The 115,026-nt window shown below is 60.8% G+C and carries 100 protein-coding genes and 1 riboswitch (2 of these 101 only partly in view); of the genes, 46 read left to right on the top strand and 54 right to left on the bottom strand.

What is annotated here, in order from left to right; all coding sequences use genetic code 11:
- The 8 genes from pqqF to ACUTSC_RS02745 all read right to left on the bottom strand — a co-directional run.
- Positions 1-1,312, bottom strand: the 5' portion of a protein-coding gene (gene pqqF / locus ACUTSC_RS02780; RefSeq protein ID WP_197767202.1) for a pyrroloquinoline quinone biosynthesis protein PqqF. The gene continues 1,001 nt to the left of window position 1, outside the view; the window shows 1,312 of its 2,313 coding nt (coding positions 1-1,312); it begins with the start codon at positions 1,310-1,312; the stop codon falls past the left edge of the window.
- A gap of 2 nt (positions 1,313-1,314) precedes the next feature.
- Positions 1,315-2,451: a pyrroloquinoline quinone biosynthesis protein PqqE gene (gene pqqE / locus ACUTSC_RS02775; protein WP_197767203.1), complete on the bottom strand. Its 1,137-nt coding sequence runs from the start codon at positions 2,449-2,451 to the stop codon at positions 1,315-1,317.
- Positions 2,444-2,722: a pyrroloquinoline quinone biosynthesis peptide chaperone PqqD gene (pqqD, locus tag ACUTSC_RS02770; RefSeq protein WP_197767204.1), complete on the bottom strand. Its 279-nt coding sequence runs from the start codon at positions 2,720-2,722 to the stop codon at positions 2,444-2,446. Before pqqD ends, pqqE begins: the two co-directional genes overlap by 8 nt.
- On the bottom strand, positions 2,722-3,477 hold the full coding sequence (gene pqqC / locus ACUTSC_RS02765) for a pyrroloquinoline-quinone synthase PqqC (RefSeq protein WP_197767205.1): 756 nt from the start codon (positions 3,475-3,477) through the stop codon (positions 2,722-2,724). The genes pqqD and pqqC overlap by 1 nt, the downstream gene beginning before the upstream one ends.
- Before the next feature lie 9 nt (positions 3,478-3,486).
- Entirely contained in the window at positions 3,487-4,398 is a 912-nt protein-coding gene (gene pqqB, locus ACUTSC_RS02760) for a pyrroloquinoline quinone biosynthesis protein PqqB (RefSeq protein WP_197767206.1), read from the bottom strand.
- A gap of 58 nt (positions 4,399-4,456) precedes the next feature.
- Entirely contained in the window at positions 4,457-4,534 is a 78-nt protein-coding gene (gene pqqA, locus ACUTSC_RS02755) for a pyrroloquinoline quinone precursor peptide PqqA (protein ID WP_004937827.1), read from the bottom strand.
- A 117-nt stretch (positions 4,535-4,651) separates the two neighbouring features.
- Complete coding sequence (locus tag ACUTSC_RS02750; protein ID WP_197767207.1) at positions 4,652-5,701, bottom strand: membrane dipeptidase; 1,050 nt, start codon at positions 5,699-5,701, stop codon at positions 4,652-4,654.
- A gap of 81 nt (positions 5,702-5,782) precedes the next feature.
- Complete coding sequence (locus tag ACUTSC_RS02745; protein ID WP_443006752.1) at positions 5,783-6,445, bottom strand: O-methyltransferase; 663 nt, start codon at positions 6,443-6,445, stop codon at positions 5,783-5,785.
- Positions 6,446-6,538: 93 nt separating this feature from the next.
- Between ACUTSC_RS02745 and ACUTSC_RS02740 the strand changes: the two genes are divergently transcribed.
- Positions 6,539-7,180 carry a TetR family transcriptional regulator gene (locus tag ACUTSC_RS02740; RefSeq protein WP_197767208.1) on the top strand — a complete coding sequence of 214 codons (642 nt, stop codon included), beginning with the start codon at positions 6,539-6,541 and terminating at the stop codon, positions 7,178-7,180.
- 7 nt (positions 7,181-7,187) lie between these two features.
- On the opposite strand, the gene ACUTSC_RS02735 is transcribed toward ACUTSC_RS02740, so the two are convergent.
- The 4 genes from ACUTSC_RS02735 to ACUTSC_RS02720 all read right to left on the bottom strand — a co-directional run bounded on the left by ACUTSC_RS02735 (position 7,188) and on the right by ACUTSC_RS02720 (position 12,858).
- Entirely contained in the window at positions 7,188-8,120 is a 933-nt protein-coding gene (locus ACUTSC_RS02735) for a LysR substrate-binding domain-containing protein (protein ID WP_197767209.1), read from the bottom strand.
- A gap of 141 nt (positions 8,121-8,261) precedes the next feature.
- Positions 8,262-9,731: a pyridoxal-dependent decarboxylase gene (locus ACUTSC_RS02730; protein WP_197767210.1), complete on the bottom strand. Its 1,470-nt coding sequence runs from the start codon at positions 9,729-9,731 to the stop codon at positions 8,262-8,264.
- A gap of 18 nt (positions 9,732-9,749) precedes the next feature.
- A complete protein-coding gene (locus ACUTSC_RS02725; protein ID WP_164141053.1) occupies positions 9,750-11,132 on the bottom strand; it encodes a diaminobutyrate--2-oxoglutarate transaminase in 1,383 nt (460 codons plus the stop codon).
- A 505-nt stretch (positions 11,133-11,637) separates the two neighbouring features.
- Positions 11,638-12,858: an NADH:flavin oxidoreductase/NADH oxidase family protein gene (locus ACUTSC_RS02720; protein ID WP_197767211.1), complete on the bottom strand. Its 1,221-nt coding sequence runs from the start codon at positions 12,856-12,858 to the stop codon at positions 11,638-11,640.
- A gap of 71 nt (positions 12,859-12,929) precedes the next feature.
- Between ACUTSC_RS02720 and ACUTSC_RS02715 the strand changes: the two genes are divergently transcribed.
- Positions 12,930-13,352, top strand: a complete 423-nt coding sequence (locus ACUTSC_RS02715) for a MerR family transcriptional regulator (protein ID WP_197767212.1) — start codon at positions 12,930-12,932, stop codon at positions 13,350-13,352.
- On the opposite strand, the gene eno is transcribed toward ACUTSC_RS02715, so the two are convergent.
- Genes eno through ACUTSC_RS02700 form a run of 3 tightly spaced genes read right to left on the bottom strand, consistent with a single transcriptional unit; the run spans position 13,339 to position 16,036 of the window.
- The gene (gene eno / locus ACUTSC_RS02710; RefSeq protein ID WP_197767213.1) at positions 13,339-14,622 is read right to left on the bottom strand and encodes a phosphopyruvate hydratase; all 1,284 of its coding nucleotides are present in this window, start codon (positions 14,620-14,622) and stop codon (positions 13,339-13,341) included. The two genes, ACUTSC_RS02715 and eno, sit on opposite strands and share 14 nt — an antisense overlap.
- Positions 14,623-14,638: 16 nt before the next feature.
- Positions 14,639-15,067 carry a universal stress protein gene (locus ACUTSC_RS02705; RefSeq protein ID WP_197767214.1) on the bottom strand — a complete coding sequence of 143 codons (429 nt, stop codon included), beginning with the start codon at positions 15,065-15,067 and terminating at the stop codon, positions 14,639-14,641.
- 3 nt (positions 15,068-15,070) lie between these two features.
- Positions 15,071-16,036 carry a DHHA2 domain-containing protein gene (locus ACUTSC_RS02700; protein ID WP_197767215.1) on the bottom strand — a complete coding sequence of 322 codons (966 nt, stop codon included), beginning with the start codon at positions 16,034-16,036 and terminating at the stop codon, positions 15,071-15,073.
- A 40-nt stretch (positions 16,037-16,076) separates the two neighbouring features.
- Positions 16,077-16,152: riboswitch (Fluoride riboswitch) on the bottom strand.
- A 173-nt stretch (positions 16,153-16,325) separates the two neighbouring features.
- Here ACUTSC_RS02700 and ACUTSC_RS02695 point away from each other — a divergent pair.
- The 3 genes from ACUTSC_RS02695 (at position 16,326) to ACUTSC_RS02685 (ending at position 19,585) form a co-directional block, all read left to right on the top strand.
- Complete coding sequence (locus ACUTSC_RS02695; protein ID WP_197767216.1) at positions 16,326-18,206, top strand: diguanylate cyclase domain-containing protein; 1,881 nt, start codon at positions 16,326-16,328, stop codon at positions 18,204-18,206.
- Between the two features lie 70 nt (positions 18,207-18,276).
- The gene (locus ACUTSC_RS02690) at positions 18,277-19,125 is read left to right on the top strand and encodes an AraC family ligand binding domain-containing protein (RefSeq protein ID WP_197767217.1); all 849 of its coding nucleotides are present in this window, start codon (positions 18,277-18,279) and stop codon (positions 19,123-19,125) included.
- A gap of 52 nt (positions 19,126-19,177) precedes the next feature.
- The gene (locus ACUTSC_RS02685) at positions 19,178-19,585 is read left to right on the top strand and encodes a DUF2000 domain-containing protein (RefSeq protein ID WP_197767218.1); all 408 of its coding nucleotides are present in this window, start codon (positions 19,178-19,180) and stop codon (positions 19,583-19,585) included.
- Between the two features lie 12 nt (positions 19,586-19,597).
- Here the strand turns inward: ACUTSC_RS02685 and ACUTSC_RS02680 are convergent, their stop codons facing one another.
- Complete coding sequence (locus ACUTSC_RS02680) at positions 19,598-20,467, bottom strand: LysR substrate-binding domain-containing protein (protein ID WP_197767219.1); 870 nt, start codon at positions 20,465-20,467, stop codon at positions 19,598-19,600.
- 181 nt (positions 20,468-20,648) lie between these two features.
- Here ACUTSC_RS02680 and ACUTSC_RS02675 point away from each other — a divergent pair, with 181 nt between their 5' ends.
- The 5 genes from ACUTSC_RS02675 to ACUTSC_RS02655 all read left to right on the top strand — a co-directional run bounded on the left by ACUTSC_RS02675 (position 20,649) and on the right by ACUTSC_RS02655 (position 26,205).
- The gene (locus tag ACUTSC_RS02675) at positions 20,649-21,821 is read left to right on the top strand and encodes an MFS transporter (RefSeq protein WP_443006754.1); all 1,173 of its coding nucleotides are present in this window, start codon (positions 20,649-20,651) and stop codon (positions 21,819-21,821) included.
- 16 nt (positions 21,822-21,837) lie between these two features.
- Complete coding sequence (locus tag ACUTSC_RS02670) at positions 21,838-22,881, top strand: FAD-dependent oxidoreductase (protein ID WP_197767220.1); 1,044 nt, start codon at positions 21,838-21,840, stop codon at positions 22,879-22,881.
- A 236-nt stretch (positions 22,882-23,117) separates the two neighbouring features.
- Entirely contained in the window at positions 23,118-23,435 is a 318-nt protein-coding gene (locus tag ACUTSC_RS02665) for a cupin domain-containing protein (protein WP_038871643.1), read from the top strand.
- Positions 23,436-23,791: 356 nt separating this feature from the next.
- Positions 23,792-24,583 carry a helix-turn-helix domain-containing protein gene (locus ACUTSC_RS02660; protein WP_197767221.1) on the top strand — a complete coding sequence of 264 codons (792 nt, stop codon included), beginning with the start codon at positions 23,792-23,794 and terminating at the stop codon, positions 24,581-24,583.
- Positions 24,584-24,669: 86 nt separating this feature from the next.
- The gene (locus tag ACUTSC_RS02655; RefSeq protein WP_197767222.1) at positions 24,670-26,205 is read left to right on the top strand and encodes a phospholipase D-like domain-containing protein; all 1,536 of its coding nucleotides are present in this window, start codon (positions 24,670-24,672) and stop codon (positions 26,203-26,205) included.
- A 136-nt stretch (positions 26,206-26,341) separates the two neighbouring features.
- Here the strand turns inward: ACUTSC_RS02655 and ACUTSC_RS02650 are convergent, their stop codons facing one another.
- On the bottom strand, positions 26,342-27,727 hold the full coding sequence (locus ACUTSC_RS02650) for an MmgE/PrpD family protein (RefSeq protein WP_130018306.1): 1,386 nt from the start codon (positions 27,725-27,727) through the stop codon (positions 26,342-26,344).
- A 2-nt stretch (positions 27,728-27,729) separates the two neighbouring features.
- Positions 27,730-29,280, bottom strand: a complete 1,551-nt coding sequence (locus ACUTSC_RS02645) for an MFS transporter (RefSeq protein WP_445653061.1) — start codon at positions 29,278-29,280, stop codon at positions 27,730-27,732.
- 117 nt (positions 29,281-29,397) lie between these two features.
- On the opposite strand from ACUTSC_RS02645, the gene ACUTSC_RS02640 reads away from it, so the two are divergent.
- On the top strand, positions 29,398-30,057 hold the full coding sequence (locus ACUTSC_RS02640; protein ID WP_233221850.1) for a TetR/AcrR family transcriptional regulator: 660 nt from the start codon (positions 29,398-29,400) through the stop codon (positions 30,055-30,057).
- Positions 30,058-30,061: 4 nt separating this feature from the next.
- On the opposite strand, the gene ACUTSC_RS02635 is transcribed toward ACUTSC_RS02640, so the two are convergent.
- Together ACUTSC_RS02635 and ACUTSC_RS02630 are read right to left on the bottom strand one after the other, a co-directional pair.
- Positions 30,062-31,168 (bottom strand): ABC transporter substrate-binding protein, encoded by a 1,107-nt coding sequence (locus ACUTSC_RS02635; protein ID WP_443006755.1) that lies wholly within the window; start codon positions 31,166-31,168, stop codon positions 30,062-30,064.
- Positions 31,169-31,200: 32 nt separating this feature from the next.
- On the bottom strand, positions 31,201-33,318 hold the full coding sequence (locus tag ACUTSC_RS02630; RefSeq protein WP_197767225.1) for a TonB-dependent siderophore receptor: 2,118 nt from the start codon (positions 33,316-33,318) through the stop codon (positions 31,201-31,203).
- A 160-nt stretch (positions 33,319-33,478) separates the two neighbouring features.
- Here ACUTSC_RS02630 and ACUTSC_RS02625 point away from each other — a divergent pair, with 160 nt between their 5' ends.
- From ACUTSC_RS02625 to ACUTSC_RS02585, 9 genes are all read left to right on the top strand, one after another.
- Positions 33,479-33,703 carry a hypothetical protein gene (locus ACUTSC_RS02625; RefSeq protein WP_063989876.1) on the top strand — a complete coding sequence of 75 codons (225 nt, stop codon included), beginning with the start codon at positions 33,479-33,481 and terminating at the stop codon, positions 33,701-33,703.
- 300 nt (positions 33,704-34,003) lie between these two features.
- Positions 34,004-35,608 carry an AMP-binding protein gene (locus ACUTSC_RS02620; protein WP_130018309.1) on the top strand — a complete coding sequence of 535 codons (1,605 nt, stop codon included), beginning with the start codon at positions 34,004-34,006 and terminating at the stop codon, positions 35,606-35,608.
- Positions 35,605-36,333, top strand: coding sequence for an alpha/beta fold hydrolase (locus tag ACUTSC_RS02615; RefSeq protein ID WP_197767226.1), 729 nt, complete (start codon positions 35,605-35,607; stop codon positions 36,331-36,333). Before ACUTSC_RS02620 ends, ACUTSC_RS02615 begins: the two co-directional genes overlap by 4 nt.
- Before the next feature lie 42 nt (positions 36,334-36,375).
- Positions 36,376-37,404, top strand: coding sequence for a pyridoxal-phosphate dependent enzyme (locus ACUTSC_RS02610; RefSeq protein ID WP_063989879.1), 1,029 nt, complete (start codon positions 36,376-36,378; stop codon positions 37,402-37,404).
- Positions 37,405-37,426: 22 nt separating this feature from the next.
- Positions 37,427-37,984: an allene oxide cyclase barrel-like domain-containing protein gene (locus tag ACUTSC_RS02605; protein ID WP_063989880.1), complete on the top strand. Its 558-nt coding sequence runs from the start codon at positions 37,427-37,429 to the stop codon at positions 37,982-37,984.
- A gap of 40 nt (positions 37,985-38,024) precedes the next feature.
- Positions 38,025-39,200, top strand: coding sequence for an NAD(P)/FAD-dependent oxidoreductase (locus ACUTSC_RS02600; protein WP_445653060.1), 1,176 nt, complete (start codon positions 38,025-38,027; stop codon positions 39,198-39,200).
- A 13-nt stretch (positions 39,201-39,213) separates the two neighbouring features.
- Positions 39,214-42,093 (top strand): type I polyketide synthase, encoded by a 2,880-nt coding sequence (locus ACUTSC_RS02595; protein ID WP_197767228.1) that lies wholly within the window; start codon positions 39,214-39,216, stop codon positions 42,091-42,093.
- 16 nt (positions 42,094-42,109) lie between these two features.
- Positions 42,110-43,147: a Glu/Leu/Phe/Val dehydrogenase gene (locus ACUTSC_RS02590; RefSeq protein ID WP_197767229.1), complete on the top strand. Its 1,038-nt coding sequence runs from the start codon at positions 42,110-42,112 to the stop codon at positions 43,145-43,147.
- A 56-nt stretch (positions 43,148-43,203) separates the two neighbouring features.
- Positions 43,204-44,301, top strand: a complete 1,098-nt coding sequence (locus ACUTSC_RS02585) for a hypothetical protein (RefSeq protein WP_197767230.1) — start codon at positions 43,204-43,206, stop codon at positions 44,299-44,301.
- Positions 44,302-44,353: 52 nt separating this feature from the next.
- On the opposite strand, the gene ACUTSC_RS02580 is transcribed toward ACUTSC_RS02585, so the two are convergent.
- From ACUTSC_RS02580 to ACUTSC_RS02570, 3 genes are all read right to left on the bottom strand, one after another.
- A complete protein-coding gene (locus ACUTSC_RS02580) occupies positions 44,354-45,295 on the bottom strand; it encodes a TIM barrel protein (RefSeq protein ID WP_197767231.1) in 942 nt (313 codons plus the stop codon).
- 10 nt (positions 45,296-45,305) lie between these two features.
- A complete protein-coding gene (locus tag ACUTSC_RS02575) occupies positions 45,306-46,481 on the bottom strand; it encodes a Gfo/Idh/MocA family protein (RefSeq protein WP_445653059.1) in 1,176 nt (391 codons plus the stop codon).
- 67 nt (positions 46,482-46,548) lie between these two features.
- Complete coding sequence (locus ACUTSC_RS02570; RefSeq protein WP_197767233.1) at positions 46,549-47,472, bottom strand: substrate-binding domain-containing protein; 924 nt, start codon at positions 47,470-47,472, stop codon at positions 46,549-46,551.
- A gap of 317 nt (positions 47,473-47,789) precedes the next feature.
- Between ACUTSC_RS02570 and ACUTSC_RS02565 the strand changes: the two genes are divergently transcribed.
- The 6 genes from ACUTSC_RS02565 (at position 47,790) to ACUTSC_RS02540 (ending at position 52,103) form a co-directional block, all read left to right on the top strand.
- A complete protein-coding gene (locus tag ACUTSC_RS02565) occupies positions 47,790-48,800 on the top strand; it encodes a substrate-binding domain-containing protein (protein WP_197767234.1) in 1,011 nt (336 codons plus the stop codon).
- Between the two features lie 39 nt (positions 48,801-48,839).
- The gene (locus ACUTSC_RS02560) at positions 48,840-49,352 is read left to right on the top strand and encodes a hypothetical protein (RefSeq protein WP_197767235.1); all 513 of its coding nucleotides are present in this window, start codon (positions 48,840-48,842) and stop codon (positions 49,350-49,352) included.
- Positions 49,353-49,437: 85 nt separating this feature from the next.
- Entirely contained in the window at positions 49,438-49,818 is a 381-nt protein-coding gene (locus ACUTSC_RS02555; RefSeq protein WP_197767236.1) for a DUF4440 domain-containing protein, read from the top strand.
- A 201-nt stretch (positions 49,819-50,019) separates the two neighbouring features.
- Positions 50,020-50,877 (top strand): class A beta-lactamase, encoded by an 858-nt coding sequence (bla, locus tag ACUTSC_RS02550; RefSeq protein WP_197767237.1) that lies wholly within the window; start codon positions 50,020-50,022, stop codon positions 50,875-50,877.
- A 177-nt stretch (positions 50,878-51,054) separates the two neighbouring features.
- Entirely contained in the window at positions 51,055-51,219 is a 165-nt protein-coding gene (locus ACUTSC_RS02545; RefSeq protein WP_197767238.1) for a hypothetical protein, read from the top strand.
- 509 nt (positions 51,220-51,728) lie between these two features.
- Positions 51,729-52,103 (top strand): VOC family protein, encoded by a 375-nt coding sequence (locus ACUTSC_RS02540; RefSeq protein ID WP_197767239.1) that lies wholly within the window; start codon positions 51,729-51,731, stop codon positions 52,101-52,103.
- An 85-nt stretch (positions 52,104-52,188) separates the two neighbouring features.
- On the opposite strand, the gene ACUTSC_RS02535 is transcribed toward ACUTSC_RS02540, so the two are convergent.
- Positions 52,189-52,647: a YbaK/EbsC family protein gene (locus ACUTSC_RS02535; RefSeq protein ID WP_197767240.1), complete on the bottom strand. Its 459-nt coding sequence runs from the start codon at positions 52,645-52,647 to the stop codon at positions 52,189-52,191.
- A gap of 168 nt (positions 52,648-52,815) precedes the next feature.
- Here ACUTSC_RS02535 and ACUTSC_RS02530 point away from each other — a divergent pair, with 168 nt between their 5' ends.
- The gene (locus ACUTSC_RS02530) at positions 52,816-53,241 is read left to right on the top strand and encodes a DUF2231 domain-containing protein (RefSeq protein ID WP_107226208.1); all 426 of its coding nucleotides are present in this window, start codon (positions 52,816-52,818) and stop codon (positions 53,239-53,241) included.
- A 10-nt stretch (positions 53,242-53,251) separates the two neighbouring features.
- The gene (locus ACUTSC_RS02525; protein WP_197767241.1) at positions 53,252-54,553 is read left to right on the top strand and encodes a PQQ-dependent sugar dehydrogenase; all 1,302 of its coding nucleotides are present in this window, start codon (positions 53,252-53,254) and stop codon (positions 54,551-54,553) included.
- Positions 54,554-54,594: 41 nt separating this feature from the next.
- On the opposite strand, the gene ACUTSC_RS02520 is transcribed toward ACUTSC_RS02525, so the two are convergent.
- Positions 54,595-55,203, bottom strand: coding sequence for a methyltransferase domain-containing protein (locus ACUTSC_RS02520; RefSeq protein ID WP_197767242.1), 609 nt, complete (start codon positions 55,201-55,203; stop codon positions 54,595-54,597).
- A gap of 229 nt (positions 55,204-55,432) precedes the next feature.
- On the opposite strand from ACUTSC_RS02520, the gene ACUTSC_RS02515 reads away from it, so the two are divergent.
- The 4 genes from ACUTSC_RS02515 to ACUTSC_RS02500 all read left to right on the top strand — a co-directional run bounded on the left by ACUTSC_RS02515 (position 55,433) and on the right by ACUTSC_RS02500 (position 59,019).
- Complete coding sequence (locus ACUTSC_RS02515; protein ID WP_072265387.1) at positions 55,433-55,834, top strand: DUF2946 domain-containing protein; 402 nt, start codon at positions 55,433-55,435, stop codon at positions 55,832-55,834.
- A 225-nt stretch (positions 55,835-56,059) separates the two neighbouring features.
- Entirely contained in the window at positions 56,060-58,126 is a 2,067-nt protein-coding gene (locus tag ACUTSC_RS02510) for a TonB-dependent copper receptor (protein WP_063989891.1), read from the top strand.
- Between the two features lie 141 nt (positions 58,127-58,267).
- Positions 58,268-58,429 (top strand): hypothetical protein, encoded by a 162-nt coding sequence (locus tag ACUTSC_RS02505; protein ID WP_197767243.1) that lies wholly within the window; start codon positions 58,268-58,270, stop codon positions 58,427-58,429.
- A 110-nt stretch (positions 58,430-58,539) separates the two neighbouring features.
- Positions 58,540-59,019, top strand: coding sequence for a GNAT family N-acetyltransferase (locus tag ACUTSC_RS02500; RefSeq protein WP_197767244.1), 480 nt, complete (start codon positions 58,540-58,542; stop codon positions 59,017-59,019).
- A gap of 13 nt (positions 59,020-59,032) precedes the next feature.
- Here ACUTSC_RS02500 and ACUTSC_RS02495 read toward each other — a convergent pair whose 3' ends face one another.
- On the bottom strand, positions 59,033-59,926 hold the full coding sequence (locus tag ACUTSC_RS02495; protein WP_197767245.1) for a LysR substrate-binding domain-containing protein: 894 nt from the start codon (positions 59,924-59,926) through the stop codon (positions 59,033-59,035).
- An 84-nt stretch (positions 59,927-60,010) separates the two neighbouring features.
- On the opposite strand from ACUTSC_RS02495, the gene ACUTSC_RS02490 reads away from it, so the two are divergent.
- Complete coding sequence (locus tag ACUTSC_RS02490) at positions 60,011-60,787, top strand: NAD(P)H-dependent oxidoreductase (RefSeq protein ID WP_197767246.1); 777 nt, start codon at positions 60,011-60,013, stop codon at positions 60,785-60,787.
- A 37-nt stretch (positions 60,788-60,824) separates the two neighbouring features.
- Here ACUTSC_RS02490 and ACUTSC_RS02485 read toward each other — a convergent pair whose 3' ends face one another.
- Entirely contained in the window at positions 60,825-61,379 is a 555-nt protein-coding gene (locus ACUTSC_RS02485) for an NAD(P)H-dependent oxidoreductase (RefSeq protein WP_049199666.1), read from the bottom strand.
- Positions 61,380-61,483: 104 nt separating this feature from the next.
- Here ACUTSC_RS02485 and ACUTSC_RS02480 point away from each other — a divergent pair, with 104 nt between their 5' ends.
- Entirely contained in the window at positions 61,484-61,843 is a 360-nt protein-coding gene (locus tag ACUTSC_RS02480) for a winged helix-turn-helix transcriptional regulator (RefSeq protein ID WP_025302868.1), read from the top strand.
- Positions 61,844-61,847: 4 nt separating this feature from the next.
- On the opposite strand, the gene entS is transcribed toward ACUTSC_RS02480, so the two are convergent.
- The 4 genes from entS to fes are packed head-to-tail and all read right to left on the bottom strand — an operon-like array spanning position 61,848 to position 73,316.
- Entirely contained in the window at positions 61,848-63,131 is a 1,284-nt protein-coding gene (gene entS, locus ACUTSC_RS02475; protein WP_197767247.1) for an enterobactin transporter EntS, read from the bottom strand.
- A gap of 60 nt (positions 63,132-63,191) precedes the next feature.
- On the bottom strand, positions 63,192-71,702 hold the full coding sequence (locus ACUTSC_RS02470) for an amino acid adenylation domain-containing protein (protein ID WP_445653058.1): 8,511 nt from the start codon (positions 71,700-71,702) through the stop codon (positions 63,192-63,194).
- 51 nt (positions 71,703-71,753) lie between these two features.
- Positions 71,754-71,978: an MbtH family NRPS accessory protein gene (locus ACUTSC_RS02465; protein ID WP_197773214.1), complete on the bottom strand. Its 225-nt coding sequence runs from the start codon at positions 71,976-71,978 to the stop codon at positions 71,754-71,756.
- Positions 71,979-72,008: 30 nt separating this feature from the next.
- The gene (fes, locus tag ACUTSC_RS02460; RefSeq protein ID WP_443006771.1) at positions 72,009-73,316 is read right to left on the bottom strand and encodes an enterochelin esterase; all 1,308 of its coding nucleotides are present in this window, start codon (positions 73,314-73,316) and stop codon (positions 72,009-72,011) included.
- 198 nt (positions 73,317-73,514) lie between these two features.
- Here fes and ACUTSC_RS02455 point away from each other — a divergent pair, with 198 nt between their 5' ends.
- Positions 73,515-75,704: a TonB-dependent siderophore receptor gene (locus ACUTSC_RS02455; RefSeq protein WP_197767250.1), complete on the top strand. Its 2,190-nt coding sequence runs from the start codon at positions 73,515-73,517 to the stop codon at positions 75,702-75,704.
- A gap of 50 nt (positions 75,705-75,754) precedes the next feature.
- On the opposite strand, the gene ACUTSC_RS02450 is transcribed toward ACUTSC_RS02455, so the two are convergent.
- A complete protein-coding gene (locus tag ACUTSC_RS02450; protein WP_060418849.1) occupies positions 75,755-76,375 on the bottom strand; it encodes a helix-turn-helix transcriptional regulator in 621 nt (206 codons plus the stop codon).
- Positions 76,376-76,889: 514 nt separating this feature from the next.
- Here ACUTSC_RS02450 and ACUTSC_RS02445 point away from each other — a divergent pair.
- Together ACUTSC_RS02445 and ACUTSC_RS02440 are read left to right on the top strand one after the other, a co-directional pair.
- A complete protein-coding gene (locus ACUTSC_RS02445; protein ID WP_197767251.1) occupies positions 76,890-77,237 on the top strand; it encodes a hypothetical protein in 348 nt (115 codons plus the stop codon).
- A 537-nt stretch (positions 77,238-77,774) separates the two neighbouring features.
- Complete coding sequence (locus tag ACUTSC_RS02440; protein WP_063989903.1) at positions 77,775-79,049, top strand: Glu/Leu/Phe/Val family dehydrogenase; 1,275 nt, start codon at positions 77,775-77,777, stop codon at positions 79,047-79,049.
- Between the two features lie 39 nt (positions 79,050-79,088).
- Here the strand turns inward: ACUTSC_RS02440 and ACUTSC_RS02435 are convergent, their stop codons facing one another.
- A complete protein-coding gene (locus tag ACUTSC_RS02435) occupies positions 79,089-80,627 on the bottom strand; it encodes an AMP-binding protein (RefSeq protein ID WP_197767252.1) in 1,539 nt (512 codons plus the stop codon).
- 135 nt (positions 80,628-80,762) lie between these two features.
- On the opposite strand from ACUTSC_RS02435, the gene ACUTSC_RS02430 reads away from it, so the two are divergent.
- Positions 80,763-81,332, top strand: a complete 570-nt coding sequence (locus tag ACUTSC_RS02430; RefSeq protein ID WP_004937978.1) for a DJ-1/PfpI family protein — start codon at positions 80,763-80,765, stop codon at positions 81,330-81,332.
- Between the two features lie 7 nt (positions 81,333-81,339).
- Here ACUTSC_RS02430 and ACUTSC_RS02425 read toward each other — a convergent pair whose 3' ends face one another.
- The 7 genes from ACUTSC_RS02425 to ACUTSC_RS02395 form a co-directional block, all read right to left on the bottom strand.
- Positions 81,340-81,693 (bottom strand): DUF1493 family protein, encoded by a 354-nt coding sequence (locus ACUTSC_RS02425; protein ID WP_049200624.1) that lies wholly within the window; start codon positions 81,691-81,693, stop codon positions 81,340-81,342.
- 157 nt (positions 81,694-81,850) lie between these two features.
- Positions 81,851-83,293 (bottom strand): efflux transporter outer membrane subunit, encoded by a 1,443-nt coding sequence (locus tag ACUTSC_RS02420; protein WP_443006772.1) that lies wholly within the window; start codon positions 83,291-83,293, stop codon positions 81,851-81,853.
- Between the two features lies 1 nt (position 83,294).
- Positions 83,295-86,432, bottom strand: a complete 3,138-nt coding sequence (locus ACUTSC_RS02415; RefSeq protein ID WP_197767253.1) for an efflux RND transporter permease subunit — start codon at positions 86,430-86,432, stop codon at positions 83,295-83,297.
- A 1-nt stretch (position 86,433) separates the two neighbouring features.
- A complete protein-coding gene (locus tag ACUTSC_RS02410; protein ID WP_197767254.1) occupies positions 86,434-87,576 on the bottom strand; it encodes an efflux RND transporter periplasmic adaptor subunit in 1,143 nt (380 codons plus the stop codon).
- A gap of 124 nt (positions 87,577-87,700) precedes the next feature.
- Positions 87,701-88,327 carry a hypothetical protein gene (locus tag ACUTSC_RS02405; protein ID WP_197767255.1) on the bottom strand — a complete coding sequence of 209 codons (627 nt, stop codon included), beginning with the start codon at positions 88,325-88,327 and terminating at the stop codon, positions 87,701-87,703.
- A gap of 78 nt (positions 88,328-88,405) precedes the next feature.
- Positions 88,406-89,086 (bottom strand): class I SAM-dependent methyltransferase, encoded by a 681-nt coding sequence (locus ACUTSC_RS02400; RefSeq protein ID WP_063989911.1) that lies wholly within the window; start codon positions 89,084-89,086, stop codon positions 88,406-88,408.
- A 76-nt stretch (positions 89,087-89,162) separates the two neighbouring features.
- The gene (locus tag ACUTSC_RS02395) at positions 89,163-90,302 is read right to left on the bottom strand and encodes an agmatine deiminase family protein (protein WP_197767256.1); all 1,140 of its coding nucleotides are present in this window, start codon (positions 90,300-90,302) and stop codon (positions 89,163-89,165) included.
- A gap of 143 nt (positions 90,303-90,445) precedes the next feature.
- On the opposite strand from ACUTSC_RS02395, the gene ACUTSC_RS02390 reads away from it, so the two are divergent.
- Together ACUTSC_RS02390 and ggt are read left to right on the top strand one after the other, a co-directional pair.
- Positions 90,446-91,309: a LysR substrate-binding domain-containing protein gene (locus ACUTSC_RS02390; RefSeq protein ID WP_197767257.1), complete on the top strand. Its 864-nt coding sequence runs from the start codon at positions 90,446-90,448 to the stop codon at positions 91,307-91,309.
- A gap of 161 nt (positions 91,310-91,470) precedes the next feature.
- Positions 91,471-93,144 carry a gamma-glutamyltransferase gene (gene ggt, locus ACUTSC_RS02385; protein WP_197767258.1) on the top strand — a complete coding sequence of 558 codons (1,674 nt, stop codon included), beginning with the start codon at positions 91,471-91,473 and terminating at the stop codon, positions 93,142-93,144.
- A 171-nt stretch (positions 93,145-93,315) separates the two neighbouring features.
- Here the strand turns inward: ggt and ACUTSC_RS02380 are convergent, their stop codons facing one another.
- Both ACUTSC_RS02380 and ACUTSC_RS02375 read right to left on the bottom strand, forming a co-directional pair.
- Positions 93,316-95,241 (bottom strand): DUF3857 domain-containing protein, encoded by a 1,926-nt coding sequence (locus ACUTSC_RS02380; RefSeq protein WP_197767259.1) that lies wholly within the window; start codon positions 95,239-95,241, stop codon positions 93,316-93,318.
- A gap of 122 nt (positions 95,242-95,363) precedes the next feature.
- Positions 95,364-95,933 (bottom strand): helix-turn-helix domain-containing protein, encoded by a 570-nt coding sequence (locus ACUTSC_RS02375; RefSeq protein WP_443002486.1) that lies wholly within the window; start codon positions 95,931-95,933, stop codon positions 95,364-95,366.
- 130 nt (positions 95,934-96,063) lie between these two features.
- On the opposite strand from ACUTSC_RS02375, the gene ACUTSC_RS02370 reads away from it, so the two are divergent.
- Complete coding sequence (locus ACUTSC_RS02370; protein ID WP_197767260.1) at positions 96,064-96,960, top strand: EamA family transporter; 897 nt, start codon at positions 96,064-96,066, stop codon at positions 96,958-96,960.
- Between the two features lie 208 nt (positions 96,961-97,168).
- On the opposite strand, the gene ACUTSC_RS02365 is transcribed toward ACUTSC_RS02370, so the two are convergent.
- From ACUTSC_RS02365 to tetR, 5 genes are all read right to left on the bottom strand, one after another.
- Positions 97,169-97,774, bottom strand: a complete 606-nt coding sequence (locus ACUTSC_RS02365) for a nitroreductase family protein (RefSeq protein ID WP_197767261.1) — start codon at positions 97,772-97,774, stop codon at positions 97,169-97,171.
- Between the two features lie 69 nt (positions 97,775-97,843).
- Positions 97,844-99,142, bottom strand: coding sequence for a c-type cytochrome (locus ACUTSC_RS02360; RefSeq protein ID WP_197767262.1), 1,299 nt, complete (start codon positions 99,140-99,142; stop codon positions 97,844-97,846).
- Positions 99,143-99,169: 27 nt separating this feature from the next.
- Complete coding sequence (locus ACUTSC_RS02355; RefSeq protein WP_197767263.1) at positions 99,170-101,428, bottom strand: molybdopterin cofactor-binding domain-containing protein; 2,259 nt, start codon at positions 101,426-101,428, stop codon at positions 99,170-99,172.
- Entirely contained in the window at positions 101,425-101,898 is a 474-nt protein-coding gene (locus tag ACUTSC_RS02350) for a 2Fe-2S iron-sulfur cluster-binding protein (protein WP_197767264.1), read from the bottom strand. The genes ACUTSC_RS02355 and ACUTSC_RS02350 overlap by 4 nt, the downstream gene beginning before the upstream one ends.
- A 175-nt stretch (positions 101,899-102,073) precedes the next feature.
- Positions 102,074-102,715, bottom strand: coding sequence for a tetracycline resistance transcriptional repressor TetR (gene tetR, locus ACUTSC_RS02345; RefSeq protein ID WP_197767265.1), 642 nt, complete (start codon positions 102,713-102,715; stop codon positions 102,074-102,076).
- 64 nt (positions 102,716-102,779) lie between these two features.
- Here tetR and tet(41) point away from each other — a divergent pair, with 64 nt between their 5' ends.
- From tet(41) to ACUTSC_RS02330, 3 genes are all read left to right on the top strand, one after another.
- Positions 102,780-103,961 (top strand): tetracycline efflux MFS transporter Tet(41), encoded by a 1,182-nt coding sequence (gene tet(41), locus ACUTSC_RS02340; RefSeq protein ID WP_445653057.1) that lies wholly within the window; start codon positions 102,780-102,782, stop codon positions 103,959-103,961.
- A gap of 256 nt (positions 103,962-104,217) precedes the next feature.
- Complete coding sequence (locus ACUTSC_RS02335) at positions 104,218-104,952, top strand: MurR/RpiR family transcriptional regulator (protein ID WP_063989923.1); 735 nt, start codon at positions 104,218-104,220, stop codon at positions 104,950-104,952.
- A gap of 130 nt (positions 104,953-105,082) precedes the next feature.
- Positions 105,083-106,519 (top strand): 6-phospho-beta-glucosidase, encoded by a 1,437-nt coding sequence (locus ACUTSC_RS02330; RefSeq protein ID WP_443002482.1) that lies wholly within the window; start codon positions 105,083-105,085, stop codon positions 106,517-106,519.
- A 48-nt stretch (positions 106,520-106,567) separates the two neighbouring features.
- Here the strand turns inward: ACUTSC_RS02330 and ACUTSC_RS02325 are convergent, their stop codons facing one another.
- The 6 genes from ACUTSC_RS02325 to ACUTSC_RS02300 form a co-directional block, all read right to left on the bottom strand.
- Positions 106,568-107,905, bottom strand: coding sequence for a D-serine ammonia-lyase (locus tag ACUTSC_RS02325; protein WP_197773201.1), 1,338 nt, complete (start codon positions 107,903-107,905; stop codon positions 106,568-106,570).
- Between the two features lie 108 nt (positions 107,906-108,013).
- A complete protein-coding gene (locus ACUTSC_RS02320; RefSeq protein ID WP_197767269.1) occupies positions 108,014-108,703 on the bottom strand; it encodes a VIT1/CCC1 transporter family protein in 690 nt (229 codons plus the stop codon).
- A 26-nt stretch (positions 108,704-108,729) separates the two neighbouring features.
- Complete coding sequence (locus ACUTSC_RS02315) at positions 108,730-109,203, bottom strand: VOC family protein (RefSeq protein ID WP_197767270.1); 474 nt, start codon at positions 109,201-109,203, stop codon at positions 108,730-108,732.
- 14 nt (positions 109,204-109,217) lie between these two features.
- Entirely contained in the window at positions 109,218-109,568 is a 351-nt protein-coding gene (locus ACUTSC_RS02310) for a DUF1428 domain-containing protein (protein ID WP_004938082.1), read from the bottom strand.
- A gap of 105 nt (positions 109,569-109,673) precedes the next feature.
- Positions 109,674-111,116, bottom strand: a complete 1,443-nt coding sequence (locus ACUTSC_RS02305; RefSeq protein WP_197767271.1) for a diguanylate cyclase — start codon at positions 111,114-111,116, stop codon at positions 109,674-109,676.
- 320 nt (positions 111,117-111,436) lie between these two features.
- Entirely contained in the window at positions 111,437-111,802 is a 366-nt protein-coding gene (locus tag ACUTSC_RS02300; RefSeq protein WP_445653179.1) for a GNAT family N-acetyltransferase, read from the bottom strand.
- Between the two features lie 87 nt (positions 111,803-111,889).
- On the opposite strand from ACUTSC_RS02300, the gene ACUTSC_RS02295 reads away from it, so the two are divergent.
- Entirely contained in the window at positions 111,890-112,057 is a 168-nt protein-coding gene (locus ACUTSC_RS02295; protein WP_233221854.1) for a hypothetical protein, read from the top strand.
- Between the two features lie 47 nt (positions 112,058-112,104).
- On the opposite strand, the gene ACUTSC_RS02290 is transcribed toward ACUTSC_RS02295, so the two are convergent.
- Positions 112,105-114,534, bottom strand: coding sequence for a DUF3772 domain-containing protein (locus ACUTSC_RS02290; protein WP_063990351.1), 2,430 nt, complete (start codon positions 114,532-114,534; stop codon positions 112,105-112,107).
- A 450-nt stretch (positions 114,535-114,984) separates the two neighbouring features.
- On the opposite strand from ACUTSC_RS02290, the gene ACUTSC_RS02285 reads away from it, so the two are divergent.
- A protein-coding gene (locus ACUTSC_RS02285; RefSeq protein WP_197767272.1) for an ATP-binding cassette domain-containing protein crosses the window boundary here: on the top strand, positions 114,985-115,026 show its start. Its footprint extends 1,689 nt past the window's final position; only the first 42 of its 1,731 coding nucleotides appear in the window; its start codon is at positions 114,985-114,987; its stop codon lies off the right edge, out of view.

Here is a 115,026-nt window from a genome sequence, read left to right as displayed (position 1 = left end):
ATATCGGGCTCGGCAGCGCCGCCGAGGCGGTGAAAAAGCGAAAAGGTTCCGTTGCAGGCGTCAGCGCGGCAAAGGCGAAGGGGCCAAGCGCCAGCGGCAACCCTTGAATTTCACGGGTTTCGCCGCCGCCATCGGGCCGCACGGCCAGGCGACGGCGCGGCGCGCTAATCAGCGCCGCAATATGCCGTGGCCAATCGTCGTTCGGCTCCGCCGGCGGCAACCCAAACGCTCTGGCGCGCAGCTGGTCGAGCGGCGCCAAACGGTGGAAATCGCGATTTGCCAGTCGCTCGTAATGCACAAGCTGAGCCGGTGCCAACGCCTGCAGCGCCTGCAGCCACGCCAGCAGCGCGCTTTCGATGTGGGCAGCTTCCGCGGCGGAACCGTGATTGACGGTAAAGATAAAACTCAGCAGCGCGTTGTTCTCGCTGCAGCGCGAATAATCGAGACGAACCGCATCGCACCACGCCTGAGCGCGCAGCCGGGCCAGCAATCCGCCGGGGGCTTCGTCCAGCAGCAGGCGCTCCAGCCGCCGCAGCCAACCGCGCGAATGGGAGCGCGGCAGGGCAAACACCAGCCTCAGCTGCGGCGTGCCGGGAAGAGACAGGGTGTAATCTTCCGCAGCGGTCAGCGGCGGTGAGGCTTTGTGCGGTGCGGCGCTGCCCGATGGCAAGCGGCTGCCGTAACGCTGTGCCAGCGCATGCAGCTGCGTCAGCGACTGCGGGCCTTGCAGCCACAGCGTCATATTAGGCGCGCGAAAATAGCGCTGGTGAAACTGCCGCAGCGCCTGCTGCAGGGCGGAAATGTCGTTGCCGAAAGCGGCGCGGCTGCCGATATGAAAGCGATGCATTGCGTCAAGGCCGCCAAACATCTGCCGCTGTGCGGCTTCGCAGCGGGTTTCCACCTCGGCGCGCAGCAGGCGATATTCGGCGTCGATGATCTCAACCTCCTGTGCGATTGCTTCGGCCGCCAGCTGTGGGGCGGTGAGCAGATCGCTCAGCCGCGCCAGACCCTGCGCCAAATGATCGGCGCTCACCTCGAAGAAAAACGCGGTTTGCGTAGACTGGGTGGTGGCGTTCAGTCGGCCACCCACCGACGGTACCCAGCCCATCAGGCCATCTTGCGCGCTGAAGTTTGCACTGCCGCGAAACAACATATGCTCCAGCAGATGCGCCAGGCCCGGCCAGGCGACGGGCGCCTGAAAGCTGCCTGCCTCAATGCGCACCAGCGCGGCGGCACCGGCGGCGGCAGGATCGCTTATCGCCTTGACGGCCAAACCGTTGTCGAGCTGCCACGAGGCGGCGGCGAGTGCCATCGTCAACCCTTGAAAATCAGACGGGAGTTGGTTTGATTGCGAAAACGCAGCTGATCGATACCGATCTGCGAACGGTTCGCCGCTTCCCGCGCCGCCAGAATGGTGCCATGGTGCGGCGATTTGCCGCATACCGGGTCGGCGTTGTCGGCGTTGCCGGTCAGCATGAATGCCTGGCAGCGGCAGCCGCCGTAGTCTTGCTCTTTCTCCGAGCAGGAACGGCAGGGCTCCGGCATCCAGTCATAGCCGCGATAGCGGTTAAAGCCGAACGAGTGGTACCAGATATGCTGCAGATCGTGCTCCAGCACCGACGGGAAGGCGATCGGCAACTGACGGGCGCTGTGACAGGGTAACGCCATGCCTTCCGGCGTCACGCTCATGAAGATCGCTCCCCAGCCGCCCATGCAGCCTTTGGGACGCTCCTCGTAGTAGTCCGGCGTGACGAACAGCAGGTTGGCCAGCTTGCCGTCGGCGGCCATGCGTTCGCGGTAGCGTTTCACCACCGTTTCCGCGTCGGCGATCTGCTCGCGGGTCGGCAGCAGGCCCTCGCGGTTGAGGTGAGCCCAACCGTAGAACTGGCAGGTCGCCAGCTCTACGTCGTCGGCGTCCAACTGGATCGCCAGTTCGATGATGCGGTCGATCTGGCCGATATTATGGCGATGCAGCACGAAGTTGAGCACCATCGGATAGCCGAGCGCCTTGACCGCCCTGGCCATGTCCATCTTCTGCTGAAACGCCTTGGCGGAGCCCGCCAGCGCGGCGTTCAGCGTTTCGTCGCTGGCCTGAAAACTGATCTGGATATGGTCCAGCCCGGCGTCGGCGAAGGTCTGCAGCTTCTTCTCGGTCAGGCCGATGCCGGAAGTGATCAGGTTGGTGTAAAACCCGAGATCGCGCGCGGCGGCGATCAGCTCGGGCAGGTCTTTACGCACCAGCGGCTCGCCGCCGGAAAACCCGAGCTGCACGCTGCCCATCGCCCGCGCCTGGCGAAACACCTCGATCCACTGCGCGGTGGTCAGCTCTTTTTCCTGCGCGGCAAAATCGAGCGGGTTGGAGCAATAAGGGCACTGCAGCGGGCAGCGGTAGGTCAGCTCCGCCAGCAGCCAGAGCGGCGGGTTCACCGCCGGCGCGCGTGCTTCAGTCACGGAAGGTCACCCATTTTTGTTCGTAGGCGCGCTGGAAAAATTCCAGCACGTCATCTGCCAACCCCTCGGCGCCGGGAAAGCTGGCGTTCAGCTGCGCGATGATGCCGTTCAGCGTGGTGTGGCCGTCGACCAGCTGCAAGATGGCGGCGGCGCTGTCGTTCAGCTTGGCCATGCCTTCAGGGTAGAGGATCACGTGGCTGTTTTGCACTTGCTCCCATTGCAGGCGATAGCCGCGGCGGAAGACGGGGGTGTGCTCAGGATTCAGCGTCATTACACCAGCCTCTGGTTGTGCCATACCCGCGCGGCGGTCACGCTGTGGTAAGGCGGGCGGTTCAGGGTATAGGCCATGCTCATGGCGTCCAGCATGCTCCACAGAATATCCAGCTTGAACTGCAGGATCTCCAGCATGCGCTGCTGCTTTTCAACGGTGTCGCAATAGTCCAGCGCCAGCGCCAGGCCGTGTTCCACATCGCGGTTGGCCTGGCCGAGGCGGCTGCGGAAATAGTCGTAGCCGGCGGCGTCGATCCACGGATAGTGCTGCGGCCAGCTGTCGAGGCGCGACTGGTGGATTTGCGGCGCGAACAGTTCGGTCAGCGAGCTGCAGGCCGCTTCCTGCCAGCAGGCGCGGCGCGCGAAATTGACGTAGGCGTCCACCGCAAAGCGCACGCCCGGCAGCACCAACGCTTCAGAGAGCAGGGTGTCGCGCTGCAGCCCGACGGCTTCGCCCAGGCGCAACCAGGCTTCGATGCCGCCTTCGCTGCCACCGTAACCATCGTGATCCAGGATGCGCTGCACCCATTTGCGGCGGGTTTCCGGCTGTGGGCAGTTAGCCATGATCGCCGCGTCTTTGATCGGAATGCTGGTCTGATAGTAGAAACGATTGGCCACCCAGCCCTGGATCTGCTCGCGGGTCGCTTCGCCGTTGTGCATCGCGATGTGGTACGGGTGGTGAATATGGTAATAAGCGCCTTTGGCGCGCAGCGCCGCTTCAAATGCCGGCGGAGTGAGGGGCAGTGGTTGCATCATGGCGGTTCCCTACAGTTCGATATTCATGCCGTCCCAGCTCACTTCAATGCCGGCGGCGGTCAGGCTTTGCCGCTCTACCGAGTCTTCATTGAGGATAGGGTTGGTATTGTTAATGTGGATCAGGATTTTGCGCCTGGCGGGCAAGGTGGCGAGCAGGGCAGCCAGCCCGTGTTCTTCCGCCAGCGCCAGATGCCCCATGTCCTTGCCGGTATTGCGGCCCACGCCGGCATTGGCCAGCTCGTTGTCGCGCCACAGCGTGCCGTCGATCAGCAGGCAGTCAGCGCGGCGCAGCCACGGCAGCAGCGCCTCGTCCGGCTCACCCAGGCCCGGCGCGTACAGCAGCCCGACCCCGCGTGCGATATCTTCGATAAACAGCGCCACGTTATGGCCCGGCAACGGGCGATCGCGGTACGGCGAATAGGGCGGCGCATTGCTGATCAACGGAATGGCGGTAAAGCGCACGTTCGGGCAGACCGCCGTGTGGAACGGCTCGCCGGGCGTTACCGGGTGGTGAATCAGCCCGCCATTCCAATGGGAGAGCATGGGAAACACCGGGAAGCCGGTGCTGAGATCGTCATGCACTTCGGGCGTGCACCAGACGTGATGCGGGCAGCCCTCGCGCAAATTGAGCAAGCCCGCGCTGTGATCGATCTGGCTGTCGGTCAGCACGATCGCGCCGATGCCGGTGCCGCGCAACACCTCGGGATTATTCAATTCGGGCGAGGCCAGCAGCTGATGGCAAATGTCCGGGGAAACGTTGCAAAGCACCCAGTTTTTACCGTCGTCGCTGACGGCGATGGAAGACTGTGTGCGGCGCGTGGCGCTGATGCTGTGGTCGCGAACGCCCCGGCAATTGTCGCAGTTGCAATTCCACTGGGGAAAGCCGCCGCCCGCCGCCGAGCCGAGAACTTTTATCTGCATGTCTAAACCAGAAAGAGAGGGAAAGAAATGCCCGCGCGAAAGGCGGGCAGACGGGCGATTAACGGTTAGAAATGTACAGCGTCACTTCCAGCCCCAGGCGCAGGTCAACAAACTCAGGTTTAGTCCAGGTAGTCATAGCGGTGCTCCTTAGCATGCATCGTAATATGTCGAGCCCAATGAGAAACGTTCGCATTCGGCTGGCCCAATGTTGACGAAATGTGACGGAGATCGCAACCTTTAAAGCGTAACCGGGTTATTCACCCCAGGTGGCGGCGAGCACGTTCAGCCAGTTGCGCCAGGTCAGCTTCTCCAGCAGCCGGTTATCGAACCCGGCCTGTGCCAGCGCTTGCGTCAGCAGCGGCAGGCCACCGACATCCGCCAACGGTTGCGGTACGTTGACCCCGTCAAAATCAGAGCCAAATCCCACGCGATCTTCACCAAGTTTAGCGATCAAATACTCAACGTGTTTAACAATTTCTGTTAAGCCAGTTGTTGCACTGTCACGTTTACCGTCCGCACGCAGGAAGGCGGTGCCGAAATTGACGCCGACCATCCCGCCGCTCTGGGCGATGGCGTCCAGCTGTGCGTCGGTCAGGTTGCGCGGCTGCGGGCAAAGGACGTGGGCGTTGGAGTGGGTGGCGACCAGCGGCGCGCGGCTCAGCGCGGCGGTTTGCCAGAAGGTTTTTTCGTTCATGTGCGAGACGTCGATCATGATGCGGCGGCGGTTGCAGGCGCGGATCAGCGCCTCGCCGGCCGACGTCAGGCCGGGGCCGGTATCGGGTGAGCCCGGGAACGGCCCGCTGACGCCGGTGCCGAAGGCGTTCGGCAGGTTCCAGAATGGCCCGATGCTGCGCACGCCAAGCCGGTAGAAGGCCGCCAACTGTGTCAGCTCCGCATCGATCATGCCGGCGCCTTCAATATGCAGCACCGCGGCGATTTGCCGGTTGAGGCGGCACTGCTCTATCTCGGTGGCGGTGCGACAGATGCGCAGCTGCCCCTGAGAAGCCTGCTCCAGCTGCTGCAGGATGGCGATTTGCCGTTCGGCGATCGCCAGCGGATCGAAGGTGGCCTGCGCCTCGTCCTGCGTTTGGTTGCGCATCTGGGCGATATAGCTGACCGGGGGAATAAATACCGCGAACAGTCCGCCGAAAAATCCGCCACGGCGCATGCGGGAAAAATCGAGGTGGCCCGGTGTGACGCGGGAATAGAAGGCGGCGGCCGGATCGTCGTCGTGCTGCAGCCACAGGTTGAGCAGCAGGTCGTTATGGCCGTCGAATACCGGCCAGAGAGGGGGAAGCGTCATGGGCGTTTCACTGAGTCAGGCATCGTGAACGCTATGTTCTCCCATCGAGCGAGGGGGAACAACCCTCGCTCGATGGGGATTTTAAAGCCGAATTGACAATTCGACGTCATCTGCGAACGGTGTGGAGAGATAGCCCGCCGCCGGAGAGCGCACCCGCGCCAGGTAATCCGGGCTGTAATCGGCGTTGTCGGCGACGATCAGCGCGCCGGGCCGCAGACGGCTCTCAAGCAGGTCGAGAATATCGGGGTAAAGCCCCTTGGCGCCGTCGAGCAGCAGCAGATCGACAGTAGCCGGCAGATCGTCGCGCAGCGTTTCCAGGGCGTCGCCGACGCGGATCTCCACCAGGTCAATGACACCGCCTTCGGTCAAATTGCTGCGCGCCTGCGCCGCTTTGCTCGGTTCAAACTCGCAGGTGATCAATCTGCCGCCGCCGTTATCGCGCAACGCGGCGGCCAGGTGCAGGGTCGAAATGCCGAACGACGTGCCGAATTCGACGATGTTTTGCGCCCGGCAACCGCGCGCCAGCATATACAGCAAGGCGCCGGTTGCCGGCGATACGGCCAGCGGAAAATCCTTCAGCCGGTGGTAGAGTTCGCGGTACTCGGTTTTGCTCTGCATCAACCGACTTTGCTCTGCGTCCGGAACCTCGCGGAACAGGGCGGCAAGCGCCGGCGACTGGCGGGATGCCTGTTGGAACAGGCTGCTTAGCAGCGGCGCTAAGGGGGCAGTGGTGAGGGTACTCATGGCAAATTTCCTGTCGTCAATGGAGCGCGTTAGCGCATGCCGCTATAATATGACGAACTATTCGCATTCATCTATTCGCATTGGCCGCCCGCTATGACTGAACGCCGCAGTAAGCAAATTTCCTCGAGAAAACAACCGCAACAGGCGCGCTCCGCCGAACTGGTGTCCGCTATTCTCACCGCCGCTATTCAGGTTTTGGCGCAGGAGGGGGCGGCGCGTTTCACCACTGCCAGGGTGGCTGAACGCGCCGGCGTCAGCGTCGGATCGCTTTATCAGTATTTCCCCAACAAGGCGGCGATCCTGTTTCGTTTGCAGAGCGACGAATGGCGGCAGACCACCGATATGCTGAGCCGTATTTTGGCCGACCGCGAGAAAACCCCGTTCGAGCGTTTGCGGTCGCTGGCGCAGGCGTTTATCCGTTCGGAATGTGAAGAGGCGCAGATGCGCGTAGCGTTGAATGATGCGGCGCCGCTCTACCGCGATGCGCCGGAGGCACTGGCGGTGAAGGCGACCGGCAAGGATATCGTGCAGGTTTTCATGTGCGAAGCGTTGCCTGATGTGCCGCAGGCCACTCGCCGGTTGGCGGGCGATCTGATCGTCGGCACGTTGGGGGCGGCGGGCAAGCAATTCTCCGAAACGCCGCGAACCGATACCGAGATCGCAGCTTATGCCGATGCGATGGCGGACATGTTCTGCGCTTATCTGGCTGATTTAAACGGGCACAAAAGGCCGTAAATGCCTTTTAGGTGACATTGTCACTTATAAGGGATTGCGCCTTCCGGCGACAGACTGACAGCACCAGCTGCCGCAGCCAGCGGTGATCCGCCTCGGCGTCCAGGCGCGGGTGCCACATTTGCGAGACGGTAATGGGCGGCGTTTTCACCGGCAGCTCGAAGACGCGCAGCGGGCCGCTCGCCGGTTGAGCATGCAGGAAGGAGGCGGGCAGCAGCGCCAGCAGGTTCGAGGCCTGCGCCACCGCCTGCGCGGCCGGAAAACTCGGCACCACGGCGGCAATCTGGCGCGTCAGCCCCAGCTCCGCCAGCGCAGCATCTACCGGCCCGAGAATGCGCCCGCTGCGCGAAGCCACCACGTGGCCGCAGGCGGCGTAGTCGGCGGCGCCAATCTCCGGCTGCTGCGCCAGCGGGTGCGTGGTTCTCATCACGCCGACGAAGCGATCTCGGAACAGCGCCTGCAGGCGGATTTCCGGGCCCATGTCACCCAGCACGCCTATCTCCAGATCAACGAGCCCTTCACGCAGGGGGCGGTCGCTTTTCTCCGGCTTGGGCGCAAAGCGCAGTCGCACCCGTGGCGCCTGTTCGGCTGCGGCGGCGATCAGCGCCGGGCCGAAGGCTTCGACGAAGCCGTCGTTGGCGCGCAGTGTAAAGATCCGATCCAGCACGGCGGGATCCAATGCCCCCTGCGCCGGGCGCAACACCGCGCGCGCTTCGAACGCTGCGTGCCGCGCCCGCTCGCGCAGCGTTTCGGCATAGGGCGTCAGCACCATATGGCGGCCGGCGCGCACCAGCAGGGGATCGCCGGTGGCCGCGCGCAGCCGGCTGAGGGTACGGCTCATTGCCGAGGCGCTTAAACCGAGACGCCGCGCAGCGCCGGCAACGCCGCCCGCCGTCAGCAGCGCGTCGAGCGCGATCAGCAGATTGAAATCTGGGTCGGTCATGCGTGCATATCCTGTTGTGCTGAATATGGGGGAAGGCGTTTGCTGCAGTATATCAGCGTAAACGCTGCGTCTCCTGCGATGGAGGAGCAATAAAAAAGCCGATAACGGAGGTTATCGGCTTGGGTGGCAGGCTGGGCGACGTTACGCCGGCAGCTGCTGGGCGGTTTTCTCGACCAGCGCCAGCAACAGCTTGATGTCTTCCAGCGTCACGATCGGGTTCAGCAGCGTCATCTTCAGGCAGGTCACGCCATCGAACTCGGTCACGCCGACGTTGGCGCGGCCCGATTCCAGCAGGGCGTCGCCGATACGCTGGTTGAACAGCGCGACAGCCTCATCGCCGTTCGCCGCCAGCTGCGCCGGACGGTAGCGGAACAGCACGCTGGCCAGCTGCGGCTGCATCACCAGTTCCAGCGATTCCTGATCGGCGATGTAACGCGCCACCTGTTGCGCCAGCGTCACGCCATGATCGATGATCTCGGCGTATTGCTTCTGCCCCAGCGCTTCCAGCCCCATCCACAGCTTCAACGCATCGAAGCGGCGGGTGGTCTGCAGCGACTTGGACACCAGGTTCGGCACGCCTTGCGCTTCGTCGAACTCGGAGTTCAGGTAGGCTGCCTGATAGCGCATCAGCTCATAGTGACGCTCGTCTTTCAGCAAGAAGGCCCCGCAGCTGATGGTCTGGAAGAACTGCTTGTGGAAGTCCAGGGTAATGGAGTCCACCAGTTCCAGGCCGTTCAGGTAGTCGCGGTACTGCTCGGAAAGCAGCAGCGCGCCGCCCCAGGCCGCATCCACGTGCACCCAAATCTGCTGCTCCGCCGCCAGCCGAGCGATGTCGCGCAGCGGGTCAATGGCACCGGCGTCGGTGGTGCCGGCGGTGGCGACAATCGCCATCACCTGCTCGCCGTTGGCCTTGGCCTGCGCCAGTTTTTCCGCCAGGTCGTTCACGTCCATACGGGCGAAGCGATCGGTTTTCACCAGGGTGACGGACTGATAGCCGAGGCCCATCAGCGCCATGTTCTTCTGCACCGAGAAGTGGGCGTTTTCAGAACAGAACACCTTCAGCTTGCGCAGATCGCCCACCAGGCCGTCCTGCTGCACGGAGTGGCCCTGACGCGCGAAGAACGCATCGCGCGCCAGCATCAGCCCCATCAGGTTGCTCTGGGTGCCGCCGCTGGTGAACACCCCGGCGTCGCCGGGCGGGTAACCGACCTGGGCACGCAGCCACTCGATCAGCTTCATTTCGATCAGCGTGGCCGACGGGCTTTGATCCCAGGAATCCATGCTCTGGTTGGTGGCGTTGATCAGCACTTCGGCGGCCTGGCTAATCACCAGGCTCGGGCAGTGCAGGTGCGCTACGCACTGCGGGTGGTGCACCGACAGGCTGTCTTTCAAAAAGTACTCGATGGCACGATCGATCGCCGCCTGGTTGCCCAGGCCTTGCGGGGTGAAGTCGAGCTTGATGCGCTCGCGCAGTTCGGCCACGCTTTTGCCCTGATACATCTCGGGCTGTTGCAGCCACTGCACGACGGCTTCACTGCTCTGCGCGATCGCCTGGCGGTAAGCCTCGGCGCTGTGCGCCGAGGAAGCCAGAATCGGGTTTAACTTGGACATCGCGGTCATTCGCTCCAATCAGACTGGCTTGACGCCGGCGGCCAACAGCGCCTGCTCAAATTTATCCAGGAAAATACCCAGCTCATCGTTGGTGATCAGCAGCGAAGGCAGCAGACGCAGCACGCAGCCGTTGCGCCCGCCGCGCTCCAGGATCAGGCCGGATTCGAAGCATTTCTTCTGCAGCAGCGCAGACAGTTCGCCATCGGCCGGGTAGCAGCCCATGTGATCCTGCGCTTCGTTCGGCTTGACGATCTCGATGCCGATCATCAGGCCCAGACCGCGGACGTGACCGATCACCGGATACCGTTTCTGCAGCTCGGCCAGTTTGCCTTTCAGCCATTCGCCCTGCGCGGCCACTTTGTCGGCGACCTTGTGCTCTTTCAGGTATTGCAGGGTGGTCAGGCCGGTGGCCATCGCCAGCTGGTTGCCGCGGAAGGTGCCGGTGTGATGACCCGGTTCCCAGGCGTCAAACTCTTTCTTGATGCCCAGTACCGCGAGCGGCAAGCCGCCGCCGACCGCTTTCGACATCACGATGATGTCCGGCTCGATGCCTGCGTGTTCGAAGGCGAACAGCTTGCCCGTACGGGCGAAACCGGCCTGAACTTCGTCGATGATCAGCAGAATGCCATGCTCCTGCGTCACTTTGCGGATGCGCTGCAGCCACTCGGCCGGGGCCGGGTTAACGCCGCCTTCGCCCTGAACGGCTTCCAGGATCACCGCCGCCGGTTTACGCACGCCGCTTTCCACGTCGTTGATCAGGTTGTCGAAGTAGTAGGTCAGCGCCTTGACGCCGGCTTCGCCGCCGATGCCCAGCGGGCAGCGGTATTCATGCGGATAAGGCATGAACTGCACTTCCGGCATCATGCCGTTGATCGCCGCCTTCGGCGACAGGTTGCCGGTGACCGACAGCGCGCCGTGGGTCATGCCGTGATAACCGCCGGAGAAGCTGATCACGCCGGAACGGCCGGTGTGCTTTTTCGCCAGCTTCAGCGCGGCTTCCACCGCATCGGCACCGGACGGGCCGCAGAACTGCAGGCAATACTGTTTGCCTTCACCCGGCAACAGAGAGAGCAGGTAATCGGAGAAACGATCTTTTAACGGGGTCGTAAGATCGAGAGTATGTAACGGCAAGCCGCTGGTAATGACATTTTGGATGCTTTGCAGGACGTCGGGGTGATTATGTCCAAGAGCCAACGTTCCCGCCCCGGCCAGGCAATCAAGATATTGATTATTCTCAACATCAGTGATCCAAACGCCCTGGGCTTTCGCAATTGCCAACGGCAATTTGCGCGGATAACTCCTAACATTCGACTCAAATTCGGCTTGGCGCGCCAAATAGGTTTCATTGTTTTCGTTTAATGAGTTTGCAACTAAAGTATCAATACGGACTTTATCCGTCATCATATCTCTCCTACAACCGAAGGTCTCAACACGCTCCGATTGAATTAATGAATTAGAAAAGTAACTGCCTTGTGAAAAGCGCGACCAATATATGGCTTTTTCGCCCGGGACTCAATAGCCGATTTTGTTTTGAATTGTTTGGTTTTTTCTTAGGCTCATCAATATGTTGTTGATTTGTTGACCGTTGGTTTTGCCGGTAAAAAACAACATATCGTTAACATGGCACAAAAATCCTTTCCGTCGCCAACCTGCAGGCAGCTTTAATACGCTTATTAATAAGGTGAATTTCCGATTAATAACATAAATAGGAAATAGCGGCTTATTTTTATCTATTCACCACCTTAAGTCCTATAGCGTTTATATACACAAAATTTGTGATGAATATAAATGGCCAACCGTTAAATTCGCAGCATCCAGATCGGTGATTTCTCTCAGATTTCACGTAGCGCGATCAAAAAAGCGCGATTTTTACGCAGCGCCGGCCGGTTCGCCGGCGCCGTTGTCGTTAACGTTGCCGTAACCAGGCGTGGTAGCGCTGCAGGATACGGCGGGTGCGCCACTGATCGACGATCAGCGTGAACAGCGGAGAATAGCGCACGCTGCGCGGCCGATTGTCACTCAGCGCGCGCATCCGGCGCTTGACCAACGCCATGCGGGCGAGCGACGCCATCGCTTTGCTGCGCCAGGTGACCGGGGCAGGCAGCGCATGGGGAGCCGCGCCGGTTTGCCAGCGCCGCGGCAGATCGGGCACTTCCGCCATGGCGGTGGCGATGCCGGCAACCGCAACGCCGCTGTCCAGCACCCGCTGCGCCACCGTAGGACGGGCTATGCCGCCGGTGGTCATCACCGGCATGCGAGCCACCGCGGCAAGATCGCGGGCGAAGGACAGAAAATAGGCTTCTCGCGCCAGGGTGCGGCCGTCCGCCGTTTCGCCTTGCATCGCCGGGCTTTCGTAGCTGCCGCCCGACAGTTCGATCAGATCGACCGGCAGATCGTTCAGCATCAGCACCACCTGGCGGGCATCGTCCGATGAAAAACCGCCGCGCTGAAAATCGGCGGAGTTCAGTTTGACCGCCACGCAAAAGCCCGGCGAGACGCGCTCGCGCACCGCACGCACCACCTCCAGCAGCAGGCGGGCGCGGTTCGCCAACTCGCCGCCCCAGCGATCGTTGCGTTGGTTGGTCAGCGGCGAGAGAAACTGGGAAAGCAGATAGCCGTGCGCCGAGTGGATCTCCACGCCGGTAAAACCGGCCCGTTCGGCGGCGTGCGCGCTGGCGGCGAAGCGCGCGATAACCTCGGCGATCTGCGCTTCATCCATCGCCTGCGGCTGGGCGAACAGCTTGCTGTGCTTGCCCATCGCCAGCGGGATGGCGGAGGGCGCCCATGCGTTGCCGCCCATGTTCGCCATCACCTGCCGGCCCGGGTGGTTAAGCTGCATCCACACCTGCGCGCCGCCCTGGCGTGCGGCTTTGGCCCAGGTTTCGAACGGGGCGAGCGGCGTGTCTTGTTCCAGCACCACGCCGCCGGGGCCGGTCATGGCGCGGCCGTCGATCATCACGTTACCGGTGATAATCAAGCCGGCGCCGCCTTCGGCCCAATAGCGGTATAAGCGCCACAGCGCCGGGCCGGGCAGTTGGCCCGGGGCGGCCAGATTTTCTTCCATCGCCGCCTTGGCCAGACGGTTGGTCAGGCGGCTGCCGTTGGGCAGTGTCAGTGGGGTAAACATCGGTTTGCGCTCCTGTCGTAAGGGGAATGGCGCTATACTAAGTTTAAAGTTAACTTTAAGGTCAATAGGGCATGAAGATCGGAGAATTGGCGCAGCGCGCCGGCGTGGCCGCCTCGGCGATACGCTACTACGAGCAGCTGGGGTTGCTGCCGAAACCGGTGCGTGGCGTCAACGGCTATCGGGTCTACAGCGATAGCGCGCTGGAGCGATTGCACCTGATCCAAATCGGCCAAAATCTGGGGTTTTCGCTGCAGGCGATCCAACGCGTGCTGACGCTGCAGGGCAGCGCTTATCAGGATGGGTTGATACGCGGCGTCGATGAACGGCTGGCGGAGATCGAGCTGATGATGGCTACGCTGAATGAACAACGAGAAACCTTGTTGACGACCCGGCTGACCTTATTGGAGTCCGGTGTCGCCGGGCTGTGCCAAGCCAAGGGCGAAAAACAGGCCGACGCATCGCCGGCCCGGCCGGCAAAGCTTAGCGGCGTTTAAAGGCGGAACGCCCGGCATACACCGCCGAGGCGCCCAACTGGTCTTCGATGCGCATCAGCTGATTGTATTTTTCGATGCGCTCGCCGCGGCTCGGCGCGCCGGTTTTCAGATGGCCGGCTCGCATCGCGACCGTCATGTCGGCGATAAAGCTGTCGACGGTTTCACCGCTGCGGTGCGAGATAAAGGTGCCCCAGCCGTTCGCCTGGCAGAGCTGTACGGCGGCGAAGGTTTCGCTCAGCGTGCCGATTTGGTTCAGCTTGATCAGCGCCGCATTGGCCAACCGTTCATCAATCCCGCGCTGGATGTATTTCACGTTGGTGACGAACAGATCGTCGCCGACCAGCTCCACCTGGTCGCCCAGGGCGTCGCTCAGAATACGCCAGCCGGCCCAGTCGTCCTCGGCCAAGCCGTCTTCAATCAGCACGATGGGGAAATCCTGCACCAGCCGTTGGTAATAGGCCGTCATCTGGGCTGCGTCCAACTCGAGGTTCTCGCTGCGCAGGCGGTACTTGCCGTCGGCGTAGAATTCGCTCGAGGCCGGATCCATGCAGATCGCGATATCTTCTCCCGGCCGGTAGCCGGCTTTCTCTATCGCCTGCACGATCAGCTCGAGCGGCTGGCGGTTTGAAGCGACCGCCGGCGCAAAACCGCCTTCGTCACCGACGCCGACCGACAGGCCTTTTTCCAACAGGATTTGGCGCAGCGCCTGATAAACTTCACTGCCCCAGCGCACGGCCTCGCGCAGCGACGGCGCGCCCAGGGGGGCTATCATAAACTCCTGAAAGTCCGCCCCTTGCCAGCGGGCGTGCACGCCGCCGTTGATGATATTCATGCAGGGCACCGGCAGCAGATTGGCGCCGATGCCGCCCAGATAACGATACAGCGGCAGCTGCGACAATTGCGCCGCGAGGCGGGCGGCGGCCAGAGAAACGCCGAGCAGGGCGTTGGCCCCCAATCGGCTTTTGTTCTCGCTGCCGTCCAGCGCGATCAGCCGGCGGTCTATCTCCGCCTGTTGGCGCACATCCACTCCGCGCAACGCCTCGTTGATCGCCGTTTTGACGCTGTGCACCGCCTCCAGTACGCCTTTGCCGCCGAAACGGTGCGGATCGCCGTCGCGGTGCTCCACCGCCTCGCGCGATCCGGTGCTGGCTCCCGAAGGCACCGAAGCCCGGGCCACGACGCCCGCCGCGCTCATGTCGACTTCGACGGTCGGGTTGCCGCGCGAATCCAGAATCTCTCTGGCGGCTACGCTTTCAATCTCATAGCTCATGGGGTGTCACCTCGTTCTAGGGAGTGGGAACGTGTTTTATCAGCACGTCAATGGATAAATGGTTGATGAATTCGAAGCCGAAGGAGGCATAGACGCCAAACGGACGGTTCTGATGGCCGAGCAACAAAAGATCGACGCCTTCACGGGCAATCAGGGCTTCGACGTCTTTGAAGCGATGGATGCTGACGATTGCGCGCACCTCCAGGGGGATTGAGCAGTCTTCCACCAGGCGGCTGAGCATGGCTTTGGCGGCGATCACCTCGCTGGACTGGCGATCTTTGGTTTGCGCATCGCTGAGGTAGTCCAGCTCGGCATAGTCAGCGCTGATGTGCGCCACGGTAATGCGCGTATTCATCTGCTGATTGAGGCGTTCGGCATGGCGCAACAGCAGCCGGCCGTCGCGTTCATCCTGTACCAGCAGTAAAGCGTGTTGATAGAGCGGCATGACTTATCTCCCTGCGTTAGCGATCTGGAGGGTTAACCACGGTAAAACCTCTTTTTTTCGGCTCGTCATATCGGGCAGCGATACCTGACGAATGCCGAGCACCCGGTTCGACGAGAAATACAGGGTGGAGCGGCGGCGGGTGATATCGGTGACCAATAGTGCAGCCATCTCCAGCCCGGCTTCCTGCTTCGCTTGTTCAAGCGCCTGTTGCAGTGCGGGCAACAGCGGATCGATGTCGCTCATGGCCCGCACTTCTATCTGCGACAGCAGCAGCGAGACGCTATGGATGCGGTAATCCTTGGCGTCGCGGTGCAGCAACTGCGCGGCGGATTGCCCCGAGAGATCGGTTTTGGCGGCCAGCAGACCGGCGGTGAAGGCGTCATAGTCGACGTGAGAGATTGCGCGTAACCGGGTGACCGCCAGCCGATCCTGTTCCGTGGTGGTTGGCGCACTGAGCGCGACGGTATCGCTCAGGATGGCGCCCAGCAGCAGCGTGGCCTGGGCGGCGCAAAGCGGCATCGGCCTTTCTGCCGTCAGGATCTGCAGGATCACGGTGGCGCAACAGCCGACGGCGCGCACCCAGACATCGGGCGGGTTGTGGGTGACTAACGTGCCCAGCCGGTGATGGTCGATAACGCCGACCACGTCGCTGTCGAGCAATGAGGCCGGGCCTTGTTCGATATCGGTAAAGTCGACCAGCCAGACTTTGCGGTCACGAAGATCGTCTGTCAGCAGCGCAGGCGCTTGCACGCCGGCGGCGGCCAGTATGTAGCGGGTTTCCGGCGTCAGATCGCCGAGGCGGAAAGCCACGGCCGGTTTGCCGAGGTGATTGAGCCAGTCCGCGACCACCAGCGCGCTGCAGATGCTGTCGCTGTCGGGATTTTTATGGCCGAAAACGTACAGGGGCATTTCCCGCGCGACGGCATCGGGCTGGAACGGAAAAGGGGTAAGACGTGAGATTTCATTCATAGCGACTCCTGACATACCTGCCTAAAAAATAAAGCGAAGTTGTATATCAGGCGTCATCATCCGGTTCGAGTGAACGCGGCGGTTGGGAAAGGTGGAACACCATCACCTTGTGAACGACTGTAGCGCAGCGCGGGGGTAAACGCAACGTCCGGCAAAGTTGGCGAGAATACATAATCGGATTGATACTGTGAGTGAGTCTATGATGGACAAGGATATTATTTGCCGCGAACCGACGGATAGGCTGAACGGACTCACTGCCGGATCCGTGGGTGACACAATGGGAGACAACATGCTCGAACCCTGCTTCCCCGAAAACGAAGCCGAACGCCTGTCGGTATTGAATTCGCTGAACGTGCTGGATTCGAACTCGGTGGAAAAACTGGATCGCATCACGCGGTTGGCGGCGAAATACTTCGGCGTGACCATTGCGCTGGTGTCGCTGATCGACCGGGATCGCCAATGGTTTTTGTCCCGCTACGGTCTGGATGCCCGGGAAACGCCGCGCAATATCTCGTTTTGCGGCCATGCCATCTTGCAACGCGAAGCGCTGGTGGTGCCCGATACCGCCAAAGACCCGCGCTTTTTCGATAATCCGCTGGTGATCGGCGGGCCGCGGATCGGTTTTTACGTCGGGCAGCCGCTGTTGTCGCTCGACGGGTTGCCGCTCGGCACCCTGTGCATTATCGACAGCCACCCGCAGCCGTTTTCCCCGGAACAACTGGCCGATCTGCATGATTTCGCCGCCGTGGTGGAGGAGTACCTGCAGAGCATTGAACGCCACGTCTATACCGAAAACCTGAAATCCGACCTGCAGCGCACGGAGGCCCTGTTCGAACAGACCTTCGCCCAGGCGGCGGTAGGGATGGCGCTGGTCTCGCTGCAAGGATATTGGCTGCGGGTAAATCCGCGCATTTGCGAAATGCTGCACTATTCCGAACGTGAACTGATGGAGCGCACCTTCCAGGACATTACCTACCCGCTCGATCTCAACACCGACCTGGAAAAGCTGCAGCAGCTGCTGAAAAATGAAATCAGCACCTATTCGATGGAAAAACGCTATTTCCGCGCCGACGGCTCGATCGTGTGGGTGCAACTGACGGTGGCGCTCAATCGGTTGCCGAATGGCAAACCGGACCATTTCATCTCGGTTATCGTCGATATCAGCGAGCGCAAAGCGGCCGAGGCCGATCTGTTCGCCCTGCAACACGAGCTGGAACAACGCGTCGAAATTCGCACGCGGGAGCTGAACGTGGTGGTGAAAAAGCTCAACGAAGAGATTGAGACCCGGATGCTCGCCGAATATCAGCTCAGCACGGAGAAGGAACGCCTGCGCGCCATCACCGACAACATGCCGGCCTTAATCAGCCAGATCGACGGCAATGAACGCTACCTGTTTGCCAACAGCGCCTACAAAACCTGGTTTGGTCTGGAGGAGTCCAGCCTCAGGGGAATGACGGTGCGCGATTTCATGGGGGAAAGCGTTTATCGGATAGCAAAACCGATGATCGAACGGGCCCTCGCGGGCGAAATGGTGAGTTTTGAGAATGAGCTGCAGACCCGGCAAGGGCTTCTGATGATCCACACCACGCTGGTGCCGTGCGAAGCGCAGGGCTTTTACATTCTCGCCATGGATATCACCGAACTGAAGCGGCTGCAGCAGCGGCTGGAATATGACGCAACCCATGACATGTTGACCGGATTGACCAATCGCCGCGCGTTTCTGCGCCGGTTGTCGGGCACGCTGCAGGCCTGTTGCCATCAGCGGCAGATGGCGCTGCTGTTTATCGATCTCGACGGCTTCAAAACCCTTAACGACAGCTATGGCCATGAGTTCGGCGATCTGATCCTGAAGACGTTCGCCACATTGCTCAGCGCCTGCGCCGGCGAGCGCCACAGCGTCTCGCGCTTGGCCGGTGACGAGTTCACGGTGATCCTGTGGCCATTGACGGATCCGCGGCGCGAAGTCAGCGAGTTTTGCGAAAACGTGTTGGCGCATCTGGCCAAAATTACGCAGATCGGGCCGCAGAAGGTGCGGCTTTCCGCCAGCATCGGCGCGGCCATTTCCCCACGCGGCGATGTGACGGAGGAGATGCTGCTGACCCGCGCCGACGGCGCGATGTATCAGGCGAAATCGGCCGGAAAGGGCACTTTCGCCATCTGCGAGTTGTGAGCGTGCAGCGGTGACCGTCTCCGGGTAAGCTGTTTTTCTTTTCCTGTGAGCAGAACTCCGGACTTATTGCATGGCGTCTAATCATCAACACAAAGACTGGCTCGAACTGCGACGCGATGATGAAACCGGCATCGAGAGCGTCAATGCCCACTTTCAGGGGCATGCCTACGACCCTCACGATCATGACGAAATGCTGGTGGGCGTCACGCAGCAGGGTTTGCAGCGTTTCAATTGCCACCGCTCATTGCATACCAGCCGGCCGGGGCGCGCCATGCTGATCGAGCCGGGCGCGGTGCACGATGGCCATGCGCCGCAGGCCGAAGGGTTTACCTATGCCATGCTTTATCTGCCCCAGCATTGGGTATCCGCCACTCTGCACCGCCGTGGAATGGGAGACGCCTCCGTGCTGGAAGGCGCCTTCCACAGCACGTTGACCGACGATCCGGTGCTGGCGGCCGCGATACAACAGGCCTTTTTCTCGTTGCACCATGGAGAGGGGCGACTGGCGCGCGATCAAAGCCTGGACCATCTGCTGACGCTATTGTCACGGCATGTCCGAGTCAGGCCGGCTTCCCAACACGATGACGCTTTGGTTGAGATGAACCGCTTACGGGACTATTTGCATGCACATATGGCGGATAATCCCAGTCTGGATGACCTGGCGCTTCAGTGTGGTCTGGACCGTTTCCGCCTGACTCGCCAGTTCACCCGGGCTTTCGGTCAGTCGCCGCATGCGTATTTGGTTCGGTTGAGGCTGCGGGCCGCACGCTTGTTGTTGGCGCAGGGGCAAGAACCGGCGCAGGTCGCCATGCAGGTGGGCTTTGCCGATCAGAGCCATTTGGGGCGCTGGTTCCAGCGCGCCTACCGTTTATCACCGGCGGCCTATCAACGCCAGTGCACAAACGTTCTATACCGCTGATTTGCCATTTCCGATGATGTGCTTTTAACAGCACAACGGAGTAGAGCGAAAGATGTTTGATACCAAGATAGCGTTTATCGTACGCGACGATCTGCAGACCTGGCAGCGGCTGAACGTGGTGGCGTTTCTGGCGACGGGCATCGCCGCTGCGGCCCCGGAAATCATCGGCGAGTGTTACGTGGATGCGCAGGGCAGACGCTACGGCGGTATTTCCGGACAGCCGATGCTGATTTTCGCCGCGGATTTGCCGGGCCTGCAAAATGTGCATCGCAAAGGGCTGGAGCGGGAATTGACGTTGATCCCCTATGTGCACGCCATGTTCGCGACCGGGCACGATGAAGCCAATCGGCAGGTTTTTCTCGCTGAAGACGCGGACAATCTGGATTTGGTCGGTCTGGCGCTGCGCGGACCGAAAAAAGCGGTGGATAAGGCGATAAAAGGCCTGGCGCTTCACGGCTAACTCTACCGAGACCTAAGCCTGAAACGCCTGCAGCCAGGCGGCGAATTTTCTCACGACCTCATCGTCCCGATCGCGCAGCAGCAGGGCATAAACGCCGGTTCGGATAGTCAACGCCGGGAAAGGCGACACCAGCCGGCCGGACGACAGATGTTTGGCGCAGAACAGGTAAGGCACGACGGCCAGCCCCAGGCCGTCCTCGGCCGCCTGAATGGCGGCGAAGGTATGGTCGAGCGTGAGCGGCGGCGGCGAGGCGTCCAGCGCCGTCGGGTAGGTGTTCAGCCAGCTGTGCCATAAATCCTCACGGGCGCGGATGCGGATGGCGGTATGCCCAGCCAGCGTGCCGGGCGCACTGACCGGCATGGCGCGCAAGTAGCTCTGGCTGCAGACCAACAGGCTCTCTTCCTGCAGAAAAGGGATCGCTTTCAGCCCGGAGAAGTGCGCGGGATCGCGCCGGATCGCCAGATCGAACGGCGTATTGCGATCGACGGCCCCTGTGCTGGTGGTGATATCAATCGCGACCTCCGGATGAATCTCATTGAACGCCGCCAGCTTCGGCATCAGCCAATGCATGGTGAACGTCGGCAGGCTGTGCACCACCAGCCGCTGCCGGCCGGCGCTCGCTTTCAGCGCGCTTTCCGCGGCAAACAGTTCGCTTATCACCCGGGACGCGGTGCGGGAAAAATTCTCGCCGGCCTGCGTTAGCCGCACGGACTTGTGTCCGCGATAAAACAGTGTGATCCCCAGCTGTTCTTCCAGGCTGCGAATGTGGCGGCTGACCGCGCCGGTGGTGAGAAACAGCTCATCCGCAGCGGCGCTGAAGCTGCCAAGGCGGGCGGCGGCTTCGAAAGCGGACAAGTGCGGCAGGGAGTGAGTTTTTTTCATTGGTTGAGTCTAGCTCAACCAAATGAGCGAGGAAAGATCGTTTGTCAGCCTTTGATTTTTCTCACTATTATCACGTATCTTTCCCGGTTTGCCGAGTGTGTCATGCAGCGATTTTCCCCGTCTGCCGTTCGTGTTAGTCGAATTATCCTCACCCCTCGATGGGCAGGGAGACGGCGCTGAGATGCGAGCTTTCTTTCTGCTTTGCGTGAGCCGGGCCGGCCTCTGCCTGGGCACCATGATGTTCGCCGGTGCACTGCCGACCATCAGAAGCGAGTGGCAGCTCGACGCCGCCTCCGCCGGTACGGTGCAAACGGTAGTTAGCCTGACCAACGCGCTGGCGCTGCTGGTGGCTTCCTGGTGGTGTGATTCGCTGGGCGCGCGCCGGGTTTACCTGCTGTTTTCCTGGCTGGGCGCCGCTGCGCTGATGCTGTTCGCCGTGTTTGCCCATTCTTATGTCGGCGCGCTGGTGTTGATGGCCTTCGTCGGCCTGACGCAGGGGGGCGCCTATACGCCGGCGCTGCTGTTGGCGATGGGGATGAACGGCCCGGCGCGGCGCGGTTACGCCATCGGCATGATGCTGGCGGCCAGTTCGTTGGGGTATTTTCTGTCGGTTTTCATCGCCGGTTGGAGCGCCATGCGCTGGGGGGCCGGCGTGGCGTTCTCCCTGTGTGCCGCCGGTGCGTTGCTAGGGGCGCTGGCGGGTTCGTTGGCCCTGTTCGGTTATCAGGAACCGCAGCTGCGCACGCTGGGGAGGCAGACGAAACGTGAAAACCATGCTATCACCTATGCGACCTTGCTGTTGCTGATCGGGTATATCGCCCACAGCTGGGAGCTGCTCGGCAACTGGGCCTGGGCGCCCAGCCTGGTCAGCGAGGCATTGCCCGGTTTCTCTCTGGATCCGCTGAGCGCCGGATTGATCGTCGCGGCGGTGATCCACCTGGCCGGCATGGCTGCCACGCTGATTGTCGGCACCGTTTCCGACTATTTCAACCGTGCATCGGTGCTGATGTTTATGGGCGCCGCCGGTGCGCTGGGATCGCTGCTGATGGGGTGGTCGGCGAACTGGGGGCCGGGCTGGACGCTGCTGGCCGTCAGCATCGGCAGTTTCTTCATCTTCGGCGACTCCGGCGTGCTGTCGGCCGCGATGGCGGACAATGTGCCGCCGCAACAGCTCGGCAGCGTGATGGGCTGGCGATCGTTGCTGGGGTTTGGCATTGGTTCGTTCGCTCCTTTATCCTTTGGCGTCGTGATGGACACCACCCAGAGCTGGGGGGCGTCTTATGCCGTGTTGGCCGGCGGCGGTGGGGTAGCCTGTCTGGCGGCAGGGCTGTTTTGGCGACAATACCTGAAATGAGGCACGGGCATCATTAATGAATGGAACATCATTACGCATTGTTATCGTGGGCGCCGGGATTGTCGGGGCATCGATCGCCTATCATCTGGCGCGTCAGGGGCAGCACGTTATCGTCGTTGAGCAAGCGCATCCTGCGGCGGGGGCCACGGGCAGATCGTTCGGCTGGATCAGCGAAGGCGTGCCTGAGGGCGCTCCCGACGCGTTTCTGCGGCGCGAGATCGTCGCTGACTGGATGCGCCTCGCGCAGGAGATCCCGGCTCTTTGGGTGAATTGGTCCGGCGCGCTCAGCTATGGCCAGGCGCCGGCGACGCAAAACCCCGACAATCGGCTTTTGCCCTCCGCCGAGGTGAACGCGCTGGAACCGGGGCTCAGGCAGCCCGATAGCCAAGCCTATTTTGCGGCGCGTGACGGCGCCGTCGATCCGCAAGAAGTGACACAGCGGTTGCTCGAGTGCGTTAGCGCGTGGGGCGGGGAACTGCTCCTGGGGCGAACCGTCACCGGATTTTTGCGTGAAGAGGGGCAGATAATCGGCATCGTTACCGAGGAAGGCGCGATTGCCGCCGATCGGGTAGTGCTCGCCTGCGGCACGGGAATCTCCGCGTTGCTGGATGGCAGCGGGTTCACGCTGCCGATCGAGGCGTCGCCGGCGATTCTGTTACGCTATCGTGCGGCGGCGCTGACAGTGAATACGCTGATTGCGGGCGATGACGTTGAAGTGCGCCATACGCAAAGCGGCGATCTGTTGGCGGCGGAGGATTACCCTGCACACGGCGATGTCAACCGCGTGGAAGGCGAAGCGAAATCGGCGATTGAAGGGCGCCTGCCAGGCGCGGCGCCTTTGCAACTGCAGGCGTGTTCGGTGGGGATGCGCCCCCGGCCGCGCGACGGTTATCCCATCATCGGGCCGCTGGGCGCTACCCGGCTCTATGTGGCGGTGATGCACCCGGCAGTGATGTGCGCGCCGACGCTTGGCCGGCTGGTCAGCGGCGAGCTGCTGTATGGCGTCAATCCTGCCATTCCGCGCGCTTATCGCCCCGAGCGATTTGACGACGGGAAATGAATATACGCTCAACCTGGCAGCGGTTTTTTGCGCCGTCGGCGAGGCTCTTATATATTTAGTAGCATGCCTGAGGCAGGTTGGGCATGAAACGGCGGTCGGTCGGGCCGCTGCAAGTACGACAGTTAAATCCGTTCGCCAAGAGGCTGCGAGCCTGTGCTTTCGGTAGGGACAGCCGCCAACCGTTTTACGGCGACCGAAGGCGGAGCAGCTACTCACAGGTCACGAGGACACTTACCATGCATAAGAGAACACTGGCGTCACTGCATTACGAAAACATGCCTTACGATGGGGTACGTTTTCACATTTTGAAACGGGAGACGCCTGGCCATACGGCGTTGCTGAAGTTGGATGCGGGCAGCCGACAACCGGCGCGTTTTCATCCGGGATGGGTGAAACTGATGGTGCTGAGCGGTGAACTGAAGGTTGACGATCAGACGTTGCAACCCCATGAGATGTTAATCATTCCTGCCAATACCGCCTATACGGTACAGGCCATTACTGAAGTGATTTGTCTGGCGATTTCCGAACTGGACGGCGCCGAGTTGGCCCGTTGAGGTGATAACACGAATGGATAGAGGAGAGCCTAGGCGCTCTCCCTATCCCTGCAACATTAAGCCGCCCCCAGGCTGAGCTACCTGCTGATTGATGCGTATACCTCCTGACTTATGCCACCGCGCTTTCCCTTTCCATCACTTTCGGCCACGTCGCCCCCGCAACGAGCCGCCATCGCGCAGCGCATGCGCAATGTCATCGCCATTGTTTTATGCAGAACGATGAAATTTTGGTGTAAATAGTGAGTTTCTTCGCATAAGGCCCCTGGTGTGGCTTGCGACAACGTCACTATATGGAGGATCATGCGGCCTCTCTATCAAATAAAAGACATTCGCGTTATCAAAAGGGACAAACGACCATGGGATTCGAAGTCGACAACGCCGAAACGAAACGCATCGACCTCAGTAGCCACGAAAACTCCTCGTTCGAGGTGACGGGGCTGGTGAAACACTATCCGGCGGGCTTTGTCATTCCTTACCACTCGCATAAACGCTGCCATTTGCTCTATTCGCAGCAGGGCGTTATGGCGGTCGAGGCGAGCAGCGGGCGCTGGATCGTGCCGCCCACCACCGCGGTCTGGCTGCGGCCGGGGGTAGAACATCAGCTGGTCATGCAGAGCAACATTTGCGTTTACGGGATTTTGGTCGATGAAATCACCGCCGCGCGTTTGCCGCTGCGCGACGGCGTCTTGCAGGTCTCACCGCTGCTGCGAGAGCTGATCGCTCAGCTGGCAACGCTAGCGCCCGAGGGGGCGGAGACCAAACGCAATACGCTGCTCAGAGCGTTGTTCCTTGAGGAGTTGAGCCTCCAGCCGCAGCTGGCGCTGCATTTGCCTTGGCCGGCAGAGGCGAGAATGGCCGAGATTTGCCGGCTGTTGGTCGTCACGCCGGCTGACGATCGCGGCATTGAGGCCTGGGCCGATTCACTGTCGATCAGCGTAAAGACCTTTCAACGCCATTTCAGCCAACAAACCGGCATTACCTTCGGCCAGTGGAAACAGCGCCTGCGGCTGCTGTCGTCCATTCCGCTGCTGCTGGCCGGCAACTCGATCATCCACGCCGCCTTCGAAAGCGGTTACGAGAGCCACAGCGCCTATTCGGTGGCGTTCAAAAAACTGTTTGGTGTTTCGCCTTCGCGCTTTACGCTATAGCCTTATGGCATAGCGTGCTTCTCCTATAGATTGAAGCAACCTAATGACGTATAAAGCAAAGCAGTCAACCTCCGAGGCCGCTTCCCGTGATAAAAATTGTCGTGTATCTGATTCTCGCCGTGACGATCGCCATTATTGCGGCAAGAGTCCTCTTTCGTTTGCCGGATATTTCCCAGCGTCGGCCGCAGGCGGCATTGCCGGCGGATCCTGCCGCCCAATTGCCGGCGCGGGCCGCCGAACTGATGGCGGCGCATCCAGGCCTGAGCGGCGTGGTGCCGCTGGCCAGCGGGCACGATGCGTTCGCCAGCCGCCTGGCGTTGGCGCGGATGGCGGAAAGGTCGATCGACGCCCAGTACTACATCTGGCATAACGACACCTCCGGGCAGATCCTGCTGAAAACCCTGTATGACGCGGCTCAACGCGGCGTGCGCGTGCGGCTGTTGCTGGACGATAACGGCGTCGCCATGGACGAAACCCTGGCGGCGCTGAACGCCCAGGAAAACGTCGAGATCCGTCTGTTCAACCCATCGACCGTGCGCACGCCGAAGCTGGCCGGCTACGCCTTTGACTTTATGCGCATGAATCGGCGCATGCATAACAAGTCTTACATCGTCGACGGCGCCGTGGCGATCATCGGCGGCCGCAACATCGGCGACGAGTATTTCCAGGTCGGCGACGAAAACTATTTCCTCGATCTCGACGTGCTGAGCGTCGGCAACGTGGTGGCGGAGACCGCCGAGGTCTTCGATCGCTACTGGAACAGCGCCTCGGTGTTCGGCGTTGAGCAGATTATCCGGGGCAAAGGCCATCTTTCCGCCTTCCTGGCGCAGGCCACCGCCACCGAAAGCAGCGATCGGGCTCGCAAACTGGCGGTGCAGCTGGAAACCAGCGCGGTGCGCTTTCGCGATGGCGTCGTGCAGCCGGAGTTCACCCAGGTAGAGCTGGTGGCCGACGATCCGGCGAAAGGGTTGGGCAAGGCTTCGCGCGATCGGTTGATGGTGACGCAGCTCGGCAAGATTATCGGCGGCGTCAACCGGCAATTGGATCTGGTCTCCGCCTATTTCGTGCCGGGCCGGGAAGGGGCGAGCTTCTTTGAATCGCTTGCCAAACAGGGGAAGTCCATACGCGTGCTGACCAATGCAATGAACACTACCGACGTGCTGGTGGTGCATGCGGGCTACGCCAAATACCGGCGTGAACTGCTGCAGGCGGGCGTCGAGCTGTTCGAGCTGAAGCTGCGCGCCGGTCAACCGACCGGGCGCAAGGAACTCAAGCCGCTGGGGCTGTCCGGCGCGGCGCTGCACGCGAAAACCTTCGCCATCGACGATAAGCGGGTGTTTATCGGCTCGTTCAATTTTGATCCGCGCTCGGCGCACCTGAACTGCGAAATGGGCTTCTTGATCGACAGCCCGACGCTGGCGGCCGATACTCGCCAACTGTTTGATGGCCCGCTGGAATACGCCACCTATCGGCCGGTATTGACGCCCGAGGGCAAAATGGTGTGGAAAGAAGCCTTCGAAGACGGCCACACCGAGGTGCACCAGCAAGAACCCGGCGCAGGCTGGGTAAAACGCATCGTTCTTACCGTGGCCGGCTGGCTGCCTATCGAGTGGATGCTTTAAGGCCGGCGAATGCCACCGCCACTCGATAACCCAAACGTGGCGAAAGTGATCGCCACGCTCGTAGAGATTTACACGCCGAAGTGACAGGGCGCACCCCGCCGCGTTAACTCCGGCGATCTGCGCTGGCTAAGCCTGACTAGCGTCCCTCCTGAGTTGCGGCCAACAAGGCTTGTAACGAGGGCGCTTCGACCAGATTCTCGATACAGGCCATCAGCCGTCGCGCGTTATGCTTTAATCCATGATTCGGCGACTGCTCACAGCAGAGAAGAAATTTATCCCGAATATCCTGCATATCCGCCGGGTTCTCCGGCCAGCCGCGGCCGAACTCGGCTTCGAGCCGCAGCGTATCGCCTTGTTCGGGCGTGATATGAAGTTCGAAGCGGTCAAACCGTTCGAAGCCGTGTTGTTCATGGACCTCGATACGCTGCGCTAGCGCAACGACCGCAGGTTCTGTCGCGAAGGCCGCACTGAATTCGAGAGCGCTGGCTTGGCCGCGCAGCAGCGCGTTAGCGATGATGTAACGCGCGCTGAATTGCGCATCGATTTCGGCCGTTTTCTGCGGCTCGTAAGGCGCACCGCACACCATGCGCATGGTCGGTGACGCGTGCAGCGTGATCTTCGCTCGTTCGGGATCGGGCAATTGCCGGTGTGGCCCGTCGTTCAAGAGCGTTTCTGTCAAAGCCAGCAGAATGCTGCAATGTGGGTATAGCTTGAAGCAGGTCGCTTCTTCCCCCAGAAAGGCAATGCCCAATTGGTGGGTCAGCATCCCCAGATCGGGTTCGCCCGGCGCATAGAGATTGAAAAAACCGTTCTCGCCGCTCAGGACGCGTTTGGGGCCGCTTATCCCCGCCTGAGCCATCAAGACGGCTTCCAGCGCATGGCGCGCCACCAATCCCTGGCTGATGCGCACCGCCAGCGTCTTGTCCTGATAGTGTTGGAAGGTGCCGATGCCGAAATCGAACGCCAGACCGATGGCGTCGGCGAAAGCTTGCTGATCCAGGCGCAGCAAGCGGGCGGCGATCGCTGCGCCTGAAAACAGGCCAAGGATATTCGAGTCGAATCCGCGGTAGAAAAAGCCGTTCGCCTGCGCGGCAAGGTTGATGCGTTGGGCGAAGTCCTGGCCGACGGCCAATGCCGCCAACATATCCAATCCGGAAGCACCCGACAGCTCCGCCGCCGCCAGCGCGACTGGAATATCCGAAGAGCTGGGATGCCAGCCGGGGGAGAGAACGTCGCAGTAGTCGAGCGCGCGAGCTCGCACGGCGTTGACGAACGCCGCCTGCGGCGCGGCGAGGCGTTCTTCACTGCCGATAATGCTGGCCTCGGCGTTGCCGCTCCAGCGTCTGGCCAGCGAGAGCGCCGCATCAACGCCACTTTGGTCATAGCCTGCGGCGAGACAGCCAAGATTATCCATCAGTCGTTTGCATTGGAATGCCAAGACAGCGGGGGGAACCATGCATGCATCTATCTGTGAAGCGAAAGCGATCAATTCCTCGATCGGGTCGACCGATAATTTTGTCATGTTTATTCCTCGTTCAGTCGTTCAGCGGACTTGCTCAGCAGGGCGTTTTCAGCCTGCGGATGCAGACGGAAACGCGGATGCAGCATGATCAGCAGCCACACGGTCATCGCGATGCTGAGCAATCCGGCCCAAAACATGGCGATCCCGAAACCGTCGGCGAAGGCGCTGTGCGTCAGATCTTGCAGGCGATTCGCGCCCAGCGCATCCACGGCCGTCTGCTGTTGCTCTATCACCGTTACCCGGGCGATTTCGGCGGCCTGTTCCACCCCCTGCGTGTGCAACGCCGCTGTCAACGTCGTGACCGCTTGCATGCTCATCAATGTGCCCAGCAGCGCTATGCCCAGCGTCATGCCGGTTTGTCGCAGCGCGTTCATCGTTGCCGATGCCATCCCAGAGCGCTGCGGCGCGACGGTGCGCATCACCAGCGCGCTGGTCGCCGGCATCGACAACCCCATGCCGAAGCCGAGTAGTGCCAAATACAGCGCCACCAGGGGGTAAGACGAGCTGGCGTGCAGCTGCGTCAGTAACAGCAGGGCAATGCCCATCAGACCATAGCCGGCGATCATCAGCGAGTTCACACTCAGTTTGGCGGACAGGCGGCCAAAACCCGAAGCGGCCAGCGCCATGGCGAGAAACTCCGGTGCCATGCGCCAACCGGTGTCGGCGGGGCTCCAACCCTGAGCCTGTTGCAGAAACAGCGAGACGAAGAAGACGCTGCTGTAAGCGGAGAAGCCAAGCACGAAAGAGGCGAAGTTGTAGCCGGTAAAGTCGGCGTGACGAAACAGACTCAGCTGCAGCAAGGGGCGTTTGACCCGGGTTTCCACCCAGAGAAACAGCGCAAACAGCACCAGGGCGGCGTACAGCGGAAGGCGCGACTGCACGCTGTGCCAGCCGAACTCGCCGGCGGCAATTAGCCCATAGGTCAGCGCGCCGAGCCACAAGATGCTCAGCCCTTGCCCTAGCGGATCGAGCGCAGCGTGTTCCGGATGCGAGCTCTCTCTCAATCCCCAACCGCCCAATACCAGCGCGACGATCCCGACCGGAATGTTGATCCAGAAAATACCCGGCCAACCGGTGGTGTGTACCAGTAGGCCGCCCAAAACCGGGCCGATCACCAACGAAAGCGCATTGACCGAGGACCAAATGCCGATCGCGCGGGTCCGCAGCTGTTCTTCCGGAAACGCGTGGGTCAGCAGGGACAGCGCACCCGGGATGACGGCTGCACCGGCGATACCCTGGATCACGCGACCGGTCAGCAGCATGCCGAGGTTGGTCGCGAATGCGCAAACGATCGAACCAACGGTAAACAGGGCGACGCCGAAGAGCCAAATGCGTTTACGGCCAAACCTGTCGCCTAGCGGGCCGGACGAAAGGATCAACGCGGAGAGGCATAGGGCATAAGCGTCAACGACCCACTGCAAGCCCGACATGTCGGTTTGCAGTGATTCCAGCATCGTGGGCAGCGCCACATTGACGATGCTGATATCGAGCGACGCCATAAATGTACCCAGACAGATGGCGGCAACGAGCGAAATCCTGCGCATACCGGACATAAAGGGGCTCCTTATTGAGAGAAGGTGATAGTGAAAACTATTCTCACCTTATATTATGACTGACCGTCGGTCAATGGAGTGTGAATATTGATTTCACTGCGCTAGGTCGGCTGGTCAATGGCAACAACATTGGTTACGATGGCCGCTGGATCCACACTGGACGTTGATATGAAGACAAAAGAAAAGATGAAAGAAACACAGCCTCGAACCAAACCGGCAGAAGTGCGCCTGGATGAATTGATGGATGCGGCACAGAAGCTGTTTATCGAAAAAGGATTTGAAGCGACCACCATCAGCGATATTGTCCGTGACGCCAACGTCGCCAAAGGAACGTTCTATCACTATTTTCCGTCCAAAAACGAAATGTTGTCCGCTTTACGTATACGGTTCACCAATCACTTTATCGAGAAAATTCAGCTGGCTATCGATGAATGTGCGCAAGATGACTGGTTGGCGCGCCTGAGAGCCTGGTGTGATGCCGGCGTGGCGACCTATTTTGAAGGTATGGAATTGCACGATGCGCTGTATCACGATCATCATTATCATACCCGGGGCAATCAGGATCGTGATGCCGTGCTGGAACAGATCCTGACGATTTTAAACGATGGCGCCGCGGCGGGCGCCTGGAGTCTGAATAATCCGCACTTGACCGCCATCCTGATGTATCACGGCATGCACGGCGCCGTGGATGACGTCATGGTCAACCCCAACGCCGACCGCCAAGGACTGGGGGCGGCGCTGGCGCAGGAGTTCATGCGTTTGCTGGGATGCCGCTGATCGTTCACGGCTCCGCATCGAGCGATACCCAGTAACCGGGCTGATACGGAATGGGAAGAAAACGCGCGAAAAGCTCCGCAAAGGTCACTTCGGGATCGACGCCGGCGAACAGCGACGGATGGAACCAGGTGGCCAGTCGCTCGATAGCGACGAAATTAAAGGGATGATCGTAAAACGGGTGCCAGATGGCATACGCTTTTCCGCTCTTTGCCGCGGCCAGGGTGCGATAAGCCGGGCGTCGCATCAATTTTTCCAACTGCGTTTTTGCCAGCGCCAAATCTGCGCCGGGGCCAAGGTTGACCCAGTCACCTCCAGGTGAATAATGACTCCAGTTGCTGCCGGTCACGACGATTTTATCGGGCCGGGAAGCGATCACCGTTTCCTGGCTTAGTGAACCGTAAACGCCGTGGATATGCCTCTGGGCCAGGTTGAATCCACCTGCGATATTCACCATTTCACCGTAGTTGCCATTTCCCCAAGACAGACAACAATCGTCGTACAACCCGGCGGCGCGCTCCATCATTACGCGTGGGCGCGGCGGAGCCCGTTTCGCCAGCGTATCGAGGACCGTATCGAGATGTCGCTGACGGAAGCGAATCAAGCTGTCTGCGCTTTGTGGATTATCAAACAGCTGGCCCATGATGGCGATGCTTCTGGCGCTGTTGTTCATCAGGCCGATGCTCATATCGACAAATACCACGGGGATATTCGCCGCCGTGAGCTTAGTCATCAAACCGCTCGCTTCCAGCGCCGAGCGAGTATTCGCATTGAGCAACATGACTTCGGGCCGCAAGGCGATCAGCCTTTCCAGATCGAATTGCATCTGCTGCACTCCGGCAAAGGTCGGCAACTGTGCCAGCTCCGGAAAATGACGCAGATACAGCCGATAGCTATCCAGGTCGGCGGTGCGAAAATTGTCTCGCCAGCCCACCAATCTTTCCATCGGCGCGCGGGGATTAAGCGCCGCGACGGTATAAAACAGATTGCCTTCCGCCAGGAAAATACGCCGCAGGGGATAACGTAAGGTCACCGTCCGCCCGACGATATCGGTCACGGCCTGCGTATCGGCCTGCGCGCGCAGAGATCGCAACGGCGAGGAAAGCGCCAGCAAAGTGGCCACCTGCAGAAAACGCCGTCTGCGCATCAGAAATACCAACTTATCGAACCGGTGACGCTGCGTTCGATGCCGATGCTGCAGTAAGGCGCGCTGGTGCAACTGGCGACATAAGATTTGTTGGTCAGGTTGTTGATGGTCAACCCCAATTCGAGGTTATACAGGCGCGGATCCCAGGCACCAGGCGTATAGCGAACGGTCATATCGCCGAGCCAAACGGCAGGCACTTTGAATGTGTTGGCGCCATCTCCCCAACTGGCCCCCAGGTAGCGAGCGCCGCCGCCGATCAGCAGCCCCTGCAGCGGCCCTTTAATAAAGCGATAGTCCAGCCACATCGAGCCGGTTTGCGCCGGAACACCGACCGGGTGTCGCCCCAGGGTGTTATCGTTGGCTTGAGTCACGACGTTGTTGACCCAGGCATAGGCCAGCATCAGGTTAAGGCTATCGGTCAGCGCCGCACGCGATTCCAGCTCCACGCCGCGAGAACGTACTTCGCCAGTCTGGGTGTAATAGCTGGGATTGAGGGGATCGATGGTGTTCACATCGCGCTGCGTCAGTTGGTAAACCGCCAGGCTGGTCATCATTGCGCTGCCGGGCGGCTGCAGTTTCAAACCCATCTCATACTGAGTGGAATGGGTGGGTTTGAACGGCGAGCCCTGAGCGTCAGTGCCGGTCAGCGGATCGAAGGCGGTAGAGACGCTGGCCCACGGCGCCAGGCCGCTGTCGAACGGGTGGCTCAATCCGGCACGATAGCTCCAGGCGGCATCATTGGTTTGCGTTTGGGTATGGGCCAGATTGTCACCGGTACGCATACGCGACCAGTCATGACGGCCGCCCAACAGCAAATGCCATCCGCGCCAGCTGGCTTCGTCCTGCCCGTATAAGCCGGTGCGGTGGAAACGTTGCGTTGTCGACGTGCGTGAAACCGCAACAGGATCGAATGAAGGGCGGTACTGACCGGACCAGGGATCGAACGTCACGGTTTGCGATCCCCACCAGTCTTTATCCAGTTTACCGGTCTGGTAGTCGATGCCGGCCAACCCTTGGTGGGCGATGGCGCCGGTAGCGAATTTCACCTCGGCCTGGTTATCCATCACAAGGCTGTCCGCCTGACTCGGGGAATCTTGGTAGACCGCCGTCAAAAGGCGGTTGTCCGGCGTGATGGCGCGGGTAAAATCGCGCCGCACCGCAGAGTCTACATGGGAATAGCGCAGGTTTTGTTTTAATCGCCAGCGATCGTTCAACTGCACTTCAAACAGTGAGGTCACATCATATTGCGTGCGGCTTGAGTTCTCGTGCGCCGGATCGCTGTAATTTTTATCGGTATCTATCTTGCCGCGCGCATTGGGCAACAGCCCCAGAACCTGGGCGGGCAGGGTGTTGTAATAGCCCGACTCGGGTTCACGCAGATAGTGAGTCAGCACGGTCCAGCGCATGCGTTCGTTGGGCTGCCAGGTGATGGCGGGTGCCAGATAGAGACGCTTCTGCCGGGTATCTTCTATCTGCGAGCCACGCGTGGCCGCCAGGCCATCGAAACGATACAACCACTGTTCGTCATCGGTCAGTGCGCCGGTGGCATCGAGACTGAGGGAACGCGTACGGTCGTTGCCGACATCCAATTTAAGCTGATTCGACTCGGTAGCGGAAGGCCGTCGGGAAATCATATTGATTACGCCTCCGGCACCGCCTTGGCCGTATAACGAGGAGGAGGGGCCATGCAAGACTTCGACGCTTTGCAACCCCCAGGTTTCAATCTGTGGCCCCCAAATGCCGGTATTGCCGATGACGCGTAAACCATCCAGATAGTATTCCGCCTCAAAGCCGCGCATTCTGGCGAAGTCCACGCCGCTGGAAAATGCACCGAAGCGTTCTACGGCAACGCCGGCGCTGTAGCGCAGCGCCTGGCTGACCGTATCGGCTGATTGCACGTCCATTTGCTGTCGATTGACCACCGAGACGAATTGCGGCACGTCGACCAGCGGCGAACGGGTTTTGGTTGCCACCTCCGCTTGTTGGGCCGCGTAGCCCTGTGGAACGTTGCCCGAGGACGAACCGTCAGCTACCACCCATATCGACTCTTCGCCTGCCGCCAGAGTCAGGCAAGGCACCATGCCCAAAAAAAACGGGCAAAGATAAGCGTGTCGCAAATGAAATCCGTTGAATTTATTCAAAAATAATCCCTCTTCAAGTAAGCGTCTTGCTGTGGGGCGGGAGCCTGGCCATCTCAGGCAAGCGTTAAAATACCCATTGACCGACTGACGGTCAATATGAATAATTATCAATACCATTTAACGATTGGATAACATTATGAAGACTCTGGATGATTTATTGGCGCTGTTAGCGGAGGTGGGCGTACCTGAAGACGTACTGCAAGCGGCGGATGGCAGCTGGCAACTGCGCCAGGATTTAGCGCTCAGTTCGGCGGAAACCGTGGCGTTGCAAGCTCTGTTGAAGGCCCGCTGCGTCGATGCGCCCTCGCTGTGGGGAGGGCAAGACTATTCATTAGATCAGCTTATTTCTGAAATATCATAAGCAACTATGAAAAAGACATTTTTTATAACCTTATGTTTAAAAACAAATTTACGACAGAATGGTCCGCATGAAACATAAGATATACAAATAATTAACTCCAAAGTAATTGACTGACGGTCGGTCGTAGTGTTTGATGGCGACCAGAAAATGAAGTGTTTTTGAGTCCATTTTGCTGTTCATTGTGAGCCAATACAGAAGTGACGGCGCCGCCTGACCGAGGTGCCGAAAGCTGTTTGTTTAACGAATTGTGATTGAGAAAGATAACAGTCAAACAGTGAGTTAACTCATTATGGAGTCGCTATGGTTAGTGTTGGGGATTCAATCAATCAACGTTTATTAAAGGCCCTTCAACAACATGGACAGCGCCCGGCGCTTTTTGAACGTGGGGAGGTTTACAGTTACGACTGGCTGAACGGCGCGGTCGCTTCAGCCGCCTTGAAATTGCGCCAATTAGGCGTGCAGAAAGGCGATCGGATCGCGTATCAATTGCGCAATACCCGTGAAGCGGTTGTCGTCATGCTATCTTCGTTGATGCTCGGCGCGATCCCGGTGCCGATATTACCTTCTTATCGTGAGAAAGAGCTGAGGCACATTCTGCATCTGACCGCGCCGAAAGTATTCGCCTTGCAGCGCGGTTCCCGCCGCTATAACCCACTTGCCGCTCTGCAGACGCTGTTGACGGAAGGTCTCAATATCGATGTGATACTGGTCGAAGATTACGATGACGCCGGGCACGATACTCGCTACCTGAACCTGCAACATTTCTGTTCACCCCTGATGCCTTCGCCGCCACTTCACGCCGTCATCATGACCCCGTCGGATACCGCCGTCATGTTGCTTTCGAGTGGCACCACCGGTTTGCCCAAGGCGATCGCACGCAAGAATGGCGGTTACAGCTATATGATTGAATGCGGCTGTGACGTGTTTGCTCTGGACAGCCAGTCGGTCTATTTCGCTGCGATGCCTGTTTCACATGGATTCGTCATCAATTGTCCCGGCATACTTGGTACGCTTTCTCGCGGCGGCGCTGTGGCGCTCGCCGATGCGCCCTCGGCGGAAACGGCGTTGGACGTGATCGAGCGATGCGGCGTGACGCATACCACGCTGGTGCCTGCTCTACTGTCGCAATGGAGCGAACTGCAGCAAAAAACGCCGCGCAACCTGACAACGTTGTGGCATGTCCAGGTGGGTGGGGCCAGAGTGACGCCAGAGCTGGCGGCCTCCTCGTCCCGCAGTCTCGGCATTACCCTGCAGCAATGTTATGGCATGAGCGAAGGGCTGTTGTGTTTTAACGCGGTTGACGACGACGATGCGGTACGGTTCAGCTCTCAGGGCCGGCCTTTGAGCCCCTATGATGAAGTACTAATCGTCGATGAAAATGGCTGTTCTTTGCCCGTGGGTAAATCAGGTGAACTGATCACCCGTGGCCCTTATACGCTCACCGAATACTACCAAAATCCCCAGGCGAACCTTGCCGCGTTTACCGCTGACGGCTTCTACCGCACCGGCGATCTGGCGCACGTCGATGCCGCAGGCAATATTTTCATCGATGGGCGCGTCAACGATTCGATTAACCGTGGAGGAGAAAAATTCAGTCCGAACGAGATAGAAGAACTGGCAGAACAACATCCTGCCGTGGTACGAGCCGCTTGCGTGGGCATGGCGGACGATCTGTACGGTGAGGTGCCGTGTCTGTTTGTCACCAGTACGGATGACACGCTGACCCTCAGCGCATTGCGCCGTTTCTTTGAGAAAGAAGGGCTGGCGGCGTTCAAGGCACCGGAAAAATTGATCGTCATCGACGCCATTCCCATGAAAGGCATCGGCAAGATAGATCGCCTGACGCTGCGCGATTTGCTGCGCCAGGAGCCGTCCGTCAGAAACACGGCAGGGTTGAACTCATGACGCAATTGCGAACTTCTCTCGGCTGCGCGGTGAGACTCAGCCGCCCGCGCAGTTCGCCGGTCACCAAACAATTGGTGGTCTTTCCGCATGCCGGCGGCGGCGTAGCGTTCTACCAGCACTGGCGCGAGCTGCTGCCGGACGAGGTGGATCTGTTCATCATGCAATATCCCGGCCGGGAAGAAGCGCAAGACGCGCCGGCCTGGGAAACGGCCCAGTACGCCATTGCGCGCTGCGTCGATGCGCTGCATGCCTCGCTGGGCATCGCGCCGGCGGTGATTTTCGGTCACAGCATGGGTTCGCTGCTTGCCCTGCAGGTTGCCGCGGCGCTGCAAACATCGCGCTTTCGCATCGACACCGTTTTGTCGGCCCAGCGCGCGCCGTCAGAACTGAAATTACTCCGGCAGGAAAGCCAGCGGCAAGAAGTGTTGGACCACATCCTGGCATTCAGTGAAAGCAGCGGCGCGTTGACGCTGGATGAGCTCACTCGCCCGCTTGTCACCCGATTGATACAGCAAGACCTACGGCTGTTGGGCGAACTCAGCGCAGAACCGTTGCCCGGCCTGCAGCCGCGCATTTTGGGCGGCAACAACGACCCTTTGGTTAGCCGCTCCGCGCTGTCGCAGTGGAAAGAAGAACTCCCCGGCAGCCAGGTTCAACTCCTGACGGGCGATCACTTTTATTTCATGCAGGATACCGCTGCATTTCTCCGCCGGCTGCTTCAGTAACGCTGGCTTATTTGTCAACGTATGGCTTTAAAGGAACCTCTGATGAATTTTGAGCTGTTTAACCCACAGGATTGCGCACCGGATACGGAGAAAGCCTTTACTCTGTTCCCCCAGTTGAAAAAATTCTATGCGGCGTTAGGCAACACCCCGCTGGTTGAAGTGCCCTCGCCAAAGGGGAAGGCGTCGATTTACGCCAAGTTCGAGTTTGAAAATCCGTTTGGCTCGGTGAAGGATCGCACTGCGTTCGGCCTGTTTTGCGATGCTATCAATCAACACGATTTCGCCGCCGGTGAATTAAAATTGCTCGATTCCTCGGGGGGCAATATGGCGAAAGCGCTGGCTAAGCTCGGCAACATGTGCGGGATAGCGGTGCAAGTTGTGATCCCGGATTCATCCCCGCAACCGTTGATCGACACGCTGAAGGGGGACAACGCCGTCGTTACCTTGGTCGATCGCAATCAGTTCCTGCTCGGCGTCATTGCGCGCAGCCAGCAGATTGCGCATGAAGATGGGAGTTGGACGCTGTTATCCCAGCATCTCAACCTGGTTAACACCGCCGTACATCAGCATGCGACGGGCGCAGAGATCCGGCGGCAGCTGAACGGCGAGCGTGTCGATGGTTGGGTTTCCGCGGTCGGTACTGGTGGCACACTGTCTGGCGTCGCGGCGGCGCTACGTCAGGATAACCCACAGCTGATCGTGTGGGGCAGCACGCCGCGCGAACTGCCTTACGGTACGTTGTCCGCCCCGAATGGAGAACCGAAATTCGCCGGCGCCGGTGGACTGGGTTTCGGTTTCCGTCAGCCTTTCATCAGTAAGCTGATGCCGCAAGAGCCACCTTTCAATCCGGTTTCTTATCGGGAAGCACTCAGTGCGATGCATGAGTTCCATCAACTAACCGGTGTCAAAATCGGTGCCTCTTCCGCCGCCAACTGGAAAACGGCCTGTAAGCTGGCTGAAACGTTGAGCGCAGATCAACGCATTGTCACGCTTTTTGCCGACGCGGGTTCCGATATCGACCGAGAAAAAGGGCGCGAGTGGTTTAAACAATCTGAAGCATTAACCGTTTAACAACGTTTGAAAGGAATGTTTTATGGAAATTATACAGGGCAATAATAATGTATTGGCTGAGTTGATTACGCTTGGCGATTATGTTCGCGAATTAATCAGTTCCGGCAAAGACACTGCGGAAATTGAACGTGTTCTGGCATCGAAAGACGGCTATAAAAATGTCACGATCCTTTCCGTTATAGAAATGGCCAATATTACCTTCAAAGCGAAAACGAATAATGCGCCTAACGTGGGTGATGCCAATTCACATACTGACCTGCTGGTGGATCAGCAAGGGCATGATATCGGCACGATGAAGGGCCAGGGGTGGAAAATCGCGTCACTGCCTGACGACAGCGTGATTTCCTGGTATCACGAAACCGCTGAAACGCCGCTGGGACGGATCGAAACCGCCGGCATTTGGAACTCCAGCGCCATTTGGGCAGGGCAATGGCAATCGCTGTTCGCCGCCGGCGTTAGCGGGGATGTCATGGGGAAAATCGGCGTTCGTCAGCTTTATCAGGATATTCCGCGAGAAAAATATCTGACGCTGATCGTTCTGTTGCCGTTGGACCAGATTAAAAGCTTGATTAAAAAATAATTCTACCAAACACACACAATATCCATTGCGAGGGATAGGTATGCACACGTCAGTACACTGGGATGTCATTATTATCGGTGCCGGCCCCATAGGGCTGGCCGCCGCGTGGAATTATGCGCGTGAACATCAGGATCATAAAATTTTGGTGCTGGAGCAATATGCGCTATTTACGCAATTAGCGGGTACCAGCGGGGAGGAACGCCATTGGCGTTTGCAATATTCGGAATTGGAAATCTTCCGCCTTACCCTGGAAGCCGACAAATTATGGCGGCAATTGGAACAACAGGCGGACAGAAAACTGATCCACCGCATTGGCAGCCTGTGGTTCGGCGATGCGGATGTCTGGACCAATGAGGGGCAGATCCGTCAAACCATGCTGTCGATGGATGAGATGAGGTTGCCTTATGAACGTCTGACGATGCGCGAAATCGAACGGCGCTACGGTTTTACCGGGCTGGACAGTAACTATGAAGGGTTCTTGCAGCAAGACGGCGGGGTAATCGACGTTAAAGGTACCCTGACGTCGCTTTACTCTCTGGCTAGCGAGGCCGGCGTAGAATTCCAGTTCCAGCAATGCGTGAAGGCCGTGGAGCCGGATGCGCGGGGGGCAACGGTACTGACGGCGCAGCATCGCTATCGCGCCCGTAAGGTGTTGGTCGCTGGCGGGCCGGGCAGTAAGAAGCTGCTGCGCCAACTGGATATCGATCTTGCGCTTTCCACCTATGAGATGGCCTGCATTAGCATGCTGCGCAGTCAGCGTCTGGGGGCCAACGATCCTTTCTGGTTTGCTTTCCAACCGCCGGTGGAGAGCGACAGTAACCTGTTTTACGGTTTCCCGCCCAATCCGTGGTCAGTCAATGGGTTTGACCGACTTGGGACCGATTTTGAAGTGGATCCGATCACCGAAGCCAATGCGCCGAGCTATCGGGCCAACCCGCAGCACGTTGAGCGAGCGCTCGAGTTTGCCCGGCGGCATATGCCGTTCCTCGAGCCGGACAAACAACATTCCGCCACGAGCTGCTTGGCGGTGTTGCCCACCGATCCGGCGCGTCAATTCTATCTAGACAGCGTCAAGGGCCGCTGCCACGGCGGCGAGCATCTGGTGGTTTCGGCAGGCGGATGGGCATTCAAATTTACCCCTCTGATGGGGCAAATTTGCGCCGATCTGCTGGCGGAACGAGAACCGCGTTGGGACATCAGCGCATTGCGCTTCTAATCGGAGAACCTCTATGCAGCAGGTGAACAGCAATGAACGGGATATCGCCTTGGTGGGCATGGCCTGCCGCTTCCCGGGCGCTGAGGACGCGGAAAGCTGGTGGCATAACTTGATCAACGGCGTCGAATCGCTGGTTCGCGTCGACAACGAGCAAGTTGACTCGGCCGACGGGGGCTATATTCCCGTCGCCGCACCGGTGGCCGGCGACATATCCCGCTTCGACGCGGGATTCTTCGGCCTGAGTGCGCGCGAAGCGCTGCTGATGGATCCCCAGCAACGGCTCTTTTTAGAGTGCGCCTGGCACGCTCTGGAAAACGCCGGGGTAACGCCGGGTGAGCTTGACGATACGGGCTTGTTTGCCGGCTGTAGCAGTTCCGATTATTTGCGTCAGGCACAGGGCTCTGCGTTGCTCGACAAACTCAACCCTTCGCCCTTCGAACGGCAAATCGCGAGCGACAAAGATTACCTCACCAGCCGTGTGGCCTGGCACCTGGGCATCGGGGGGCCGGTGTGTAATGTACAGGCCGCTTGTGCCACTTCGCTGGTGGCGGTTTACGAAGCGGTTCAAGCGTTGCGCAGTGGCCGTTGCAATATGGCTATGGCCGGCGCTTGTACCCTCAGGCTCCCGCAACATGAAGGATATTTCGCGCAGCAAGGCATGGTGTTTTCCACCGATGGGCACTGTCGACCGTTTTCTGCAGATGCCAGCGGCACGGTGTTCGGCAGCGGCGTCGGCATTGTCGTGCTGAAACGGCTGTCTGACGCACAGGCGGCCGGCGACGACATCATTGCGGTGATCAAAGGCGTAGCGATGAACAATGACGGCGCGCGCAAAGTCAGTTTTACCACCACCAGTTTGCACGGCCAGCAACGCCTGCTGCGCCAAGCTATGGACGATGCCCGCCTGGCACCGGAAGATTTTCGTGCCATCGAAGCGCACGGCACGGGAACGTTGGCCGGGGATCCCATCGAATTTGAGGCGCTGAACGGCGTTTTCCGCGAGCGGACGACGCACAGGGCTTTCTGCGCTATCGGTGCAGTCAAGGCCAACGTCGGGCACCTGGAAACCTGCGCCGGCATGGCGGGACTGATCAAGGCCGCGCTGCAAATCAAACACGGTTGGCTCACGCCGCAGATCAACTTTGGCTCGCCGAATCCGGAAATGGCATTGGCGGAAAGCCCGTTTGAGTTTCTGTGCTCCGCTCAACGTTGGGATCGTGACGATCCACGCAACGCCATCGGCGTTAGCGCCTTCGGCATCGGCGGAACCAATGCGCATGTCGTGCTGGCAAGGCCGCCGAAAACGCCTCAAATGCGGGCGGCGATAGCGCCGTTGGCGACTGTCGTGCCGATCAGCGCGCAATCGGAGCAGGCCTGGCATCGCTTGGTCAAACGTTACCAACAGAGGCCATGCGGCGAGAACGACGAACGCCTGGCCTGGAGCGCACAAAGTGGAAGAAAGTCGCTGCGTTATCGCGGCACTCTGCATATAGGCGAGCAGGGCGTGTTGAGCATGAAAGAAAGCATGGTGGATACGGGAAAAGGGCGTTTGTCGGTAGTTTTCCAATTTCCCGGCCAGGGAAGCCAGTTTATCGGTATGGCCAGCGAACTGATGACGCAGGATGCGATATTCAAAACGCTGATGAATGACAAGCTGCAGATATTGCAAACACAGGCTGCACTGGATCTCTCCCCGTTGTTTACCGGCCAGGCGGCCCCCGAAACAATTAACAACACGGCCTTGACGCAGCCGGCCCTGATCGCCGTCGAGATCGCCGTGGCCGAACTGTTGAAACATTACGGCGTCGAGCCGGATTGGGTCGTGGGGCACAGTTTGGGTGAGATTGCCGCCGCCTGGGCTGCCGGTGTGTTCTCGGCGCAAGACGCGTTGGTGTTCGCCGCCCGGCGTGGGCATCTGATGGCCGGGCTGCAGCCTGGTGCGATGCTGGCGGTAGAACTGAGCGCTCAGCAAGCCCAACCCTGGCTTGGCGATCGGCTGTCTCTGGCGGCGGACAACAGTGAGAACGGCTGCGTGCTTTCAGGCCCGGCGGAGGCGATTCGCGCCTGCGAAGGACAGATGCGGGACAGGGGAGTACGTTGCAAGGCGCTGAGCGTTTCGCATGCGTTCCACTCGGCGTTGATGGATCCCATTCTTGATGAGCTGGCCAGCATTGCGCCGCCGCCGCGTGAATCGACGTCGAGGGTCCGCTACGTCTCCGCATTGCTGGCGACCGAAGTCGCGCCCGCGGCGCTCGATGCCCGCTATTGGTCGCGCCATGCCCGTGAACCGGTGGATTATAACCGCGCCTTGCAACACCTACCGCGGCGCGGAAAAACGCTTTTCATAGAGGTAGGGCCGGGATCGACACTCACTGCGCTGGTCGCGCAGCTAAAATCCGCCGGCACCATAACGGCGGTGCGCACCTTGCCGCGCCGCGACGAAGCACAGAGCGAAACCGCCGTGTGGATCCAGGCGCTGCAAAAAATCTGGCGTGCCAGCGTCAACGTTAACTGGCGCCGCCTGTGGCAACAGCCTCCTTCCCGCATTGCATTGCCAATGTATCCCTTCGATCCGGCGCAATGGTGGTTGGGCGAGCGAGATATGCAGGGGCCGGAAGCCGGACGAACATCGACGACAGCGGATAAACCCGATCCGCAGATGGCGCGCATCTGGCGCATTTGGGGCGACGTGACCGGCGTGAACCCTGATTCCAACCACTGCGACTTTTTTGACGCCGGCGGGCAATCGCTGATGGCATTGCGGCTGATGGCCTTGTTGGAACAAGAGTTTGGCCGGTCGGTAGGCATGGCCGATTTCCTTAAGCGGCCAACGCCGTGGGGCATAAAACAACAGTTAGACCAGGCTGGAGCATTCGAGCAAGAATCCCATTAAAACAGGATGGCAAATTATGTCAGTTAACAATGAATTGCTGAATACGCACAACCAATATCAGGTAGAAACGATCGTAATCGATGACGACACGTCATTCACTCTGGCTTACTCGTCGCAGATCAAGCTGCTGCCGGCCAATGGCGGGATCCGTTGGCGCAACTATACGTCCCGCCAGCAGCAGGAAGAAGAGGCGATCATGCTGGCGCAGCGCATGTCGCTGAAGCATGGATTGTACAATACCGGTTTCAGCGGTGGCAAAATCGTGGTGAACAGCAAGCGTTCTCCCCAAGAACAACCGGCGGTGCTTGAAGCGATCGGCGACCTGCTCAATCGCTATGGCGGCACCATGTTTACCGGATGCGATATCAATACTGGCAATCGAGAGATGGACTATTTGCGGCAGTTTACGCCATGGATCCTGAATGCCATGGACAGCCCGCAAGTCGACACGTCGGTGGCGACGGGCTACGGCGTCTGGAGCTCGATGAAAAAGGTGTTGACGCTGCGGCTCAATCATTTGCCGCGGGCCCGCATTGCTATTCACGGCATGGGTAAAGTCGGGGCGGAAGTGGCGAAACAAAGCCTGCTGTTCGGTTGCGAAGTGACGGCGTATGACATCAATCCTGCGGCGCAGTTCCCACCTGGGGTCCGCCGCGTCAGTGAAGACGAACTCTGGGCGCAACCCAGCGAGGTGCTGTGCATCGCATCCTTGTCCAACATATTAAATGCGCAGAACGTTGAACAACTGAATACGCGTTGGGTGATTAGCAGCGCCAATTCGCCGTTCAGTACGCCGCAGGCAGAACAGCGGCTGCTGGCGCGCGGCATCCATTATCTGCCGGACTATGTCAGTAATGCCGGCGCGGTGATCTGCGACAGCATCGAAATGGCGTTCACCGACCGGTATAACCAAATGAATCAGGAACAGGTCAATGCCTATGTGCATTCCGTGATTGGCGCCAAGACCGAGGAGTTGCTGCAGCGTGCTCAACTGCTCAATTGCGATGTCGGGCAATTGTTGCAACCGATCAAATCCGCCGCCATGGTGGCGTAACAATGGGCCGGGAAGCCTGCGCTTCCCGGCCTTGGCTGTTTAACGAGTATAAATTCATGATCATCGTAAAAGACGCTTTGCGGAGCAAAGTGGAAACCGAGTCACAGGGGCACCGCACCGTGCTGTATACCGCAAGTGGTCAACCCAGTTATATGCATGCGATCTCTCGCTTTACGCTGCAAGAGGTCACATCAGGGTTAGGAGAGGCGGTTCATCCTGCCTTTATCGTCAACGGCCAGCTTAAAGACGCTTTTTTTTATGGCTGCTATCCGGGAACTCTGGTCGATGGAGAACTGGTCAGCCAACCCGATACGGCTCCGGCGAGCCGGCACGATCTGGCCACATTTCGTCGGGCGGTGGCGCGCAACGGCGCCGGATGGCATATTGGCACCAACGCGGAATGGGCCGCGCTGATGTTCTGGTGCCGCCATCAAGGATGGCCGGAGTTGGGCAATACCGAGAGCGGCCGGTCGCATCACTATCGCCGTCAGTATGGTAAACGATGCGACGGCGGTGCCGTGGGCGATGAACAGGGCGATCCGACAACCTTTACCGCATCCGGCCCGGGAGCCTGGTATCACGACGGTACGCCGTACGGCATCGGCGATCTGTGCGGTAATTTGTGGGAATGGCAGCACGGGCTGAAATTGGTCGCGGGGGAAATTCTGCTCTTGCCGGATAATGACGCCGCGATGCCAATGACCGACGATGAAGACGAACGCTGGCGCGCGGTCGACCTGGCGACGGGGGCATGGGTGTCGCCCGGCAGTGGAGGGACGGCTAAATTCGATGCAGTCTCACCCATTCATACAGGCAATGCCGGTGCGCCGCTTATTACCGACTCTATTCAGCATTTTAACGGCGACCCGCAGGATAACGGATATCCGCCTGGCTTGATGGACGATGCGTTCGATCGTATTCGCATGGCAAGCGGGGCACCGTTACCGGATGTGTTGAAAATTCTTGGCATTGTTCCTCATCACCGGTGTGAGGACGGCGATCAGGTTTACCTGCGTAATTACGGTGAACGCATTCTGATGCGCGGCGGCGCCTGGTATTCCGGCGCCGCCGCCGGGCTGAGAACGCTGTGCCTAAGCCATGGTGCGGGGCACGCCAGTGCTACGGTCGGCGCCCGGCCGGTATGGTGTTTATAAGCTGTTGGCAATGCACGGGTCTGCGCAGCGGCCGTGGCCGCCGCGCCTGACTTTACTGGCTGATGCTCTGCTGCAGCGCCTGAACGGAAGAAACGATCCCGGCATCGGCCGACATGGTCAGGTCTTCCATTTCCAGCGACACCCAGTCGTTGTAGCCCATCATGCGTACCACCGAGAAGAATTCCTTCCACCACTGCAGATCCCGCCCGCAGCCGACGGCGACGTAGTTCCAGGCGCGGCTGGCCACGTCGTCGATCGGTTTGGTTTCCAGCAGCCCGTTAACCTCAACGACGCCGCGCTCAAGGCGCACGTCTTTGCCGTGTACATGGTGAATGGCGGGGCCGAGGGCGCGGGCCACCGCGATGGGATCCGCGCCCATCCAAATCAAGTGGCTGGGATCGAGGTTCAGGCCCACCATCGGGCCAACGGCCTCGCGCAGCCGGAACAGCGTTTCCGGGTTCCACACCAGCATGGCGCTGAAGTTTTCCAGCGCAAAGCGCTCGACGCCGCCCGCTTTGGCCCGGGTGACCAGCGCCTGCCAATAGGGGATCGCCACTTCATTCCATTGATAGTCCAAACAGTTTTTCACCGTCGGCGGCCAGCTGACGGTATAGGTGATCCAGTTGGGGATGGTGTCATGCGGGCTGGCCGGGGGCAGACCGCTCATCATAACGATCTTTTTCACCCCCAGCAGGCCGGCCAGCTCCAGCGTATTGTCGGTTTGGCGCTGATGGCGTTGCCCCAGTTCGCCGGGATCGAGCGGATTGCCGGAGACATTGAGCGCGGCGATCTCCATGCCGCGGCTGGCCAGCGCCAGCTGCAACTGCCGGCGTTTGGCGGGGTTGGCCAGCAGATCGTCGGTATCCAGATGGGGCGCCGGAGACCAGCCGCCGGTGGTCATTTCCACGCCGCACATCCCCAGCTCCAGCAGCCGATCCAGCATCTGCTCGAAGGGTAAATGACCCAGGCTGTCGGTACAGAATGAAAGTTTCATGGTGCTTTCCTTATTGGTAATTAACCCAGGTGGCGCCGTTGTCGGCGGAACGAACGCAGTTTTCAATCCAGCGCACGCCTTCCAATCCGGCGTCGATATCCGGATAGATCAGCGCGGCCAGCGTCTGCCGATCGCCGCGCTGGCTGGCGCTGATGGCGATGGCGAACTTGAGGTAGATATTGGCCCAGGATTCGGCCAGCCCTTCGGTATGCAGCGCGCCGAGCCGCTCTTCGGCCAGGGCGCTGTCGTCCAGATAGGGCATGCCGTGGTGCAGAAGCTGGTTGGGCCGCCCCTGGATCTCATAGCGCAATTCGCCGGGGGTGGCGTCGCTCCACTGCAGGCTGGCGAGCGAGCCCACCACGCGGATGCTTTGGCTGTCCATCGCGCCCGCATTGACGGCGGAGGCCCACATACGGCCGACGGCGCCGTTTTCGTAATGCATCAGCACCATGGCGTTGTCTTCCAACGGGGCGCGGGAAGGAATAAAGCTCTGGCGATCGCACAGCAGGGAGGCAATCTTCATATCGGGCATCACCAACTGCGAGATGTAGAAGGTATGGGTGGAGATGTCGCCCAGCACAAAAGAGGGGCCGGCGATTTTCGGATCGACGCGCCACTTTTGCGCCTCGAACGTGTCCGCGCTTTCGTTGGCATTGAAACCGTGGGTGTATTGCAATTCGACCATGCGTATTTCGCCGATGTCGCCGTTCGCGATCATGGCGCGCATCTGCATCAGCAGCGGATGGCCGGAGAAGCCGTAGGTTACGCCGACGATCAGACCTTTCTGCTCAGCCAGCGCCTTGATTTCTCTCGCCTCCGCCGTGGTGAAGAACAGCGGCTTTTCGCAGATGACATGCAGGCCGGCATTCAGCGCGGCGCGCGTGATTGCATGGTGGGTGCCGTTGGGGGGGGCGATGGTCACCACCTCAACGCCATCTTCGCGGTTGGCTTCTTGCGCCAGCAGCTGTTGATAGTTGTCATAGCAGCGTTCGGCGGGCAAGCCGAGGTTGACGCCAAACTCACGTCCGCGCGCCGCGTCGATATCAAAAGCGCCGGCAACCAGCCGATAGGCGGTGTTGTCGCGCAGTGCGCCGGAGCGGTGCTTGTAGCCCACCTGGCTGAGGCGGCCGCCGCCGATCATCGCCCAACGCAGCGGGCGAGGGATGCTTCTTTCACCATTTAACATGCTGACTCCTGATACTGTGGCTTTGCACTCGGGTGCAAAATGGGTTGAAAAAGAGAGTGGCAACGGTTTATTTCTGGTTCATCTGTGCAAATTGCGGGTAGTTTTCTCGCGTCACGGTGGCATAAGGCACCCAGTTGTAAGGCTCGGTTTTAGCGTGATCCAACATTGCTCGGGTCACCTGCACCGCGCCGATCGCCTGGGCTTTGGCATCCTGGAAAATGGTCACCGCCAGGTCGCCGTTCTTGATAAATTGCAGGCCGTCGGGCGTGCCATCGATACCGGCAACCAGCACGTCGCTCTTTTTGGCCTGTTTCAGCGCCATGATCGCGCCGATGGCCATCTCATCGTTGTTGGCGGCGATCGCATCGATCGGCGTGCCGTTCAACAACCAGCCGGAAACCACGTCGACCGCTTCGTTGCGTTGCCATTTCGCAGTCTGTTTCTCTACCACTTTCAGGTCTTTGTGTGTGGCGATCACCGCTTCCACCGCGCGGGTGCGTTCGCGGGTTTCTTCGTTGGAGAGGGCGCCCATCAGGATCGCCACGTTGCCGCGGTAATTCATTTTTTTCGCCAGCGCCTCCATCTGCAGGCGGCCGCTGAGCGCCGAGTCGGAGCCGACGTAGGCCGTCGCGTCGCTAAGCGGCACTTCGGGTTTGCGGTTGACGAAGATCAGGGGGATCGCGGCGCGTTGGGCGGCCGTCATCATCGGCTGGACGCCTTGTGTATCAACCGGGTTGAGAATAATGGCATCCACGCCCTGATTAATCAGATCGTCCACCTGCTGCACCTGCAGGGCAACATCGCCTTTGGCGTCGACGAACTGGCCTTGCAGCTGCTGCGCAGCCAGTTCACGCGCCATTTGGCTGCGCAGGATGGAGACGAAGTTGAGATCGAAGTTGGCCAGCGCCACGCCGACCTGGTAGCTCTTGGCCTGGGCGGTCACGACAAATAGCGAGCAGGCTAACATCAACAGCAGTCTGGTTTTTTTCATTACGGTATCCTGTTGAGAAGAGAGGTGTTGTGTAAAAACAGCGTCATTGCAACCGGGTGCAAAACAGGAGGCAAAACGGCGATGAGTCTCTGAATGCCACCGTGAATGTCGGCTATGGATAAAATTCGGTCAACTGGGGAAAGGTGAAAACAGCGTGGACGATCACAAACTCTTTACTTTTTGCACCCGGTTGCACAACAAATTGCAATCGGGTGCAAAAACGGGACATAATTGCAGCAGGAATGCCGACGGGCGCTTAGGGGATCTGAGCGAGCAGGGTATAGTTTGACTTCACCGAAGCCGGGATCGACGCAACCATGATAAAACACCACAAAGCCACCGCCAGCGACGTCGCCGAAAAGGCCGGCGTCTCTAAATGGACGGTATCGCGCGCCTTTACGCCCGGCGCGTCGATCTCGGACAGCGCGCGTGAAAGCGTACTGGCGGCGGCGGCCGAGCTGGGCTATCGGCCAAACCTGCTGGCGCGCAGCCTGTCGCAAAAACGCACGCACATCATCGGCGTGGCCATCGACGAAATGAAGAACCCGCATTCGATGATGATGCTCGATATGGTCACCAAACAGCTGCAAACCCGCGGCTATATGGCACTGCTGCTGAACATCACCGCGGGGGAAAACTACCGGGCGGTGATGGCGATGGCCGATCAGCTGCAGGTCGATGGCATTTTGTTCCTGGCGACGGTGTTAACCCAAGAGTGGGCGGCGATCGCGCAAGATCTGCATCAGATCCCGCTGGTGCAGGTGTGCCGCAATACGGAAAGCGAACACATTGATGTGGTCAATATCGACGGCTACCGCGCCGGCGAAGAGATCGCTGAATTGCTGATAGAACAAGGGCATCGGCGCTTTGGCTACATGAAGGGGCCAGACACGCAAAGCAGCCATTTGCTGCGCATGGAAGGCTACCGCGACAAACTGATGGCTGCCGGCTTTCAGTTGGAACGGGTGCTCACCGCCGGCCACTACGATCGCCAACGCGGTTTCCAGCTGATGAGCGAATACCTGCAGGCAACGCCGGAAAGCGAGCGGGTTGAGGCGCTGTTCTGCGAGAACGACGTGTTGGCGCTGGGGGCGCTCGAAGCGCTCAGACAAACGGCGCCGTCGTCCGCGATGGCCGTGGTAGGTTTCGACGATATCGACGAAGCCGGCTCAGCCAATTGGGCCCTGACCAGCTACAGCCAACGCATCGACCGGCTGGTCGAGGAGGCCTTGAATCGCCTGATCGACAATCGCACCACGGCAGACGGCGCCTGGCGGCACGGAGAGTTGCGGGTTCGGCGGTCGCATTTGGCTGGGAAACCGGCGTAAGGATTTCTTTTTTTGTGACAATGTCACTATTGAGGCTTGATGAGAACACATCGAGATAAAAAGAAAAAACTCTATAGAAGAGAAAGTGTTACATCCAGAGGCCCCATAGCCAGCGGTGGCAAATACCGCTGGGAACGGCATAGCAAACAGGCGGACGATGAGCAGTTGCCGCTGCGTGAAAGCATGCATGGGCGGATACAACATGGCATGGATTACACGCCGCTATTTCAATTTTTGCTCAGTAAAGTGGGCCAACCCTGGAGTGAAGTGCACAGCGAAGCGGTTAGTCGGTTGGACAGAGAAGCACCTATTTTTTACCTGGTGGCACTGCATCGTAAAAACTGGCAGAGCTATGTCTGCTGTGGTGAGTCGAGCTATTACAGCGGGCTATGCATAGATGAGGACGGGATACTGCAGAAAGTGAACCCGGCATTCACCGCAGAAGATGTGCCGGTGAGATGCCGCTGTTGTACCTATACGTTCAACGGGGAACTGGTGCCCGTCACGGAAAAGAACTGGCAAAAACCCTATGAGAAGGAATCCTGGGAATAGTCAGGTTTCACGAGTGTCATTCAGATGTAGATTGACTGCCGAAGTTTGCCAGATTTCACGTAGCGCGATCAAAAAGGAGGGCATTTTGACCCATTTTGCAGAGTGGCTTCGCCAAGTCCAGGCGCTTGAGGTTGAACTGCACCAACCCGCGACACGCTGCGATCCGAAGCGTGTCGCTGCATTGCTGCATGAAGACTTCGAAGAGATTGGCCGCTCAGGTCTGCGTTATGACAAATATCAAACCGTTGCGGCGCTGGAGATGGAAACGGATTATCCGCAGATTTTCGCCAAAGGTTTTAAGCTGGCGCAAATCAGTGAAGGCGTCGTGTTGCTGACATATAAAAGTTTTCAGCGTGACGCGCAGGGCCACGCCGTTCGCTGCACCGAACGCTCATCGATTTGGCTTCTGACAGCCAAGGCGGGTTGGCAGATGCGCTTTCATCAAGGCACGCCGGCAGAGGATTGAGCAGAGTTTAAAAAGCTGCTCGAAAGGAGTCATTTAACTCACGCTATAAGTTTTTCTATAGGCTACTAAAAATTATCATCATTTGTTAACCATAAAAAATAAAATAAAATCATGAGGAAAAATAAAGCCCTGCATAAATTAAATCTTATATTTATGCTGAAATGATTTCATTATATAAACATTGATTATAAAAGGTTTGCTATGAATTTGCGATTTAAAATATTTGTCACATTGGTTTTAAGTATGCCTATTGTACCCTCTGCTTTTGCTTTGACTTTACAAGATCAAGTTAAACAGTACGAAAAAGAGGGCTGGAAGGTAGGATTATCAATTCTATCTTCAGATGATAAAACGATTTCTATAAATGGAAACCAACGTTTTCCTTTAGATAGCACAGTTAAATCAATTGCTTGTGCCAATGTTCTGGCAAAGGTTGATGCAAAGAAGCTTTCATTAAATCATTCTATGGTAGTGACTGAAAAAAACATTGTTACCTATTCACCCGTTGCTAAAGATTATATGAACAAGCCATTTACGCTTGAGCAAGCTTGCAAAGCTGCCAATGAATACAGTGATAATACAGCAGCTAATTTTGCTATTTTTTCAGGTGGGGGACCGGAAGCTCTGACCGCATTTATGAGATCTATAGGAGATATGGTTACTCGCTCTGACCGATATGAGCCAGAATTGACTGTCAATCCCGTGGATGATTTGCGAGATACAACGACTCCTGATGCGATGAGCAAGAGTATCAAGAAAATTTTGACCGGCAAAGTTCTCAGTGATTCATCAAAAGCGCAATTGAAAGAATGGATGGTCAATAACAAAGTCGCTGATAATATGCTTAGAGCGTCTCTTCCTAAAGGATGGAAAATCGCCGATAGGTCAGGTGCAAGTGATTATGGTGTCAGAGGGATAACGTCGATGGTCTGGTCAAGTAATCATGATCCTGTATTCATCAGTATCTATGTGAGAAAAGCGGATACCTCTTTGGATGAACGCTCAGCGGTGATTCGTACTTTAGGTTCGCATATATTTGACGAATACCTTAGCCACTAAAGAATAGTAGTAAGAGGTTAGGGGTTCTATGGAAGAGCCCCGATAAGCAGCAGAGAGTTACGTACTTAGGAAATCTCCACGCTATGGCGGTTAGCATTTATCATGTTTCATTTAACATAATATACATTATGCGCACCTAGATAGTGATATGTGGATTCTGTCGTCCAGGCTTGACCCATGGGCTTTCTCCTGCGGCCAGCCATGCCGACGCCGGCTGCTCATGCCATTGAACAAATTCGTTTTTCAACCGGCCATAAACCGCCGGGTTTTACAGACGGTCTTCTGCTGCCTGGTGTTTGTGTTGCTCAGCAATACCATGATGCTCGCGCAGAAAATCTCTGAACGCCAACTTGTCTGATCGCCTGTTCACTCGCCGCAGCAACGCCTGCCGGTAATGCCATTCTCGCCACGCGGCGTATATCTCATGTCATGAATCCTATGATTCAAACCATCCAACGCCATCAGACTTTCAACCTGCAGCAAGATCTCAATCGCAGGTTCGGCTGCCAGCTCCCGCCAGCTGTGTACTGACGATATGATGAATTGCCGTTAACACGCCAGCCAGTATGCGCTCTGCCATTTCCCGCTTCAGTAATGATGACCGGACATGATTTTCTAAGGCGCATGCCTGCCGATATTGGCCAGAAATCCCCTGCTTTTTTGATCGCGCTACGTGAAATCTGATAAAACGTGGCGGCTACGATACTGCAGATTTCTCCCAAACGCGTCACTTAACGGGCACTTTTTGTATGCTAAATGCGCATTAGCATGCGTTTGCATCGCTTTCGGCGCCCACCACGGCGTTGGCTATACTGAATGGGAACATTCTTCCACGCTCCAGGAGCCTCCCCATGTTTGACCATGTGAAATTTGGCGTCAGTGACTTTGCCCTTAGCAAAGCGTTTTTCCTCAATGCGCTAGCGCCGCTGGGCGTAAAGATCGTTGCCGAAGGCGAGCCCGGCTATGGCGTCGAACTTTGTCCCGATCGGGGTAACGTGTCATTGTGCCTGTTTCAAACCGATGAAAAGCCGGCACACCTGCACCTGGCATTTGCCGCAAGCAGCCGTGAACAGGTCGATGCGTTCTACCACACCGCGCTAAATGCCGGCGGCATAGACAATGGCGCACCCGGTTTACGGCCCAATTACCATGCCCACTACTATGCGGCATTTGTGATCGCCCCGGATGGCCACAATAAAGCGGTTTGCCATAACCCGATGAGCTAGTGATTTTTCCAGTTAAAACAGCATATTAACCATGAGGTAACGCATTTGATTTAACATAATGTAATTGTGACGCCGTCACCTAACGTTACCCCGTCACGTCAATCCACTCTGCTCCGGTGATACTGGCCAGGCGCTGTGGCGCAATTCTCACGCCTGAGTTATCGCTGCCACCTGCCGGAAGCACTTCACCGTAGCTGCACAGGCTGCGATCGCAGTAAATTCTTACCGCTGCCGGTGCGGCAAAGGGGCAAACGCCGCCGGGTGGATAGCCGGTCAGCGCCTCCACCTCCTCCGGCGGCAGCATACGCGCCTTTACGCCGAAGAATTGTTTGTACTTCTTGTTATCGATTCTGGCGGTTCCCGCCATCACCAACAGCACCACGCCGTCGTTCACGCGAAACGACAGCGTCTTGGCTATCTGCCCGCTCTCCACGCCAAAGGCTTCCGCCGCCAACGCCACCGTGGCGGTATTCTTTGCCAGCACCGTCACCGCCGTTTCCGGTGCGTACTCGGCCAGAAATCGCTGAACGCGCTCTATACTCATGCCCTTTCTCCCGATGTTGCTAAGCCATTGATAATGCCGCAGTGAGGGTTCAGGTTTTAACATCGCATGCTAAAAATGAGAATCAAAATTGTTCAAATCGGTGAATCTGAACAAAGCTTTAAGGGGCCTACGCCTTTTTTACCTATCATTTTTCATGGAGATACCTGCATGACCACGCAAACGACAGCAAGGCCTTCAACGGTCGCGGTGGCCGTCTATGAATGGCTCAACCCAATACCTTATGGGTTTTTCACCGCAGCGCTGATTTTTGACATTATCTATGCCTGCACGGCGAATATTCAGTGGGTCAATGGTGCCAGCTGGCTGATCGCCATTGGCCTGGTTTTTGCCATTATTCCCCGGCTGATTAACCTGGTTCAGGTGTGGTTCGGCAGTGGCCGGCTGCAGGGCTCACCGGTCAAACTCCATTTCTGGCTGAATCTGGTCGCCATCGTTCTCGCCATTATCAACGCTTTCGTGCATAGCCGGGATGCGTATGCCGTGGTGCCGCAAGGCCTGGTGCTGTCTGCGATCGTGGTCGCGCTGCTGAGCCTCGCCAACATTCTGCTGGCCGTGGGTGCCCGCGCAAAATAAGGAGGTTTTCATGAAGCTATCATCCACCGCGATTGCGCTTTCCGCCGTGCTGGCGCTGGCCGGCTGCGATAACAGCGCCGTCATTTCGCCGGAACAACAAATGGGGCCGGATCCGGCGTTGCCGGCGGCGCAAGACTTCCTGATGCCGCCGATGCAGGTGCCAAAGGGCGTCGGCTGGCAACAGAACCAGATGCCGAAAGTGGCCGAGGGTTTGAAAATCGACAAGGTGGCGGATGGTTTGCTGCATCCGCGCCAGCTGCTTACCCTGCCCAACGGCGATGTCCTGGTGGTGGAAGCCAACGGGCCGGGCACGGAGGCGGTGAGCACGCCCAAGCAGCTGATCGCCGGGCTGGTGAAAGGCCAGTCCGGTAAAGGCGGCAAAGGCGGTAACCGCATCACCCTGCTGCGCCCAACCGCCGACGGCCGCTGGGAAAAGCATGTTTTCCTCGAGGGGCTCGATTCCCCATTCGGCATCCAGCTGATTGGCAACACCCTGTACGTGGCCAACACCGGCAACATCATGCAGTACGCCTATCAGCCGGGCGAAACGCGCATCAGCGATCCGGGTAAAGAGCTGGCCGACTTGCCGGACACCATCAACCACCACTGGACCAAGGCTCTGCTGGCCAGCCCGGACGGTAAAAAGCTGTATGTCGGCGTCGGTTCCAACAGCAACATCACCGAAAACGGCCTGGCCGTAGAGTACCGGCGCGCCGCCGTGCTGGAAGTGGACACCGCCTCTGGCGCCAGCCGTGTCTTCGCCAGCGGCCTGCGCAACCCGACCGGGCTGCAGTGGGAACCGCACAGCGGCAAGCTGTGGGCCATCGTCAACGAGCGTGACGAGATCGGCGCCGATCTGGTGCCGGACTACCTGACCTCGGTGCAAGACGGCGGCTTCTACGGCTGGCCTTACAGCTATTTCGGCCAGCACGTCGATCGGCGGGTGCAGCCGCCGCGGCCGGATCGGGTGGCGAAAGCCATCAAGCCGGACTACGCCCTCAGCTCGCACGTCGCGCCGCTGGGGCTGCTGTTCTATACCGCGAACGCACTGCCGGCCGAGTATCGCGGCGGCGCCTTTGTCAGTGAGCACGGCAGCTGGGATCGCTCGCCGCTGAACGGCTACCGGGTCAGCTACGTGGCGTTTGAGCAAGGCAAACCGGTCGGCAAACTCAAAGCGGTGGTCACCGGCTTTGTCTCCGACGACGAGAAGGAACTCTATGGCGCACCGGTAGGATTAACGGTCGACAAGGCCGGTGCCCTGCTGATTGCGGATGACGTGGGCAACACCGTTTGGCGCGTCAGCGCTAAATAACGTTAACGGGCAGGTTCTTGGGGGATCTGCCCGTGACATTGTCACTCAACACCCTGCGCCAACCAGACCGTTCTTCCCCCGCAGGCGGGATCTTCCACCACATGGTCGACCACGCGGAAGCCGTTCTCCTGCAATAAACGTCTGTACTCCTCCGGCGCCAGGCTGGCGTGAAACAGCGGCTGGCCTTCGAAGCTGCCGATCGCCACGCCGTCGGCTGGGCCGCTGGTGAACATCAGTGCGGCGTGCGGCCCGGCATGCCGTCTGAACAGCGGAAACATGCGGCGCTGATCGTTGCGCGCCAGATGAAAGAAGCTGTCCCAGGCCAGCAGGCCGTCGAACTTCGTCGCCAAATCCAGCTGGCGCATATCCATTTGTCGCCACTCCAGCTGAGGAAAACGCTGCCGGCAGCGCGCGATCATCGCCTGCGCACCGTCGACGCCGGTGACCCGATATCCCTGTTCGATAAAATAGGCGGCGATCGGCGCGCCATTGCCGCAGCCGAGATCCAGCAGCCGCGCATTGGCCGGGGTGAGCTGCAAAAAGCGATCGAGCCACGGCCGCTCAAACAGCGTGGTGGGTCTGAGGCGTTCCCAGGCGGCGGCATGTTCGTCATAAAGCGGGATAATGGTGCTCGCCAGTTTTTCCGTCATTAATATTGTCCCCGTCACGTTATTGGCGCAAAAAAATAGCCTTTGGTCAGAATTAAAGCGCTTATCCGATAATATATTCATCAACAGACCGTTGACCAGAAATAAAAGGTTTTAACATTTCGACATAAACCAGTACAATTCCCTACCCTGTGTTAACCCTTTTTTTAGGTTGATTGTGTCGTTAATTCAGCGCTCTGCATCGCGACATCGGGCCGCCGCCTGGTTAGGGATGTTTGCCATTCTGATGTTGTTCATTGCGCCGGTGGTCTCGCGATCCCTGGAGCATGTACGCGCCGGAAGTGCTGGGACGACCGTCATGGCGGATTGCGGCATGGAGATGCCGATGCATCACGGGATGCACTCGCCGCCGCCTGAGCCTGAAAAAGCCTCACAGCCGCTGATGCAGCACGGCGGCGGCCATCACAACATGGCGATGATGATGGACGACAGCGCCTGCGGCTACTGCGTGCTGTTGCTGCACGCGCCGCTGCTGGACGTGAGCCACGCCCCGCTGTTCTGGTCCCAGTTGCTGGCTTCGCGCCCGCCGCCGATTCACTATCTCGTTCCTCTCTTTGCCCACGTCGTTCACACCGAATTACAGCCGCGCGCGCCCCCCGTCTCTTTCCTCTGATTTAACAATAAGCCCATTGCCGCTCTCTGTATTGCCGTTGATTGCTTCAACCCGGCGGAATTAATTCGCCCAACGGTTAATCATCGAGACGACATTATTGATCCGGTTATTTCCACGTTGATGGAATTAACCCCCGTATTTTTCGATGGTGATTTTCGCCAGGCGGTCCCACGCCTGAATAATCCCTCGGCCAAGAACGGAAAAGAGTTAGCTTAAGGAAAGATGATGTTTAAACCGACTTATAAAAAGAACGCCGTTACCCGCGCCATTACCACCGCCATGCCGCTGTTCCTGCTGGCCGGCCACGCGGCGCAGGCGCATCAGCACCCTACCGACGCACAGGTTAATGATGGCGACGTGATCACCGTCACCGCGCCGCTCTACTCACCGCTGACCATCGTCACCTCGCCGAAAACCCCGCGCCAGCCGGTGCCGGCCAGCGACGGTTCGGACTACCTGAAAACCATCCCCGGCTTTTCGCAGATCCGCAACGGCGGCACCAACGGCGATCCGGTGTTCCGCGGCATGTTCGGTTCGCGGTTGAAGATCCTCACCGACGGTTCGGAAATGCTGGGCGCCTGCCCAGCGCGGATGGATGCGCCGACCTCTTATATCTCGCCAGAAAGCTTCGATCTGTTGACCATCACCAAGGGGCCGCAGACGGTGCTGTGGGGGCCGGGATCGTCGGCGGGCACGGTGCGTTTCGAGCGTGAACGCCCGCGCTTCGACAAACCGGGCATCAAGGGCAGCGCCAGCGTGCTGACCGGCTCCAACGGCCGCTGGGACGAGAATATCGACGCCAGCCTCGGTGCCGAACAAGGCTACCTGCGGGTGATGGCCAACAAATCCCGCTCCAACGACTATCAGGACGGAACGAATACGCGCGTGCCGTCACGCTGGGACAAGTGGAACGGCGATCTGGCGCTCGGCTGGACGCCGGACAACGACACGCTGCTGGAAGTGACCATGGGCCGCGGCAACGGCGAAGCGCGCTATGCCGGCCGCAGCATGGACGGTTCGCAGTTCAAGCGCGAAAGCCTGGGCATGCGGGTGGAAAAATCCAACATCGGCGAGGTGTTGGATAAGCTGGAAGCGCAGGTCTACTATAACTACGCCAACCATGTGATGGACAACGTCACCCTGCGTTCGCCGGGCAGCGGCGGCATGGGTGGCCACGGGGGCCATGGCGGTATGAGTATGGGCGGCCACGGCGGGCACATGATGTCCTCCGGCATGACGATGCAGCTCGATCGCCGCACCGTCGGTGGCCGCGTGATGGGCACCTGGCAGTGGCAGGACGTGAAGCTTGAAAGCGGCCTGGATACCCAAACCAACACCCACCGCAGCATGAGCCGCGGCAGCTGGGAAAAAGACGCCCAGTTCAACAGCTACGGCGCCTTCAGTGAACTGACCTGGTCCACCAGCGAACAGGATAAACTGATCGGCGGCGCGCGTCTTGACCGCACCCTGGTGGAGAATTTCCGCAGCGGCAGTGACGGGGAGCGTTCGGACACCCTGCCGAGCGGTTTTATGCGTCTTGAGCATACGTTGGCCGACCTGCCGCTGATGCTGTATGCCGGCGTCGGTTATACCGAGCGCTTCCCGGATTATTGGGAGCTGTTCTCGCCGAAGCTCGGCCCGAACGGCAGCAAGGATCCGTTCTCCAGCGTCAAGAGCGAAAAAACCACGCAGCTCGACATCGGCGCGCAGTACAACGGCAAGCGTTTCAACGGCTGGGTCTCCGCTTACGTGGGCCGCGTCGATGACTTCATCCTGTTCAAATACGATCCGCACAACGCGCGTCTCAGCCAGGCCGATAACGTCAACGCCAACATCATGGGCGGCGAAATGGGCATGGGTTACCAACTGAGCGAGCACTGGAAAACCGACGCCAGCCTGGCCTACTCCTGGGGTAAAAACACCCGCGACGGCCGGCCGCTGCCGCAGATCCCGCCGCTGGAGGCGCGCCTGGGGCTCACCTATGAATACGGCGACTGGAGCGGCACCGGCCTGTGGCGTTTGGTCAGCAGCCAACACCGCGTGGCGATCAACGAAGGCAATGTGGTAGGCAAAGACTTTGCCGAAAGCGCCGGCTTCGGCGTCCTTTCCGCCAACGCCGCCTACAAGGTGAATAAAAACGTCAAGCTGAGCGCCGGTCTGGATAACATCCTGAACAAGACCTACAGCGAACACCTCAACCTGGCGGGCAACAGCGCCTTCGGGTATTCGGCCAACAGCGCGGTGAATGAACCGGGCCGCACCCTGTGGGCCAAGGTTAACGTCACCTTCTAAACCGTAGACCGGGCGATGGGCAACCGTCGCCCGGTCAGGCGATATGCGATCCGGTTCTTAGGATATGAGTTTTAAGTTTTTCCCATTCGGTTGAGCGGCGATTAGTATCACTCTCAATGTAATCAAGGATCCGGAGGGAATATGCAAAAGCTCACTCGTTTTCTGGCCCTGCTCGGCGAGCTGATGATTGAAAAAGCCGAAGACACCGCGCCGCAGGCTGCTAAGCCTGACGATCGCGACGACGCGTTGCCGCCGCGCCTCGAACGTGGGGTTCCGCTGGCCGACCGCTTCCTGTTCATGTAATTCCCCGCACTGTCTTTTGGTCCGGCACGTTCCGCTATTTCATTATCGGACGCCTGCGTCTATCTTCTTTCGATGGTTCCAGCCGATTCATCATAGGAGAGAGCAACGCAATGAAGATCAGAACGGTAACCCCGCATGACGCTGAAGCCCTGACGCAGTTATTGAATGACGTGATCGACGCCGGCGGCACGACGGCGATAGAAACGCCACTCACCCCCGCCGAATTCAGCGAATGGTTCATCAGCGGCAGCAATGCACTGAGCTGCCAGGTCGCGGAGGTGGATGGGCTGTTGGTGGGCTTCCAGGCGCTGAGCGCAGATGATGCCCTGCCGCCCGATACCGCAGATATTGCCACCTTCTCCCGCCTGTCGCCGAAGGTGCGCGGGGTCGGCAGTGCGTTGTTCCCTGCCACATTAGCGGCGGCGAAGTCTCACGGTTTCAAGCACATCAACGCTACCATTCGGGCGGATAACGTCGGTGGACTCGCCTACTATCAAAAAATGGGCTTTCGCGATTACGATCGTGTGTCGCAGGTACCGCTCAGCGATGGCACGCCGATCGACAGAATCAAAAAACGCTTCTCCGTTTAATCCGCTACCCCGCTCACACTGAACGCACGATATGTTCGCGCAGCCACCGGTGAGCGGGATCCCGGTGCGATCGTTCGTGCCACAGCATAGTCATTTCAAAGCCCGGCACCGCCAGCGGTGGCTCGAGCCGTTGTAATAAAGGCTGGTTGCGCACCAGCCGCTCCGGCAGCATCGCCACCAAATCGGACTGTGTCAGCACCGAGATAACGAACAGAAAATGTGGCACCGAAAGCACCACCCGCCGCGTCAGCCCCACGCCCGCCAATGCCCTGTCGGTCATGCCATAGAACCCGCCGCCGTCCGGCGAGACCATCACCTGCTCCAATTGGCAAAATTGCGCCGGCGTCAGCCTGGCATGCAGCTTGGGATGGCCGACCCGGCCCACCAGCACATAGCGTTCGCTAAACAGCGTGCGCTGCCGCAGGCCGGATGGCGCCCCTTCGCGGGTATGAAACGCCAGATCGATTTCCCCTTGCTCCGCCCGTTTGGCGAGGCGCGCCGGTGCGATCTCCAGCACCGCCAGCCGGGTGCCGGGCGCCGCCGTGCGCAAACCGTTCAGCGCCGGCAGCACGATGGTGGATTCGCCGTAGTCGAAGGCGGCCACGCGCCAGGTATCGGTCGCCACGGCGGGATCGAACGGCGTCGCCGGCGTTACCGCCAACTCGAGCGCCGCCAATGCCTGACGTAACGGTTCCCGCAGCTGTTCCGCTCTGGCAGTCGGGCGCATGCCGCGCGGGCCGGGCAACAGCAGCGGATCGTCAAAGATCGCCCGCAGTTTGGCGAGATGCACGCTGACCGCCGGCTGAGAGAAATTGAGCCGCTGCGCCGCGCGCGTGACGTTGTGCTCCGCCAGCAGCGCGTCGAGCGTCACCAGCAGGTTGAGATCCAGCCGTCTTAAATTATTCATAGTTATACCTGGGATAACGGTAATTCATTTCTAATATACCGACTAACGTCCTAACCTGCAGCTCTCACACCAAGGAGAGCTGTTATGAATGTGCTGATTGTTTACGCCCACCCGGAGCCGCTGTCGCTGACCGGGTCACTGAAAAATTTCGCCGTTGAACGCCTGACGCAGGCCGGCCATCAGGTACAGGTGTCCGACCTGTACGCCATGAAGTGGAAAGCGGCGCTCGACGCCGACGACAGTCTGGAAGGCCCGGCAACGGCTCGTTTCGATCCTTCGCTGGACTCGAAGCGCGCGTTCGCCAACGGCATGCAGAGCGCCGATATCGAACGGGAGCAGCAAAAGCTGCGCTGGGCGGATGCGGTGCTGTTGCAGTTTCCGCTGTGGTGGTTCTCGATGCCGGCAATCCTCAAAGGCTGGGTGGAGCGTGTGTATGCTTATGGTTTTGCCTACGGCGTGGGTGAGCATTCCGATACCCATTGGGGTGACCGTTACGGCGAGGGGACGCTGGCGGGCAAACGGGCTATGCTGATCGTCACCGCCGGCGGCTGGGAGTCCCATTACGCCCCGCGCGGCATCAACGGGCCGATCGACGATATCCTGTTCCCGATCCAGCACGGCATGCTGCACTACCCAGGGTTCGAGGTGCTGCCGCCGTTCGTCACCTACCGCGCAGGCAAAACCGATGAGGCACGCTTTGCCGCCCTGTGCGAGCAGCTCGGGCAGCGGCTGGATAATCTGTGGAACGCCGAGCCAATCCGCTTCCGGCGGCAGAACGCCGGTGACTATCTGATCCCGCAACTGACGCTGAAAGCGCATCTCGCGCCGGGGCAAAACGGTTTCGGCGTTCACATCGAGTAGCCGGATGCGCACGCCCTGGCGCATCCGGGGCGCGGCGTTAATTCAGGGCGGCGAGAAATGCCTGGTAGCCTTGCGCGCTGCGATCCAATTCGTGGGATTGCAGCGGCTCCACCGTCCCGTCCGAAGCGGCCTCCTTGCCGTAAAAGGCGAAGAACGAGGCATAGTCGGCCCGCACGTAGCCGGCGGTGACTTCAAACGGCCGGAAGATTTCCTCCAGCGAGTAGCGATAGCGCCCGTCGCGCGCATAATCCTCTGCACGCACTCCCGCCGTGACCGCCAGCGCCAGCTTCTTGTTTTGCATCTTGTAGCCGCTGCGGGAACCATAGGCCCAGCCGTAGGTGAGCACGTCGTCCAACCATTTTTTCAGCAGCGGCGGGCTGCTGAACCAGAAAATCGGGAACTGCAGCACGATGTTGTCATGGGCTTCAATCAGCCGCTGCTCTTGGGCGACGTCGATCTGCCAATCCGGATAGGCCTGATGCAGTTCGTGCACGGTATACCGCTCCGGATAGCGCCGCAGCTCCTCCAGCCAGCGTTTATTGACCACCGAGTTCGCCATATCGGGATGGGTCACCACCACCAAGGTTTTCATATCGATTTCTCCAGTCAGGTGTCTACCGGCGCATCATAGGTTATGCTGGAACAATGTAAAATACGCACACTCGCGACACATACTTACTCTGGAGAAAGTACCCAATGACCGCCGAATCCCACTGCAGCCCAACGGGCATCAGCCTCGAAGACACCGGCTATGGCTATACGCTGTCGGTGATCAACGGCAAATATAAAATGATTATTCTCTACTGGCTGGCGCTGTATAAGCCGGTATTGCGGTTCAACGAGCTGCAGCGCTGCATCGGCACCATTTCGTACAAAACGCTGAGTTCGACGCTGAAAGAGCTGGAAAAAGATCGCCTGGTGGTGAGAAAGGAGTATCCGCAGATCCCGCCCAAGGTGGAGTACAGCCTGTCTGAGCGCGGGCGTTCGCTGATCCCGGTGATCGACATGATGTGCAACTGGGGGGAACAGCACCGGCCGGAACAGCCGGTGCCGTGAGGGGTTAGTTGTCCGCCGCCGTTGAGGCTGCCGGCGCGGGCTCATCGTGCTCGACCAGCGCGTCCGCCGGCCGGCACTGTCGCAGCGTGCGCACGCTGAAGGCCACCAGCACGCCCAGCAAGGCGGCGAACGCACCGAACGACAGCACGCTCACCAATGGGGTGAATACCCTGCCCAGCACGCCGAGCCCCAGCGCGCCGATCGAATCGCCGGTTACGTCCTGCGCGGTGCCGAGGCTGTTCACCCGCCCCAGCAGATGATCCGGCGTGTTGCTCTGGATCAGCATGAATTGCAGAAGCGAAGCGATGGCGTTGGCGTAGCCGTAACACACCAGCGCCAGCAGCGCGGGCGCCAGGTGGCTGAACAGCCCCAGCGAAGCGATAGCGGTAAACGCGACGATGGCGGCGACCAGGATCAGCACGCCAGGACGAGCGTATCGCCCCACCCAGCCGCTGGTCAGCGCGCCCAGCATCGCGCCGAGCGGCACCGCGGAATACATCAGGCCGATAGAGGACGCGCCGACGTGGTAAGCGTCCTGCGCCAGCGCCGGGAACAGCACCCTGACGGCGCCGACGATGCTCATCAGCATCCCCAGCAACACCACCGACCCCACCACCTTATTGCGCCAGACAAACTGGAAGCCGCTGGCGAGCGCGCGCAGCGGGTGTTCCGGCTCCTGCTGCTGCGGCAACAGCGTCGGCAGGCGCACCAGCGGGAACAGGGTGCCCAGCGTCCCGGCGGCGGCCACGGCGAACGCCAGCCCCACGCCGCCGAACACGATGATGATCCCGCCCAGCGCCGGCGCCAGGATCGCGCCGATGCGCACCGTCACCATACTCAAGGCCCCCGCCGCCGCCAGGTTTTCGCGCCCGACCAGCAGCGGGATCACCGCCATCAGCGCTGTCATGCCCAGCGCGCCGAAGAACCCGTCCCAGGCCGCCAGCAGGTAAAGCGCCCACAGCGACGGTGCCGGGGCGAAGGCGTTCAGACTCAGGGCGACAAAGCCCAGCCCGCAGGTGCCGCGCGCAAACAGGATCAGCTTGCGGCGATCGTAGCGATCGGCGAGCACACCGCCCAGCATAAGGCCGATAAACATGCCCGCCCCGTCCAGCGCCACCGCTACGCCCACCTGCAACGTGGATCCGGTCATCGCCTGGATCTGAATCGGCACCCCCACTGCCAACATGCCGAGGGAAAACACCGACAGCATGCGGGCGCAGAAAATCGCGCGGAAATGCGCATTGCTTCTCAGCAAACTGAAATCAAGAAAAAAAGAAGGTCTGGCCATAGTGTCCTGCATATCATGTTTTAGTACGGGCCGGGACGCACGCCCCCCGGCCCGGTTGCGTTATACCAACCCGTATTGCCGCGTCAGCAGCCCGTGCAATAGCGGGCCGAGCGTCTCCAGCGAAGCCGGCGACAGAATGTCCGCGTGTTCGCAGCGCTGGTGATGGCAGATCAGCCCATCCAGATACGGCGCCCACACGGCGTCGATATCCATCTCCGGCGGCAGCGTCTGGTCGGCGACAAACAGCGTCGCCGTGCCGTGGAAACGCCGGCTGCGCGCCTGGGACAGAATGCGCACCGCGTCGCGGTAGTTGGCGACGATGCTGTCGAACATCGCCGCCTTCTCCGCCATCAGCGCCGGATCGCCATGATCTTCCGCCATAAACTCGGCCTGCTCCTGCGCCACCTCTTTCTGCGCCTCCTCCTCGCTGGGGCCGGTCCAATCCTGGCCTTCCGGCGGATAGGTATCCAGCATCCCAAGGAACGCCACCTCTTCGCCCTGCTGCTGCAGGCGCGCGGCCATCGAATGCGCCAGCGTGCCGCCGAGCGAATAGCCCAGCAGGTAGTAAGGCCCCTGTGGCTGCAGGCGGCGCAGATGGGCGAGATGACGATCGACCATCTGCTCGATATCCTCGCAGGTGGCGATGGCGCCGTCCGGTCTTGGCGACTGCAGGCCGATGATGGGATAGTTCCCCGGCAGATAACGGCTCAGCCCCGAGTACTGCCAGGCGAAACCGGAAGCGGGATGCAGGCAGAACAGCGCCGGGCCTTGGCCGGCCCGCAGCTGCAGGCATTCGCCGACGCCGCGGCTCTCGGCCGAATTGGCCGCCTGCGCGTCATCGAGCAGGTGCGCCATCTTCTCCAGGCTGCGGGCGAACATGATCTGCCCGACGCTCAACGGCCGAGGCACGCGCCGACGCAGCTCAGCCGCCAGGCGCATCGCCAGCAGCGAATGGCCGCCCAGCGCGAAGAAGTCGTCGTCGGCATACACCGTCTCGCGCCCCAACAGTTCCCCGAACAGCGCCGCCAGCAGGCGTTCGCTGTCGCTCTGCGGCGCCCGCCCGGCTTGCAGGGCCAGCTGCGGCCGTGGCAACGCCTTGCGATCCAGCTTGCCGCTGGTGCTGAGCGGGAAGCGGTCTGTCATGACATAGCTGACCGGCATCATGTGCGCCGGCAAACGCTGCTCCAGCGCCTGATGCAGCTCGGCGGTATCCAGCGTCACGCCCGGTTGGGCGATCAGCCAGGCGACCAGCTGGCGCATATCGGCGCCGCCAAGCCCCGTCGTGCCCTCGCTTAGCTCGATGGCGTGCACCGCCGCTTGCGCTACCCCCGGCTGCGCCAGCAGCGCCTGCTCGATTTCGCCCAGCTCGATACGCTGGCCGCGGATCTTCAGCTGATCGTCGCTGCGCCCCAAATACTCGACGCTGCCGTCCTCCAGCCAGCGGGCGATATCGCCGGTGCGATACATGCGCGCGCCGTTGCCGGCGGGATCGGCAACAAACCGCTGCGCCGTCAGCCCCGGCCGATGCAGATAGCCATCGGCCAGCTGGATGCCGCGCAGGTAGAGATCGCCGGCGCAGCCGACGGGCACCGGCCGCAGCATGGCGTCGAGAATGCTCAGCTGGGTGTTCCAGACCGGTTTGCCGATCGGCACGCCGGCGCCGTTCACCGCCGCCAATGCCGCGCCGGACGCCGGTTGGTAGGTGACATCGACCGCCGCCTCCGTCGGGCCATACAGGTTGTGCAGCGGCGCGGTAACCAACGCCTGATAGCGGGAAGCCAGTTCACACGACAGCGCTTCGCCGCTGCAGAACACGCGTTTCAGGCTGGCGGCGGCGCGCTGTGGCGCCCGTTCGTTCAGCGCCTCCACCCAGATAGCCAACATGGACGGAACGAAATGCAGCGTGGTCACGCCATAGTCGTCGATCAACGTCGTCAGCGCCTGCGGATCGCGGTGCGCCTCCGGTGGCGCCATCACCAGGCGCGCGCCGACCATCAGCGGCCAGAAGAACTCCCAGACGGAAACGTCGAAGCTGCACGGCGTTTTCTGCAATACCACGTCCTGCGCATCGAGCGCATACTCGTGCTGCATCCAGAACAGGCGGTTGACGATCGCCCGGTGGTTCACCACCACGCCTTTCGGCCGCCCGGTAGAGCCGGAGGTATACAGCACGTAGGCGGGATAATCGCCGTTCCCCGCCGGTTGGCGCGGCGCCGGTTCGCGCCCGCTCTCGTCCAGTGCATCGAACAGCAGCGTCGGCGCCAGCGCGGCGAAGCGGGCATCCAACGCGTTTTCGGTGATAATCAGCCGCGGTTTGGCGTCCTCCACCATGTAGGCCAGCCGCTCGTCCGGGTAGCCGGTGTCCAGCGGCAACCAGGCGGCGCCGGTTTGCACAATCGCCGTCAGCGCCAGGCTGAGGCGCACGGAGCGCGGCAACGCCACCGCGACGATATCCCCCGGCTGAATGCCGGCCGCCGTCAGCCGCTCGGCCATCAGCGCGGCCTGGCGCTGCATGTCACGGTAGCTGAGGCTGTGCCCGGCATCCTGCAGCGCGATGCGTTCCGGCGTGCGCCGCGCTTGATCGGCGATCGCCTGATGCAAGGTGGTGTCCGCCACCGCCTGCCCGGTGCGGTTGACCGCCGCGATCAGCGCCTGTTCCTGCGGGGTTTGCAACTGCCAGCGCGGCAGCGGCAGATCCGGCTGGGCGATCCACTGTTGCAGCAGCGCCATCAGCCGCGCGGCGAAGCGCTCAGGCTGCGGCACCGAGGCGCGGTACTCCATCAGCAGGCGCAGACGTTCGCCCGGCAGCACCAGCAGCGTCAGCGGATAGTGGGTATAGCCTTTGTTGCGGATGGCGTCGCAGCGCAGCGATCCTGTGCCGCCCAGCAGAGCGTCGTTGTCCGGGTAGTTCTCCACCACCAACAGCGTATCGAACAGCGTGCCCGCCCCGACCAGGTGCTGAATTTCCCCCAACCCCAAATCGTCGTGCTCCAGCAGTTCAATCTGCCGGTGCTGCAGGTCGATCAGCTGTTCCGTCAACGAGCGGTCATGCTGCAGACGAACCCGCACCGGCAGCGTGTTGCTGAACAGGCCGACGTGTTCCTCGACCCCTTCTATCTGGCCAAAGCGACCGGAAACCGGCGAGCCGAACACCACGTCCTGCTGGCCGCAACAGCTGGCCAGCTGCAGCGCCCAAATGCCCTGCATCACGGTATTGAGCGTCAACCCGCGTTCGCGGCACAGGGTCAGCAAGCGCTTTTCCTCGGCCGGCGGCAGCGTCATTTCCAGCTCATGCACGCGATCGTCCTGCGTTTCACCGAACAGCAACGTTGGCCGCACGTCCTGCAGCGTCTCGCGCCACAGGCGGCGCGAGGCTTCGGCATCCCGCGCGGTCAGGCGGCGCACGATATCGGCATAGTTCGAACGCAGCGGCGGCAACGCCTGCTCGCCTTCACGCAGGGCCAGCATCAGATCGTTGAGCACCACCGGCGTCGACCAGCCATCGACGATCAGGTGGTGCGCGTTAAGGAACAGCGTGTAGCGTTCGCTATCGCCGTGTTTGACCCACAGCGCGTGCAGCATCGCGCCGGGCTGGTTGAACAGATCGCGCTGCAGTTCCTGCTGCTCCAGCCGGTGCAGTGCCTGCGCTTCTTGTTCTTCCGTCAGCGGCGGCAGCGCGTGGCTGTCCAGCGGCCAATGGCTTTGCTGCGGTATCAGCTGTAGCGGCTCGCCCTCGCGGTTGAATCGGGCGGCCAATTGCGGATGGCGGCGGATCACCGCATCCAGCGCCTGCTGGAGTTGATGCGCGTCCAGTTTGCCGCAGAGGCTCAGGCGCGTCAGCGAGTTATAGCTGCCGCCCTGCTGCGCCGTCTGCGCATGGAACAGCAGGCCGTGTTGCAGCGGCAACAGCGGCAGCGCCGCGGCTAACGGCCCGCACTCCCGCTCCCAGGCGCGCACCGCCTCATCGTCGGCGCCCGGCTGGGCGATCTCGGCCGCCACCAACGTCGCCGCCGCGCGTTCGGGATGGCGTTCGGCAAATTCGCACAGTGAACGCACCGCTTGCTCGATGCCGCTGTGCAGCTGCGCAATGTCGCTCTCGCTGAAAATTCCCTCCAGCCAGCTCCAGTTGATCGCCAGGCAGGGGCCGTCGCGCCGCTCTTCGACAAAGATGTTCACTTCCAGCCCGTAAGACGGCGCCTGCTGCGCATCCTGCGCCACGGCGAAGGCGTCGCGGAAGCGGGTTTGGCTGCGCTGCGGCGTCCAGTGCCCCTCATCCTGGCTGAAGCGCCCGAGGTAGTTGAATAAAATCTCCGGGGCGTTGCGCTGCGCCAGCGCCGCCAGATCGTCACGCTGCGGATGCAGATAACGCAGTTGGCCGTAACCGACGCCGCGATCGGCCACCGCTCGCGTCGCCCGTTTCACCGTGCGCACGGCCTCATTGTGCTCGGCGTCATGCAGTTCGATGCGCAGCGGATACTCCGCCGTCAGCCAGCCGACGGTGCGGGCCAGATCGAGGCCGTCGTCCAGTTCGGCGCGGCCGTGCGACTCCAGAGAGAAACGCAGCGAAGCGGCCTGGAAACGGCGGCAGCAGGCCTGAGCCAGCGCGCACAGCATGATCTCTTCAACCTGGGCGCGATAGCTCTGCGGCAATGTGCCGAGCAGCGCGGCGGTCAACCGGCTGTCGAGCAGCGTGCGCCGCTCGCTCACCGAGGCGATGCGATCGGTCTGCGGTTCCAGCGCGCGCCGGCCCAAACGCGGCACGCCGTCCGCCAGCATTTGCCGCCAGAACGGCAGCTCGGCTTCCCGGCGTTCCACGTCGGCGCGTAAACGCGCGGACCACTCATAGAGCGAGGTTTCTTCCGGCGGCAGCGTGATCGGCCGCCCCTGCATGGCGCTGTCGGCCACTTGCCGCAGCTCCTCGAGCAGGATGCGCCAGGAAACGCCGTCGACCACCAGGTGGTGGATCGCCAGCACCAGCCCCAGGCTCTGCCCGTCGCGCTGCAACAGGATCGCCTGCATCATGGCGCCGGCCGCCGGATCGAGATGCTCAAGTGCGGCGTCGAAAGCCTGTTCCGCTGCCGGCTCCAGTTCGCCGGATACGGCCTGAACCTGCATGAACTCAGCGCTAGCGGCTTCTTCAACCACCAACCGGCCATCACGGATCCTGGCGCCCAGCGCCGGGTGCGCCGCGCGCAGCTGGTCCAACGCATCACGCAGCTGTTCCGGCTGCAGCTCGGCAGGCACGCGCAGGAAAACGCCGTGCGCAAAGCGGCGATGCATATCGCCCGTTTCGGCGAACCAGTGCAGGATCGGCAGCCCGTCGATCGGGCCTTGCTGCACGCTGCGTGGGGTCTGAGAGTCTACGACCAGCGGCTGCATCGCCTGCGCCATGTGCGCGGGGGTGTGCAGCGCGAAGATCTCGCGCGGCCGCAGCAGATAACCGTTGCGCCGCAGGGCGGTGCCCAGTCCCATCGCCGAGATGCTGTCACCACCGAGCGCGAAGAAATCGTCGTCGGTGCCGACGCGCTCCATCCCCAACAGCTGAGCCATCGCGCGGCAAATCAGCCTTTCCTGCTCGGTGGCCGGTTCGCGAATGCTTTGCGCCAGCGTCTCCTGCGGTTTGGGCAGCGCCTGGCGGTCAATCTTGCCGTTGACGTTGAGCGGCAGCTCCGGCATCACCACCAGGATCGCCGGCACCATATAATCCGGCAGACGCTGCGCCAGTTGCCCCAGCAGCTCGTTTTGCAGCGCCGGCGAGGCGCGGCGCGCGTCATCCTGTACCGAGCAGTAGCCGATCAGACGATAGGTGGCGCCGATCGGCTCGGCGATCACCACCGCTCGCCCCACGTCCGGCAAGGCGGCCAAAGCGCTTTCCACCTCACCCAGCTCGACGCGGAAGCCGCGTACCTTGATTTGGTGATCGGTACGGCCAATGAACACCAGTTGGCCCTCCGCGCTCCAGCGCATCAGATCGCCGCTGCGGTACATCACCTCGCCTTCGGCGAACGGGTTGGCGACAAAGCGCGCCGCCGTCAGATCCGGGCGCCGCAGGTAACCGCGCGCGATGCCTTTGCCGGAAATGTACAGCTCGCCCGCCGCGCCGATCGGCACCGGCTGCAGGCGGCTGTCGAGCAGCCAAACTGAGGTATTGGCGAGGGGACGGCCGATCACCGGCTGGTCTGCGGCCGTCACCGGCGCGCCGAGGGTATCGACGGTGTATTCGGACGGGCCGTAATAGTTGTGGATCTCCACCTCCGGATGCTGCTGCATCAGGTTCCACAGCGTCGGCGTCGCCGCCTCGCCGCCGATCATCACGAACGACGGCAGCGGGAACTGCCCCTTCAGCAGGCCACAGTCCACCAGTTGCGAGAAGAACGACGGCGTGATGTCCAGCAGATCGATCGGCGTCTGTTGGGTTTGTTCCAGCAGCGCCCAAGGGTCGCGGCGCAGCTCCTCATCGAAGATAACCAGTTCGCTGCCCATCATCATGCAGAACAGCGGTTCCCAGGAGGAGTCGAAAGAAAACGAGGCGGTATGGCCGGCGCGCAAGCGGCGCGCGTGGCGAGCCTGGAATTTTTCGATCGCCGGGCCGAACAGAGAAGCCTGGTGCGACAGGAACAGGTTCAGCAGCCCGCGGTGCGTGGACATGACGCCCTTGGGCTTGCCGGTCGAGCCGGAGGTGTAAATCATGTAGGCGAGATGCGCCTCGCTCAGCGGCACGCGTCGCTCGGCATCCGTTATCGGCGTGCTCTCGGCGGCCGCGCAGCGCGCCAGGCACGGGGCATCGTCCAGGCACAATATCTGCGGCAGATCCGGCATGTTGGCCCGCGTGGCGCGGTGGGTCAGCAACATCACCGGCCGCGCGTCGTCGCACATCAGCGCCAAACGTTCACGCGGATAGTCCAGATCGAGCGGCATATAGGCCGCGCCGCTGGCCAGCACGCCGAACAGCGCGGCCAGCGTGTCCACCGAGCGCGGAATGCCGATGGCAACCACGTCTTCGGCGCCGATGCCGCTTTCGATCAGCACTCGCCCCAGTTGCATCACCCGTTCGGAGAGCTGCCGGTAGCTGAGACGCACGTCGCCACAGGCCACCGCCAACGCCTCGGGCTGGCGCTCAACCTGGCGCTGGAACGCATCCATAATCGAGACCATGCCCGCCGGCGGCGTCAGCTCAGCGCCGCGCCCCCAGGCCGCGAGTTGTCTGAGCTCCCCATCGCCGATTAGCGCCAGTTGGCCGTTTGGCTGGCGCGGCTGCCGCGCCAACTGCTGCAGCCAATGGCCGATGCGCTCCGCGTGATGATGCAAGGTGCGCGGCGAGTATTTGGCCGGGTTGGCGACCAAAGACAGCGTCAGCACGCCGCTTCGAAAACCGATCTCAAACTCCAGATCGTCGACCGGCCCCATCGCCAGCGTATGGGTGACGGCCGTCTGACCGTCGAACGACAAGGCACTGTGGTAGACCTTGACGTTGACCACCGGGCCATACAGTTCCTGATGGCCGCCGACCAGGCCGAGATCGCGTTTGATCTGCTCCGCCTCATAGCGTTGATGGCGGCGCGCCTGCTTGATCTCCGCCACGGTGGCCAGGCAGACGTCCGCCAGCGACATCTCCGGCGTCACGTTCAGCAGCAGCGGCAGCACGTTGACCACCGGGCCGACCGCCGCCAGCGCCTGCGACCCCATCCGGCGCATGAAAGGGAAACCGATTGAGAAGCGGGTTTCGCCGCTCATGCGCGCCAGATACATCGCCAGCGCCGCCGTGACGATATCGGCCGGTTGCAGCGACTGCAGCGCATCATCGCGCCGCGCTTCGTCAAACAGCGATTCAGGCAGCACCAGCGCCTGTTTGAGCGGCCGGGCGCCCGGTTCAACCTCCCGACTCTCCGTCGATAATGACAGCGGCGACGGCAAATCGCGCAGATGCTGATGCCAGAATTCGGCCGCCCGCTCACGTGCAGGCGACGTTTGCCATTGCTGAAACTCTTCCACCACCTTGCCGAATGGGGTAAACGGCGAGGCCGCCGGCGCCAGCCCGTGGCGCAGCGCGCGATAGAGATCGGCGATCCGGCGGGTGATGGCTTCGAAGCTGAAGCCGTCCAGAGTCAGATGATGAAAGCGCTGGTACCAGAACCAGCGATCGGCGCTGACGCGGATCACCACATGGCGATAAAGCGGCCGCTCGCCGTCTGCCGGCAGATCCTGCGCCAGATCGTCGTTCATCAGCGCCAGCGCCGCCTGTTCGGCGTCCGGCCGCGCGCTGAAATCGAGCCACTCCGGCGCCTGCACGCGTGCGGGGTCGGCTATCAGCGGCAAACGCTGCACCGGCTGGCCGTCCTGCGCCTCAAAGAACCGCGCCTGAACCGTATCCGCTTCGGCCAGCCCTTGACGGATGGCGCGCTCCAGCGCCGAGCGGTCGATAGCGCCGTGCAGTTCGGTGTAGTGCGCCACGGCGAAGCCGTTGCGCCGCAGCGCGATTTGGTCGGCGATCCAGATCCCCGGTTGCGCTGCAACCAGCGGATACTCCCGATACTCGACCTGAGTATCCGGCAAAGAAAGCGTTTCTGACATGGTGTCTGTCCTTTTCCTCAAACGGAATGTATCGATGTGGCTGCCTGGCGCTTAACGCGCCGCATCCGCCGCTTTCAGCGCCGCCGGCCGCATGTCCTGCCAGTGCGTTTCGATGTAGTCGATGCATTCGCCGCGCGACGCCGGCCCCATCAGCACGCGCCACCCCTGCGGCGTCTCGGCAAACTGCGGCCACAGCGAATACTGCTGCTGCGCGTTGACCAGCACGGAGAAACGGAGGCTTTCGTCATCGAACGGGTTTTGTTGTTCCTGAGTCATTTGCATTACCTGTCTGTCAAAATGTGTGGGTTATTTCATCGCGGAAAGCAGCTGGCGCACGCCGTCCACCAAGCCGCCGCGCCAGCAGAGCGCATCGTGCCCGCCGGAAAACACGCGGTATTCGGCACGGTGCCCCGCCGCCGTCAGCGCCTGATGCATCTGGCGATTGACGAATTCGATGTCCGCCTCCCGATCGCCGGCTTGCTGAATCACGGTGAGCGTGGGCGCCGCCGCGTCGCGTTGCCGAACCTGGCGTATCAGCCAGCCTTCCTCCAGTTCGTGGCGTTTTTCGAACTGGGTAACGAATTGCACCGTGGGCCACCAGAAGGAACCGGACTGGCTCAGCACGTGGCCGAAACGTTCCGGCCAGTGCACACCAGCATATAACGCTGCCAGCCCGCCGTAGCTTTGGCCGGCGACGACGGTGCGCGCCCCTTCCTCGCTGAACGCTTCGCGCTTCTGCGCCTGCGGCAGCAGCTCTTCGATGATTGCCTGCCAGAAGGCGGCGTTGCAGGGCAGCTCGTTTTCCCGGTGTTCACCGTCGATCGCATCGATCAGCAGCCAGCACGCGGGCGGCAGGTGCCCTCTTGCGGTTTCGTGCTCGATCACCGGCAACAGCGCGTGCCTTTCGATCCAGTTTTGGCCATCGAGCAGTAGCACCAGCGGGCGATTCGCTTTCACCGCCGCGTCGCCGCTGGCATACAGCCAAACGCGCCGCTGGTTATCCAGACGTTCGCTGCGCCACTGAAAAAGCTGTAGCCGCGCCTCGTCCAATGGCCGATTGGCGGCCTGCCAGGCGCTTTGATCGTCGGCATCCGGCCCTTGCGCCAGGGAAACCGGCCGCGGGCGATGAGACGGCCCCAGCGAGAGGCGATTCAGCGGATCGGCGATCGCCAACGGGAACAGCGATACCCACCAGGCGCGCTGCTGGCGATCGCGCAACGTGTCGTCGTCGCTGAATACGGGGGGAAGATCCCGGTCGGTAATGGGGATCAGGCTGTAGCTGCCGCGCCAGCGGCGTTCGATAACGGCGGCGCCGTACCAAACGTCGGTGCCGGGCAGCCTGGTCAGGCTGCTGGGGGACGTGCTGTGGTGATCGGTAATGCCGTTGATATCGGCGTAAACGCGGCGTATCGGCGAGTGCCGTTCATCGCCGGCGGGATCGCGCCATAGCCAGGTCATTTTGACGTGGCGGTCGTCGTGCGGTTCGACGACAGGCGTGCCGTTAGCGGCAACCTTCTGCCACCACGCGGGCTGTCCTGCCGCCTCTTCACGCAGCCACTGCGCCGCCAATCCCTCGCGACCGTTTTCCGGCCTCTTTTCCGGCAAAAACTCCATAGCGCCCCTTACATAACATGAGTGTCTTTTACAAAACCTGACAATCGTATTGATACTCATTATCATTTTCAATACTATTTGTCGGATTTTTACCGTCGTGCACACGGCGTTTCCGCGCCGACGGGAGAAGACCGCTTGTCGGCATTTAGGGGTTTATCAGGGTGGCATGACACACAACGCAGGTATGCAGGAGAGATAATGAAGATTAAAAACAAAGGGATAGTAAACGCGAACGCAGAGGCGATGTCCGCCAAGCGTCTGTTGCTGGGATCGGCGCTGGCTTTATTGCCCTTGGCGCAACACGCGTCCGCCGCAGCGGACGAGACGATTTTGGTGACCGCCGACGCGCAAAACAACGTGACCGCGCCGGTCAAAGGGATCGTCGCCAAAGAGAGCGCCGCCGGCACCAAGACCGCCGCCCCTCTGCGCAAAACCCCGCAGTCCATCTCGGTGGTCACGCGCGAGCAGATGAACGACCAGGAGCCGGCGTCGGTCGCCGACGCGCTGAACTACACCAGTGGGGTGATCACCACCTACCGCGGCAACTCCAACCGCAATGACGAAGTGATCAGCCGCGGCTTCCGCTATGCGCCCAAGCTGCTCGACGGCCTGCACTTTGGCCTCTCGAGCCAAAACGGCGGCGCCGGGCAGATCGATCCCTGGCTGCTGGAGCGCGTGGAGATGGTGCACGGCCCGGCCGGCGTGCTGTACGGCCAGGTCAGCCCCGGCGGCGTGGTGGTGATGACCAGTAAACGCCCTACCGCCCAGAGCATTCACGAAGTCAAATTCAGCACCGGCAACCGCCATCTGGCGGAAACGGCGTTCGATTTCGGCGGCAAACTCAACGACGACAACACCCTGTTCTATCGCCTGAACGGTATCGCCAGAACCGAGCATGAGTTTGTCAAAGACAGCAAGCAGCAACGGGTGGCCATCGCGCCGGCCTTCACCTGGCTGCCGAATGAAGACACCAGCTTTACGCTGCTGACCAGCTACCAGAACGATCCGAAAGCCGGATCGCGCAACTTCCTGCCGCGCGCCGGCACGCTGTTCCCGACCAGCGCGGGCTATGTGCCCTACGACTTCAACATCAGCGAACCCAGCTTCAACAAGTCGCGGCGCGAGCAGGCGTCGATCGGCTACAGCCTCGAGCATAACTTCAGCGATGCGCTGTCGTTCACCCAGAACCTGCGCTTCACCCACCGCGATGAAGACTATAAATATCTGGTTTATAACGTAAACTCGAAGGTCAACGACCACACCGTCACCCGCATGGCGCAGCATGAAACGCAGATGACCAACGAGTTTGGCGTGGATAACCAGCTTAAGGGGTTGTTCGACACCGGCGAGGTGAAGCACACGGTGCTGGGCGGGCTGGATTACCGCTACAGCCATATCGATTCGAAGATGTATCGCGATCGCGGCAACGACTACCCGATCGACTGGGCCAACCCGGTTCGCCCCAGCATCGATGGCAGCACGCTGGCGCTGGCTTCCAGCGACTTGAAGACGCTGAATCAGGTCGGGGTGTATCTGCAGGACCAGCTGGAGTGGAATAACTGGAACCTGCTGCTGTCCGGCCGTCAGGACTGGTCGCAGGTCAACACCCGCGATCGCACCAGCGGCGGTAAAGAGCAGACCTACAACGATGCTCAGTTTACCGGCCGCGCGGGCCTGCTTTACGCCTTCGACAACGGCATTTCACCGTATGTCAGCTACAGCACCTCGTTCGATCCTAACCTGTACCCGAGCGCGCCGGGCGCCGATCCGCTCAAGCCGACCACCGGCAAACAAACCGAGGTGGGCGTGAAATACCAGATCCCGGGCGGCAACACCCTGCTGACCCTCTCCTGGTTCGACATTACCCAGCGCAATGTGGCGTCTTACAACCGTCTCACCTCCGCCTACGAGCAGATCGGTGAGGTGAAATCCAAAGGGATTGAGGCGGAAGTGCACGCTCAGCCGACGCCGGAGATCAAGCTGACCGCCGCCTATACCTACACCGACGTAGTGACCAAAGACTCCAACTCGGCGGACGAAATTGGCCACAGCCCGGCGGGCATCCCTCGCCACGCGGCGTCCGCCTGGGGCAGCTACAGCTTCCTGAGCGGCGCGCTGAACGGCCTGACCGTCGGCAGCGGCGTGCGTTACATCGGCGATGCGCCGGCCGACGCCATCGGCCAGTACGATGTGCCGCACTACACGCTGTACGACGCCATGGTGAAATATGACCTCGGCCAGGCTTCGTCGGCGCTGCGCGGTGCGGCTCTCCAGCTCAACGTGCAGAACCTGACGGACAAGAAATACGTTTCATCCTGCAGCGGCGAGTACGCCTGCTTCTACGGCAGCGGCCGCAGCATCATCGCTTCGGTCAACTACCGCTGGTAACAAAAATGGGCGGCCAGCGCCGCCCATTTCTTCCGCCTTTCCCGCCGCCTTTACTCCTGCTTCAGCTCTCGCAAATGCTTGTACACCGTGGCGCGCCCCATCGACAGCACGTTGGCGATGTAGTCGGCGGCGCTTTTGGCCTTGAACGCCCCCTGATGATAGAGATCGCTGACCAGCCGCCGTTTCTGTTCGCGGCTCAACGCACCGAGCGCGGCGTTTTCGCGCCGCAGCCAGTCGTGCAGGAAGGTGTTGATCTTCTCCTGCCAGTCATCTTTGAACAGCGCTTGTGGCTGTGGCTGCAGCCGCGTGACCGACAGGAACATGTCCAGCGCGTTGCGGGCATCCTCGAACATCGCGGTGCTCAGGTTGATGCACAGCAGATAGCTGGGCTTGCCCTGCTCGTCGCGCGCGGCGATGCTCACCGAGCGCATCTTTTTGCCGTCCCAGTTCAGCTTCTCATAGGGGCCGGTCACGCCGGCGCCGCCGGCGAGCTCGAAGTCGTCCAGCCCGGCGTCGTCACCCGGTTTGCGCTTCGACAGGTTGTTCGCCAGATAGGCAATCTTGTTGGTGGCCAGATCGTGGATCACCACTTCCGCATTCGGGAAAAACAACGCGGCGATGCCGTCGGCGACCGATCGCAAAAGTTCGAGTTGAGAAGAAGAGTTCGGCACGCTGGGGTGTCTCCGTATGGCCCGGTTTGGTTTGCGGTTCAGCCGCTTAGCATACCGCAGTTGCCGCCGCTTGCCGAGCGGATGGCGTTTGCGCCCCCTGCGCCGACGGCGGCGCTGCAAACGCCCTTAGTGTTCACACCCGGGATCAGAATTGGTCATTGCCGGTCGTCGGAAAAATACCTCCCGCCAGGCGAAAGAGGAAAGGGAAATATTTAAAGTCACTTTATTCACATGCCGTTTTGTTATTTAAAAGCCGCACCTTTGCCAATGACATTAATCCCCACCCCCTTTATTGAATTATTCACTTCATGCCGATCGCGAATTGATTAGCGGACTCCTTTATCCAAGAAAAATCTCATTAAAATCATCAGCTTTTGCATAAAGAAAGACGCCAATTCGGACTATTCCTAACTATTTCCTTCTGGCATCGAGAATAAATTTAACTTGCAGTACTGCAATAAGGATGCAGCTTAATTTGAGTTGTATAAGCAATTTAATTTAAAGGACTTTTACTATGAACCATGAATCTAGGGCGGACTGTTCCGCCAACGGCTACATTATTGAAGTTTCAAGTTTTAAACTGCCGACTTCACTCAGCCCTGAAGCGTTTGCCGTATTGGACAAGCATGTAGAAGAGGAATTTATCTCAAACCAGAACGGGTTCATTTCGCGTGACTCAGGCATCAGCGTAGACAATGAACCTCGCTGGGTGAACATTGTAAAATGGGAGACGCTGTTGGATGCGGATGAAAACATCTACCAATTTACGCGGGCTTCCGCGCCGGCGTCCGTCAAAGAATATCTGGCGAGTATCGGCGCTGAGCCGGTGGAATTAAAACGCTATCAGCATACCGGCGCGTAATGCGTGCCGGATGACCACGCCACGGCGGCGCGGTCTTCTTTAACGCTGATTGGCAAAACCTGAACGGGTGGCCGCTCGTGGTCACCCGTCCTCAGGTGAGCACATTTATCAGCCCCTGCCTCGACGGCCGCAACACATTAAAACAGCCTCGGATTATGCTTCTCTTTGCACGATAAAAACACGGCCGCAGACGGCGTTTTAACAGGATTTTAACGCTGCCGAGGGGAAACGCCATTGTCAACATAGCAGTTAAATAAAATGAAACTTTTTGATCACATTCAAGCTTCTGAAAAATAGATAAAAAGGGTTTTTATGCGCTTTATATGCATAAAGTATGCATGTACCCGCTCAGCGTCGATGAAAAGTAATTAACTATTCATTTACCGCCCTGCAGGCGGCGAAAAACCGTCCGCTGGCCCGATGAGCGGGGGGCTAACAACCGGCATAATTAGTGGTAAATTTAGCGTCGCAAAGTGTTATGCGCTTGCTAATCCACGGTTAAACGAAATAAATACCTCTAATATATAAAGGTTGGTTATGGAAAAGCTATCCTACGCTTCAGACAGCAGCACCACCGCTTGGGCTACATATCTGCAACAAATCGATCGCGTCGCCCCTTACCTCGGCGAGCTGTCACGCTGGGTTGATACGCTGCGTCATCCTAAGCGCGCTTTGATTGTCGATATCCCGCTGCAGATGGACGATGGCACCATCCGTCACTTCGAAGGTTTCCGCGTACAGCACAACCTGTCGCGTGGGCCGGGCAAAGGCGGTATCCGCTTCCACCCTGACGTCGATCTGAACGAAGTGATGGCCCTGTCCGCCTGGATGACCATCAAGTGTGCCGCGGTCAACCTGCCGTACGGCGGCGCCAAGGGCGGCATCCGCGTCGACCCGTTCAAACTGTCTGAAGGTGAACTGGAGCGACTGACCCGCCGCTACACCAGCGAAATCGGCTTCATCATCGGGCCACAGAAAGACATTCCTGCGCCGGACGTCGGCACCAACGCCAAAGTGATGGCCTGGATGATGGACACCTACTCCATGAACCACGGCACCACCATCACCGGCGTGGTCACCGGCAAGCCAATCCACCTCGGCGGCTCCCTGGGCCGTGAGAAAGCAACCGGCCGCGGCGTGTTCGTCACCGGCAGCGAAGTGGCCAAGCGTCTGGGCGTACAGATCGAAGGCGCCAAAGTGGCGGTACAAGGCTTCGGTAACGTGGGCAGCGAAGCGGCTCGCCTGTTCGTTGGCGTCGGCGCACGCGTCGTCACCATCCAGGACCACTCCGCCACCCTGTTCAACGCCGATGGCATCGATCTGGCCGCGCTGACCGAATATCAGGTCAAGCACAAGCAGATCGCCGGCTTCCCGGGCGCCAGCGAGATCGAAAGCGAAGCGTTCTGGTCGGTCGACATGGACATCCTGATCCCGGCTGCGCTGGAAGGCCAAATCACCCGTCAGCGCGCCGAAATCCTCAGCGCCAAGCTGGTGCTGGAAGGCGCTAACGGCCCAACCTTCCCAGAAGCGGACGACATTCTGCGTTCCCGTAACATCACCGTAGTCCCGGACGTTATCTGTAACGCCGGCGGCGTAACGGTCAGTTACTTCGAGTGGGTGCAGGACATGGCGAGCTACTTCTGGAGCGAGTCCGAGATCAACGAGCGTATGGACAAGATCATGACCGACGCCATGGTCCACGTCTGGAACAAGGCGGCCGAGAAAGAGTGCAGCCTGCGCACCGCGGCTTACATCGTGGCCTGTGAGCGCATCCTGACCGCACGTAAAGAGCGCGGCATCTACCCAGGTTGATGCCCGTATCCCGGCCTGCCCCGGCAGGCCGGATTTTCCTCAGCGCAAACAGCGCTTCAACACCTTACCGGTACTGGTCATCGGCAAACGCTCGACGAACTCGACGATGCGCGGATACTTGTACGCCGCCAGCCGCTCCCGGCTCCAGGCAATCAGCGTTTCCTCCTCGATGGGCTCCTCCGTCTCCTTCAACACCACCACCGCTTTGATCTCTTCGCCCAGCGACGGATGTTCAACGCCGATCACCGCCACCAACGACACCGCCGGATGGCGAATCAGCGCTTCTTCAATCTCGCGCGGATAGACGTTGAACCCGCCGCGAATGATCATGTCCTTGGCCCGATCGACGATGAAATAGAAGCCGTCGGCGTCGCGGCGTGCCAGATCGCCGGTGCGGAACCAGCCGTTTTCCAGTACCTCCGCCGTCGCTTCGGGGCGATTCAGATAGCCTTTCATGATGTTGTAACCGCGCACCGCGATCTCCCCGACCTGGTCGATGTCGTCGATCGGCTCCCCGGTGGCGTCGAGCAGACGCACCTCCACGCCCCAGATCGGTTGGCCGATGGAGCCGGGTTTGGTCACCCGATGGGGATGGTTAAAGGTGGCGACCGGGCTGGTCTCAGACAGCCCGTATCCTTCGAGAATGTTGACGCCGAAGCGGCGCGAAAAATCCTCCAGGATCTGCACCGGCAGGCTGGCGCCGCCGGACACCGCCATACGCAGCGTGCTGCGCAAGCGTTCGATATCCGTGTGTTCATCCAGCGCATTCAACAGCGCCCAATACATGGTCGGCACCCCAGCGAAAAAGGTGATGCCGTGCCGTTGCATCAGCGCGATGGCCTGCGCGGCGTCGAAGCGCTCGACCAGCACCAGGGTGGCGGCGGCGGCAAACCCCGCGTTCATCTGCACCGTCGAACCAAAAGTGTGGAACAGCGGTAACGTGACCAGGTGACGATCGGGGGCCGTCTCCGAACCGTCGAACAGCCGCACCGATCCCAAGGCGTTGAGCACCAGATTGGCGTGGGTCAATTCCGCCCCCTTGGCGCGGCCGGTGGTGCCGCTGGTATACAGCACCACCGCGGTGTCGCTTTCGAGCGTCGTCGCCGAAGCGAATTCGGTAGCCTGTTCGGCTATTGCCGCGCTGAAACGCTCCCCCTCGAGCGGCAGCCGATCGCCGATGATAAACACCTCGCGGCACTGCTCTGCCCTCGCCGCCGCCCGCAGCGCTTCCTCCCCCAGCGGCAGGCCGCTGCTGCCCTCGAAACAAAACAGCGCCACCGCCGCCGAATCCGCCAGGTAATAGTCGAACTCTGCGCTTTTCAGCAGAATATTCAGCGGCACCACTACCGCGCCGCTTTTGAGAATGCCGTAATAGATAGCCGGAAACTCCGGCCGGTTCGGGCAGGCCAGCGCCACCCGTTCACCGGGCCGCACGCCGCGCGCGGCCAACAAATTCGCCACCTGATTGGCCATGTCGTTAAGCGCCCGATAGCTGAGCGGGTTGTCGTCCTGTATCACCGCCGGCCGCTCCGGCCAGGTGCACGCACTCTCTTCAAGCAAGGTAGCCAGATTCAGCATCGGGGATCCTCCCTGGGGTTGAGCGGCGAGAAAAGCGCCGCAGTATCACGAGTATAGATAGGCGCTTTGCGGTTCGCATTCCCAGGGGCGCTGGGCTATACCTTAGGCAATCCCTATCCCGCAGGAGTTGTGATCATGAGCAAGAAAAAGATCCTGATGCTGGTCGGCGACTACGCCGAAGATTACGAAACCATGGTGCCGTTTCAGGCACTGCAGATGATCGGCCATTGGGTGGACGCCGTGTGCCCCGGCAAAGCCGTCGGCGATTACATCCAGACCGCAATCCACGACTTTGACGGGGCGCAGACCTACAGCGAGAAACCCGGCCACCGTTTTACCTTAAACGCCGACTTCGCCGCCGCCAAAGAAGAGCACTACGATGCGCTCTTGATCCCCGGCGGCCGGGCGCCGGAATACCTGCGTCTGAACCCCGACGTGATCGCGCTGGTGCAGGCGTTTGACGCCGCGAAAAAACCGATCGCCGCCGTTTGCCACGGCCCGCAGCTGCTGGCGGCGGCCGGGGTGTTGAAAGGCCGCACCTGCAGCGCCTACCCGGCCTGCGCGCCGGAGGTGCGGCTGGGCGGCGGCCATTATGCGGAGATCGGCATCGATCAGGCGCACGTCGACGGCAATCTGGTCACCGCCCCGGCCTGGCCGGCGCATCCGCAGTGGCTGGCGAAGTTCGCCGAGGTGTTGGAGCAGTAACGCGGCGCTAGCGCAGCTGCTCGATCAGGAAGTGGATGTCGTACAGCCAGCGTTTGGCGCGCGCGGAACGCACCAGCATCGACACGCACAGCGGCCGGGGATGCTCTTTGCAGGCGGAGGGGGAAAACCAGCGCCCGGTGTTGGTCGGCGGCTGGAAATACAGTTCGTGGTTGTAGTTGCCGCTGTCGACGCCGAAGGTATCGAAGTAGCGGCGCATCAGCGTGTTGGAATCGCTGAACGACAGGTTGAGCGCGGTGTTGATCTCGGTTTCCGGGGTGATGGCTACGCCCTTCTTCAGCCGCCCTGATGCGTTGAAGGCGGCGATAAGCGCGATGACCTGTTGCTGAATGTCTTCTGCCATGACGACCTCGAGCCGGTATGAATAAAAGATGAATGCGGTTCTCTGTCTGACTCTGCTCACCGCGGCGAGTTCTGACCGCCGGCCGAGTTTTCTGTTTCTTTACACTTTCCATAAAAAAACCGCGCGCAGCCACACTCCTGGCGCGCGCGGTCGACGGTTAGCGGCTGAGCGTTGTCTTGTCGGCGATGACGCCGTCCCCCTGTCGCTCGGCGGTAACGCCGCCGCCCAACACTTTATACAGGGTGGCCTGATTGTCGTACGCGGTCTGCTGCGCGGCGATCAGCGCCTGTTGCGCCGTGTACAGCGTGCGCTGCGCGTCCAGCAGCGTCAGGTAACTGTCCACGCCCTCGCGGTAACGCAGCTCGGCCAGGCGATAATATTGCTGCGCCGCCGCCACATAGCCGGTTTGCGCCGCCAGCTGTTCCTGCAGCGTGGCTTTGCGCGCCAGCGCGTCGGCGGTTTCCTGAAATGCCGTCTGCACCGCTTTCTCATAGGTGGCGACATACAGGTCTTTCTGCGCCTGGGTGTAGTTGAGCTGAGCCGTGTTATAGCCGCCGCTGAAGATCGGCAGGCTGATGCTCGGTGCGAACGACCAGACGCCGGCGCCGTGGCTGAACAACGAGGAGAGTTCACCGCTGCCCACGCCGCCGCTGGCGGTCAGGCTGATCGACGGGAAGAACGCCGCCCGCACCGAGCCGATATTGGCGTTGGCGGATTTCAGGTTATGCTCGGCCTGCAGCACGTCCGGCCGCTTCAGCAACACTTGCGAAGAGACGCCGGCCGGCAGATCGCGCATGATCCCGCCCAGCGCCTCGATGCCGCTCGGCAGCAGGTTTTCCGGCACGCTTTGCCCTACCGCCAAATCCAGCGCGTTTTTCGCCTGCGCGGCGCTGGTGGCGTAGCTGGCGGCGTCCGATCGCGCCTGCTGATAGACGGTTTCCGCCGACGCCACGTCAACCAGCGACGCAATCCCGTGCTGCTGATTGTTGCGCGTGACGTCCAGCGACCGTTTGGCGCTCGCCATCGTCTGCTGCGCCACCGCCAGATTGCTGCGCTCGGCCGCCACCGCCACCCAGTCGGTGACGATATCGGCGATCAGCGTCAGACGGGTGCTTTTCGCCGCCTCCGAGTTCGCCAGATAGGTTTCGAACGCCGCGCGCGACAGGCTGGCGTTCTTGCCGAACAGATCCAACTCGAATGCGCTGACGCCGGCCGCGGCTTCGTAGCTTTGGCTCAGCGCGGTGGCGTTGCCGCTGCCGGTCAGCGCCCGCCCGCGGCTGCCGTCGGCGGTGGCATTGATTGTCGGGAACAGCGCCGAGCGCTGCTCGCCGTACAGGGCGCGCGCCGACGCGATATTGGCGATCGCCTCGCGCAGATCGCGGCTGCTGTTCAGCCCCAGCGCCACCACCTGGCGCAGCCGGGCGTCCTGGACATAGTCGCGCCAGGCGACGTCCGGGTAGCTCAGCGCCTGGTTGCCGCCGGCCTCGCCCTGCGGCAGGTTGGCGGGCACCGGCGCCGCCGGGCGCTGGTAGTGCGGATCCAGCGACAGACAGCCGGTCAGCAGCAGCGGTAAAGTTAACATCATGACTCGTTGCAACACGTTATTCTCCTGCCTGTGACGGCGGGTTGGCGGGCCGACGGGTAAACATGCGGCGCACCAACACATAAAACAGCGGGACGAAAAAGATGGCCAATGCGGTGGCGGTGATGGTGCCGCCGATGATGCCGGTACCGATGGCGATGCGGCTGTTGGCGCCGGCGCCGCTGGATACCGCCAGCGGCAGCACCCCGGCGGTAAACGCCAGCGAGGTCATCAGGATCGGCCGCAGGCGCATGCGCGCCGCGTGGACCGCCGCGCCAATCAGCGTTTCACCGCGCTGATGCATCTCCTCGGCGAACTCGACGATCAAAATGGCGTTCTTCGCCGACAGGCCGATGATGGTGAGCAGCGCCACCTGGAAGTAGATGTCGTTTTCCAGCCCGCGTAGCGTGATCGCCAGCAGCGATCCCACCACGCCCATCGGCACCACCAACATCACCGCGAACGGAATCGACCAGCTCTCATACAGCGCCGCCAGGCACAGGAACACCACGATGAGCGAAATGGCGTACAGCGACGACGCCTGGCCGCTGGTCAGCCGCTCCTGATAGGACAGCCCGCTCCAGGAATAGCTGCTGCCGGCGGAGAATGTTGCCGCCAGTTTCTCCATCTCGCTCATCGCCGTACCGGAGCTGACGCCAGCGGCGCCCTGCCCGGTGATCTCGAACGACGACAGCCCGTTATAGCGCGACAGATTTTCCGGCCCGTAGATCCAGTGCGAAGACGCAAAGGCGGAGAACGGCGTCATGCTGCTGGCGCCCGACGCGTTGGTGCCGCGCACAAACCAGCGGTCGAGATCTTCCGGCTTGGCGCGGTACTGCACGTCGCCCTGCATATAGACTTTTTTCACCCGGTTGCGATCGATAAAGTCGTTGATATAGGTGCTGCCGAACGCGCTGCTGAGGGTGCTGTTGACGTCGGCGGCGCTCAGGCCGAGCGCCTGCAGCTTGCCGTTGTCGATCTCCACCTGCAGCTGCGGGGTATCCGGCAAGGTGTTGGCGCGCACCGCCAGCAGCGACGGGTTGTTGCCGGCGGCGGCAACGATCTGGTCGCGCATCGCCTGCAGCTCGGCGCGGGTGGTCGCCCCTTTGGCCTGCAGCTCGAAGGTGAAGCCGTCGGACTGGCCGAAACCGTCGATCGCCGGTGGGCTCATGGAGAAGACCTGGGCGTCGCGCAGCGAGGCAAAGTGCGCCATGGCGCGTTTGGCGATGGCGTCGGCGGTGTTCGCGCTGCCGCTGCGCTGGCTCCAGTCTTTGAGGCTGACGAACGCCATGCCGGCGTTTTGCCCGCTGCCGCTGAAGCCGAAACCATTGATGGTGAAAATGGTGCTGACGTTGGCCTTTTCCTGGTCGAGGAAATAGGCGGTCACCGCTTCGCTCACCGCCGAGGTGCGCGCGTTGGTGGCGCCTGCCGGCAAGGTGTACTGCACCATCACCGTACCCTGATCCTCGTTGGGCAGAAAGCTGGTCGGCAAGCGCAGGTACATCACGGCCGCGGCGATCAACAGCAGGCCGTACAGCAGCAGATAGCGCGTCGGCCGGTGAATTACCCCACCGACTTTGTCGGCGTACTTCTCCTGCAGCCGGTCATAGCCGCGGTTGAATTTGCCCAGCAAGCCCTTGTCGGTCTGCGCATCGTGCGCCGGTTTCAGCAACGTGGCGCACAATGCCGGCGCCAGCGTCAACGCCAGCACCACCGACAGCACCATTGAGGAGACGACGGTGATCGAAAACTGGCGATAGATCACCCCGGTGGAACCGCCAAAGAACGCCATCGGCAGAAACACCGCCGACAGCACCAGCGCGATGCCGACCAATGCGCCGGTGATTTCGCGCATCGATTTCTCCGTCGCCTCGCGCGGCGGCAGCTTATCCTCCCGCATCACACGTTCGACGTTTTCCACCACCACGATGGCGTCGTCCACCAACAGCCCGATCGCCAACACCATGCCGAACAGCGTCAGGGTATTGATTGAATAGCCGAACGCCGCTAGCACGCCGAAGGTGCCCAGCAATACCACCGGCACGGTGATGGTCGGGATCAGCGTGGTGCGCAGGTTTTGCAGGAACACGAACATCACCACCACCACTAACGCCACCGCTTCGAACAACGTTTTCACCACCTCCTCGATCGAAATGTTGATAAAGTCGGTGCTGTCTTTCGGGTAGGCCACCTTGTAGCCCTGCGGCATCGCACTTTGGTATTCCGCCACCTTGGCCTTCACCAGCTTGGCGGTGTTGAGGGCGTTGGCGCCCGCCGCCAGCTTGACCGCGATCCCCGCCGCCGGGTGGCCGTTGAGGTGCGCGCTGGCGGAGTAGTCCTCGTTGCCCAGCTCAATTCGCGCCACGTCGCCCAGCCGCACCAGCGCGCCGCTGCTGTCGCTTTTCAGGATGATATTGCGAAACTGTTCCGGCGTTTGCAGCCGCGACTGCGCCTTTACCGTGGCGGTCAACTGCTGATCGGCGGCGGCCGGCAGATCGCCGATCTTGCCGGCGGACACCTGGGTGTTTTGCGCTTCGATTGCCGTCTGCACGTCGGAAGGCATCAACGCATAGCTCGCCAGCTTGGTCGGATCCAGCCAGATACGCATCGCATATTCCGAGCCGAACACCTGCACGTCCCCCACGCCCTCGATGCGCGACAGCGGATCCTGCAGGTTGCTGACCAGATAGTCGGAAATATCGGCCATCGTCGCCTTGTCGCTTTCGTCATACAGCCCGACGATCAGCAGGAAGCTACTCTGGGATTTCTTGACCGTCACGCCCTGCGCGGTAACCGCGCTCGGCAAACGGCTTTCCGCCTGCTGCACCTTGTTTTGCACCTGCACCTGAGCGATATCCGGATCGGTGCCCTGATCAAAGGTGACGTTGATGCTGACCGAGCCGCTGGAGCTGCTGGTCGAAGAAAAATACAGCAGGCCGTCCAGGCCGGTGAGCTGCTGCTCAATCACCTGCGTAACGCTGTTTTCCAGCGTTTCCGCGTCTGCGCCCGGGTAGGTGGCGGAGATGGAAATCTGCGGCGGTGAGACATCCGGATACTGCGAAACGGGCAACGAATTGATCGACATCAGGCCGCACAGCATGATGATAATGGCGATCACCCAGGCGAATACCGGCCGCCGGATAAAGAACTGCGCCATATCACTGCTCCCCGCGTTGGTTTTTGTCGACCGAAACCTCAACCGGCTTCACCGCGGCGCCGATCGTGACCTTGCTGGTGCCTTCGACGATCAGGCGATCGCCTTCGTTCAGCCCATTGCCGATCAGCCAATTGCTGCCCACCACCCGTTCGGCGCTGACGGTGCGCTGCGCCACTTTGTTCTGTTCGTCCACCACCAACGCGGTGGCTTCCCCTTTGGCGTTGCGGGTTATGCCCTGCTGCGGCGCCAGAATCGCTTTGGGATCGACGCCGTTATCCACCGTGGCGTGGACATACATGCCGGGCAACAGCTCATGTTCGGGGTTGGGGAACACCGCGCGCAGCGTGACCGAACCGGTGGCCTCGTCCACCGCCACCTCGGTCAGCTCGAGCTTGCCGGCGTGGGCATAAGGCGTACCGTCCTCCAGCTTGATGGCGACCGGCGTGACCGCGCCGCGCTGTAACGCCGCCTGCTGGCGCCGCAGTTTAAGCAGCTGGGCGCTGGACTGGGTCAGATCGACATAGATCGGGTCGAGCGCGCGGAGGGTGGCCAGCGCATCGCTCTGGCTGGCGGTGACCAGCGCGCCCGGCGTCACCGATGAGATGCCGATACGCCCGGCGATCGGTGCCCGCACCTGGGTATAAGCGAGGTTGATGCGCGCCGTCTCCAGCGCCGCCTGATACTGGGCCACCGACGCCACGGCCGCCAGATAGGCGGCTTTGGCATCGTCCGCATCCTGTTGAGAAACGCCGTTCTCTTTCACCAGCGCCGCATAGCGCTGCGATTTGAGTCGGGTGGATTGCACCGTGGCCTGGGCGTTTTTCAGCTGGGCGGCGGCCTGATCGTAGCTGGCCTGATAGCTGGCGGGGTCAATTTGGTACAATACCTGCCCGGCTTTCACCTCGGCGCCTTCGGTAAATAACCGCTGCTTGATGATGCCGTCGACCTGTGGCCGCACATCGGAGGTCATGGTGGCGTTGACCCGGCCGGTCAGCTCGCTGCTCAGGGTCACTGACTGGCCGCGCAGCGTGACCACGCCGACCTCCTGTTCTGCGCCCGCGCCGGCTGGCACACCGGCGTTTTGCCCATCGCAGGCGGCCAGCAACAGCGACAGCCCAAGCACCAAAAGCGTTTTCCTCTGCATTGCAATACGATCCTGTTGAGAATGACTATTCTCAATATATCGAATGCCGGAATGCGCTTCTGAAAGGGTTGCGTAAGGATTGAGTAAAATCTTGTCGAAGCGGGAAACGGGGGAGCAATATCGTTCAGCGTGGTTTCAGCAGATTGGCGCAGCGATTTTTAGCCAATGCAATAAAGCGTTCCACTTCAGCCGGCGGTTGCGTCGTTTCAGTCGCATCGGGCTCTTGCTCCCGATGAGCTTCGCTCGCCGGCTGCTTGCAACGATAAACCAGGCCATACAAGGGATGACGTCCGTCTTCGGTCTGATAATAGTGGGCCACGCGGGCAAACGAATAGTAATAATAAGGCGTTGAATGTTCTTCGCCGCGATAAACGTTTTGTGTGCCGCCGTAGTCGAATGCCAAGTTGGCGGTCTTTTCCATCAACCGATCCAGGTCGTCGATCACCTGTTCGGTACAACGGTTTAATTGTCGCCGCGCTTGTTCATTCAATTTATCGGCATCGTCGTCGGCGCATCGGGTGATATAACCTTCATACTGGAGATTGTCGGCGAGCTGAAGCACGAAATAACGGTATGACTGCCCGGCGATTTTCACCCCCTCGCGTTCTTGAATCAGCTTCGCGTCCGGAATGAGATACACCGCCGCCGGATCCTGATTATCGAGCGTAAGCGTAGCGGCACTAGCCCCAACAACGGGCGCCAAGAACGAGACCATAAGCAGGGATAATCGGGTGTTCAAACGAAAGTCCATTGTTTTCGCATCCTAATCCATCATAAATTTCGCCATCTTATCTCGTCAGCGGCGGCGTACCGAGCGCCGTGTAGGATTTTATGGTTTTACCAGCCTGAACACCGTTTTGGTGCGCCAATAGTAATCGATCGCCGCCGCGATATCCGGCATCCAGCCGTCCGGCTCATAGGGCACGAAGCCGGAAAAGCCCAACCGGCGGGCAGAGACCTGGAACCCCGCGGCGGAGAAAATGCGCGCATAGTCGGCCAGCGAGCGATCCTGCACCACGGTATGCGTCTGCTCAGCTACCCTTTCGCGCCACTGCGGCCACAGCGGGTTGCCGGTGTGGCAACCGGTCACCGCATAGTAAACGCCGCCCGGCTTCAGCGCCCGCAGCATATCGGCGGCATGTTGCGCAATGTCTTCGATCAGGTAGATGACTTCATGGCTGAAGGCGATATCAAAGTGGCTATCCCACCCGTGCAGCCGCGTGTCGGTTTGATAAACCACCGGCAGGTTCCCTTTTAGCCGGTTGGCTTCATCGACGGATTGGCGTGCGATATCGACGCCAACCGCCTGCTGGAATGGGCGAATTTGGTGCAGTAAACGCAAAAAGCCGCCCTGATTACAGCCAAAGTCCAGCACGCTGACACCGGAGAGTTCATTTTCCGGCACCAAACCGATCAGATGGCGCCAAATAGGCGCATGGCCATCGGCCATGGCCTGTTCTGCGTGCGGATCGCGATACCAGGTGGGAATGCTCAAGGGTGAGTCGTTCATTATGGCCTCCTTATGTTTCCACTCAGCCAACCACACCCTATGGCGACAAACAACCGCGTGCGCATTTTTTGAACATTCACCGTTCCGGCTTGCCATGCACCGGCAGTTGGTTGGTTGCGCAGTGAATGCCGCCGCCGCCGGCCGCGATGGCGTCGATCTCCAGCTGCACCACCTTGCGCTGCGGATAGAGCGCCGTCAGCAGCTCAAGCGCCGCCCGGTCCGCCTGCGGATCGCCAAACTCCGGGGCGATCACCGCGCCGTTGATGACGAAATAGTTGATGTAGCCCGCCGCAAAATCTGGGTTATTGCGGCTGAATCGGCTGTCGCGCGGCGCCAGCGGCGGCGAAAGCGTATGCACCTGCAGCCGGCGGCCGTCGGCGTCGGTCGCCGCCTTGAGGATCGCCAGATGTTGCTGGGTAACCGCATGGTCATAAGAGGCCGGATCGGTGTCCAGGTTGGCCACCACTACGCCCGGCCGCACGAAGCGGGCGTAAAAATCGACGTGGGCGTCGGTGATGTCTCGGCCTTTAATGCCCGGCAGCCAGATAATTTTGCGCAAGCCGAGCATCGCTTTCAGCTCCTGCTCTACCCGGTCCCGGCTCCAGCCCGGATTACGGTTCGCATTCACCCAGCTGCTTTCGGTCATGATGCCGGTGCCGTGCCCATCCACTTCGATACCGCCGCCTTCGCCTGTCAGTGCGCTGCGGCGCAGTTGAGCGGCACCGTAACGATTGGCGGCAAACGCCGCCAGGCGCGCATCCTTGGCATGCCGCTGTTTATTGCCCCAGCCGTTGAAGTTGAAATCCACCGCCCCGAGTTCGCCGGCGCCGTTGACCACGAAATTGGCGCCGAAGTCGCGCACCCAGATGTCATCCAGCTCGGTGACGACATAGCTGACGTTGTGGCTGCCGCAAGTGGCCTCGGCCAATTGTCGTTCGCGCTCGCGGCAAAATACCGTTACCGGCTGAAACTCGGCGATAGCGCGGGCGATACGCCCCTGCGCCGCCTGCACATCCGCCGTGAATTCGCCCCAGATGGCCCGCTGCGCGCCAAAGGCGAGAAACGCCCGCTGCTGCGGTTCCCCTTCGTCGGGCATCCGCCAGGCCGGATTAAGCGCAGCTTCTGCGTGACCGCGTAACGGAATGCCCAACGAAGCCGTCAGACCGACTCCGGCGACGGCGGAAAGCTGTTTAATAAACACGCGGCGAGTTGACATTAAATACCTCTTTTAATTATTTATAATTCAAGAAGTTAACCGAATAATTCACGTTTATGCGGTTGAATCTTATGCTAGTCTTCCCCTGCCACCGCGACAAACGATATATTTAGTGGATATCTGATTAGACAGGCTTATCGATAATGTTAAAACACTGGCCCCCCTTGAGCGCGCTACGCGGCTTCGAAGCGGCAGCGCGCCTGGGCAGTTTTCATCAGGCTGCCGAAGAGCTGCACCTTACCCAATCGGCCATCAGCCAGCAGATCCGCAGCCTCGAAGCGTTTCTGGAGCAGCCGCTGTTCTTCCGCACCGGCCGCAGCGTGGCGCTGACCGACGCCGGCCACGATCTGTTCAGCACCGCGCAGGTGATGCTGCAACAGCTGGCGGTCGGCATTCGCCGTTTGGATCAGTACCGCAAACCCAATCAGCTGATCGTCAACACCACTCCGGCTTTCGCCCGCCACTGGCTGATGCCGCGGCTGGGCGACTTCAATCGGCAGCATCCGCAGGTCGACCTGTGGCTGTTCACCAGCTTTGAACCGCCGAATATGGCGACGGACAGTATCGATCTGGCGATCCGTGACGATCTCAGCGCGCAGGCGGACTGCACTTTTAACGTGCTCTGCAGCGACCGGCTCTATCCCGCCTGCCACCCCAGCCTGCTGGCGCTGGCGGCGGAGCAGCGCGTGACCCTGCACGGCGAACGGGAGATGGACTGGAGCCACTGGACGGTGGCGGGCGGTGCGCACGTCGGCCAGCGTGACAGCGGGCTGAACTTCTCCGATCCCGGCCTGCTGCTGGACGCCGCCTGCAATGGCCTCGGCATCGCGTTGGTCAGCCAACTGCTGGCGCAGCACGCGCGCGACACCGGGCTGCTGCAACCGTTAACCGAGCAACGCGTGCGCGGTGCCAACTGGGCGTGGCTGCTGCACCGCGACAGCGAACACAACCCGCTCACCCAGCACTTCTGCCAATGGCTGCAGTCGGCGTTGCCCGCCGGCGCATAACGCGCCACGTCACGATTCGCTACTCTGGTCAGGCGGCCCCGCCTGACCGCTGCTACCTTCAATAAAGCGCCGCAACAGCCCGAAGAAAACGCGCTAACCTGCTGTTTAGAAATAATTAGTTGAATTCACCTGATAACTGAAAATCGCTAAAAGGATCTTCTATGTCTGCCGGTTTATTGAAAACGATAGCTCTGAGCGTGGCCCTGGCCTGCACCGTTCCCACCGCCTTTGCCGCCGATCTGACCGCCGGTGCGGTCGCCGCCCCGGATCAGTATGGCGCAAAAGTCGCCGCGCACATTCTGCAGGCCGGCGGCAACGCGGTCGACGCGGCGGTCGCCACCGCCTTTACCCTGGCGGTCACCTACCCTGAAGCCGGCAATATCGGCGGCGGCGGCTTTATGACGCTGTATATCGACGGCAAACCCTATTTCCTCGACTACCGCGAAGTGGCCCCCAAGGCCGCCAGCAAAACCCTATACCTGAACGAGAAAGGTGAAGTGATCGAGAATCTCAGCCTGGTGGGCAGCCGCGCCGCCGGCGTGCCGGGCACCGTGCTGGGGCTGTGGGAAGCCCACAAGCGCTTCGGCAAGCTGCCGTGGGCCGAACTGCTGACGCCGGCGATCGGCTACGCCCGGCAAGGTTTCACCGTGGCGGATCAGCAGTATCAGTACCGTGAAGACGCCAACAAGCTGTTCGCCGGTAAAACCAACTTTGGCGACTATTTCGGCGTCATGAAGCCCGGCACGGTGTTCAAACAGCCTGAGCTGGCCGCCACCCTCGAGCGCATCGCCAAGTCGGGCGCCGACGATTTTTATCACGGCGAAACCGCGCGCCTGCTGGTGGCGCAAATGCAGCGCGACAACGGGCTGATCGGCGCGGCGGATTTGGCCGACTATCGGGTGAAATGGCGTGAGCCGATGCGCATCAGCTGGCGCGGTAACACCGTGTATACCGCCCCGCTGCCCAGCTCCGGCGGCATCGCGCTGGCTCAGCTGCTGGGGATAAAAGAAGATCGCGCCGCCGATTTCAAGGGGGTGCCGCTGAACTCGGCACGCTATATCCACCTGCTGGCGGAAATCGAAAAGCGCGTGTTCGCCGATCGCGCCGACTACCTCGGCGACCCGGATTTCACTCAAGTGCCGGAAGCGCAGCTGATCGCCCCCGACTACCTGCAAAAACGCGCCGCCGAGATCAACCCGACGGCGATCTCGCCGACCGAACGGGTGCGTCCGGGGCTGGAAACTCACCAAACCACCCACTTCTCGATCGTCGATGCCGCCGGCAACGCGGTCAGCAACACCTATACGCTCAACTGGGACTTCGGCAGCGGCGTGGTGGTCAAAGGCGCCGGCTTCCTGCTTAACGACGAGATGGACGACTTCAGCGCCAAACCCGGCGTCGCCAATGCCTTCGGCGTGGTGGGCAGCGACGCCAACGCCATCGAGCCGGGCAAGCGCATGCTCTCCTCGATGAGCCCGACCATCATCACCCGCGACGGCGAAGTCAGCCTGGTGATCGGCACGCCGGGCGGATCGCGCATCTTCACGTCGATCTTCCAGGTGATCAACAACCTCTACGATTACCATCTGCCGCTGGCGCAGGCGGTGGCCGCCCAGCGCGTGCACCATCAGCTGTTGCCGAAGGACACCCTGTACTATGACAGCTTTGCGCCGCTGACCGGCAAACCGGCGGAAGAGCTGAAAGCCATGGGCTACACCCTCGAAGATCAGGGCTGGAACATGGGGGACATTCAGGCTATCCGCATCGATGGCCGCACGCCGGAAACCGCGTCCGATCCGCGTGGCCGCGGCGTGGGCCTGGTGGTGAACAAGTAACGCCCCGGCGGCCCGCCTCCGGTTAAACGGGCTGCGACTAATCGGTGCCGATCCGCGTGATGCTGAGATCCAAAGAGGTGCGCGCGGTCAACATCGCCTAGCAGGAACGCTACGGGCCCCCAAACTCTTGTCTGGTTGGGGGCCATTTTTTATCCAGCTACGGGCAGCGGCTTACTTGCCGGTGGCCAATTCGCCGTACACCACTTGGCCTCGGAAACCGCGCCGCACCTGCTGGAACAGCTCGCGGAACGCCGGGTAATCCTGCGCCTGGCACAGCGCTTCCTTACCGCGAATGGCGTTCACCTGCAGGCGATGATTGACGATCACCTGCTGCCCGTCGCGCCGCCACGCCACGCGATAGTCGCCCGCCGCATTGCGGAACTGCTTGTCTTGCGGAATGGCGATGATCGGCACGTTGGCCGGCAGTTGCAGACGGTAGGTTTCGTCGTAGCGCTGCGCGCTGCAGTAGAACGGCGTTTCGTTGTCCGGCGCCGGCGTGGTGGTATACAGCGTGCGGAACGATTTGCCGCCGGGCGGATTCGGCAGCGTCATGCCGCCCACCACGCCGAAATCGACGTAGTCGTCCGCCTTGAAGCGGAAGCGGTAACCGAACTGTTTTTTGAGATCCAGCGGATCGCTGTTCATCGCCACCTCGCCGCTGCCGTCGATGCCGGAGGCGGACATGATCGACGCTTCGGCCTGCGCCCGGTTCTGCCGGTTGATCTGCGAGAAGTAGCCCCGCAGGTCAATCTCTTCCACTTCGCTCAGCCGACGCTCGGTTTGCCCGTGCAGATTGCCCGCTTTGTCGAACACGAAATCGACGCTCAGCGCGCTCTTGACCGGCTGCTCGTCGCTGCCCGGCGTGCGCGCCAGCTTGGCGTCGCGCGTCAGCAGCACCGGCGCACCGAGGTCGCCTTCCGGCAGCTGCCCGAACCGCGCCCACGGATTGGTGGAGTCCAGGTACAGTTTGAATTCCGGCACGTAGGTGATGGCGTGGTTAAAGCGGCTGAGCAGCGGCACCTTAGGCAGTATTGGGCCTTCGTCCATGCCGATCAGCACCGGCGAGCTTGCAATGCCCTTGGCGGCAAGCAGCGCCTCCAGGATCACCACGTGGTCCTTACAGTCGCCGTAGTGGTTGTCGAGAATGCTCTGCGCCGAATTCGGCTCCAGCCCGCCGTTGCCCAGGTACACCGCCACATAGCGAATGTTTTGCGCCACCCAGCGATAGAGGGCCTCCGCCTGCTCGCGCCGATCGCTGATGCCGGCGGTGATGTTGTCCGCCAGCGCCTGAATGCCCGGCGTCACCTGCGCCGCCGCACCGGCCTTCAGCTGGTAGGCCTTGGCCAACTGCGGCCACTCGCGGTAGGTGCTGGCCATGATGGTCGGGCTGAAGGTCCAGCTGTCCGCCGCCCAGTTTTGTGATTTCATCGGCGCGCTGCGCGAATAATGCCAGCGCCAGTGCGCCTGCCCGTCGCGGATTTGCGGCTGGTCCCCGCCTTCCACGCCGCGCGTGAAGATATGCATCGGCAGCTTGGCCGGCGCCTGCAGGGTCACTTCGGCGTCGTCGAACTGATCGAAAACGCTGAACGTCTCCCACAGGCCGAAATAGTCGGGGAAATACGGGGTGTTTTGCGTGCGGCGCAGCTCATACACCACGCGCGATCCCGGCGCCAGGTTGGAGAACACGATGACGCGCACTTTGCGGTCGGCATACAGCGGCGCCGTGGCGCTGGAGTAGCTTTCCTGGGTATAGATGCGATCGGGCGCCACGTCGTGGCGCTGGCCGTCGGCGGTCAGCGTATAGGCGGCGACCACCTCCAGCGTTTCCATTTTTTCGCTGTAGCTCAGACGTATCTGGCTGAATTTCTCGACCGCCGCCTTGGTCTTCAGCAGAACTTCGTAGCTTTCCGTCTTCACGTTGGTGGCGTTGGCGTTGACGCGGTAATCCGCGCGATAGCGCACGAAGCTGAAATCGTTGTTGGCCGTGTCGTTCTGACCCTGATCCGCCGCGGCGGGCGGTGCAACGGCCAACACGGTGGCCGGGTACGTTGCCGTCAAACCGGCGAATAACAGCAGGGAAGGAATAGCGATTTTCATCTTCGGTCCTTGAAGGGCAATAAACGGCGACGCCGGGCTACGCGCTCGTCCCGGCGTCAAAACAGGCGGGCACACTAATATAATTGAGAATCATTTTCAATAAACGGACCTTCAACGCCCGGCTAACCCTGTTCTATCAGCATCACGGCGGTGGTCTCCGGCTCCAGCGCTTCGAAAACATGCTCGCGATCGGCGGAGTAGCTGATGTAATCGCCGGCGCTCAGCTCCAGCGGCTGGTCCGCCGGCCCGAGGCGCGCCCGCCCGCTGCTGATAATCACATGCTCGACGGTGCCGGGGGGATGCGGCCGGGAAAGTTTGGCTTTGCCGGGCTGCACCCGCAGCCGGTAAATATCGCGCTGCGCCCCCGGCGGGCAGGTGGCCAGCAGCGTGGCGGCGTAGTTGCCCTGCTCCGACAGCGCCGCCGTTCCTTCATGGGCGCGGATCACTTGCACCTGCCTGCTCGGCTGTGAAATCAGCCGGCTGACCGGCACGTCCAGCGCCATCGCCAGCGCCCACAGCGTTTCCAGGCTGGGATTGCCGCTGCCGGCTTCCAGTTGCGACAGCGTGGATTTGGCGATGCCCGCACGTTTCGCCAGTTCGGTCACCGACAGGTTCAACCGCTCCCGCTCGCGGCGGATTGCCGCCGACAGCAGGCCGATAGGCGTGATGTTCTGCATTCGATCGTCACTCATTGTTCGTTATACCATCCATTTTGTTCGACTTGACGAACGCCTGTATTCGTGTTCATCATAATGTTCGATTGTTCATTTTAATGATTAAGCCGCTTCACCACAAGTACGGCCAGGCAACGAAGGAAACAACATGAAAACGAAAACGCGCGGTGCAGTGCAAATGATCCTCGCCATGACCATCTCCGGCACCGTGGGGTGGCCGGTGCTCGTTTTGGGGCAGCCGCCCGCGACGGTGGTGTTTTGGCGCTGCGCGTTCGGCGCGCTGGCCATGCTGGCGACCTGCGCCGCACTCGGTCAGTTGAAGCAAGGCGCGATCAACCGGCGCCAGATGGCCTTCGCCCTCCTCGGGGGGATCGCCCTGGTGCTCAACTGGACGCTGCTGTTTGCCGCCTATAAGCATGCCTCGATCGCGGTCGCCACCGTCACCTATCACGTTCAGCCGTTCATGTTGGTGGCGCTGGGGGCGCTGCTGTTTGGCGAAAAACTGACGGCTAACCGGCTGGGCTGGCTTCTGCTGGCGTTCGCGGGGATGGTGTTGATCGTCACCGGCCGGCAAAACGGCGGCGGCGATGGTGACTATCTGCTCGGCGTGGCGCTGGCGCTCGGCGCGGCCCTGATGTACGCCATTGCGGCGGCGATCGTCAAACAGCTGGCCGCGCTGCCGCCGCAGCTGATCGTGTTGATTCAGTTGACCGTCGGTATGCTGGCGCTGGCGCCGTTCGCCGGCCTGGCCACGCTTTCTGCGGCCCCCATCGACTGGCTGCTGCTGGCGACCCTCGGCCTGGTGCATACCGGCTTGATGTCTACGCTGCTGTATGGCGCCATTCAGAAGATCCCCACGGCCCTGGTCGGCGCCCTGTCGTTCATCTACCCGGCGGTGGCGATCGTGGTGGACTGGGCGGTGTTCGGCCACCGCCTCAGCCTGCTGCAGCTGCTGGGCACGCTGGCAATCCTGGGCGCCGCGGCGGGCATGAACTTCGGCTGGCGGCTCTCGCCGATCATCCGGCGGGTTGATAAAACCGGTTAATCCCGTCCGGCGGGCAAGCTATGCACAATAAGGCATTCGTCTTGCGCCCGGCGCGGTGCTATTTATTTAAACCGTGTAGGGTAGAAGGAGTGTTCTATGTGGCATCACCGCCTGCAACGGCGCATCCGTTTCAGCTACTGGAACGAACTGTGCGTCGAAAAAAATAAGGGAAGGCGCAAGCCTTCCCTTTTGTCATTCACCGCCCGGATCAGAAACGGTCGGTTTTCACCACCTCGTCGAACGGCAGTTTGCCGATGCGCGGATAAGGTTGCCCCGCCGCCTTGCCGATGGCGACCATCAGTGCGATCTGATAGTGCGCCGGTTTGTTGATGATCTCGCCCACGGCGTCGAAATCAAACCCGTCCATCGGGCAAGAGTCGTAGCCCTGCGCCTTGGCAGCCAGCATCAGCGTCTGGGCAAAGATGCCGCTGCTGCGCATCACTTCGTCGCGCTGTACCTGCGGCTTATCGCGATAATACTGATCGACGGCCGGGATCATGAACTGCTGTACCGGCTCCGCCGCCTCGGCCCAGACGTTTTTTACCTGTGACTCCCAGCTCGACAGATCGCCGCACAGCACGACCAGCATCGATGCGTCGGTCACCTGCGCCTGCCCCCACGCCGCCTCGCGAATTTTCTCGCGCTGAGCGCGATCTTCGATCAGCAGCGGGCGCCAGTGCTGCAGGTTAAAAGCGCTGGGTGCGCCCTGCAGCGCGATAGTCAGCAACGCTTTTTTCTCTTCGAGCGTCATCACGTGCTGCGTATCGAACTGCTTGGTGGCGCGGCGCTGGCGGATTGCGTCTAACGTATTCATTTTACTGCCTCTGTCCATGTGAAAGGCCCTATTGTCGCCAACGCGGCGCGCCTGTCCAGCCCTCGGCGACTATTTCTGCGCGGTTTCGGCGCGCAGGCGGCCGACCTGCGCCGCCAGATCGGGCCACGGCGCCTGACCGGCGTAGTGCTGCCGCAGGTAGTTGAGCAGGATGGCGATCTGCGCGTCATCCAGGTTATGGCGGAAGCCCGGCATATAGCCCAGTTCGGCGTTCGCAGGCCGCTGTATACCATCCAACACCACGCGAATGGCATTGTCCGGCGCCTCGGCAAACAGATTGGTGTTCAGCGCCAGAGACGGCCGCACTCCCGCCATCTGCGCGCCTTTTTCCTGCGCATGGCAAGCCATGCAGGCGCCGGAAAACAGCCGCGCGCCTTGCGAGTTCAGGGGCTCCACCTGCCGTTCCGCCTGAGCGTTCAACGTGACCGCCGTCGCATCCGCCGGCGTTTCAGGATGATAGCTGCGCAGATAGACGGCGATCGCCTGCAGATCGGCCTGCGGCAAGCGGGATAACCCTTCTTCGATCACCGGCGCCATCGGGCCGGCGGCCACGCCGTGGTTGGCCGAGTAGCCGGTACGCATAAAATCGACCAGATCCTGCTGCGTCCAATCGAGCGGCGCAGGCGAGCGGCCGGTCAACGCCGGCGCCGTCCAGCCTTCCGCCACGCCGCCTGCCAGGTGGTCGCTACCGGTTTTTTCGCCGAACAGCACGTTGCGCGGCGAGTGGCAGGCGCTGCAGTGCCCCAGCCCTTCGGCCAGATAAGCGCCGCGGTTCCAGGCGGCGCTTTGGGCCGGGTCTTCCTGCATCGCGCCCGGCGTCAGGAACAGCAGGTTCCAGGCGAAGATGCCCTGGCGGATATTGAACGGAAAGTGCAGATCGGTGGCCGGCGGCCGGTAATTGACCGGCGGCTGCGACATCAGGTAGGCGTACAGCGCCTGCAGATCGTCGTCACTCGTGCGGGTAAAGGCGGTATAAGGAAACGCCGGATAAAGGTAGCGCCCCTGGCGATCGACGCCGTGCCGCATGGCGCGTTCAAACGCCGCGTAGCTCCAGCTACCGATGCCGGTTTCCACGTCCGGCGTGATGTTGGTGGTGTAAATGGTGCCGAAGGGGATCTCCATCGCCAACCCGCCGGCGTTGCGCTCACCGCCCGAACGGGTGTGGCACACCGCGCAATCGCCGAGATCGGCCAACGTTTTGCCGCGCGCGATCTGCGCCTCGCTGAAACGGTGCGTCGCATCGGCGGCGAGCGGCGCGATTTCCGGTTGCCAGCTGGCGACAACGCCGGCCACCACCACGGCGATCGCCGTGAAGCCACCCCACCCGACGATTTTTTTCATCTTACTCATTTTTGCTGTCCTTGTTCGTGACGGGGGTTAATGGCCGGCCTGAGCGCGCAGCGCGGCGAGCACCCGCGCTGGCGTAAACGGCACCTCGCGCAGCCGCACGCCGAGCGCGTCAAACAGCGCGTTGCCGATCGCCGCCGCACTCGGCACCGAGGCGGATTCTCCGGCGCCCATCGGCGCTTCCTCCGGGCGATCGATCAGCTGGATATCGATCTGCGGCAGCTCGTCGAAACGCAGGATCGGATAGCCGCCCCAGTCCAAAGACGTCACCCCCGTCTCGTTGAAGGTTACAAACTCTTTCAGCACCCGGCTGGCGGACTGGATAATGTTGCCGTGCACCTGATGGCGCACCCCGGCCGGGTTGATCATGCGGCCGCAGTCATGCGCCACGAAGATTTTATCGAGCGTGATCTGCCCGGAGCGGCGGTTGACGCTGAGATCGCACACCCAGGCCGCCCAGGCGGCGCCGAAGCCGGGGAACTTGCTGTGGAAATAGCGCGCGTAGGCGAAGCCGCGGCCGCTCACCACTTCGGCGCCGGCGGCGCGCGACCGGTGCGCCGGGCCGTCTTGCCAGTTCGCCTGCCGTTTCAGGGCTTCAATCAAGGCCACCGCACGCGGATCGTTCAGATAGCGCAAACGAAACGCGATCGGATCCTCGCCGGCGCGCCAGGCCAGCTCGTCGATCCAGGACTCATGGGCGAACACGTTGGGCAGCGCCGAAACGCCACGCATCCACGAAGCCCGCACGATCGGCGCGGCGTCTTGGCAGACTACCCGCATGTGCGGATACTCGTATTGCGGAATGGCGGTGCGATCGCCCATCTGCTGCACGTCGGCCCGGTTGGCCTCTTTGCCGGTCAACACCAGCGGCAAGGTCACGGCATTGTTGGAGGGATAGCTGGTTTTCAATTCGTAGGCCGCCACCCGGTTTTGCGCGTCGAGGCCGCCGCGCACTCGAATCAGCTGGCCGGTGCCCTTCGGCTCCCAGCCGGATTCCTGTTCGCGCATCAGCTGCACGCGCACCGGTCGGCCGGTAGCCCGCGCCAGCAGCGCCGCGTCCGCCGAGACGTCGTCGGCGCAGTTGCGGCCATAGCAGCCGGAAGCCTCCATGCGGGTGATGTGCACCTGCCCAGGCGGCAGCTCGAGCAGCCTGGCGATGTCTTTTCGCAGATCGTGCGGGTTTTGCGTGCCGGACCACACCTGCGCCCGCCCGTCTTTGACCTCCGCCACCGCGCAGGAAGGGCCGATCGAGGCGTGCTGATGGTAAGGCCAGACATAGTCCGCCTGCACTTCGGTATGCAGCAATGCCAACGCGGCGTCCGTTCCCGCGTCGTCGCGCAGCACGCGGTCGGTTTTCGGATTGGCTTCCAGCGCGGCGGGCAGCGCTTCCGGCGACAGATCCGGCAACCCGGCCCAGGGTTTCCATTGGGTTTTCAGCCGGCGCATGGCGGCGATCGCCTGCTCCTCGCGTTCGGCCACGATGCCGATGAAATCGTTGATCACCACCAGTTTCACGATGCCCGGCAGGTGCGCGATCGAGCTTTCATCCACCGACAGCAGGCCACTGCCCAACGGCGCGCTGCTGTCGGCGCCTGCGTATGGCGGACGCACCACCCGGCCATGCAGCATGCCGGGCAAGCGCAGGTCGTGTACGTAGGTCAGCCCACCGCTCACTTTGGCCGGAATATCGACCCGGGGCACGGCGCGGCCCACATAGCGGTTCTGCCGTTCGCTGTTCAGCTGCACGTTTTTATCCAGCGTCACGTGCAGATTTTGCCCACTCGCCAGCTGCGCATAGCTCAGCGAACGCCCTGGGTTCCTGGTCACAAATACCTGTCCCGCCGCCGCCGTCAGCTGTTCGGCCGGCAGTTCGAAGGCTTTGGCCGCCAGCGCCGTCAGCAGGTGTCGCACCTGCGCCGCCGCCTGTCGCAGCGGCACCGACGTCACCTGAAGGGTGGCGCTGGCGATGGTCGGCCCCTGATCCGGCGTGCGTTGCGTATCGCCAAGGATCATCGTGACTTGTTCGAACGGCACGCAAATTTCATCGGCGACGATCTGCGCCAGCGCGGTGCGAATGCCGGTGCCCAGATCGACGTGGCCATTGAACGCCGTTACCCGGCCGTCGGCGGTAAGGCTGATAAAGCTGTCCACCCGATCCAGCGGCAGCTCGGCGGGCGATGCAACCGCCTCGGCGGCGAAGGCGTTAAACGGCGCGGGCAGCAGGCTGCTGACCATTAACACACCGCCGGCCTGCAGCAGCTGGCGGCGGGTCAGTTCTAGGCGGCTCATGCTTGCCTCCGCGCGGCCAGCAGATCGCGGGCGCGCTCGGCGGCATGCAGGATCTCGATATGCGTGCCGCAGCGGCACAGGTTGTAGGCCAGCTCTTTCTTGATGGTTTGTTCGTCCGCCTCCGGCTCGCGCTCGAACAGCGCGACCAGCGTCATGATCATGCCGTTGGTGCAGTAACCGCACTGCGCCGCCTGCTCATCGATAAACCCCTGCTGCACCGGATGCGGCGTTTCCGCGGTGCCCAGGCCTTCCAAGGTGGTGACGGATTTTTTTCCTACGGCGGACAGCGGCATTGAGCAGGAGCGTGCGGCGACGCCGTCGATCAGCACCGTGCAGGCGCCGCATTCGCCCAGGCCGCAGCCGTATTTGGGGCCGTTCAATTGCAGATCGTTGCGTAAAACGTACAGCAGCGGGGTCTCGGGCGAGATATCGCCGAGTGGAACCACCCGGCCGTTAACATTGATTTCCATGGTGAAACTATCCCTTAAGCAAACGGATTTAATCCGTAACATCACTGCGATGAATAATTGTGCAGCGTGCTAATAATTATCATCAAAAGACTTGATAATGTTAAGGGAATGTAGCCGCCATGGCTTTAACGAAAAGTGGGTATTTTCTATAAATTTCCTATAGATAAGCCTGGTTTTATGATTGCGCGCCGTGATTATTGGCGTTCGTCAACGCGGCCTCGGCGCCGTCGACCAACAGCCGGAGGCCGGCTTCGAACAGCGCGTCTGCCCCCTTGTCCTGCAGCTTTTCCCAGCCTCCACACAGCAGCGGGTAGCGCCGGCGATCGGCTTCGTTCAGCGCATCATCGGGCTGCATTTGCTGCTCTTCCAGCACCCAACCCACCACGAAACGCCCGACGGCGAACAGCAGATTAACGGCGTGTTCCGGCGTAAAGCCCGCCCGGCACAGCAGCGCCACCTTGGCCTCGATGATGGCGAATTGTGGTTCCTGCGGCCGGGTGCCGGCGTGCAGGCGCGCCCCGTCGCGGTAAGCCAGCAACGCGCGGCGGAAGTTGACTGCATTGGCGGTCACCCAGGCCTGCCAGGGAATGTCGGCGGGCACCTCTTCGCGGTGGTCCAACATGATGGTTTCCGCCATCGCCTTCAGCAGCTCGGCCTTGTTTTTGAAGTGCCAATAGAGCGTGGGGGATTGCACGCCCAGATGCTGCGCCAGGCGGCGGGTGCTGAGGGCATCGATGCCGATGTCATCCAGTAACGCCAGCGCCCCGCGCAGGACGGTTTCACGCGTTAAACGCGCCGCAGTATTTTTTTCGCTCATCTCTCTATCACTGATAGGGTAACTGTGGAATACTCCATACTCTATCACTGTTAGAGTCACAATTTTGAAAAAACCCATGCTGGTTATTTTGTTGACGGTGTTGCTGGATGCGGTAGGCATCGGTCTGATCATGCCTATTCTGCCGGCGCTGTTGCGCTCGCTGGGCGGTCTTGACGCCGGCAGCGTGCATTACGGCGCCCTGCTGGCGGCCTACGCCTTGATGCAATTCCTGTTTTCGCCGATCCTCGGCGCGCTGAGCGATCGTTTCGGGCGGCGGCCGGTGCTGTTGATTTCGCTCGCCGGCGCGGCGGCCGACTACCTGCTGATGGCGTTCGCGCCGACGCTGGCCTGGCTCTATCTGGGGCGGTTGCTGGCAGGCATTACCGGCGCCAACATGGCGGTTGCCACCGCTTACGTCACCGATATTACTCCCGCCGGCCAGCGCGCGCGGCGTTTCGGCCTGGTGGGCGCGGTGTTCGGCATCGGCTTTATCGTCGGCCCGCTGCTCGGCGGTTCGCTGGGCGAATGGCACCTGCATGCGCCCTTCCTGGCGGCGGCGGCAATGAATGCCCTCAACCTGGTGATGGCGTTTTTCCTGCTGCCGGAATCGCGTAAATCCCGCCCCCGCGCCGCCGAGAAAATTCGCCTTAATCCCTTTTCGTCATTGCGCCGGCTGCACGGCAAGCCTGGCCTGCTGCCGCTGGCCGGCATTTACCTGATTATGGCACTGGTTTCGCAGGCGCCGGCCACGCTGTGGATTTTATACGGCCAGGATCGTTTCGGCTGGAGCATGATGGTGGCGGGCCTGTCGCTGGCCGGCTACGGCGCCTGTCACGCGCTGTCGCAGGCCTTCGCCATCGGCCCGCTGGTCGCGCGGCTCGGCGAGCGTAAGGCGCTGCTGATCGGCCTGGCCGCCGACGCCGTGGGCCTGGCGCTGTTGTCTGTCGCCACGCGCGGCTGGGCGCCGTTCGCCCTGCTGCCGTTCTTCGCCGCGGGCGGCATGGCGTTACCCGCGCTGCAGGCGCTGATGGCGCACAAGGTGGACGACGATCATCAGGGCAAGCTGCAAGGGACGCTGGCCAGCATGGGCAGCCTGATCGGCGTCGCGGGGCCGCTGGTGGCGACGGCGCTGTATGCCGCCACGCGCGATGTCTGGCCCGGTCTGGTCTGGGCGTTGGCCGCCGCCCTGTACCTGGTGGTGCCGCCGCTGCTGGCGCGCTCACGCGCCAGGGATGCGGCGCCATAACTTTGCCGTTCTTTAACTTTAGAAAGCAGAAACCGGCATTTTGCCGCCGTGATCCGCTGACCTATGCTAACCCAGTGTGATGAAACGCGTTTTCATGGCATGTCTTCCGGAACGTTTTGCTTTATTTGTTCGTTGTGAACCCTGGGCCGCGCCTGACTGGTGCGGCTTTTCTTTTTGCCCGGCAGTGCCAGCGGCGGTGAATTTTGCTATGTTAACCCGCAGATAAGCTTCCCGTTTTCAGCCGCCGGACCGACTCATGTTTACCCATAAAGCAATCGCCGAGCTCAACGCCCTGGAGCTGATGGTTTATACCTACGTCAGCAAACACAAGAATCAAGTGATGTACATGACCATCCGCGAGCTGGCTGAGGCAGCCGGCGTGTCTACCACCACCGTGCTGCGGTTTTGCAAGAAAATGGGCTGTGACGGCTATTCGGAATTTCGCATCCGTTTCAAGCTGTACCTGGAACAAACCGATGCGCCGCCGGTCGATTCCGGCATCGGCGAAATCCTCAGCTTTTTTAAAAGCGTCAGCAACGAAGAGTTTAATCAGCTGATCGATCAGGCGGTGCACCATATCGCCGCCGCCGAGCGGATTATTTTCGTCGGTATCAGCACCTCAGGCGCGCTGGGGAAATATGGCGCACGTTTCTTTTCCAACGTCGGGAAATTCAGCACCCACATCGACGATCCTTATTATCCCGTCAACAGCGACATGTATAAAAACGCGGTAGCGATCATGCTGTCGGTCACCGGCGAAACCGAAGAGATCCTGCGGCTGGCCAGCCAGTTCAGCCTGCACCACTGCAAGATCATCAGCATCACCAACAACGAAACCTCTTCGCTGGCGCGGCTGGCGGACTTCAACCTCTCCTACCACGTTCCGCAGCATTTGATCGGCGGGCATCACAATATCACCACGCAAATCCCCGTGCTTTACATTATTGAAACCATCGGTAAACGGCTCGGGCATATTAATTCGGCAAAATAAAACAGGCTGTTTTTTTATTGTGACAAATCACTTTCCACGGTGATTTGTTATATCGTGACATTTCTTTCGGTCTTGCTACTCTATTCTCAACGCAGCGTTATTACCCTTCATTAAATAAACCGATGAGACATTGACGATGAAACAGTTGCCGAAGGATTTTCTGTGGGGGGGCGCGGTCGCCGCGCACCAGGTTGAAGGCGGTTGGGATCGGGGCGGCAAAGGGCCCAGCATCGCCGACGTGCTGTCCGGCGGCTCGCACGGCGTGGATCGCGTGATGACTGACGGCGTGCTCGACGGCTATCGCTACCCCAACCACGAAGCGGTGGATTTCTACGGCCGCTATAAGCAGGACGTGGCGCTGTTCGCCGAGATGGGCTTCAAGTGCTTCCGCACCTCGATCGCCTGGACGCGCATCTTCCCGAACGGCGACGAAGCGACGCCGAACGAGGCCGGCCTGCAGTTTTACGACGATCTGTTCGACGAACTGCTGAAATACGGCATCCAGCCGGTGATCACTCTGTCCCACTTCGAAATGCCTTACCATCTGGTGAAGGCCTACGGCGGCTGGAAAAATCGCCGGGTGGTGGAGTTCTTCGTGCGCTTCAGCGAGGTGGTGATGCGCCGCTACCGCGAAAAAGTGAAGTTCTGGATGACCTTCAACGAGATCAATAACCAGAGCAACTACCGCTATCCGCTGTTCGGCTACTGCTGCTCCGGCGTGGACTACACTCAGGAAGACAATCCGGAACAGGCGCTGTATCAGGTGTTGCACCACCAGTTCGTCGCCAGCGCGCAGGTGGTCAAACTCGGCCATCAGATCAACCCGGAATTCAAGATCGGCTGCATGCTGGCCTGCGTGCCGTTCTACCCGTATTCCTGCAAGCCGGACGACGTGATGTACGCCGTCGAGGCGATGCACCAACGCTATCTGTATACCGACGTGCAGATGCGCGGCTACTACCCAAGCTATCTGCTGCGCGATTGGGAACGCAAAGGGCTGAAGATCGAGATGCAGCCGCAGGACGCGCAGATCCTGCGCGAAGGCTGCACCGACTACATCGGCTTCAGCTATTACATGAGCAACGCGCTGCAGGCTAACGCGGTGGACGGCAGCGACGGCATGTTCGGCTTCCCGGGCAACGTGCCGAACCCGCACGTCAAGGCCTCCGACTGGGGCTGGCAAATCGATCCGGTCGGGCTGCGCTATTCGCTGAACGTCCTGTATGAACGCTACCAGAAGCCATTGTTTATCGTGGAGAACGGTTTCGGCGCCTTCGACAAGGTGGAAGCAGACGGCCAGATCAACGATGACTACCGCATCGACTATCTGCGCGCCCATATCGAGGAGATGAAGAAAGCGGTGATTGAAGACGGCGTAGACCTGATCGGCTATACGCCGTGGGGCTGCATCGACTGCGTGTCGTTCACCACCGGCGAGTACAGCAAACGCTACGGCTTCATCTACGTCGACAAGCATGACGACGGCACCGGCACGCTCGAGCGTTCGCGCAAGAAGAGCTTCGACTGGTACCGCCGGGTGATCGCCAGCAACGGCGAGCAGCTGTAACCACACGGCAGGCAATCAGGGGCGATTTTCGCCCCTTTTTACTGCGCCTTATTCCGCTGCCTGCCCGGCGGCGAGATACTTCGCCATTTCCGCCGGCGGCACCATGCCGCCACCGGTCGCCCATACCAGGTGCGTCGCCTGCGCCAGACTCTCGGCGCTGATGCCTTGCTCGCTGAGCGCCTTCGCATGGGCTGCAACGCGCCACGGCCCGGCCATGCCGGCCAGCGCGGACGGCTCCAGCTGAAGATGCTCGTGCTTGTCCAGCAGCCCGAGCAGCGCAAACATCTCTTCGTCGCTCAGGGTGTAAAAGGCGCTCAGCAGGCGCTCCATTGCCCGGCCGACAAAGCCGGAGGCACGCCCCACCGCCAGCCCGTCCGCCGCGGTGCGGTTGTCGATGCCAAGATCCTGCACCGCAATGCCGTCATGCAACCCGCTGTAGACGCCGAGTAGCATGCAGGGCGAATGGGTCGGTTCGGCGAAAATACAGTGAACGTGATCGCCGAACGCCAGCTTGAGGCCAAACGCCACGCCGCCCGGCCCGCCGCCGACGCCGCACGGCAGATACACGAACAGCGGATGCTGCGCGTCCACCACGATGCCCTGTTCGGCGAACTGCCGCTTCAGGCGGCCGCCTGCCACCGCGTAGCCGAGGAACAGGGTTTGGGAGTTTTCATCGTCGATAAAGAAACAGCGCGGATCGTTCGCCGCCTGCTTGCGCCCCTGCTCGACCGCCACGCCGTAATCTTCGGCGTACTCCACCACCGTGACGCCGTTATCGCGCAGCTTTTGCTTCTTCCACGCCCGCGCATCCGCCGACATGTGCACGCTGACGTCAAACCCCAGCCGGGCGCTGATGATGCCGATGGATAATCCCAGATTGCCGGTCGAGCCGACGGCGATACGGTACTGGCGGAAGAACTGGCGAAACTCGTCGGAAAACAGCCGGGCGTAGTCGTCGCCGATCTGCAGCAGCCCGGCCTCCAGCGCCAGCGTCTCCGCGTGCGTCAGCACCTCGTAGATGCCGCCGCGCGCCTTGATTGAGCCGGAGATCGGCAGATGGCTGTCCTTTTTCAATAGCAGGCGCCCGCCCAACGTCTGCCCATAGCGCCGATCCAACGCCTGCTGCATGGCGGGGATCGCCACCAACTCGGATTCGATGATCCCCCCAGTGGGCTGGGTTTCGGGAAAGGCCGCGGCGAGATAAGGCGCGAAGCGCACCAGGCGCTGCTCCGCTTCGGCGACGTCGGCGGCGGTCAGGCCGACATGGGGCAAGCCTGCGGCCAGCGTTGTCGCACGCGGATTGAACCAGGTGATCGGCTCGAGGGCGACCATTCGTTGCAACAGCGGATGCTGCGCAACCCACGGTTGAATCTGTGATTTTTGCATAAGAGTCCCTGACTGATTTGGCGTTGCCGTCACCATGCCGTGAACGCCGGCGGCTGACAAATGATAAATACTGAACTTGAGGTGCAACAGATTGATGCAAGCGCGGCGCTAGCCGGCCGCGACGCCAAACAGCATGCCGACGCCGGAGGAAACCGCCATCGCCAGGACGCTCCAGATCAGGATACGCGCCACGCCCGGCAAGATCGGCGCACCGCCGGTTTTCGCGGCGATGCCGCCGAGAATGCCGAGGGAAATCAGCGCCGATGCCACCAGCGCCGGCCGCGTCCAGGCAATCGGCACCCACAGCGCCACCAGCAGCGGCAACAGTGCGCCGAGAGAGAAACTGAGGGCCGATGCCAACGCGGCCTGCAGCGGCCGGGCGCGCGTGGCGGCGGAAATGCCCAGTTCGTCGCGCGCGTGGGCCTCCAGCGCATCATGCGCCATCAACTTTTCCGCCACCTGCCGGGCCAGCGCCGGGTCCAGCCCGCGATGCACGTAGATAGACGTCAGTTCGCGGAACTCCCCCGGATAGTCTTCGAGCAGCTCCGCCTGTTCCTCGGCCAGCGCGGCCTTTTCGGTGTCCGCCTGCGACGACACCGACACGTACTCGCCGGTGGCCATCGACATCGCGCCCGCCACCCACCCGGCGACGCCGGCGATCATCAGCGCGGAATGCGAGGCGCTGGCTGCCGCCACGCCCAGCAGCAGGCTGGCCGTTGAGACGATACCGTCGTTGGCGCCGAGCACTGCCGCCCGCAGCCAGCCGATGCGTTCAATACTGTGCCGCTCTCGATGCATCCTTTCTCTTCCTCGTTCTCTTTCCGCTAGCCCCGCGCTGCCGCTTCCAGGCCGGCGATGTCGATTTTACCCATCAGCAGCATCGCTTCCGTGACCCGCCGCACGCGGGCGGCGTCGAGATCGTTCATCAACTCGGTCAGGCGCCGCGGCACGATCTGCCAGCACAGTCCCCAGCGATCGCGCAGCCAGCCGCACTGCTCCGCCTCACCGCCCTCGCTCAACGCGTCCCACAGCCGGTCGACCTCCGCCTGATCGTCGCATTCCACCATCACGGAGAAGCTATGATTGAACGGATCCAACGGCCCGGCTTCGATCGCCGCATAGCGCTGGTCGCCCAGGGTGAAGGATGCCAGCTTCACGCTGCCGGCCGGGCCGCTCGGCGTATCCGCCGGCAGATCGGAAAACCAGTTCACGGACGAACCGGGGATCAGCGCGACATAGCAATTCAGCGCCGCTTCCATGTCTTTTTCAAACCACAGATGTTGCGTAATTCTGGCCATCTGCGCCTCCTTTACTACGCATCGAGGATCGGCGCGAACCCGCCGAAGATCATGCGTTTGCCGTCAAACGGCATCTCACCCAACGCCTTCATGCGCGGATCGTTCATCATTTTCTCGTTGGCGGCGTCGCGCACCGCCTTGGAGGGATACTCTATCCAGCTGAACACCACCACTTCGCCCTCCTGCGCCTTCACCGCGCCGCGAAAGTCGGTAAGTTTGCCGTCGGGCACGTCATCGCCCCAACACTCCACGATGCGCGTGGCGCCAAACTCTTTGAACAGCGGCGCCGCTGCGGCCGCCAGCCGGTGATAAGCCTCCTTGTTGGCGGCCGGCACCGCCACCACAAACCCGTCTACGTATTTCATTCTGGTATCCTCTTGTCTGATTAAGGACAGTCGGTTCAGCGCGGGCAACGTTGCCCTCGCTCCCCTACCAGTTTAGACGGCGGGCGCGCGGCCCGGATCGGAAGTTCAGCGGCCAGGATCGTTCGGCAGGTAAGATTCCGGCGTGGCGACCCGGTTACGGCCGGCGTTTTTCGCTTTGTATACCGCCAGATCCGCCAGTTTGAGCAGGTCGGCCAGGCTGTGGCCGGAACCGCCCGGGCAGGTCACCATGCCGATGCTGACGGTGATCTGCAGCGGATGGCCGGCCGGCATGGTGATCGATTCCGCCTCAATGCGTTGCCGCAGCCGTTCAGCCAGCAGCAACCCCTGCTGCGGCTGGCCGAGCGTCGAGACGATGGCAAACTCTTCCCCGCCCATGCGGCCGAACAGGTCATCGACGCTCAGATCGGCGGCGATGGCGCGGGTAAACGCCATCAGCGCCTGATCGCCACCGTCGTGGCCGAAGCGGTCATTAATCGATTTGAAATAGTCGATATCGAGCATCATGACGCACACCAGCTCGCCTTTCTGATCGATCACCCGCTCGCCGCGCTGCATAAACGCATTGCGCGTCAGCACGTGGGTCAGCGCATCGTGATTCGCCACGTGCTCCAGCGTGCGCAGCAGCGCATTACGCGCATAGTTCATGCTGGCGACGGCGATCGGCCCCAGCGCCAGCAGCGCGATGCCCAGGCGCATCGATACCGTGTTCTGCAGCACCTTCATGTCGAGCGTGGTGCTAAGCAACCCGAAATCGATCGCCAGATGGCACCACAGCACATAAACCAGTACCGCGATCATGGTGCTGAACAGCGAAAAGGACATCGCCAGCCACAGCAGCACCGGCATTGGAAAGATCACTGCGCCGGGGCCGCCGATCAGCACGCTGCAGATCGCCGCCAGCGCCAGCAGCGCCAACACCGCCAGTTTTCTCCCCGCATGCGGCCACTGGCTGCGCTGCGTCAGCATGGCGCAGGTCGCGCGCAGGCGATGCCGCCAATCGGCGGGAAACGCCAGAATGAACGGCATCAGCGTGACGTAGTTGGTGAATTCGGACGAGAACCACAGCGCCAGCGAGGTCAAATAGGGCCTGTCGAACAGGCACTGCGAGGCCGCCGCGCCCACCACGCCGGTCGCGGCGGCGGCGGCCAGGCAGATACCGAACAGGTACATGCTGGAGGCGCCACGCTGCAGCATACGCGCCGATGGCGACAGCCGCATGAACAGCAGATACCCCACCACCACGCCGGTCAGATTGGCGGCGTTCAGCAGCAACGCCTTTTGCAGCGAACTGCCGGTCAGCAGATCCGCCGCCAGATACCCCAGCACCGCCATGACCCAGCCGGCGCGCGTGGCCCACTGCGGACGGCGCACCAGAACCGCCAGCAGTACGGCGTTGACCGGCCAGAATACCGCCAAAAATCCGACGGGGCGGCTGACGATGCCCAACAGGCAAACTGCGAACACCAATAAAAAGACGGTGAGTGCGGGCCAGATTTTCCGGGTATCGGACAACGAGGTGGTTTGCATCTTGGATCCAGAGACTTCTGCTGCGTAAGGTGACAATTTGTTCGTGTCACAACCGTCGACGATGAGGAGAAGATAAGCGGCCGACCCACCTATTATTGCCAGTTTTGGCGGCCCGAGCACCTGTTTATTCATTAAGGGAAAATACATTTGTGTATCAATGTATTGACAGCAGTTGTTGGTCTGGCGCAGAAACTGCTGAAGCGGCCGCGCCACTCTGAGCATTCCGCGCCCCAGCCGGCCTGTTACCGGCAAAAACCGCCGTCTTTTTCATAAAAAGTAAAATAAGATTGGGCAATGTGCGGAGATTTTCTCACCCCACGTCAAAGCGCCTTGCGGTACATCACAAAACCGGGGCGCTCCGCCACCTTGTCGTACAGCCGCATGGCGGTCTGGTTGGTTTCGTGGGTATTCCAGTAAACGCGCGGCAACCCCAGCTGCTGCGCACGCTCGTAGACCGCCGCGATCAGCGCCCTCGCTACGCCTTTGCCGCGCACCGTCTCCGCAGTGAACAGATCCTGCAGATAGCAGTTAGGCTGCAGCTGAGAGGTGCTGCGGTGCAGAAGATAGTGCGTCAACCCGACCACCCGGCCCTGATACTCCGCGCCCTGCGCGGCAAAGCGGGTCAACTCGTCGTCGGTTTGCATCTTTTCCTCCTCATTCGCCGACGTTGTGCGCCAACAAGGCATCAAAGGAGTATAGATCGCCCCGGCGAGCGGTGCCGTTCGCTTTCCCGACATATACTTAAGGGAGGAATCGCAATGGAGGACGGTGAGATGAAGAAACTACTTCTCGTGTTTTTGATGCTGATGCTGAGCGGGTGTATCGGCGGTGGCGGCGGCCCGTCGAATGCGCCGTCGGCATCGCCGAATGAGCCTTATACCTGCACCAAATCCAGCGCCAACAGCGACTGCTCGCAATCGGTGGAGCCGTCGATGTACTAGCCGCGTTCGGCGGGCCTTCGCTTAACGGCCCGCCGCCTTAGGGGGGACTAGGAGGAGTGTTCCTCTTCGTTGGCCTGATATCGCGTCGCCTGCTGTTTCATAAACACCACTTCCTGCGGGCTGGACAGGCTCACTTCCTGCGCGCGCAGCAGCTTGAGGATATTGAACAGCAGTTCGCTCTTGGTGGCGCCGACCATGCGCGGGCTCGGCACGTAGCCGGTCACGCTCAGGATAATGCCGTCCGGCCCCAGCTGGCTAAAGCGCACGTAAGGCGCCGGCGTTTCCAGAATGGTTTCGTAGTCGTTATAGGCGCTGAGCAAGATATTGCGCACCTGCTCCGGATCGATAGAGGTCGGGAACGTCAGCGCGATGGTCACTACCCCTTGCGCGTTGCCCATGGTGGCGTTGCGCACGTTCTGCGAGATCAGCTGCGAGTTCGGTACGATCATGGTGGAACGGTCGCTGAGCTGGATTTCGGTGGCGCGCACGTTGATGCGCCGCACGTCGCCTTCCACGCCGCCGATGCCGATCATATCCCCTACCTTCACCGGGCGTTCGGTCAGCAGGATCAGGCCGGAAATAAAGTTCTTCACGATCTCCTGCAAACCGAAACCGATACCGACCGACAGGGCGCTGACGATCCACGCCAGGTTGCTCCACTGGATACCCAGCGCCGCCAGGGTGATCAGAATCACCAGCACATAGCCGATATTGCTGAACAGCGTCACCAGCGAGGCGCGAATGCCGACGTCCGAGATGGTTTTCGGCAGCAGTTCAGATCCCAGCCAGCGCCGCACCGCGCGCAGAATATAGATGCCGATCGCCAGGCAGATCACGGCGTTGAGCAGGTTGCCGGGCACGATGTTGAAACGCTGCAGTCCTTCACCGGTCAGGATGGAGACGATTTTCTCCATCAGCGAGCCCGGCGTGGTGCTGCCGAATGAGCCGTTGAACAGCGCGACGATCATCAACAGCAACAGCGAACATTTGGCCAGCGCGGTGGTGATGATCGCCATCTGCTCCAGATGGCGATCCTTGAAGCTGAGCGTTTTCTTCAGCATCTTGCCGCTGACGGTCTGCGGCGAAAACAGCGCGGCGCACAAATCGGTGGCGAACAGCACCATAAAATAGAACGCCATCAGCACCAGCACCACCCAGATCAGCTGGTAGGTCAGGAAGCGGGCGAAAGCGATATAGCCGATGAGCAGAGAAAGCAGGATCACCACCGAACAGACCAGGGTGACGATGTGCACCAGCCCGCCGACCAGCGTGCGTTTTTCCAGGTGCGCGCCCTGCTGTTCCAGCCGGCGACGAATGCGCTGTCCGCGCAGCGGCGCCGCCAGCAACACCATGCCGATCAGCCCCGCCACCAGGCCGTTGCCGAAGATGGTGGTGGCCAATGAGGCGCTGACGACGTTGTTGATCAGCTCCACGGTGCCGAACGCCATCGCCAGGCCGGCCAGCAGCGGCGAGAAGTAACGCAGCCCGGCGGCCACCTCATTGTCCAGAGAAGCCAAACGCCACGACGGGCGATTCAGCGACAGCGCCGCACGCCCCAACCCGGCGATCAGCGCGCAGAAAATCCCCAGACGGTTGAAGCCTTCGGCGAAGTCTTCCAGCATCACCGGCAGCGGCTGCACCCGCACAAAGACGTAATACAGCAGGTTCAGCGCTATAGAGGTGGTGATCACCGTCACCACCACGGTGACGAGCGCCATAAAGCTGCGGCGCAAACGACCGTCCGGCAGGAAACGGATGCTGACCCAGGCGAGGAAACGCTCGGAGAAATAGCGCCCCCAGGACCAGACAATCACCGCCAGCGCCAACAGCGCCAGCGTGCCGTAACGCCACTCCTCCTGCCAACTGGCATCCCAGGCCGCTTTCATCTCGGCGTTGAACTGATCCAACCGCTGCACGTCATTCTCGGACGGCTGCAGCACCGGCGCCCAGAATTTGATGCCCAAAATGCTGCCGGTATTCAGCGCCAACTGGGTTTTAAACGCCACCCGGCGCAGATCGCCGATCTGTTGCCCCAGATCGAAAGCGCTGGTCTTGATGGCCTGCGCGCGTTTTACCGCATCGTCCAGCTGTTTCTTGCTGTTGTTCAGCGCATTGCGCTGCTGGGCTACCGCCGGGGTTTCCGGCAGCGCGCCGGCCGCCGGGGCCGGCCCCAGGACGTCCAGCTGCGCTTTCAGTTTGTCCTGCTCGGGCTGCAGATCGGTGGCGAGCTTTTCCATGCCGGCGACCAGATCGTCGGTCGCCAGCCGCAATTTGCTGAGCTGGGTATCGGTGGTCGCTTTGGAAACCAGCTGCTTCATGCTGTCCAACTGCTTTTGCGCGGCTTTCAGCTGCGTGGCGGGATCGGGCGCGCTTTCGGCGGCAGGATCATCCTGGGTGGCGGCGACGGCGGCGAGCGGCGTCAATTGCAAACCCAACAGCAATAACAACAACAGCAGGAACGGGCGAGGCTTTAACATAAATTCAGTGCTCAGCATCATTATCTGATAGACAGACGAACAGGCGGCGGATGAACCGTCGCTTAACCATAAACGCTAATTATAATAGCTGCTTAATGTCGGCCGAAATACAGTAATTATTCCCATTGTGTGCCACGCGCGCCCGTCGTACTTAGCTTGCTGATTATTCAGGCGCTTTTACACTGGCGGCGCGGCACAAAGCGCTCTATACTCCTGCCACCGATTAACCTGCAACCAATAAAAGGAGACTGACTATGCTGACGTGTGAATTGTTTTTTCACTCACACTTCTTTGGTAATCGTCGCCGCTCAAGCATTACCGGTATCGTGCTGCGATAACCCAGCTTGAGCGAAGCTTACTAAAATCCAGGATCTTCCCTCCGGCTTACCGGGTTGTCGTCAGCGATGTTTGACGATAGGCATTGTCATGCCTGTAACTCTTGAGTAAGCAATGAGCACACTACTGTCTGCACAATCTGTCGGTTACGACAAC

Source organism: Serratia sp. TSA_105.2 (assembly GCF_052692115.1).
The sequence above is the reverse complement of the archived record's forward strand: the minus strand, read 5'-3'. Positions and strand labels throughout refer to the sequence as shown.

Bases quoted from the DNA above. Each gene is read 5' to 3' on its own strand.
- pqqD (WP_197767204.1), bottom strand. From the start codon at position 2,722: ATGACGCTGAATCCTGAGCACACCCCCGTCTTCCGCCGCGGCTATCGC.
- pqqC (WP_197767205.1), bottom strand. From the start codon at position 3,477: ATGATGCAACCACTGCCCCTCACTCCGCCGGCATTTGAAGCGGCGCTG.
- pqqB (WP_197767206.1), bottom strand. From the start codon at position 4,398: ATGCAGATAAAAGTTCTCGGCTCGGCGGCGGGCGGCGGCTTTCCCCAG.
- pqqA (WP_004937827.1), bottom strand. From the start codon at position 4,534: ATGACTACCTGGACTAAACCTGAGTTTGTTGACCTGCGCCTGGGGCTG.
- ACUTSC_RS02750 (WP_197767207.1), bottom strand. From the start codon at position 5,701: ATGACGCTTCCCCCTCTCTGGCCGGTATTCGACGGCCATAACGACCTG.
- ACUTSC_RS02745 (WP_443006752.1), bottom strand. From the start codon at position 6,445: ATGAGTACCCTCACCACTGCCCCCTTAGCGCCGCTGCTAAGCAGCCTG.
- ACUTSC_RS02740 (WP_197767208.1), top strand. From the start codon at position 6,539: ATGACTGAACGCCGCAGTAAGCAAATTTCCTCGAGAAAACAACCGCAA.
- ACUTSC_RS02735 (WP_197767209.1), bottom strand. From the start codon at position 8,120: ATGACCGACCCAGATTTCAATCTGCTGATCGCGCTCGACGCGCTGCTG.
- ACUTSC_RS02730 (WP_197767210.1), bottom strand. From the start codon at position 9,731: ATGTCCAAGTTAAACCCGATTCTGGCTTCCTCGGCGCACAGCGCCGAG.
- ACUTSC_RS02725 (WP_164141053.1), bottom strand. From the start codon at position 11,132: ATGACGGATAAAGTCCGTATTGATACTTTAGTTGCAAACTCATTAAAC.
- ACUTSC_RS02720 (WP_197767211.1), bottom strand. From the start codon at position 12,858: ATGTTTACCCCACTGACACTGCCCAACGGCAGCCGCCTGACCAACCGT.
- ACUTSC_RS02715 (WP_197767212.1), top strand. From the start codon at position 12,930: ATGAAGATCGGAGAATTGGCGCAGCGCGCCGGCGTGGCCGCCTCGGCG.
- eno (WP_197767213.1), bottom strand. From the start codon at position 14,622: ATGAGCTATGAGATTGAAAGCGTAGCCGCCAGAGAGATTCTGGATTCG.
- ACUTSC_RS02705 (WP_197767214.1), bottom strand. From the start codon at position 15,067: ATGCCGCTCTATCAACACGCTTTACTGCTGGTACAGGATGAACGCGAC.
- ACUTSC_RS02700 (WP_197767215.1), bottom strand. From the start codon at position 16,036: ATGAATGAAATCTCACGTCTTACCCCTTTTCCGTTCCAGCCCGATGCC.
- ACUTSC_RS02695 (WP_197767216.1), top strand. From the start codon at position 16,326: ATGCTCGAACCCTGCTTCCCCGAAAACGAAGCCGAACGCCTGTCGGTA.
- ACUTSC_RS02690 (WP_197767217.1), top strand. From the start codon at position 18,277: ATGGCGTCTAATCATCAACACAAAGACTGGCTCGAACTGCGACGCGAT.
- ACUTSC_RS02685 (WP_197767218.1), top strand. From the start codon at position 19,178: ATGTTTGATACCAAGATAGCGTTTATCGTACGCGACGATCTGCAGACC.
- ACUTSC_RS02680 (WP_197767219.1), bottom strand. From the start codon at position 20,467: ATGAAAAAAACTCACTCCCTGCCGCACTTGTCCGCTTTCGAAGCCGCC.
- ACUTSC_RS02675 (WP_443006754.1), top strand. From the start codon at position 20,649: ATGCGAGCTTTCTTTCTGCTTTGCGTGAGCCGGGCCGGCCTCTGCCTG.
- ACUTSC_RS02670 (WP_197767220.1), top strand. From the start codon at position 21,838: ATGAATGGAACATCATTACGCATTGTTATCGTGGGCGCCGGGATTGTC.
- ACUTSC_RS02665 (WP_038871643.1), top strand. From the start codon at position 23,118: ATGCATAAGAGAACACTGGCGTCACTGCATTACGAAAACATGCCTTAC.
- ACUTSC_RS02660 (WP_197767221.1), top strand. From the start codon at position 23,792: ATGGGATTCGAAGTCGACAACGCCGAAACGAAACGCATCGACCTCAGT.
- ACUTSC_RS02650 (WP_130018306.1), bottom strand. From the start codon at position 27,727: ATGACAAAATTATCGGTCGACCCGATCGAGGAATTGATCGCTTTCGCT.
- ACUTSC_RS02645 (WP_445653061.1), bottom strand. From the start codon at position 29,280: ATGTCCGGTATGCGCAGGATTTCGCTCGTTGCCGCCATCTGTCTGGGT.
- ACUTSC_RS02640 (WP_233221850.1), top strand. From the start codon at position 29,398: ATGGCAACAACATTGGTTACGATGGCCGCTGGATCCACACTGGACGTT.
- ACUTSC_RS02625 (WP_063989876.1), top strand. From the start codon at position 33,479: ATGAAGACTCTGGATGATTTATTGGCGCTGTTAGCGGAGGTGGGCGTA.
- ACUTSC_RS02620 (WP_130018309.1), top strand. From the start codon at position 34,004: ATGGTTAGTGTTGGGGATTCAATCAATCAACGTTTATTAAAGGCCCTT.
- ACUTSC_RS02615 (WP_197767226.1), top strand. From the start codon at position 35,605: ATGACGCAATTGCGAACTTCTCTCGGCTGCGCGGTGAGACTCAGCCGC.
- ACUTSC_RS02610 (WP_063989879.1), top strand. From the start codon at position 36,376: ATGAATTTTGAGCTGTTTAACCCACAGGATTGCGCACCGGATACGGAG.
- ACUTSC_RS02605 (WP_063989880.1), top strand. From the start codon at position 37,427: ATGGAAATTATACAGGGCAATAATAATGTATTGGCTGAGTTGATTACG.
- ACUTSC_RS02600 (WP_445653060.1), top strand. From the start codon at position 38,025: ATGCACACGTCAGTACACTGGGATGTCATTATTATCGGTGCCGGCCCC.
- ACUTSC_RS02595 (WP_197767228.1), top strand. From the start codon at position 39,214: ATGCAGCAGGTGAACAGCAATGAACGGGATATCGCCTTGGTGGGCATG.
- ACUTSC_RS02590 (WP_197767229.1), top strand. From the start codon at position 42,110: ATGTCAGTTAACAATGAATTGCTGAATACGCACAACCAATATCAGGTA.
- ACUTSC_RS02585 (WP_197767230.1), top strand. From the start codon at position 43,204: ATGATCATCGTAAAAGACGCTTTGCGGAGCAAAGTGGAAACCGAGTCA.
- ACUTSC_RS02580 (WP_197767231.1), bottom strand. From the start codon at position 45,295: ATGAAACTTTCATTCTGTACCGACAGCCTGGGTCATTTACCCTTCGAG.
- ACUTSC_RS02575 (WP_445653059.1), bottom strand. From the start codon at position 46,481: ATGTTAAATGGTGAAAGAAGCATCCCTCGCCCGCTGCGTTGGGCGATG.
- ACUTSC_RS02570 (WP_197767233.1), bottom strand. From the start codon at position 47,472: ATGAAAAAAACCAGACTGCTGTTGATGTTAGCCTGCTCGCTATTTGTC.
- ACUTSC_RS02565 (WP_197767234.1), top strand. From the start codon at position 47,790: ATGATAAAACACCACAAAGCCACCGCCAGCGACGTCGCCGAAAAGGCC.
- ACUTSC_RS02560 (WP_197767235.1), top strand. From the start codon at position 48,840: ATGAGAACACATCGAGATAAAAAGAAAAAACTCTATAGAAGAGAAAGT.
- bla (WP_197767237.1), top strand. From the start codon at position 50,020: ATGAATTTGCGATTTAAAATATTTGTCACATTGGTTTTAAGTATGCCT.
- ACUTSC_RS02545 (WP_197767238.1), top strand. From the start codon at position 51,055: ATGGGCTTTCTCCTGCGGCCAGCCATGCCGACGCCGGCTGCTCATGCC.
- ACUTSC_RS02540 (WP_197767239.1), top strand. From the start codon at position 51,729: ATGTTTGACCATGTGAAATTTGGCGTCAGTGACTTTGCCCTTAGCAAA.
- ACUTSC_RS02535 (WP_197767240.1), bottom strand. From the start codon at position 52,647: ATGAGTATAGAGCGCGTTCAGCGATTTCTGGCCGAGTACGCACCGGAA.
- ACUTSC_RS02530 (WP_107226208.1), top strand. From the start codon at position 52,816: ATGACCACGCAAACGACAGCAAGGCCTTCAACGGTCGCGGTGGCCGTC.
- ACUTSC_RS02525 (WP_197767241.1), top strand. From the start codon at position 53,252: ATGAAGCTATCATCCACCGCGATTGCGCTTTCCGCCGTGCTGGCGCTG.
- ACUTSC_RS02520 (WP_197767242.1), bottom strand. From the start codon at position 55,203: ATGACGGAAAAACTGGCGAGCACCATTATCCCGCTTTATGACGAACAT.
- ACUTSC_RS02515 (WP_072265387.1), top strand. From the start codon at position 55,433: ATGTTTGCCATTCTGATGTTGTTCATTGCGCCGGTGGTCTCGCGATCC.
- ACUTSC_RS02510 (WP_063989891.1), top strand. From the start codon at position 56,060: ATGTTTAAACCGACTTATAAAAAGAACGCCGTTACCCGCGCCATTACC.
- ACUTSC_RS02505 (WP_197767243.1), top strand. From the start codon at position 58,268: ATGCAAAAGCTCACTCGTTTTCTGGCCCTGCTCGGCGAGCTGATGATT.
- ACUTSC_RS02500 (WP_197767244.1), top strand. From the start codon at position 58,540: ATGAAGATCAGAACGGTAACCCCGCATGACGCTGAAGCCCTGACGCAG.
- ACUTSC_RS02495 (WP_197767245.1), bottom strand. From the start codon at position 59,926: ATGAATAATTTAAGACGGCTGGATCTCAACCTGCTGGTGACGCTCGAC.
- ACUTSC_RS02490 (WP_197767246.1), top strand. From the start codon at position 60,011: ATGAATGTGCTGATTGTTTACGCCCACCCGGAGCCGCTGTCGCTGACC.
- ACUTSC_RS02485 (WP_049199666.1), bottom strand. From the start codon at position 61,379: ATGAAAACCTTGGTGGTGGTGACCCATCCCGATATGGCGAACTCGGTG.
- ACUTSC_RS02480 (WP_025302868.1), top strand. From the start codon at position 61,484: ATGACCGCCGAATCCCACTGCAGCCCAACGGGCATCAGCCTCGAAGAC.
- entS (WP_197767247.1), bottom strand. From the start codon at position 63,131: ATGGCCAGACCTTCTTTTTTTCTTGATTTCAGTTTGCTGAGAAGCAAT.
- ACUTSC_RS02470 (WP_445653058.1), bottom strand. From the start codon at position 71,702: ATGTCAGAAACGCTTTCTTTGCCGGATACTCAGGTCGAGTATCGGGAG.
- ACUTSC_RS02465 (WP_197773214.1), bottom strand. From the start codon at position 71,978: ATGACTCAGGAACAACAAAACCCGTTCGATGACGAAAGCCTCCGTTTC.
- fes (WP_443006771.1), bottom strand. From the start codon at position 73,316: ATGGAGTTTTTGCCGGAAAAGAGGCCGGAAAACGGTCGCGAGGGATTG.
- ACUTSC_RS02455 (WP_197767250.1), top strand. From the start codon at position 73,515: ATGAAGATTAAAAACAAAGGGATAGTAAACGCGAACGCAGAGGCGATG.
- ACUTSC_RS02445 (WP_197767251.1), top strand. From the start codon at position 76,890: ATGAACCATGAATCTAGGGCGGACTGTTCCGCCAACGGCTACATTATT.
- ACUTSC_RS02440 (WP_063989903.1), top strand. From the start codon at position 77,775: ATGGAAAAGCTATCCTACGCTTCAGACAGCAGCACCACCGCTTGGGCT.
- ACUTSC_RS02435 (WP_197767252.1), bottom strand. From the start codon at position 80,627: ATGCTGAATCTGGCTACCTTGCTTGAAGAGAGTGCGTGCACCTGGCCG.
- ACUTSC_RS02430 (WP_004937978.1), top strand. From the start codon at position 80,763: ATGAGCAAGAAAAAGATCCTGATGCTGGTCGGCGACTACGCCGAAGAT.
- ACUTSC_RS02425 (WP_049200624.1), bottom strand. From the start codon at position 81,693: ATGGCAGAAGACATTCAGCAACAGGTCATCGCGCTTATCGCCGCCTTC.
- ACUTSC_RS02415 (WP_197767253.1), bottom strand. From the start codon at position 86,432: ATGGCGCAGTTCTTTATCCGGCGGCCGGTATTCGCCTGGGTGATCGCC.
- ACUTSC_RS02410 (WP_197767254.1), bottom strand. From the start codon at position 87,576: ATGCAGAGGAAAACGCTTTTGGTGCTTGGGCTGTCGCTGTTGCTGGCC.
- ACUTSC_RS02405 (WP_197767255.1), bottom strand. From the start codon at position 88,327: ATGGACTTTCGTTTGAACACCCGATTATCCCTGCTTATGGTCTCGTTC.
- ACUTSC_RS02400 (WP_063989911.1), bottom strand. From the start codon at position 89,086: ATGAACGACTCACCCTTGAGCATTCCCACCTGGTATCGCGATCCGCAC.
- ACUTSC_RS02395 (WP_197767256.1), bottom strand. From the start codon at position 90,302: ATGTCAACTCGCCGCGTGTTTATTAAACAGCTTTCCGCCGTCGCCGGA.
- ACUTSC_RS02390 (WP_197767257.1), top strand. From the start codon at position 90,446: ATGTTAAAACACTGGCCCCCCTTGAGCGCGCTACGCGGCTTCGAAGCG.
- ggt (WP_197767258.1), top strand. From the start codon at position 91,471: ATGTCTGCCGGTTTATTGAAAACGATAGCTCTGAGCGTGGCCCTGGCC.
- ACUTSC_RS02380 (WP_197767259.1), bottom strand. From the start codon at position 95,241: ATGAAAATCGCTATTCCTTCCCTGCTGTTATTCGCCGGTTTGACGGCA.
- ACUTSC_RS02375 (WP_443002486.1), bottom strand. From the start codon at position 95,933: ATGAGTGACGATCGAATGCAGAACATCACGCCTATCGGCCTGCTGTCG.
- ACUTSC_RS02370 (WP_197767260.1), top strand. From the start codon at position 96,064: ATGAAAACGAAAACGCGCGGTGCAGTGCAAATGATCCTCGCCATGACC.
- ACUTSC_RS02365 (WP_197767261.1), bottom strand. From the start codon at position 97,774: ATGAATACGTTAGACGCAATCCGCCAGCGCCGCGCCACCAAGCAGTTC.
- ACUTSC_RS02360 (WP_197767262.1), bottom strand. From the start codon at position 99,142: ATGAGTAAGATGAAAAAAATCGTCGGGTGGGGTGGCTTCACGGCGATC.
- ACUTSC_RS02355 (WP_197767263.1), bottom strand. From the start codon at position 101,428: ATGAGCCGCCTAGAACTGACCCGCCGCCAGCTGCTGCAGGCCGGCGGT.
- ACUTSC_RS02350 (WP_197767264.1), bottom strand. From the start codon at position 101,898: ATGGAAATCAATGTTAACGGCCGGGTGGTTCCACTCGGCGATATCTCG.
- tetR (WP_197767265.1), bottom strand. From the start codon at position 102,715: ATGAGCGAAAAAAATACTGCGGCGCGTTTAACGCGTGAAACCGTCCTG.
- ACUTSC_RS02335 (WP_063989923.1), top strand. From the start codon at position 104,218: ATGTTTACCCATAAAGCAATCGCCGAGCTCAACGCCCTGGAGCTGATG.
- ACUTSC_RS02325 (WP_197773201.1), bottom strand. From the start codon at position 107,905: ATGCAAAAATCACAGATTCAACCGTGGGTTGCGCAGCATCCGCTGTTG.
- ACUTSC_RS02320 (WP_197767269.1), bottom strand. From the start codon at position 108,703: ATGCATCGAGAGCGGCACAGTATTGAACGCATCGGCTGGCTGCGGGCG.
- ACUTSC_RS02315 (WP_197767270.1), bottom strand. From the start codon at position 109,203: ATGGCCAGAATTACGCAACATCTGTGGTTTGAAAAAGACATGGAAGCG.
- ACUTSC_RS02310 (WP_004938082.1), bottom strand. From the start codon at position 109,568: ATGAAATACGTAGACGGGTTTGTGGTGGCGGTGCCGGCCGCCAACAAG.
- ACUTSC_RS02305 (WP_197767271.1), bottom strand. From the start codon at position 111,116: ATGCAAACCACCTCGTTGTCCGATACCCGGAAAATCTGGCCCGCACTC.
- ACUTSC_RS02300 (WP_445653179.1), bottom strand. From the start codon at position 111,802: ATGCCTTGTTGGCGCACAACGTCGGCGAATGAGGAGGAAAAGATGCAA.
- ACUTSC_RS02295 (WP_233221854.1), top strand. From the start codon at position 111,890: ATGAAGAAACTACTTCTCGTGTTTTTGATGCTGATGCTGAGCGGGTGT.
- ACUTSC_RS02290 (WP_063990351.1), bottom strand. From the start codon at position 114,534: ATGTTAAAGCCTCGCCCGTTCCTGCTGTTGTTGTTATTGCTGTTGGGT.